Here is a 115,343-nt window from a genome sequence, read left to right as displayed (position 1 = left end):
AATGACGAAATGTTCTTTTAGTTGTTCTTTTCTAAAAAACACGAATCCCCAATAAAAAGTGTCGATAGTAACTGTTACTTGTGGGTGTTTTTTGATGGTTTCCCAAGCTTCAGTCATACTTTTAGACCAGTAAATGTCATCAAAAATAAATACAGAATCGTTGTTTGCTGTTTGTAATAAGGCTTCAAAATAACTTAAAGTAGCTTCTTTTTGATGATTTCCGTCAAAGAAAATGAGGTCGAAGGTTTTGTGTTTTATATTTTTAATTTCTTCCGAAAAATCACCATTTAAAAGATATATGTTTTGTAACTGAAGCTTTTCAAAATTCGTTTTAGTAAAATTTGAAATATTTGTGCAACCTTCAATAGAAACAATTGATGTTTTAGGGTTTCCTAATTGCATACTGTGTGTTGCAATACCTAGTGATGTGCCTAATTCTAAAATTGAATTTGGTTTAAAATAAGCTGTAATGCGGTATAAAAGTTTGGCTCTTTTTGTGGTAGTTCCTGCGCTTTTTGCAATTTCAGAAACGAAGCGTTGCTTTTCTTTTGTAACTAATGAACCTACACCCAAATCGGTTACTGTAAGTTTGGTGTTATTTTTTAGAAGCTCTTTTTTGTAATGTAAAATGCTTTTATATGCTTCATGTTTAGATTTATTGTAAAAACATTTGGTAACTAGACTGTAAACAAAAGGTGAATGTACACCATGTTGGTTGGTAGATTTTATTAGAAATTTTATATACGATTTAATTTGATGCATTAAAGTTTAAGCATTTCTAAGTTTGAAGTTTTAACCTTATGTGTTAGTTATTTTATGCTTCTAATTTCTCTTGCAATTCCATCCAACGCATTTCTTTTGCTTCCAAATCGTCTATAATTTTTTGTAATGCGTCTGATAGTTTGTTTATTTCTTCAGGCGTTAAATTGGGGTTGTTAAACTTATTTTCCAATTCTTTTTTGTCAAAAGCCAATGAATTTAGTTTGCTTTCAATGTTTTTTAGTTCTTTTTCTTCATTGAAAGTTAGTTTGTTATCATCGGTTTTTTTCCAAGCATTTTTTTCTTTTTTATCTTCCGAAGTAGTTGAAATTACTGGTTGACTATCATCATAAATTCTAAAATCGGTATAGTTTCCAGGAAAATCTTCAATAACACCATCGCCTCTAAAAACAAACAAATGGTCTACCACTTTATCCATAAAATAACGATCGTGAGACACCACTATAACGCAACCAGGAAAATCCATTAGGAAACTTTCTAGTACATTAAGCGTTACAATATCTAAATCGTTAGTTGGCTCATCAAGAATTAAAAAGTTTGGATTTTGTATTAAAACGGTACATAAATAGAGGCGTTTACGTTCGCCACCGCTTAGTTTTTCAACAAAATCGTATTGTTTTTTTCTGCTGAAAAGGAAACGTTCTAATAGTTGCCCTGCACTAATTTGCTGACCTTTTTTAAGTGGAATATACTCTCCAAACTCTTTTATAACGTCAATTACTTTTTGTCCGGGTTTTATGGTAATGCCGTTTTGGGTATAATATCCAAATTTCACGGTGTCTCCAACAATCACTTTTCCAGAATCTGGTTTTGTGGTTTGCGTTAAAAGGTTTAAAAATGTGGTTTTACCAGTACCATTTTTTCCAATAATACCTGTGCGTTCGCCATTTTTAAACAGGTATTCAAATCCGTCAAGTATTACTTTATCTTTAAATGATTTTGATACGTTGTGAAACTCAACCACTTTGCTACCCAAACGTTCCATGTTAAGCTCTAATTGTACTTCATGGTCGTTTCTGCGTTGACTGGCGCGGTGTTTTATATCGTGAAAATCGTCAATTCTAGACTTTGATTTTGTGGTTCTAGCTTTAGGTTGGCGGCGCATCCATTCCAACTCTTTTTTAAAAAGTTGTTTGGCTTTGCCAGTTTCTACTTCGGTTTGTTCAATTCTTGCTTCACGCTTTTCAAGGTAATACGAATAGTTTCCTTTGTAGCTGTAAAGTTGCCCTTCATCTAATTCAATAATTTCGTTACACACACGCTCTAAAAAATAACGGTCGTGCGTAACCATAAAAAGTGTAATGTTTTCCTTGGCAAAAAAGGCTTCAAGCCATTCAATCATTTCTAGATCTAAATGGTTTGTAGGCTCGTCTAAAATTAATAAATCGGGTTTGTTTATTAAAGCATTTGCAAGCGATAGCCGTTTTTTTTGACCGCCAGAAAGCGAACCCACTTTTTGGTTTAAATCTTCAAGTTTTAATTTGAAAAGTATTTGTTTGTATTGTGTTTCAAAATCCCAAGCTTGGAATTGTTCCATTTGCTCGAAGGCTTTTTGGTAAGCTTCGGTATCTTCAGGATCTAAAAGCGCATGTTCATAATTTAAAATAACTTTTAAAATAGGATTATCGCTTGCAAAAATGGTTTCTTCAACCGTTAAAGCATTATCAAACTTAGGATCTTGTGATAAGAAGGAAACAACAATACCATTTCTATACGTTATAGTACCAGAGTCGGGATCATCATCACCAGAAATAATATTTAAAATAGAGGTTTTTCCCGTACCATTTTTTGCAACGAAAGCTATTTTTTGGTCTTTGTGTATGCTAAAAGAAATGTTTTCAAAAAGGGTTAGCTCTCCGTAAGATTTCGATATATTTTCAACAGTTAAATAATTCAAAACAATGATATTTTTTTGCAAAGAACGGATAAAAAACCAAAAATTAGGTGATAAGTTTTATTGTTCATTATGAAAAGTTATATTTGTGATAAATCTATTACCCCTATGATGAAACAAACATTCTTGTTTATTTGTGTGTCTATCAGTGTTTTATGTTCTTCATGTATTACTAATAAAGATATTGTTTATTTACAAGATAAAGGTACTGTAAAGCTAGACGCTTTATCTTTAAAAGAGCTTTCTAAGCCTTATCGTGTTCAAGTTAATGATATACTAAGCATTAATGTAAAAGCTTTAGATAATGAATTAACGGCTATTTTTAACCCTGTGGAAGGAGCTAATTCTGGAAGCCAAGGAGGAGGTTTGTATTTTAGCGGTTTTACGGTTGACTTACATGGAAACATAAAGTTTCCTATTTTAGGAGAAATAAATGTTTTAGGGTTTACAATTACTGAAATAGAGGAGAAAGTAAAAACCGAATTGTTAGCACAGTATTTTAAAGAATCGGCAGAGTTGTTCGTAACGGTAAAATTGGCAGGATTACGATATACAACTATTGGTGAAGTAAGTACAGGTGTACATACATTATATCAGGATAGGGTAAATATTATAGAAGCTTTGGCAAACGCAGGTGATATTTCAATAACAGGCGACAGAAAAGATGTTTTGGTAATACGCCAGTATCCAGATGGACAAAAAATACACCATATCGATTTAACTGATATTGCTGCAATGCAATCGCCTTTTTACTATATACAACCCAACGATATCATTTTGGTAAAACCATTGAAGCGTAAAGCTTTAGGAGCAGGACAAACCGGAATGCAAAATTTAACAATTATAGCATCATTAGTATCCGTTATGGTGTCTACCTATTTTTTAGTTAAAAATTTATAAGCTTTTAATATGAATGATGAATTTGAAGTATCGGAATCGCAATTTCAATCTGCATTTGATTTTAAAGCTTTTTTATTTAGAGCCTTAAGCTATTGGAAGTTGTATATACTTTTTATAGGTATTGGTGTTTTTATTGTATATCAACAAAATATAAGAAAACAACAGTCTTATAGACTAAGCACACAAATTTCTATAGAAGAAGAATCTAATCCGTTATTTACATCAACTACTAGTTTAACTTTTAATTGGGGTGGCGTTTCTGGTAAAGTACAAACCATGATGACATCGTTAAGTTCACGTTCCATTCATGAAAAAGTAGTTGACAATTTACAATTTTACATATCATATTTAAAGCAATCGCGTTTTAGAAAAGACGATGTTTATAAAGAAGCACCTTTTAGAGTTGAATTACTTCCAAACACTAATCAAGTTTTAAACATTCCTATAAAAATTGTTTTTTTAGATAATGACACTTACGAATTAACCTTCAATTTTGAAACCAATGTTGTTAATACACAAAATTTTACAACTAAAGAAAGAGGTAATTTAGATGTACCAATTCAAGAAATAAAAGTAAAATATACGTTAGGAGACACAGTACTACTACCATATTTTAATGCCACCATTAATTTAGCCGAAAATAGAAAAGCCGCAGCAGGCGATGAGTATTTTATTCAGTTTACCGATTTTGATGCCGTTGTTGCCAATTACAAAAACCGTTTAGCAATTGATAATCCTAAAAATTCTGCCATATTAAATTTAAGTATGGTAGATGTAAACAAAGGTAAAATTGTAGATTATTTAAATGAAACGGTGCAAGTTTTAAGTGAAGATCAACTAAATAGGAAAAACCAGTTTGTAACAAATACCATAAATTTTATTGACGCACAATTAGAACGTGTAAGAACACAATTAACCTCAAATTCAGACTCATTAAACAATTACCGAGAACAAAATAAAATATACGATTTAGATGGTGAAGGTGCTGTTATAAATAGTAAACTAACTAATTTAGAATTAGAAAAAGATAATATGAATAGAAAGTTAGCATATTATGCTAGTTTAAAAACATATTTAGAAACCAGTAATACTTTTACCGAAGTACCAGCACCATCAATTGCTGGAATAGATGAAGGGAATATATTATCAAACATTTCTAAAATTAATCAACTATCCGTTCAAAAATCAAAATACGAATCAACCGTAAGAAAGGATGCATTAATTTTTGATGACATAAACAGGCAGATTGAAGGTATAAAAACAGTGTTGTTAGAAAATATAAGAACAGCAACAAGTGGTATAAAAAGAGAGATGCAGTTGATTAATTCTAAAATTGCCACTTCAGAATCAGAAATTAAAAGACTACCAAAAGCACAACAAAAATTATTAGGCATTAAAAGGCAATATGCCTTAAGCGAACAAACATACAATGTGTTTTTAGCAAAACGAGGTGAGGCAGATATTATAAAATCTGCTAGTGTTTCTGATGTTTTAGTTATCGATACCGCAAAAGATACTGGTGCTATTCCTATTGATTTAAAATTAAGTTCAAGATACTTGTTTGCCGTTGTAGGTGGGTTATTTATCCCATTGTTAGCGGCATTTTTACTTACTTTTTTCGACAATAAAATACATAGCCCGCAAGTATTAGAAAAATTATCAAAAATACCACTACTGGGAGTTGTTGGTAAAAGTAGTTTAGATGAAAGTAATTTGGTTGTTCACTTAAAACCAAAATCGGTTGTTGCTGAATCTTTTAGAGGCGTGCGGTCTAGTTTGCAATACATGTATAGCAAACGAAGTGTAGAGGGCTCAAAAATAGTTATGGTTACTTCTTCTGTTAGTGGCGAAGGAAAAACGTTTTGCTCTATAAATATTGCCACTGTTTTTGCTTTAAGTGGTAAAAAAACAGTGTTAGTAGGGTTAGATTTAAGAAAGCCTAAAATTTTTGGTGATTTTGAAATTAAAAATGATACTGGTGCTGTAAACTATTTAATTGGACAAAAAAGTTTAAAAGAAATAACACAACAAACTAATGTGCCAAATCTAGATGTAATTACATCCGGACCTATACCGCCCAATCCATCTGAACTGTTAATAGGCGAAAAAACAGATGCTTTTATGGCAACATTAAAAGAAACGTATGATTTTATAGTTTTAGATACACCACCAATAGGTTTGGTTGCTGATGCTTTTGAGTTATTAAAATATACAGATGCTACGGTTTATGTGGTAAGACAAGACTACACAGAAAAAGGCATGTTAAACCTTATAAATGATAAATATGACAAAGGTGAAATAAAAAATTTAAGTTACCTATATAATTATTACGATCAAAAAGGAAAATACGGCTACGGCTATGGGTATGGTTACGGGTATGGTTATGGCTACGGACATTATGCTAATGGCTATCATGAAGAGGCATTAAAAACAAAAAGTATTATAAGTAAACTCAAGTCCATTTTTAGATTGAATAAAAAACATTAACATATTTTAACAAAGCACGCTTTAACTACGCCTTATCTACGGAGTATCTATGGAGTATCTACGCCTTATCTATTATCATTAATTTAGAAATTAAACAAATAAAAATGCCACTTGAAATTAGAGTTTATTCAAACAGTACCAAATACAGTATAAAAGACATACTGCTAAAAAGTATTAAAGGTTATAAAAGTTCGTTTCATTTAGCCAAACAATTAGCCAAACGCGATGTAACATCGCAACATCGACAGTCTATTTTTGGAATATTTTGGGTGATACTGCCCGTGGTTACAAATGCTTTGGTTTGGATATTTTTACAAAGTTCAGGTACTATAGAACTAACACCAACGAGTATTCCGTATCCTTTGTTTGCTTTGGTAGGAACTGCTATTTGGTCGATATTTGGAGAGTGTTTAAAAATGCCCATGACAACCATTAATGGAAATAAAGGTATTATAACTAAAATAAATTTTGAAAAAGAAGCATTAATTAGCTTAGGACTTATTAAAGTAGGTTTCAATTTTTTGATTAAACTTGCCATGATTCTGTTTTTTATACTTTATTTTCAAGTAATACCCGCTAGCTCCATGTTTTTGTTCTTTCCGTTTTTGTTGGTGGTAATGCTCTTCTTTATTAGTATTGGCATCATTATTTCACCTATTGGAATTCTATATAACGATGTAAGCCGATTTATACCCATTGGGTTACAGTTTTTAATGTACATTACACCTGTTTTGTATGTAGAGCCTAAAAACGGTTTTATGAAAACAATCATGCAATTAAATCCGTTGAGTTATATCGTTACCGATATTAGAAATACACTTACAGGAATGCCTGTTGAAAATAGCATTTTCTGGATAGGATTTCTGTTTGTTACCCTGTTTTTAAGTGTTATTGCTATGGTAGTGTATCGTGTTTCAATGCCCATCATAACCGAAAGAATGAGTGCCTAATGGAAAAAGACGTATTAATAAAAGCAGAGCATGTCTCTAAAAAATTTGCCAAAAACTTAAAGAAAAGTTTGTTTTATGGTGTACAAGATTTAATAAGTGGTATTTCGGGTAGAACGCAACATAATGATTTACGAAAAGATGAATTTTGGGCGGTAAAAGATATTAGTTTTGAAGTAAAACGAGGCGAATGTTTAGGCCTTATAGGGCATAATGGCGCAGGAAAAAGCACCTTGCTTAAAATACTAAATGGGTTAATAGCACCCGATGAAGGTACTGTAACCATTAAAGGAAAAATAGGTGCTCTTATTGAGTTGGGCGCAGGATTCAACCCGATACTTTCTGGTAGAGAAAATATTTACAACAACGCAGCTGTTATTGGTTTTATAAAAAAGGAAATAGACGAAAAACTAGATGCTATCATCGCTTTTGCTGAATTAGAAGAGTTTATAGATATGCCTGTGCAGAACTATAGTAGTGGTATGAAAGTGCGCTTGGGTTTTGCCATAGCAGCTCAAATGGAACCCGATGTTTTGATTATTGATGAGGTTTTGGCAGTTGGAGACGCAAATTTTAGGGCTAAATGTTTTAATAAAATGAGTGAACTTTCTAAACGTTGTGCTATGATTTTTGTAAGTCATTCAATGCCACTTTTAGGAAGGATATGTAGTAGTGGTCTTTTAATGAGAAAAGGAGAATTGCTCATTATTGACGAAATTAATGAAGTGATTCATAATTATATGATGGATCAAGATCTGTCTATAGAAAATGCTGTTGGAGATATAATTCCTGAATATTACAATATTAAACTAAGCAGAAACCAAATTCGGTATATGGAAGAATTAGAAGTTGATTTCAGTATTCTTTTACCTAATAGTATAAAAAAATTTATTTTGCATTACTCTATACTTGATCAAGAAATGAAAACAATATATCAAGCTTTTTCATTGACTGATGACTTGATATTTGAAAACAAAAACAAAGAAATTAGAATTAAATTTTTAATTGAAAATATTGATTTAACTAATGGAAAGTATTTTCTGAATATAGGACTAATTGAAAATGATTTTAAAGGTAAAAATATATGCAGATTTGATGGTGCTGAAAGTTTTATTGTTTCAGGAAGCAAGTATAATAGTTTTGGTTCTATTGTAAAAAAAACTAAATGGGAAGTAATAAGCTAATTGATTTATGAATGTATTATTAATAAACGATACTCGCATTGAAAAAAATCCTGGATGTCATGCTACTGTAAGTGCATTAATAGATTTTATAAAAGAAAATATTGAAGATGTTGATGTTGATACTTTAATGTTAGGGCAAGAATATAATGTTTTTAATAATGGAAACCTTCACAAAAGAAATTTTTTAAGTAAAATCCTATTCAAACTTTTTAAAATTAATATAAAGCAATTTAATTATAATTTTTGGGAATTTTTAGCATTAAACAAACTATCAGAAAAAACTAGAAATGCTATTACTGGTTCAGATTTGGTCGTAATAAACATGGAAGGTACTATACATAGTAATAGTACAGCAGCCTTTACACTTATGGCTATGGCTTTTTATACTAATTCTATAGGAAAAAAAGTCGCTATGCTCAATGGATCATACCAATCTATGAATAGACGTTTGAGTAAAGAAGTTTTAAATAAAGTCGATTTTTTAGCAGTTAGAGAACCTATTTCTCTTAAGTATTTGGAATCTTTAAACATTAGTGCTTTTATAATACCCGACTTTGCGTTTAAAGCATCTATTTTTAATAAGAAAAGCGAAAACATTAAAATAGATAATAAATCGTGTTTGTATACTTCTGGTGTTTTAGCAGTCTATCCAAATCAAAAGGGTGGTGTTTCTATTGAGCAAATTAAGACACATATTAAAAAAATTAGAGAGATAGGCTATAAACCTTATTTTTTAATGATTGAACCCAAGGAAGAATTCATAGCAGAGGAGCTTAAAAAAATGAATGTTGAAATAATATGTTCATACGAGGATGGTATTAGTTTCAAAAATATTGGAACTATTATAAAGTCTTTTGATTTATTAGTTTCAGGAAGGTATCATATTGGAATATTTGGTATTATGAGCCATACTAAAACTTTTTTTCTACCATCAAATACAAAAAAAGTACAAGGTCTTCTGCAGTTAATTGGCGCAAAAGAATTGTTTATAGATGCTGATTTTAGAAATTTTGATAGAAAAGTCAAAAATTTAGACTTTAATAAATATCAAAATTTAGATTTTGAATATTATTCGTCTTTCAAAAGGTTTTTAAAAAATGTTAAAATTGATTAACATAAAAAAAAAGTTAAAACACATAATTCTAAATTTTTTATTTAGAAGTCATACACTATTGTTTGGTTATTCTTCTAAAAGTGTGTTTGAAAATTTAAAGTCTTTAAAAAGTTTATTTGCACTTAATAAAACTCATTTAAATTTTATTATTACTTCAAAAGCAGAAATAAGGGTTTTTACACCTCTAATTAAATATTTAGCTAATAATTCCAAATTTAAAATTAACATAGTTTTCATAAAAAACAACAGTTTAAATACCGAATTTTCAAGTGATATTTTTAAAGTAAAAGGTATAAGTTTTACTTTTTCAACATTGCCTTTGGTTTTTTCATTAAACAGAGCAAATCATTTAAATTTAATTTGTTTGGATTTTTTAAAAGAAAAAGCACATACTCTAGGATCTAGTATAATTATGTATTTAAATAAAAAAAATTCAAAGACTATTTGTTTTCAGCATGGCGGAAGTCAAAAAGATAACATATTAGGGCAAAGTACTTCTGCGTCATATTATCAAGTGGTATATGGAAAGTATATTTATGATAGTATGTTAAACTTGGGCGTAGATGAAAAAAGACTGTTTCTTACCGGTAATTCTCTTCATGATGATATAGTAAATATAGATGTAGCTGCAATAAAGAGTAAATTAAAAAACGATGGTTTTGATATTAACAAAAAAATTATTTTAATAGCAACATGTTTATTTTTTGAATATGACGATAGAGAAAATCCTAATGAATTATACAAACTCTATATAAAAACAATTTATGAAAACATTGATTTTGATGATTTTAGCTTAATTGTTAAAATGCACCCAAACGATAAAATGCATCCAAATTTATATTTGGACAATGAATATGGAATAGAAAAATCTAATAATTTTAAAGTTATTCTTCCTAACGATAATATGTTTACCTTTTATGAATTAGCAATGGTTTCAGATTTAATTATTAGTAGATCTTCAACTACTATTGAAGAAGGCATTATGCTAGGAAAAAGAGTTGTTGCTTTTGATTTGTTTAGTGATGGGCCTAGTTGCCATTTAGAACATTTAATGAAGTTTTCAAACTATAAAAAAGTATTATTGACAGATAAAAAAAGTTTAAATGATACAATTACTGAGTTAATAAATATAGATGTTTGCGATTTAAGTATTATTGAGGCGGTGGATATGTTTACGTATAAACTTGATGGAAAATCAATCGAGCGTATTAAAAATGCTTTGTTAGTTATATTGGAATTAAATAATCGAAATTATAGAAAATATGTTAATTAAAAACAGCCCAATATTTTCAATAATAATACCCACTTATAATTCTGGTAAAACAATATCGGTAGCGTTGGATAGTATTATTAGTCAAACATTTAAAAATCTAGAAGTTTTAATAATTGATAATTTGTCTACAGATGATACCATTAAAATTATAGAAAACTATAAAGAACAATTCACAAAAATTACTATTAATTCAGAGAGGGATAAAGGTATTTATGACGCTATGAATAAAGGTATTGATTTAGCCAAAGGCGAATGGTTGTATTTTATGGGTAGCGACGATTCTATATATGAATCAACTACTTTACAGCAGTTTGCAAACAGAGATGAAGTTCTAGATTTTGAAGTAGTTTACGGTAATGTGTATTCACCACGCTTTAATGGAATTTATGATGGCGAATTTACGTTTGCTAAATTGGCAGAAAAGAATATTTGTCATCAAGCCATTTTTTTTAAAAGTTCAGTATTTAAAAAGATAGGTAGTTTTAATTTAAAGTATAAAATCCATGCCGATTGGGATCATAATATGCGTTGGTTTTATTCCAAAAAAATATCAAAGGCATATATAAATCAAGTGATAGCCTATTATTCTGATAATGGTTTTAGTTCTTTAAATGAGGATAATGTTTTTAAGAATGATAAATTTTTTAAATTATTAAAATTAGCCTCAAAGCAAATGCATTACTCAGAATTGATTTTATATTGTAACAAAGCTATAAAACTCTATAAGACCCAAAATATGTATTTAAGTTGTTTAGTTTTTTTGACCTTAAAATATTTTTACAGAATTTTAAGGAAGATCAGCAGTATAAAATCAAAGTAAATAATCAAGTCATAATTTGTTAAATGAAAAATTCACCATTAGTTTCTATTTTAATTCCAACATTTAATGGTGAAAAATACATTACAGATACTTTAAATTCTGTTATAAAACAAACATACAAGAATTTAGAAATAATAATATCTGATGATGCTTCAATGGATGGTACTTTAGCTATTGTGGATACATATATTTCAAAAACAAACATTCCAATTAAAATTTTTGACCATAAACCCAGTGGAATTGGTGCAAATTGGAATTATTGTTTAAGCAAAGCCCAAGGTGAATACATAAAGTTTTTGTTTCAAGATGATTTTATGGAACCAAATTGTATTGAAAAAATGATGGGTGTTTTTAAAAAAAATAATGATGTAAAAATGGTTTTGTGCAAAAGGCATATTATGGTAGAAGAAGCATTTAAATCAGAGCGAACTAATCAATGGATCAATACATATGGCGATTTACAAAAAGATTTAAATTTAAAACAAGAAAATAGCTACAAAATAATAGATAAAACTCTATTTATGCATCAATCGTTTTTAATTGAACCTTTAAATAAGTTTGGCGAGCCAAGTGTTATACTTTTTAAAAAAGAAATAATAGATACCATAGGAAATTATCGTGAAGACTTAATTCAAGCTTTAGATTTTGAGTTTTGTAATAGAATAATTCTAAAATACAAAGCAGCATTACTAGATGAAAAGTTAGTAACTTTTAGGCTTCACTTAAATCAAGCAACAACTAAAAATGCAGGAAATCATAAAGATTTAGATTTGTATGATACCATTGTTTACAATCATTATTTTTGGTATTTAAATAATAAAAACAAAAAATTACTTTTAAAAAAGCACAATGAAATAGTTAAGCTTTTATTGAAAATAAAAAGAAAATTAGGTGTTAAGTTATAAATCTATGTTAGCCATAGTCATACCATATTACAAAAGTACTTTCTTTAAGGAAACTTTAATGTCCTTAGCAAACCAGACAAATAAAAATTTTAAGGTATACATTGGTGATGATGCAAGTCCTGAAAATCCAAAATTGTTTTTAAAAGAATTTCAAGGAACATTTAATTTTGAGTATCACAGATTTGAAACCAATTTAGGAAGTACATCTTTAGTAAAACAATGGGAACGTTGTATTGATTTTGTAAAGGATGAATTGTGGATTATGATTTTAGGTGATGATGATTATTTAGAGTTCAACGCTGTTGAAGCATTTTATAATAACCACAAAATGTTTAACACAAATTCACATGTGGTAAAATTTGCTTCAAGGTTAATTAATCAGGAGCGTAATGAAATTTCCAAATCGTTTACACATCCCATGTGGGAAAAAACAACCACTGCATTCTATAAAAAAATTAATGAACTTACCCGAAGTTCATTGTCAGAATATGTGTTTAATATTAACTCGTATAAAAAATATAAATTCAACAATTTTCCACTAGCTTGGTACTCTGATGATATGGCTTGGATAGAGTTTTCAGAGGACAAGTTAATTTTTTGCATTAATGAAAGTAATGTTTACATTAGAAATTCTAATGAAAATATTTCTGGAAGAACAGATAATCTTTTAAAAAAGGAAGAGGCTAAATTATTGTTTTACAAAAAGTTAGCAAAAAAGCATTTATGTAAATTCAGTTACTCACAAAAGTCTCAAATACTATTTAGGTTAGAAACTATTTTTAAGTATAACAACCAACTCACTTTAAAAAACAAAATGTACATTGGTTGGTTAATAATTAAAAATGGTTTGATTTATGCGTTTATTAAGTTTGTTGGTAGGCGTTTTTTTAAGTTTAAAAACAGTTACTAATGGATGCATTTTTAGTATCAGTTATCGTCCCAGTGTATAATTGTGAACATTATATTGACAAAGCAATTGCTTCAGCATTACAACAACCCGAAGTTTGTGAAGTTGTGGTGGTTAATGATGGTAGTACTGACGGTAGCGAAACCATTATAAAGCAACTGCAAACACAAAATCCGAAAATAAAATTATACCATCATCCTAATAAAATTAATAAAGGACGTTCAGCCACCAGAAATTTGGGTATACAAAACGCTATTGGAAATTATATTGCTTTTTTAGATGCTGATGATTTTTATTTGGAAAAAAGGTTTAAAAACGACCAATTAATTTTTGAAAAAAACCAAGAAGTAGATGGTGTTTATAACGCTATAGGAGTTCATTTTTATAGAGACGCTACTTCTGAAGAAAGGGAAAAACAAAGATTAACTACACTTAAAAAAACTATTGAACCAAATGAACTTTTTGAGGCTTTATTATATGGTAAGTATGGTCATTTTTCTATTCTTGGACTAACCATAAAAAAAGCTATTTTTAAAAAAGTCGGATTATTTAATGAAGTTTTGCAAGTAGCTGAAGATACTGAACTTTTTTTTAGAATGTCATTGATTTGTAACTTGTTTTCTGGAATATTAAATGAACCACTAGCAGTTAGAGGTATACATGATAATAATGTAAATAATGACAAAGATTTATATAACATTTATATTCCCAAGATGTATGAAGCTTTATTTTTTTGGACAAAAAACACTAAAGTTTGTGGTAGAAAAATAGATGAAATTTTAAAATTGTTATGGCTTTTAAAGTATAAACAAAACCCTAAATTATACCAAGCTGTAAATTATTGGCAATATTTATTCTTTAATAATACTAAATATTTGTTTTCGTTATTAAGTATTAAATATTTTCCATTAGTTAGACTTAGGCAAAAACTTTTTCCATTTTTATATAAAAGTAGAAATTAAAGATTTAATTTAGAATTAAATTTAACGATGGTAAACTTGCAATTAGCCCCTGTAGTTCTTTTTGTCTATAATCGTCCTTGGCATACGATTGAAACACTAAATGCTTTGAAAAATAATTGTTTATCGAATAAAAGTTTACTATATATATATTGTGATGGGGCAAAACAAAATGCTAATAAACAAACGCTTTTAGATATTAAAGAAGTTAGAGCAATTGTAAAAAGGGAACAATGGTGTGGTGAAGTTGTAATTGTTGAAAGAGATGAAAATTGGGGATTGGCGCAAAATATTTTAGATGGTATTTCTAATGTTATTAAAAATTATGGAAAAATTATTGTTTTAGAAGATGATATGGTTACATCTAAAAATTTTCTTGATTATATGAATTTTAGTTTAGCGTATTATAAAGATGCAAAAGACGTTTATCATATAAATGGTCATAATTTTAAAAGTAAATTACAGTATTTACTTGATGATTACTATTTTTCAAGATATATGAATTGTTGGGGATGGGCAACTTGGAAAGATAGATGGGAGCAATTAATAACCGATTATTCTTTTTGTTATAATAAATTGCTTGAAAATAAGGACTTGATGAGAAATTTTAATTACGATAATTCCTTGGATTTTCACAACCAACTTCTTTTAAATATTAACAAGAAGATTAATACATGGGCTATTTTATGGTATTCTACTATTTTTTTTAACAAAGGCTACTGTTTAACAAGTAAACACTCTTATGTTAGTAATATTGGTTTGGATGGCACAGGTGAAAATTGTTTTGATACTACATTAAATGATAGCTTTAAGAAAGACAAAAAAAAATTTAGTGGCAAAATTAAATTAGAGGAGACAAAATTATCTAGGATGCATATTATCCTTTCTGTTTGTTCTAGAGAACCTTACGGAGAACTAAAGTTTGTATACAGGAAAATAAAAAAATATTTTGTAAAATGAGATTTGTTCATTTTACAACCGATATTAAAGGAGGAGCAGGTATAGCTGCTTTTAGATTACATCAAACTATGTTGGACTACGGTTTAAACAGTGTTTTGTATAATAAATATACTTCGATAGAAGGATTAAAATGTTATAAAGTAAATGAAGCAATTACTAAAAAAAGAGGTAACAAGTTATTTGTTTTTTTTAACAATAAACTAAATGGAATTATAGTAAGAATATATAATAACCGAAATTTTTTTTATCATTCAGGAATTAAAACTAACTATAGGTTAGATTGCCTAATTAATAGTGATGATATTGTATTAATGCATTGGGTATCAGATTTTTTAGATTATAAATCTTTTTTTGAAAATGTTGATGAAAATTTGAAAATTTTCTTTTTTGTTCATGATTTCAATATTATTTCTGGCCGTTTGCATACGCTTTACGATAAAATGAAAAATTCTAACAAATTAATTAGTTTTATTGAATCTTTAATTTCTAAGAAAAAGATTTTCTATTTAAGCAAATTAAAGAATTATAAAATTATTGCCAATAGTAACTTTACTTTTAAGACCTTGAAAAGTAGTAATTGTTTTGAAAATGAAAAATTATGCAAAATCTATTTAGGTTTACCAATAACTGAATCAGTTTTAATTTCAACAATGGATGCTAAAAAGGTTTTAGGGTTTAATGAAAATGATTTTTTAATTTTAATGAGTGCCAATGATATTGATGTTGAGTTAAAAGGATATGATAGGTTTTTGAAGTTATTTAAAATGTTTCAAAATTATCCCGATATTAAGTTTGTAACTTTAGGAAAAATAAAAAATTTGGAGATATTGAAAAACACTAACTTTTCAAATTTTATTACTTGGGATTTTATTGAGAAAAGCCGTATTTTTTCAGCTGCTAATGTTGTGATATCAACATCATATGAAGAAACTTTTGGACAAACCGTAATAGAAGCTTATGCAAACAGTACTCCAGTAATAGTTTACAATGGATATTCAGCTTTACCCGAAATAGTTCAACATAACAAAACTGGTTTTATAGCGACAAATACCGATGATGTATTTAATTTCATTTTAAAGCTTAAAGGTAATTTAGATCTGCAAAAGCGTATGGGTGACTTAGCAAAAGATACTTATCTAAATAAATTTACATCAGATATTCAATTACAAGAATTCCTAAAACTTTTGAATAATTCTTAGATTCACAATTAATGAAAAAACTATCCATCATAACCGTAAATTACAACAATCTTGAAGGCTTAAAAACGACTTTTAAAAGTGTTAAAAACCAAACTTGGCAAGATTTTGAGTATTTAGTTATAGATGGAGATTCTACCGATGGTAGTATAGCATTTTTAGAAGATAATGTAGCGCATATAAATTATTGGGTAAGCGAGCCAGATACAGGCGTTTATCATGCCATGAATAAAGGTGTTTTAAAAGCTACTGGCGAATACCTGCTTTTTTTAAATAGTGGCGATCATTTTTTTAATAATAAAGTATTAGCTAAGAATATATATAGTGTTGAAAATTATGACATTATTTATTTTAACCAAAAAGTTGTTGGTAAAACCAAAACATTTATTAAGGAATATCCAGACACTTTATCTTTTGCTTACTTTTTAAAAGATAATTTACCACATCAAGCTTCGTTTATAAAATCCGAACTATTAAAATCAGAAGGTTTATTTGAAGAAGATTTTAAAATTGTATCCGATTGGAAATTCTTTCTAGATTCTATTTGTAAACATAATGCATCTTATTGTCATATAGATAAAACTTTAACGGTATTTTATCAAGATGGTATTAGTTCTAAATTAGAAAATTTAAAGGTTATAGAAGCAGAGAAGCAAATTGTGTTAAAAAAGTCTTACTCATTGTTTATGAATGATTTAGATGATGTGTTAAAATACATGACTATCGTCCACAATTTACGTAGGTCAAAAAAAATAAAATTACTTATTAAATTACGTTTGCTAAATAAATTTTAAATGAACGAGTTAGTATCTATAATAGTTCCTTGTTTCAAACAAGCTCATTTTTTAGGTGAAGCTTTGCAATCTGTATTAAACCAAAGTTATACGAATTGGGAATGTATTATAGTGAATGATGGCAGTCCAGACAATACCGAAGAGATTGCAAAGATATGGTGCAACAAAGATGATAGAATAAGTTATATAAATAAAAAAAACGGTGGTTTACCAAATGCCAGAAATGCTGGCATTCAAATAAGTAATGGTAACTATATCATAGTATTGGACGCTGATGATATACTACATCAAGATTACATACTTAAAACCTTACCTGTTTTACAATCTAATAAAGAATTAGCTATAGTATCAAGCTACAGGATATTTTTTACAGGAAATACTTCAAACATTATAAAAAAGTATGAAGCTTCAGGAAGTACCTACAGAGATTTAATGTTTGAAAATGTTTTAATGCCATCATCAATATATAGAAAAGGTTGTTGGAAAGAAGTAGGAGGTTATGATGAAACGATGATCAAAGGATTCGAAGATTGGGAGTTTTGGATTGCTGTACTTAAAAAAGGTTGGAAATATACCTTTGTTGAAGACTACTTGTTTTATTATCGAAAATCGGAACAGTCAATGCTGGTAGATACTTTGCAATATCATAGAATTTCTAACATGGAGTATGTGTTTGAAAAGCACAATGATATTTATTTAAAGCACTTTGCTAATACAAAATCATATTTATTTTTTTTAATAAACCTATATAGAAATTCTGAAATTAAGGCCAAAACATCCTTAGAATATAAAATAGGAAAAGTTATATTGTCACCATTAAAATATATTAAAAGCTTGTTTAAATGATTTCAGTTGTTATTAGAAATAAAAATCAAGCCAATGCTTTACAGTTTTTGTTGAAAAATTTAACAGAACGCTATGCTGAAAATATTGATGAAATTATTGTACTAGACAACTTATCTACCGATGCAAGTAAATCCATTGCAGCGCAATATCATGCACGTTTTGTTACTATCGAGCAATATAGTTTTGGAGGAAGTGCTAATGTATGTGCCAAAGAAGCTAAAAACCCCATAGTGGTTATATTTAGTGCGCATTCGTATCCTGTAAGTCATGATTTTTTCAAATTGATAAAGGCAAAGTTTCAAGAAAACCCTAATTTGGCAGGACTACGATGCCTGCATCAACCTAACGATTATAAAAATTATATCAATAACATTTCAGCAAAACAAGATCCCAATAAATCAGGATTGATATTTTCGGGTTCTGCCTTTAGTAGAACTGTGTGGGAGCAACATCCTTTTAGGGAAGATGTACCAACTTTTGAGGATAAAGAATGGACAGTAAGGGTTTTAAATGCGGGTTACGATATTGATTTTGTGCCATCCATTTTTGCTTACGATATTAAGCGCAGCAATAAACAATTGTTTTTTAGATTTAAAAATGATGTGGTTGGTAATTATCAATTGTGGCATCAAGATATTAGTTTTTTTAGTGCAACAAAGGGATTTGTGGGTTCAATACTTCAAGCATTTAAAACATTGTTTTCAAATATTTATTATGTATTTAAACGCTATGTTTATTTGCTGAAATTTATAAACAACAAACCAAGTAAGTTTTGATTAAGTGTGCTTACAGGCAAAGTTTACATGCCAATAATTTTGATTTTCTAAGATTCTTATTCGCTTTGTTTGTAGTCATTTCACATGCTTATCCATTATCAGGAGCAAGTGAAAGTAAACAATGGCTTTACCAATTAACTAATGGTCAGATCGTGTTGGCTCGATTAGGTTTAGATGTTTTTTTTGTAATAAGTGGCTATTTTATTTTTAAAAGTTTACAGCGTAGTAATACACTATTGGAATATTTTAAAAAACGGTTTTTAAGGTTATTTCCTGCACTTTTTGTTGTTTTAGTATTGACTTTGATGCTAATACCTTTAGTTTATGAAGGAGATATTCCTTTTTACCTAAATACAGCTTATTATACTTATCTGCCCAATAATTTATCCCTTTATTTATTTCAACCAGTTATAAATGGTGTGTTTGATGTTAATCATTATCACTCTATAAATGGGTCGTTATGGACTATACGCTATGAGTTTTCTATGTATATAGGGGTAGCTTTTTTATTTTACTTTAGAAACCATGATAAAATAGTTAAAGTTGTATTGCTTTACGTAACCATGTGTTTTTTGATGTTAAATAGTTTTTACTTAGATAGGTTTTCGGGTTCGAAGTTATTTGGTATGAATGGGTATGAATTTTTAGATTTGGGCGCTTTTTTTGTTTTTGGCAGCACTTTAGCGGTGTTTGATTTTGGAAACATTAAGCGTAAGTCTTTATTACTCGCTATTATATTGTTACTTTTAGGTATTACAATTTATTTTAATATGTATAGCTTAATTAAACATATTTTACTATCTATGGCAATTATACTTTTAGGTTTTATGTCGTATTCTATACGTAATAATTTTGGTAAATTTGGTGATGCTTCTTATGGTATATATATATAGTTTTCCTATACAACAAGCATTAATGTATTATTTTACAATGAGTACATACTATCTAATAATTTGGTCAGCGATAATTTCAATAGGTTTCGGATATGTTTCATGGCATTTGATTGAGAAAAGATCATTGTTATTTAAAAATATATCATTCAGAAAGTTTTTTCTGTATAAAGTAAATTTGGGCAATTAGTGTTTAATTTTGTTATTGTATCTATCATTCTAAAGTAGAATTGTCATGTCTGTAAAAAGTTATAAAAAAATTTTAATAATAGGTTTGATTGATGATATTGGAGGAAGGGAAATAGAAACGAAAAACATTATTAATGCTTTGTCGGAAAACTATGAAATACGGGTTGTGTCACTTTTCTTTATGACTTCAAATTCTGAAGCAATAAAAGGTGTAAAGTGTAATTGGAGTAATATATACTATCTGTTATATAAGTCGAATGTTTTTTTGAAGTTAATTAGTTTTTTAGTAAAAAAATATCACCAAAAACAAACTCCAACGTATTTTCTTGTAGACAATAAAATAAGTAGAAAATTATTTGATTTTCATAAATTAAAACTTAATATTTTAAAGAAAGAAATAGATAATGCTAGTGCAGTTTTATACTGTGGGACAATGCATTTAAACATTTTGAATGATGTTATAAAATATTGTCACGATAAGAAGAAGCCATTTGTTATAAGAACTACAGGTAAAATAAAATCAATACCAAAAGGATTAGAACAATTAATTCAATTAGTTCCAGTAGTTTTAGTTCACTCTATTACAAATGCAAATTTACTAAAAAAGTTTAAGGCTCAAACTATTGAAGTAATTGACCAAACAACATTACAGGAGCAAAATTTATTGACAATACCTGTTTTAGAGAAAAAGGAATTAACTTTTGGATATTTAGGACGTTTTTCGGAAGAAAAAGGAGTGATAGAATTGTTGAAAACTTTCAATAAATTACAACAAAAATTAATAGTTGCTGGTTCAGGACCGTTACAGGATGAAGTGAATAAGTTGTTAGCACCCAATATTACTATTTTAGAAACAATTAGCCCTAATAAAATAGCTGATTTTTTTAAATCAATTGATGTTTTAATTATACCTTCGATAGAAGAAGCAGGTCCATTAGTTGGAATTGAAGCTATGGCTTCTGGAAAAATAATTATATCTACTCGAGTTGGAGCTATGGAAGATAGATTGTTAGGGACTTTAAATAATTTTTGGTTTGATATATCTGATAAAGATACGTTAGTCAACCAAATTCAAGCTGTATCTAACATGGAAAGCAATGAGATTATTTGCATAAAAGAAAATGTAAGGCAATATTATATAGAAAATTATTCTGTGAATAGAATTTCTAAAAAGTATATCAAACTCTTTGATAATCAAATAAATTAAAATAAATCTTTTGATATCTATAATAATTCCAGTATTTAATCGTGAGCATTTAATAGTAGAAACTATAAATTCGATTACGGCACAAACCTACCAAAAATGGGAGTGCATTATTGTAGATGATGGCAGTTTTGATAATACAATAGAAGTAATAAATGATTTAATCAAGGAAGATTCTCGTTTTAGGTTACTAGAACGGCCTAATAAAATAATAAAGGGACCAAGTTCTTGCAGAAACTATGCCTTTGAGCGTGCAAATGGTATGTTTATACAGTTTTTTGATAGTGATGATATTATGCATCCCAAGCACCTTGAGTTAAAAATGAAAACTATAAGAAATAATGATTTAGTTGTTTGCAAATTGAAAGAATTTTATGGTGTATTTAAAGACTTTATTATGAATGAAACTACTAATGAGCTTGCAATACCCAAAAACAGTTTTGAGGAATTTGTAATAGGTGATTTTCCAATGATGATGGTTGCTCCATTATGGAAAAAAAGTGTTTTGCAAAAGTATATGCCGATGCGTGAAGATATGCATATTCTTGAAGATCATGAATTGTATGCAAGAGCTCTTTTTGAGAAAAAAGAGATTGCCGTTATTAATCAAGACCTAATTTATTATAGAATTGGAGAAACCTCTTCAACAAATAGTTTTTACAGACAAGTCGATTTTGGTTTGAATTCTTTTTTTGAAGCAAAACGCACTGTATTAAGACTTTCAAATACAAAAAAAATAAAGCTTGCTGTTCTAAAAATGACCTTAGGTTTTTTTAGGCAGGCACTTGCAGAAAGGAATTTTAAGGCAGCAAAAAAATGCCTTGAGTTTATTAATACTGAAAGACTTTGTTATAATAGAGTTTTAAAAATTAAATTAATACGCATTAGTTTTTTTTACTATATTTTTAAAATTATTAAAAAAGGAGATACTAAATTTAAACCATTATTTAAGATTTAATGAAAATCCTCATGGTTGCCATACCAAATCACCACTTTTTTCAATGGGTAAACCAATTGAAAGATTCTGGTTATGAAGTTTTTTGGTTTGATGTAACCGATGGTGGCCCAAAGTCTGATAAAATAACATGGGTAACACAAATAAAGGGCTGGAAGTTGCGATGGAATTTCCCATTTAGAACCACCATAAAAAAGAATTTTCCAAAGTTATACGCGTCTATTCAAAAGTTAAATGAACGATCTGTTACTTCGGTTTTCAATAAGACTTTAAATGCTATAAAACCAGATATAGTGCATTGTTTTGAAATGCAATTATCGGGGTTGCCCATTTTATCTATCATGGAAACTAATAAGTTACCTTTTATATATTCATCATGGGGAAGCGACGTGTTTTATTATGATAAACTTGGGGTTTCAAAACAACAATTACAACGTTTTTATAATCGTGTTAATTATGCAATAACCGATTGTAAACGCGATTACAATTTGATGGTTGAAAATGGCTATAATTCAAAATTTTTAGGTGTATTTCCTGGTAATGGCGGATTAACTATAAACCAAAATAATATGCAACCTATCTCTAAACGAAACATTATTTTAATAAAAGGATATGATGATGGTGTAGGTAAAGCATCTATAGTTTTAAAAGCAATAGAATTGTTACCAATAAGCCTATTAAAAACCTATAAATTGATTGTTTATAGTGCAGATAATTCAGTTGAAAGACATATTAAAAACTCTAGTTTTTTTTCAGATTTAGATATAGAAATTTATTCCAGATATGCTTTTTTGCAAAATGAAAGTCTATTGAAAATTATGGGCGAAAGTTGTATTCATATAGCTAATAGTATTTCAGACGGTATGCCCAATGTTTTATTAGAAGCTATGGGTATGGGTGCGTTTCCAATCCAATCCAATCCAGGAAATGTTACCGAAGAAGTTATTTCACACGGAAAAAACGGTTATTTAATTCATAACCCTTTGGGTGCGATTGAAATATCAAACTTAATAAAAGAGGCACTGAAAAATGAAACACTTCGAAAAGATGCTCAGAATTATAATGTAAAATTTATTGACCAATATTATAATCGTGCTATCTTGCAACCTAAAATTATTACCCTTTACCAATCTGTTTTAATCGAATCTAATAAATGAAACTGTCGTTTCTTATCGTTACAAAAAATAGACCAGACGATTTGGTTTTTACCCTAAATAAATTAAAAAATTTTATAGATAGTTCTATTCATGAGGTTTTGGTATTTATTGATGGTTGTTCTAAAACCGAAGCTATAATTGATGAATTTAATTGGGTAAACTGGACAATTTCCAAAGAAAGCATAAGTGCTTCACCAGCAAGACATATTTTATATAAAAAAGCGAAAGGCACTATTTTTATTGGTCTTGATGATGATGCGCATCCGATAAGTACTGATTTCATTACCACGATAGTTTCCGAATTTGATGAAAATCAAAATTTAGGAATCATTGCCTTTCAAGAAATTCGAGGTTTGTTTAAATCGGATGTTGAAGCGTTAAAACGAGCCAAACCTTCTCAATCTTTTTTTACAAACGATTTTGTTGGTTGCGGTTTCGCCATAAAAAAAGATGTGTATAATTTAACAAATGGTTTTCCGGTTTGGATGGATATTTATGGCGAAGAATCGGCTTTGGCAATTGAGGTTTTAGATTTAGGATTTGATATTAAATATAACAGCAACATCATGGTAAACCATCGGGTTGACGTTGAAAAACGGAAGCTTCAAAAACGAAATTATTTCCGGTTTGAAAGGCAGTTGATAAATTCAATCAAGTATTATTTAATTTATTATAAATACCCAAGTGTTAAAATTTTAAAACTTTTGCTTCATAATTTTAAAAAATATGCACTTTCAGATATTAGATATTTTAAGCTTTTTTTTAAAGCATTGCTTATAGTATTTTTTCAGTTTTTTTCAATTTTAAAGTTTAGAAAACCCGTTAAAAAAAGCACCATTACTAAAAAAGTAAGTTTGCAATTATTATCCTATTAATTCTATAATCAATACATCATGTTGTTCAATTCATTAGATTTTGCTGTGTTTTTACCAATAGTATTTGTGCTTTATTGGTTTGTTACGGCAAAAAATTTAAAGTATCAAAACTTACTTTTGGTAGTAGCAAGTTACGTGTTTTATGGTTGGTGGGATTGGCGCTTTTTAAGTCTTATTGCTTTTAGTTCTATTTTAGATTATGGTATTGGTTTGCGTTTGTTGCATGAAGAAAATGAACGAAAACGAAAAGCTTTCTTATGGTTAAGTATTTGTGTAAATATTGGCTTTTTAGGGTTTTTTAAATACTACAATTTTTTTGTTGAAAGTTTTATTGATGCTTTTTCACTTTTTGGAACGCAGGTTTCAGCAAATACTTTGCATATTATTTTACCAGTGGGCATTAGTTTTTACACCTTCCAAACCTTAAGTTACAGTATTGACGTTTATAGACGGAAATTAGAGCCTACAAAAGATGTTATATCATTTTTAGCTTTTGTTAGTTTCTTTCCGCAGTTAGTAGCTGGTCCTATTGAGCGTGCAACAAATTTATTGCCGCAATTTTATAAGAAACGCCAATTTCATTATTCGCAAGCTGTAGATGGTTGTAAACAAATACTTTGGGGTTTATTTAAAAAAATAGTGATTGCCGATAATTGTGCGGAATATGCGAATATGATATTCAATAATTCTGATAATTATTCTGGAAGTACCTTAGTAATGGGTGCTTTGTTCTTTACATTTCAAATTTATGGCGATTTTTCTGGGTATTCTGATATTGCTATTGGGACTTCAAGATTGTTTGGTTTCAATTTAAAACAAAACTTTGCATTTCCTTATTTTTCTAGAGATATGGCTGAGTTTTGGAGGCGTTGGCATATATCACTTTCTACTTGGTTTCGAGATTATTTATACATTCCGTTAGGTGGAAGCCACGGCGGAACATGGATGAAAGTTAGAAATACGTTCATTATTTTTTTAGTGAGTGGTTTTTGGCATGGAGCCAACTGGACTTTTATTGTTTGGGGACTTTTAAATGCACTTTATTTTTTGCCATTATTACTCGCCAAATCCAATAGGAATAACTTGGATGTGGTTGCTGAAAATGCCAATATACCTTCGGTTAAGGAGTTTTTTCAAATGCTATTAACATTCAGTCTTTCAGTGTTTGCATGGATATTTTTTAGAGCTGAAAATGTTTCTCATGCATGGAATTATATTGTTAATATTTTTAAAGATTCATTATTTAAACTACCAGAAGTAAGACCTACTAATGTAATAATTTTAATAGTTGTATTTATGTTTATTGAATGGTTGGGTAGAACCCAGCAATATGCTATTGAGTTGCTTTTAATTAAGCAAAATAAAGTTTTACGATGGTCATTTTATATGGTTTTAATAGCAATCATATTTATTTATACCAGTGAAGAGCAGCAAGAATTTATCTACTTTCAGTTTTAATATGAAACTTTTTATAAAACGCATATTAATTTTTTCATTAATCTTTTTTGTCATAGAAAAAGGTGTTTGGTTTCTATTACAAGAAACTCCCAAGAGGCAATATGATAAGCGATTAGAACTTATGTTACATGGCAAAATAAACAAGGATATTATTGTTTTAGGATCGTCTAGAGGAGCAGGTAATATTTTAACGGGACAGTTAGAACAGGAAACAGGTTTAACAGCGTATAATTTATCGTATCAAGGTTCTCATGTTGAGTTTCATAAATTTATATTAGAAACATTACTTAAATTCAATAAGCCACCTAAATATGTCTTGCTAAGTATAGATAATTCTAGTCAGTTTATAAAAGAGCCAAGTTTAAATTATAGAGAAGATGCTGTACTTCCTTTAACCAAATATAATTACATCAATCACGAATTGGTAACACAAAATATAAATAGTCCATTATCATATATGTTCTTTTTGGGTCGATACAATAAATTTCATTCTTTGTTTAGAGATGCTTTTGTAAATACAAGAAACCCTATAGATTCTTTTGGCTCCATGGGTATTTTAAAAAAGAACGATGTAACATTGGATTATAATAATCAAATAGAAGATTATAATCCGAAATTTGAAGAAGAATCCAGATTAAAGGCATTTAATACCATTCAAAAACTTTGTGAATTACATAAAATAAAGTTGGTGTTTGTATTTTCGCCCAGTTTTAGTAGTTTCGATAGTCGTTTTTATACCAGATTTAAAAAATTAACACAGCCAGAGCATAGTGTATTTGTTTATGACACAACGAGTAGTATTTATAAAAACCAAGATTACTTTTACGACAAATCGCATCTTTATATAAATGGAGCTAAGATATTTACTTCTGAGTTAAGTAAGTTTGTAAAAAATAAATCTAGTTTAGTAGACTAAGTTTTTATTTGTAGAATGTCTTCTTTAAAAAACGTATTTTAGCGATTCATATAAACCAAATTTATTACGTTATCCATGAAAAAAATCGGTTTCATTCCTCTTAGAAAAAATTCCAAAGGAATTCCAAATAAAAACAAACGAAAAATGGTTGGAAGACCACTATTCACTTGGGTTTTAGCGGAAGCCATATTTTCAAAGTTAGACGAGATACATGTATATACAGATGATGATACCATTATAGATTTTATAGCAAAAGAATACCATTGGACGCCAAAAGTTAAAGCGTATTTACGAAGTGATGAAAGTGCTACCGATACGGCATCTACCGAATTCGCGATGTTGGAATTTGCTGAAAAAATAAATTATGATTTTGATGTATTTTGTTTGCTTCAAGCCACATCGCCATTCACCAAAAGAAATGATATTAATGCCTGTTTAGATAAATTAAATAATGGTTATGATTCTGCTTTAACAGTAGTAAATACCCATCGTTTTTTATGGAACGAAAACGGAACTGCTATCAATTATAATCCGCATAAAAGACCACGCCGACAAGATTTTGAAGGTTTGTTGGTTGAAAACGGATCTGTTTATACCACAACCAAACAAGCTTTACAGAAACATAAAAACAGAATTGGAGAAAAGGTAGCAGTTGTTAAAATGCCTGAAGATACTCTAATGGAGATTGATTCTGAAACCGATTGGCTAGCTGTTGAAACTTTGCTTATTGAACGCCAAAAAAGAGAAAAATTATCTCAAAAAATAACGCATTTGGTGTTAGATGTTGATGGCGTTTTCACCGATGGCACCATAACATATACTGAAAATGGTGAACATACCAAAAGTTTTGATATGCGTGATGGAATGGGGCTAGAAATCTTGCGTCAGTTTAATATTGAGGTTATGGTAATGACCTCAGAGCAATCTGAATTGGTTGCAAAACGCATGCAGAAACTAAAAATAAATCACGTTTTTTTAGGAGTAAAAGATAAATATAGCTTATTGCAGCATGTTTTAAAAAAACAAAATATATCACTTAACAATGTTGCATATTTAGGCGATGATGTAAACGATTTAACCAATATTTGCAGTGTAGGTTGGTCGTTAACGCCAAACAATGCTACCGATGTTGTTAAACAACATGCAGATATTGTGCTTTCTAAAAATTCTGGAGATGGAGCTATTAGAGAAGCTTGCCAATTCATTTTTAATTATAATAAACGCTTTTAATTGCCTCAAAAATTTAATGAACACTTATAAAAAACCATATATTATTGCTGAAATTGGTTGTAACCATAAGGGCGATATGGAAATTGCTAAAGAACTTATTAAAGTTGCAAAAATATTCTGTAATGCCGATGCCGTTAAGTTTCAAAAACGAAATAATAAGGAATTATTAACGGAGGAACAATACAATCAACCACATCCAAATCCTGCTAATTCTTATGGAGATACGTATGGAGCGCATCGCGAGTATTTAGAGTTTGATGTAAATCAACACAAAGAATTAAAGAATTACTGTGAGGAAATTGGTATAACTTATTCAACTTCGGTTTGGGATTTAACTTCTGCCAAGGAAATAACATCATTACAACCAGAGTTTATAAAAATACCTTCAGCATGTAATAATAATATAAACATGTTGGAGTGGTTATGTGAAAATTATCAAGGCGAACTTCATATTTCAACAGGAATGACAACCAAAAATGAAATTGAAGACTTGGTTAAGTTTTTCAAAAAATTCAACAGAAATAAAGATTTAGTACTTTACAATTGCACATCGGGTTACCCTGTACCATTTGAAGATGTATGCCTTTTAGATATTAATCTGTTAATTGAAAAATATAAAAACGAGGTAAAGCACATTGGTTTTTCTGGGCATCATTTGGGAATAGCGGTAGATGTTGCAGCTTATACCTTAGGAGCAAACATTATAGAGCGTCATTATACCATTGATAGAACATGGAAAGGAACCGACCACGCAGCTTCGTTAGAGCCTATGGGGCTCAGAAAACTGTCAAGAGATTTAAATGCTGTATTTAAAGCACTTAGTTTTAAATCACAGGATATTTTACCTATTGAACAAGTTCAGCGTGATAAATTAAAAAATCAAAAGGGATAGATTAAAATGAAGAAAAAAGTATTCGTTTTCTTTCCTGATGGTGTTGGTTTAAGAAATTTTGCTTTTACTATTTTTAAACAAATTGGTGAAGCTAAAGGTTATGATATTCACTATTGGAACAACACTGTTTTTTCATTAAAGGACAATTTAGGTTTTAATGAAGTAAAGATTGAAAATCATAAAAATCATCCATTAACACCCATTTATTTAAGAGCCAGAAAGCACATTGAACTTAATATATCACAAAATAAGTTTAATGATAATGTATACCCAACCTATAAATTCCCATTCAATTATAAAGGATTAAAAAATACAGTTAAAACGTTATATATAAAGCTGTTAATTGGGTTGAATAATTCTGAAAAAGGTATTGAGCGCATTCGGAAAAAAATTGATTCTTTAGAACGTTCCACTACAAAATACACTTACTGTAAAGCGCAACTTTTAGAACATAAACCAGATTTGGTGTTTTGTACCACGCAACGTGCATCACAATCTATAAGTGCTTTATTGGCAGCAAAAGATTTAGGAATACCTACAGCTACATTTGTTTATTCATGGGATAATGTGCCAAAAGCAATGCAAGTGGTTGAAACCGATTATTATTTTGTTTGGAGTGATTTAATGAAAAATGAGGTGCTTCAATATTACCCATTTGTAAAAGAAGAACAGATTTTTGTAACTGGAACACCACAATTTGAACCACATTTTGATACAACATTACTAGAATCTAGAGAAGATTTTTTCAAACAATATGGGTTAGATGTTAATAAAAAATACATCTGTTATTCTGGTGATGATGAAACCACATCGCCTTTAGATCAATATTATTTAGAAGATTTAGCAAATGCTGTTAGAAGTTTGAATAACAAAGGCTATAACTTAGGCATCATTTATAGAAAATGCCCAGTAGATTTCACCAAAAGATATGATGCTGTTATTGAAGCCAACACCGATATTATTGAAGTTTTAGACCCTATTTGGAAACAAGTTGGTAGTATTTGGAACGAAGTGTTGCCCGCCAAAGAAGATTTTAAAATGTTGTACAATGTGTGTGAACATAGCGAGTTTGTAACAAATGTATGTTCATCAACCGTATTCGATTTTGTAGCTCATAAAAAACCTTGCATTTATTATAATTACGAACAACCACAATTAAAAAAAGGCATTCGCGATATTGGTCAGAATTACAAATACGTTCATTTTAGAAGCATGCCAAGTGATAACGCCGCTATTTTTTGCACCAATAAAAACGAATTGGAAGGTTTGGTGCAACAAATATTAGATGGCAAATTATCAAATGTTGAAGAAGGCTTGAAATGGTTTGAAATTGTAGCTGGAAAAACACCAACAAAAGCCTCGGATACTATTTGGAAAACTATAAATCAAATTATATAAATATCAAGTTTATGAACATTAAGAATTTAGTTAAATCTCTGTTAGGAATAAATAATATAAAGTTTATTAAATCTTGGTTTAGAAGTTCAAAAGAGAAAAAACTAATTAAAAAAAGAAAAGAATTTTATTCTCAATTCCTTATCCCTAATAGTGTTTTTTTTGACATTGGAGCAAATTATGGTAACAGAATTGAACCTTTAATAAATGAAAATATTAAAATAATTGCTGTAGAACCACAAGAAGAATGTGTTAGGTTTTTAAAAAAGAAATATGGAAATAAAATTACCATACTTCAAAATGGTGTTGGGGAAAAAATAGAAACAAAATTATTATATATATCAACCAATGCTAATATTTTATCTTCATTCTCTAAAGACTGGATTAATTCTACTAAAGAAAGCGGTAGGTTTAAAAATATTATTTGGAATGAAACCCGAGAGATTGAAATGGTAACTTTAGATTATTTAATAAGTAAGTTTGGTAGTCCTAGTTTTATTAAAATTGATGTGGAAGGCTTTGAGTTAGAAGTATTAAAAGGTCTTACCCAAAGTGTAAAATCATTATCATTAGAATATACAGTTCCAGAACGAAAAGACGCGTTATTAGACTGCTTATGCTATTTAAATACTTTGTACAATTCTAACATTATGTTTAATTATTGCAAAACTGAGTTTACAGAGTTTTCCTTGTCCCATTGGGTTAATTATAATGATATGATTGAAGAGGTAAATTCTACAGCATTTTTAAACACCAAATTTGGTGATGTATATGTGAAACTTAATTAATGATAGCGAACAACTTTTAAGAAAATGAAAATAGGTTTTATTACACCCGAATACCCTCATGCTCAACTTAACGTTGCTGCAGGTATTGGTACGAGTATAAAAAACTTAGCAGTAGCATTAGTTAAAAAAGGAATAACGGTTACGGTGTTTGTGTATCAACAAAACAGTGATGCTATTATTTTTGATGAAGGTGTAACCATACACAAAATTGCTAAAAAGCAATATCGATTTTTAACGTGGTATTATTACAGGCTACAATTACAAAACCATATTAACACCATAGTAGCACAACAAAAAATAGATCTTATTGAAGCACCAGATTGGACAGGCATTACTGCATTTATGCGTTTTAAAGTGCCATTGGTTATCCGTTTTCATGGTAGCGATGCATATTTTTGTAAATTAGAAAACAGAAAACAAAAATTTAAAAATTTTCTATTTGAAAAATTGGCTTTAAAAAAAGCATCGGCATTTATAGCGCCAACCACATTTGCAGGAGAAGAAACAGCTAAAATATTCAGACTTGACAAATCTAAAATTAAGACCATTCATTATGGGTTACAAATTGAAAATTTTGTAAATCAATCGCCTTTAAACTATAATAAAAACACCATACTTTACATAGGAACCATCATAAGAAAAAAGGGTGTTTTCGAGTTGGCTGAAATTTTTAATAAAGTGGTTGAAATAAATCCAGAAGCTACATTAATTTTAATAGGAAACGATGCATTTGACATACAAACAGGTTCATCTTCAACATATAAGTTGGTTGAAAATTTGTTTTCAAACGAAGCTAAAAAAAATGTAAATTATTTAGGAAAAGTGTCTTATTCTGAAGTAAAAAATCATATTAAAAATGCCCATATTTGTGTTTTTCCTTCATTTGCTGAAACCTTAGGAATGGTAACCATAGAAAGTATGGCATTACAAAAGCCTGTAGTTAACACAAGTATAGGTTGGGCAAAAGAACTAATTACAGATGGCGTTGATGGTTTTTTAGTGCACCCATCAAATACAGATTTGTATGCAAAACGTATTTTAGAATTGTTTAGCAATAAAAAATTATGTGAAACTATAGGCGTTCATGCAAGAGCTAAAGTTGAAACACTATTTGATATTACTAAAAATGCTGAGGTGAATATTCAATATTATAAATCGATTATTGAATGATTTATTTAATACATCAAAACAGTAGTGCATTAAAGGTACTTGATAGTGATTTGCAAGAAACACCTTTTTTAATAGATACAACGCTTACAAAAACACTATTCAAAATAGCTAAAGCATTTCCAAACGAAATTATTATTTGGTGCCATCAAGCCTATCAAGAATTTATAAATTCATCTGTTTTACATACAATATTTCATCATCAAAACATACTAGCATCGTATTCGGTTAGTAGTAAATACTACATTCCAAATAGTTTAGGTTATATTGATCAATCGGTATTTTTAAATGTAAAAAAAGATGTGACTTTCCCAACGTGGTTAATGAGTAGCGATGTTGGTGGTATTTCGGCAAGGTTATTAAATTCGGTTTCTAATAACTTCAAACCGTTTGATAATTTTGATTATTTTCTAAATTCATTAGCAAAAACAGTCATGATTCAAGGGCTTTTTTGTTATTCTGAACCTGCTTTGTTAACTAAAAAAGTACAACCAATAGTTGAAATTAAACAAGCTTCAAATATTCAATTATTCAAATTCGTAAAAGCACATTATAAGTGGGTTTGGGTTTTTATGCTGGCATCTTGTTTTGTTATTTATGAAAAGAAATTAAAACTTATACCACTTATTAAATCGTTTTTTCAAAAACGATTAAACTTAAATTTTGAGCAAGTTAATTTTCAATCAATAAACACAGTTATAACCAAAAAAGAGATTGATGTTATTATTCCAACTATAGGAAGAAAAACTTATTTACACGATGTTCTAATAGATTTAGCAAACCAAACCATACTTCCAAAAAATGTAATCATTATTGAACAAAATCCACTACCTGATAGTGTTTCAGAATTGGATTTTATAACAACCAAAAACTGGCCATTTCATATAAAACATACTTTTACACACCAAACGGGTGTTTGTAATGCCAGAAATTTAGCACTTAATCAAATTGAAAGTGAATGGGTATTTTTAAATGATGATGATAATAGATTTGATGAACATTTAATTGAATCAGTTTTTAAAAAAGTACATGATTTTGGTGTTTTAGCCATAACTACTGTCTATTTACAAGAAAACGAAAAGCTGCTTTTTACAAAAACGCATCAAACAGGTATATTTGGTTCGGGTAATAGTTTTATAAAAGCCAGTTGTTTAAAAAACATTCGGTTTAATATGGCTTTGGAGTTTGGTTATGGTGAAGACTTTGATTTTGGTATGCAATTACGCAATGAAGGTGTTGATGTTATTTACTGTCCAGATATTAGAATTACACATCTTAAAGCACCTTTTGGCGGTTTTAGAACCGAGGTTAAACAATTGTGGGATGCAGATATGGTACAACCCAAACCATCGCCAACTATTATGTACACCTTTTTAAAACATTATACCAAAAAGCAACTTTTAAATTATAAATTGGTGTTGTTTTTAAGGCTAATAAAAAAAGAATCTATTTTTAATTATTGGAGTTTTTATAAAAACTTTCAAAAAAAATGGCAAGCAAGTATATTTTGGGCTAAAAAACTATAATTTATTGTGAAACAGAAACCACGTATAAGTATTTTAATTACCCATTACAACAGACCAGACGATTTGTTGAAGTGTATTAATGCTATACGTCAAATTAATATAGAAGATTCTGAAATTGTAGTAAGTGATGATGGTAGCGATTTGGAAACTATCACTGAAATTGAAACTTTTGGTATTGATAAATTAATTAAATCAAAAGAAAATAAAGGATTAGCAGCCAATATTAACAAAGGTATTGCTGCTTGTGAAGGTGATTATATTTTATATTGTCAGGAAGATTTCATGTTGAACCCTAAAATCAATTTACTATTACCAGAATGTATTACGTTGTTAGAAAGTAATTGTGCAGATTTAGTTCGATTTACATCTAATTTTAAGTTCAATAAATTAATTAAATTGACTAATAGTATGTCGTTAATTCCTAAGTTTTCTTTTAAAAATTTCACTCAAAATTATTATCAATATAGCGACCATCCGTTCATCACAAAAAAAAGCTTTTATAACACTTATGGGTTCTATCTTGAAAATACCTCTGGGCGTTATGGAGAAACAGAATATGGTATTCGCATTTGTAATAGTAACGCTAAAATTGCAATAACCAATGAAACCTTAGCTTCAACAATAGAAGGTAGTCAATCTATTTTAATACATGAATTTAAACCAAAAACAATTAAAATAACACCAAGTAAATCTTTGTTAAAATTAGCAAGGGCTTTTAGATTGTATTTTGAATGGGTTTTTTATAACAAAACCAAAAGAGGATTAATTTCATATAAAAACGCAAGAAAACAAACTTAAATTAATGCTGAAACTATACACAAATACCGAATTTTTAACCGAAACCCATCGCAAAGAAGTGTTTCCCTTACTGTTCGATTTGCATTATTTAAAGAATAGTGAATTACTAAATTACTACCAATTTGTTGATGATGCTTCAAAAAGTGATGTTATTGTGTTTCCTATCGATTACACTAGTTTTTTAAAGTTTAGAAACGCATTTGGTAATCTTCAAAAATTAGCAAAAGAGGACGAAAAACCCATCTGGATTTACACGGGTGGCGATTATGGTTTTACAAATTATATTAAAAATAGTTATACATTTCGGTTAAGCGGTTTTGATAGTAAATTAAGTAACACCACGTTTGTAATACCTTCTTTTGTAAATGATCCTTACACAAGTTATTTGCCTCAAGGTTTCTCTACACTTAAAAAAGAAAACGAGCCAACTATTGGTTTTGTAGGTCATGCAAATTCAAGTATTTTAAAATACTCCAAAGAGGTTTTAAACCATTTTAAATATAAGTTAAAAATAAGTTTTTTAGGTAAGTTAGCCGATGCTCAATCCTTTTATCCATCAAGTATAAAACGCGCTAATTATTTAAAGAAATTACAATTATCAAAAGGGTTACAAACCAATTTTATATTAAGAAATCATTATCGTGCTGGTGTACAAACCGAGCTTGAAAAACAAAAATCAGCAAAAGCGTTTTACAACAATATGTATAGTAATGCATATACGTTTTGTAGTAGAGGTGTTGGGAATTTTTCGGTGCGTTTTTATGAAACCTTAGCCGTAGGTCGCATTCCAATTTTATTGAATACCGATTGCAGATTGCCTTTAAATGATATAATTGATTGGGATAAACACATTGTTATTTTAAATGATAAAAAAAAAGCATCATTTGAAGAGCAAATTCTCGATTTTCATAATTCTAAAAGCGATTCTGAGTTTGAAGAACTTCAAAAAAGTAACCGAAAACTCTGGGAAATATATTTAATGCGTCCATCGTATTTTATTAAAATTCACGATGCATTTCTAAATAAAATCAATAAAAATGGATAAAACGTTTACCCTTATCATTTGTACTTATTTAAGGCCGAATCCACTTTTGAAGCTTTTAAAATCGGTAGAAAAGCAAACTGTTTATCCAAACGAAATTTTAATAATTGATGGTTCTACAAATAATGAAACGGAGATTATTTTAAATCAAAATCCTTTTAAAAATTTAAAATATTACAAAGTTGATGCAGCAAATAGAGGATTAACTAAACAACGAAATTTTGGCATCAATAAAGTTTCTAAAGCTTCAGGAATTATATGTTTTTTAGATGATGATACGGTTTTAAACACCGATTATTTTCAACAATTATTACATACATATAGTGTATACCCAGAAGCGTTGGGTGTTGGTGGTTATATTGAAAACGAGTCTGTTTTTGAGTATGTAGGTGATGGTTATAAAACTAAAAAAGATGAGTTTTATTTTGATGGTTGGAAACGAAAAGACGGTAGCCGTTTTATAATTAGAAAAAAGTTAGGATTAGCACCCGATTGTCCACCAGGTTTTTCTCCAAGTTTTTCGCATGCTCGTAGTGTTAGTTTTTTGCCACCGAGTGATAAAATTTATGAAGTTGAATTGCTAATGGGTGGTGTTTCTTCTTTTAAAAATGAAGTGTTTAAATCACATCAATTTTCAACGTATTTTGAAGGTTATGGTTTGTATGAAGATGCCGATTTTTCACTTCGTGCAGCTAAAACAGGTAAATTATATTTAAACACAGCCGCAAAATTAGCGCATTACCATGAAGCTTCTGGAAGACCCAATCAGTTTAAATACGGAAAGATGGTAGTTAAAAATGGATGGTACGTTTGGCGTGTTAAAACACCAAAACCAACATTTAAAGATAAAATGAAATGGCATACCATCACGCTTTTGTTGATATTCATCAGATTTAGCAATACATTTACAGCACAAAATAAAAAGCAAGTAATTACAGAAACTTTAGGTAGAACTGTTGGTTGGTTTCAAGTTTTAATAGCTTAAAAATGACAAGAGATATAATAATTCATCCAGATACACATTCCAAATTAATTGAAATTACAGAAACTCTTTATGTGTTTGAAGATGGTAACACTTTGCCTATACACAACGGTGTACCTATTCTTTTCGGTATAAATTCTATATTTAGTGCTGATGATATTATAAATTCAAAAGTCACAACGCAAGACAGTAGTTATTTAAACACTTCTAGCATTAAAAATTATGTGCGTAGAAAATTACTGCCATCATTGTGTACAGATTTTAATATTGAAAAACGCTATCATGCTCTTTTAGAGTTTGCCCCTAATAACGGTAAAGTATTAATTATTGGAGCAGGAGAGAAGGTTTCCTATTATAAAGAAAAGTTTAAAAATTGCGAAGTAATTACATCCGATGTCCATAATCAATTTAAACCCGATTATGTTTTTGATGGTCATTACATTCCTTTTGTTAATGATACTTTCAATGTAGTTTTAGCAGCTCAAGTTATTGAGCATACCATTAATCCATGGAAATTTTGTGAGGAATTGCAACGTGTAACTAAAACTGGTGGCGTGTTGCAAATTGAAGCACCACATAATTTTCCTTACCATGCAGAACCTTACGATTTTTATCGTTTTACTTATACAGGTATGCGAAGTTTATTTCCTAAATGTGAAGTTTTAAATGCTGAAATAACTGAAGGAAATGCGTCGGTAGTAGCCATAACGTTATCTAACTATTTTGTAAACTTAAGTTCAAAAAAACTAATTAGAAGCGTGTTTTTGTTTGTTACAAGAATTTTATTTGGCTGGTTGAAATTTTTAGATAACAGAAAAGGAACACCAAACAGAAGAACTGTTTCTATGCCTAAAGGCTATGCATTTACATTTAAGAAAGATGAAATTAAAAGAACTTCAAAAGATTTGCTAAAAGAGTTTTATACATTAAAAAAATGACCTTTGCCATAATTACTCATGTTCCGCACAGTACCTCGCAAAATCAATATTTTGCTTATGCGCCGTACGTTCGTGAAATGAATTTGTGGGTTAAACACGTAAACAAGACAATTATTGTTGCTCCAAAAACAAGCAATAAACCTTCAATAATAGATTTAGCTTATCAGCATGAAAACATTCAGTTTAATGAAATTCCTGCTATCCAATTTATATCATTTAAAAACTGTTTTTCGTCTTTAATAAAACTTCCAGTTATTATTTGGACAATTTTTAAAGCATGTAGAAATGCCGATCATATTCATTTACGTTGTCCAGGAAACATAGGGTTGTTGGGTTGTTTTGTTCAAATGCTGTTCCCTAAAAAAATAAAAACCGCAAAATACGCAGGTAATTGGGATCCAAAAGCAAAACAACCTATTAGTTACAAACTTCAAAAGTGGATTTTAAGTAACACGTTTTTAACTAAAAACATGCAGGTTTTGGTTTATGGAGACTGGGAAAATCAAACAAAAAATATCAAGCCGTTTTTCACAGCTACGTATTCAAATTCAGAAATAGAAGTTCCTCAAATAAGAGATTATTCCAATGAACTAAATTTTATTTTTGTAGGTAGTTTAGCTGAAGGTAAAAGACCTTTGTTGGCAATTCAAATAGTTGAAGCTTTGAAAAAGAAAGGAAAGCAAGTACAATTGGATATGTATGGTGATGGTATTTTAAAAGAAGCGTTAGAACAATATGTTTTAAGTAATCATTTAGAGAATGTTGTAAAACTTCATGGCAATCAAGAAAAAAATATTGTAAAAGAAGCTCTTAAAAATGCTCATTTTTTACTGTTACTTTCAAAATCTGAAGGTTGGCCCAAAGCAGTTGCCGAAGCTATGTTTTTTGGCGTAATTCCTATTACAACATCAGTATCTTGTGTGCCTTTTATGTTGCAAAATGGAGAAAGAGGTATTTTAATTGAACCAGAATTATCTCATGCTTTAAATAGTATTAATAAAGCAGTTAATAATGAAGCATCATTAAAAATGATGAGTAAATTAGCATCAAATTGGTCTCAATATTATACAATGGAACTTTTTGATGATGAAATTTATAAGCAGCTAAAAAAAGGATGAAGGTTTTACAATTAATAGATTCTTTAGAAGTTGGTGGTGCAGAGCGTGTGGCAGTAAATATTGCCAATGCTTTAGTGTCGCAAGATGCTGTTTCTCATTTATGTGCTACACGAGCCGAAGGTTTACTTAAAGATAGTTTAGATACTCATGTAGAATACCTTTTTTTAAACAAAAAATCTACCTTAGATGTTTTATCCATTTTCAGGTTAAATAGGTATGTGAAACTGCATCAAATTAAAATAATTCATGCTCATTCGTCATCATTTTTTTTAGCTACAATTATTAGAATTTTTAATAAAAATATAAAAGTAGTATGGCACGACCATTATGGTAATAGCGAATTTTTGCAACATAGAACTTTTAAGGTTTTAAAAGCATGTTCAGTATATTTCAATCATATTTTTTGCGTAAATAAGCATTTAGAAAAGTGGGCTAAATTACATTTAAAATCAAAAAACATAAGTTATTTACCAAATTTTGCGGTAAAAACCAACTTAACTCCCGAAACTACATTACATGGTGAAATAGGGAAACGCATTATTTGTTTAGCAAATTTACGAGAACAAAAAGACCATCTTACCTTATTAAAAGCATTCAAAATTACTATTGAACAACATAAAGATTGGACTTTACATTTAATAGGAAAAGATTTTAATGATTTGTATTCTGAAACCGTAAAATCCTTCATTCTAGATAACGCGTTACAAAAGAATGTTTTTCTTTATGGAAGTAAACCAGACACATTTCATATGTTGTCACAAGCTACAATAGGCGTTTTATCATCAAAATCTGAAGGATTACCTTTGTCATTATTAGAATACGGATTAGCAAGATTACCTGTAATAGCAACACAAGTTGGCGAATGTGCCGAAGTTGTAAAAAATGATATGGGATTGCTAGTTAACCCAAAAAACAGCATCGAATTGTCTCAAGCATTTTTAAAATATATTGAGAACGAAGCGTTACGAAGTGCGGATGCTATTCGTTTTCATGAGTATATTCAGAATAACTTTTCAGAAAAAAGTCAAATAAAAGCTATTATAGAAATTTATAAAAAGATTATTAAATAATTTGAATAAAATCAATTACATAAAAGCAATAGGATTACATGTTTTAATAGGACTGGTTATTTATGTTTCTCCAGCCTTATCAAAATTGTATTTTTTAGGTGTTTTTGTGTATTTTTTAAATAAAATATTTAAAACAAAACCATCTTTTAAAGCGGTTCAAGTGTTAATAGCTTGTGCTTATGTTGTTGGTGCAGAAGTTTTTATAAGAATGACGGGTGGAAGCTTTTTGTATGAAGCTTCAAAATATTTAGTTATAGTATTTTGTTTAATAGGACTTTTTACTACTAGGCAACGCGGGCAACCAATAGCATATGTAATTTATATTTTGTTGCTTATTCCTGGTATTTTTGTAGCAGCATTTACAATGACTGAAAGTACAACACTACGAACCGCTATTGCTTTCAATTTAAGTGGCCCAATTTGTTTAGGTATTGTAGCTGTTTTTTGTTATAAACTAAGAGTTAGTTATAACGCCATACAAAAGGTGTTTTTTACAATGGCACTGCCTTTAATTGCAACAACCGTGTATTTATTTTTATACAACCCAAGCGTTAGAGATACTATTACAGGTACGGGTTCTAATTATGCAGCTTCTGGAGGTTTTGGACCAAATCAAGTAGCAACCGTTTTGGGTTTAGGTATGTTTATATTTGGTGTTAGGTTTTTTTCGCAATCACCTTCCATGTTTTTCAAATTAATAAATGCCGCTCTTTTCTTTTTAATTAGTTATCGCGCTATTATAACTTTTAGTCGTGGAGGCGTTATAACGGCTATCATCATGATAATTGCGTTTATTTATCTTTATTTTAGAAAAGTTAACGTATTTCATAAATTAAGGGTTAGTAGATTGTTTGTTGTTTTTATAGGTATTGGCTTTTCAATTTGGGTGTATTCATCTTTACAAACAGGTGGATTTATTGATAAACGTTATGCAAACCAAGATGCTTTAGGTAGAGAAAAAGAAGATATAACTACTGGAAGAACTGATTTGGTTTCTTTTGAAATTGACGAGTTTTTAAATAGCCCGATTGTAGGCGTTGGTGTTGGTAAAATAAAAGAACTTCGAGAGCAAAAAGAAGGGATTTTAGCTGCTTCTCATAACGAGATGAGTCGTATCCTATCAGAACATGGTCTTTTAGGGTTAATAGCGTTATCAATTTTGTTATTTACACCTTTAATTTTACGAATAAAAAACAAATCAAACATGTTTTTTTACGCATGTTATATGTTTTGGCTGCTAACAATTAATCACTCGTCCATGCGTATTGCAGCACCAGCTTTTATTTACGGACTTTGTTTATTAAGCATAAACTATCAAACAGCAAATACTAAAAAAGATATAAAAACCCTTAGTAAATTGAAAATTACTGAAGCTAATAGTTAATTGAATATAAATCATCAGATGAAAAATATTCTATACATAGGAAACAATTTATCTAGCAAAGGTAAAACGGAAACAACTATTGAAACGTTGAGCAAATTACTAAGGTTTCAAGGTCATGCTGTTTTTGTATCTTCAAACAAGTCAAATAAATTATGGCGTTTATTTGATATGCTTTTTGCTATTATAAAGTATTCTAAAAAAGCAGATTATGTTTTAATTGATACATATAGTACTTCTAATTTTTATTACGCATATTTAAGTAGTTTATTATGTCAATTATTTAAGTTGAAGTATATGCCCATTTTACATGGTGGAAATTTACCAAATAGGTTAAAAACAAACCCTAAATTATCAAAAACTATATTTAGCAATTCATTTAAAAACATTACTCCTTCAAATTATATTAAAACTGAATTTGAAAAGTATGGTTATACGAATATAGTTTGCATTCCTAACAGCATCGAAATTGATAAATACCCATTCAAGCAAAGAGATTTTCAAACAATTAAATTGCTTTGGGTACGTTCATTTTCAGAAATTTACAACCCACTTTTAGCAATTAAAATTCTAAAAGGTTTACAAAATGAAAACATAAAAGCATCACTTTGTATGGTTGGTCCAGATAACGATGGTTCTTTGCTTAAAGCAAAAAATTTTGCTAAAACTTTAAATGTAGCGGTAACTTTTACTGGTAAATTATCAAAAACAGAATGGATTTCACTTTCTCAAGATTATAATATATTTATAAACACCACAAATTTTGATAATATGCCCGTTAGTGTTATTGAAGCAATGGCATTAGGGTTGTCAGTTATTTCTACAAATGTTGGTGGTTTACCTTTTTTAATAAATAATGAAATAGATGGTGTTTTGGTTAATCCAAACAACGAAACTGATTTTATTGAAGCCATTAAAAAACTACAATCTAATATTGAAAACACTCAAAAAATCACTTTAAATGCCAGAAATAAAGTTGCTAATTTTGATTGGAATATTGTTAAAAACTTATGGATTAGTGTTTTAGAATAACTATTAGTTTATGTAATTAACTTACTATCTTTAACATCTGTCAAGATTAAACTAAAAATGGCAAAAAAAGGGATTCACTTTGAAATATCAGAACGAAAGATATTATTACGTATCCTAGATACCGTTTCAATACTTGCTGTATTATATTTTGTAAGTAATACATTTGATTTTGATTATTTCACCATAACAAAAGAAAAATGGCGATGGGCATTTGTGCTTATTTTATATATAACTATTTTCGGAACTATTTTTGAACTTTACGATTTACAAAAATCAAGTAAAATTGAAAAAATAGCCACAAGTATTGTTTTTACAGTTTCAATTACCGTATTATTCTATTTTTTAACACCATTTTTCACGCCAATTTTACCAGAAAACAGGCTTCAAATAGTATATTTTTATTTTTCAATACTTGTTGCATTGTTTATATGGCGTTTCGCTTATGTAACGTTTATAACGTCGCCTAGATTTTATAAAAAAGTATTAATTATTGGCGAAACATCTAATATTGAAGCAATTATAGATGCTTTTAAAAATGCCGACCCAAATTATAAGATTATAGGTTTTATAAATTGTGAAAAAAGAAAATCTGATAAAATTAAGTTTAAAGGTATCGTTGAATATAGCCCTAAGCAAATATATCAGGTAATAAAAGATGAGCTAATTTCTGAAATAGTTGTTGCTAGTTATAACTCTGCTACCATAACTCCAGAAATTTACAGAGACTTAATCACACTTCTAGAAGGTGGTTTTCCTATTAAAGAATATACACAGGTTTATGAAGATATGATGCAACGTGTACCTGTTCAATTTGTTGGAAAAGATTTTTACAAGTATTTTCCTTTCAGTCGAAGTAATCACAACAAATTATACCTGTTTTTCCAAAGACTATTCGATATTTTTATAGCTATTCTAGGAATTTCACTTGGCATTTTATTATTGCCTTTCATTTTAATAGGCAATTTTATTGGTAATAAAGGGCCACTTTTTTACACACAAGAACGTATTGGTAAAAATGGCAATCTATTTCGAATAATTAAGTTTAGAACCATGATTAAAAATGCCGAAGCTTCTGGTGCAGTTTGGGCAAAAAAGAATGATACAAGAATAACACCGTTTGGAAGATTTTTAAGGAATACACGTTTTGATGAATTTCCGCAGTTTTTAAATATTTTAAAAGGCGATATGAGTTTAATTGGACCACGACCAGAACGTCCGCATTTTGTTAGGCAACTATCACAATTACTTCCTTTTTACGAAACACGACATATTGTAAAACCAGGCCTTACAGGTTGGGCACAAGTAAAAACACGATATGGCTCATCGGTAGATGAAAGTTTACTAAAACTTCAATACGATTTGTATTATATTAAACACAGAAGTTTTTTACTAGATGCTAATATTTTTATAAAAACGTTAAGCACTGTTATTTTCTATAGAGGACAGTAATTATATTTGCTTATTGCTTATTGCTTATTGCTTATTGCTTATTGCTGAGAAATACTTTATTAAATATAAATATCTTACAAACAACGCTATTAAAAGTGGTATTAACCCAATAGCAAATACCTGTACACCAAGAATCCAATGTAATGTTAAAAGGCATAAAAGTATTACTAACAATTTCAAATACTTTACAAACCATGCGCTAGCTTTTGCTTTAACTAATTGTCCTATTACAAAAATATTAAGTACAAAAGCCCAAAGTAGGTTGTAGTTTTGGTGAGTGCCTTTATGGTCGGTTGCAAACCAAAGTAGTAATATAAAAATGCCAACAAGCCCAGTAACACTAAATAAGATTACATCTAGCCAATTACTTCGTTTTTGTTTCTTAAAATCGGTGTAAGTTATATATAAAATGAACAAACCAATAATACCCAAAACACATAACGGACTGGTTAAAAAATTAGTTGATTTAGGTGTTTTTATTTCTTTATATATCACCTTACTTTCTTTAACTAAATGTTTGTTTGTATTTTTAATAGTTGCAATTTCAAAGAATTTATATATGTTTTCAGGTAAAAACATGGTTTCTTCAGGTGTTGCTTTTCTATCAATTACAGAACCTAATGCGATATCAATACCAAAACTTCCCCAAGAATTTTTATTCAAATTATTTTGAATTAACGTTCTAAATGTTTGGTCTTTATAGCTTTTAGGATTATTAAAAACAATGCTGTTGTTTAAAGCAATATTGGTAACATCTTTTATTTTGGTGGCACAATTATCATAGAAAAACTCATATAGATATGCTCGATTTTCTGGTTTGTAATTGTTTATTAAATAATTAAATAATTTTTGTTTTTCAGTTGCTGACAGATTTAAAACTTGTTCCTTAATGGTTCTATTTTGTAATATGTATGCTTCAAAAAAATCGTCGTAATAATTTAAACCAATTAAATAATTAAGTTTTCCTTGAGCAAATTTTAAATAGAAATTAGGTGTTTCAAAATCGTAAACACCATAATTAAACACAATATCTGTTCCTTTTATAGGATCTTTTATTCTAAAAGCACTATGCCCAAATGCATCGTTTAACGATGCGCCAGGACCAATGGTTAAAACACTTATTTCTGCTTGTTCAGAAAGAATGTTTTGCTGCGCGATTGTTATTTCAACTAAAAAAAAGAGAATTAAAAAAAGTAGTTTTTTTTGCATAAAATTGAAGTTATCTAAAGATACTAAAATCGAGTTTTAACGAAAACACGTTGGAATATAACGCCACACTTTGGTCGCCAATATCGGTAAATGCATAATCTATTTGAATGCCATTGTATTTGAAACCGACACCAAAACTAGGTTGAAATGTTAGTTTTTCGCTAACATTATCAATTTGCAGTTCATTTTGAAAGTTACCAACACCTGCACGTAAATAAACCATATCAATATACCCAAATTCAAATCCTAATGCTGGATTGATGCTTGCAAACGATGACGAAATAATGTCGTTGTTTTGTTCAAAACGTACATTCAAATTTGCTGCTGCTAAAAGTGTGTAATCGTAATTAAAGGTCATTAATTTAGAAACACCAATTTGTAGTTTAGGAATGGTAATTTCGGTAGTTTCTGGTAATTCTTGATTTTGACCTTTAACAGCATCTTGAACTTTTTTAAATTCCTCTTTATCAATAGCCCAAGCGTTAAACGTGGTTGTAACATCGCGAGCCATAATGCCAAATTTCCAATCGTTATTACTTTCAAATTGAATTCCAGCATCAAAACCAAAACCCCAAGACGATGCAAATTTGCCAATAACACGTCGTATTACCTTAGCATTTACACCATAATTTAGTCCTTCAATAGGAAGTGCACGTGCGTATGAAAATGTTAATCCGTAATCGGCTGTAGAGAAAAGACTTATTCTATCGTAATTTATATTTCCTTGGTCGTCAATAAGTTGTGTTGTATTTAAAATATCATCAACCGCAAATCTAATAAGCGAAATACCAAAAACACTTCTATCGTCCAATGGTTTTGCAAACGCTACATAATCATAATTTGCAATGTTGGCAAAGTAACTAGAGTGCATTAAAGCTAGTTGATTATCTTCCAATTTTAATAAACCAGCAGGATTCCAATAGCCCGAATTTACATCGGAAGTTGTTGCAGTTACAGCACTACTCATACCCAAAGCAGCGGCATCAACACCAATATTCATAAACTCGTTAGAATATTTTCTAATGGTTTGACTAAATACCGATGCGGTGAAAATGCAAAGTAAAACGGTAATGTAAGATCTCAATCGCAATTTTTTTACAAAGATGCACATAATTTATAAACCTATAAACTTGAAATTATAATAGATATTGTTTTAGACGAAAATTGTTTGCTATTTTTACAACATTAAACGACTAACCATGAAGCAGTATATACCAAATGCCTTAACACTTTTAAATCTTTTCTGCGGAACAATTGCTGTAATTTTTGCAGTTCAAAATAATTTAATTAACGCTGCTTTGTTTGTGTTTCTTGGTATATTTTTCGATTTTTTTGATGGTTTTGCTGCTAGAAAACTAAATGTGCAAAGTGAACTTGGTGTACAATTAGATTCGCTTGCCGATATGGTAACAAGTGGCGTTGTACCAGGAATAATTATGTATAAACTACTACATTTAACTATTGACACCCCAGAAATGACGAATGAATGGCAAAGTAGTTTTAGTATGGAATGGGTTGGATTTAAGTTAGCAATATTACCATTAATAGGTTTGTGTATAACCTTAGCATCTGCATACCGTTTGGCAAAATTTAATATTGATGAAGATCAACAAACCTATTTTAAGGGTTTGCCAACACCAGCAAATACATTGCTTATTGTATCATTACCTTTAATAATAGAATTCCAAAATAACGATTTAATAAACTCAATAATAGTTAATAAATGGTTTTTAATTGGTTTAACGGTTTTAAGTTGTTATTTGCTAAATTCAAGCGTAAAACTTTTCGCTTTAAAGTTTAAAAATTGGGATTTTAAAGCCAATGCAACCCGTTATATCTTCTTAATACTGTGTGTTTTGTTCTTAATTGTATTGCAATTTGCAGCTATTCCAATAATTATTTTAGTATATATAGGTATGTCTATACTAGATAATTTAACTTCCAAAATAAAATAAAAAGTATTATTTATGGCTTCAGGATTTTTTGCATTGTTAGATGATATTGCTGCACTTATGGATGATGTTGTGGTAATGAGTAAAGTTACCACCAAAAAAACAGCAGGTATTTTAGGAGATGATTTAGCAGTAAATGCCGAAAAAGCAACGGGGTTTTTATCATCCAGAGAGTTGCCAGTTTTGTGGGCAATTACCAAAGGCTCTTTTTTAAACAAGCTTATTATTTTACCAATAGCTTTTTTATTAAGTTCCTTTTTACCATGGGCAGTAACCTTAATTTTAGTTTTAGGAGGCGTTTATTTAGCCTATGAAGGTGTAGAAAAAGTAGTTGAATTTTTTGTGCCACATAAACACGAAGTAGCAGACGTTTCAAGTGATTCTATTGCTGAAGAAGACGTTTTACAGGTTGAAAAAAAGAAGATAAAATCTGCCATTGTAACAGATTTTATTTTGTCGGTTGAAATTGTAATTATTTCCTTAGGTAGCGTTTTGGAGCAATCGTTACTCATTCAAATATTGGTAGTTTCTATTGTTGCCATTATTGCCACTATTGGTGTTTATGGTATAGTAGCCATGATAGTTAGAATGGACGATTTAGGTTATAAATTCATAAAAAAGAGTAATAACCAAAACAAGTTTTTAACAGGTATAGGAACGTTTTTGGTAAACGCATTGCCTTGGGTTATTAAAAGTTTATCGGTTATAGGTACAATTGCGCTAATATTGGTTGCAGGCGGTATTTTTACACATAATATAGCGTTTCTTCATCATTTTATGGAAGTAATACCTCCATTTATAAAAGATTTTATTGTTGGGTTATTGGTTGGTTTAATTGCAGTTTTAGTAATAAAATTATTTAAAAAAATACTTGATTTAGTAAGAAAATAAGTTAGTTTTAACCAAACAATTTTAATAAATAAAAATAATGGAAGATTTTAATTATCCAATAAACTTCACTTTTCATATTTCAACATTATCAAACGATTTTACGGCAACTAACTCTCAAGGAAAAACAATTGCTTATGTAAAGCAAAAAATGTTTAAATTAAAGGAAGATATTACTGTTTATAATAATGAAAATAAAACACAAGTTAACTACAAAATAAATGCAGATAGGTGGATTGATTTTTCTGCAGCTTATAGTATAAAAAATAGTAGTAATGTTGAAATAGGTAAAGTAGCTCGTAAAGGTTGGAAATCTATTTGGAAGGCTGAATACGAAATTATAAATAAGCATCAAAAACTTAAATACCGCATTAAAGAAGATAATGCTTGGATAAAAGTATTAGACGGCTTATTAGGGCAAATTCCTGTTTTAAATATTTTTACTGGTTATTTTTTTAATCCTAGTTATAGTGTAATTGATTTGCAAAATAAACCTATATTAAGAATGAAAAAAGAAGCATCTTTTTTTGGTAGAAAATTTCAAGTAGCAAAGTTAGTTTCTACAGATATAGAGGATGATGAATCAATTTTATTAAGTTTAATGATGATGGTGCTTTTAGAACGTAGAAAAGGCTAATAAAAAAAACATCAACTATGTTTAAATTATATAGTTGATGTTTTTTTTAAAAGTAATTGAATTATAGATAATTAATCTCTAATTTTCTTTTTGCGCAATTCAAAATTCTGACCTAAATATACTTTACGTACCATGTCGTCATTTGCTAATTCTTCAGGTTCACCAGCTTTAAGAATGCTACCTTCAAACATTAAATAAGTTCTATCGGTAATAGCTAGTGTTTCTTGTACGTTATGGTCGGTAATTAAAATACCAATATTTTTTTTGGTAAGTTGTGCTACTATACGTTGAATATCTTCTACTGCAACGGGGTCAACGCCCGCAAATGGTTCATCAAGCAAAATAAAACTTGGGTCGGTTGCCAAGGCACGTGCAATTTCGGTTCGTCTGCGTTCGCCACCAGATAGTAAATCGCCTCGATTTTTTCTTATATGACCTAAACCAAATTCTTCAATTAACGATTCCATTTTTAAATGTTGTTCCTTTTTGCTTAGCTTGGTAAGTTGCAAAACACTTAAAATATTATCTTCGATACTTAATTTTCTAAAAACGGACGCTTCTTGTGCTAAATAGCCAATACCATTTTGGGCACGTTTGTACATGGGGTATTGTGTAATTTCTGTTTTATCTAAAAAAATATGACCACTATTAGGTTTTATTAAACCCACGGTCATGTAAAACGATGTTGTTTTTCCAGCACCATTTGGTCCTAAAAGCCCAACAATTTCGCCTTGTTCAACTTGTAAAGAAACGTCTTTTACTACTTTTCGTCCGCTGTAGGACTTCATCAAATTTTGAGCTCTTAAAATCATATTTTTTAGTAACTAAACGCTAAAAATAGTAAAATCATATTCAACTAGTATAGCAAAGGGTTTTAATTAATTAACTGTGTTGTTCTAAAGCATCCCAAAACTCGTAAGCACGTCGCAAATGTGGAATAACAATTGTACCGCCAACCAAGGTTGCAATACTTAAAGCTTCAACAACTTCTTCTTTTGTTAAACCTAATTTGTGGCTGGTTTCTAAATGGTATTTTACACAATCATCACATCGTAAAACAGCAGAAGCTACTAAGCCTAAAAGTTCTTTAGTTTTAACATCTAAAGCACCTTCTGCGTAAGCGTTTGTGTCTAGATTAAAAATACGTTTAATCACTTTGTTGTTGTCGGCTAAAATTTTATCGTTCATTTTAGAACGGTAATCATTAAATTCAGTAACTATATCAGACATGTTTTTTTTCTTTTCGTTTTTGATTTCTAACTACAATTTTAGCAATTATAATGCTAGCTTCATATAAAATTAAAATAGGGATAGCTACAATAACTTGACTAGCAATATCTGGAGGTGTTATAATTGCTGAAAGTACTAATACAAGAATTAAAGCGTATTTGCGGTATTTTTTTAAAAATTCGGGTGTTACTAAACCTATTTTTGTTAAAAAATAGATAATTATTGGCAATTCAAATATAATACCTGATGCTAATACTGAAGACCTTACCAAGCCTATAAAAGAACTAATGTCAATTTGATTTTCAACACGTGATGAAATACTATAATTAGCCAAAAAGTTAATAGATAATGGGGTTATTAAGTAATACCCAAACAGCGCGCCTAAAAAGAAAAGTAGCGATGAAATAACAATAAATCCACGAGAATGTTTGCGTTCGTTTTCGTGCAAACCTGGGCTAATAAATTTCCATAATTGGAAAATAATGTATGGAAATGATATGATGAAACCACCTAAAATAGCAGTCCAAATATCGGCCGAAAATTGTCCTGCCATAGTACGGTTTTGTAAAATAAGCGGAATTTTATCGTTACAAAAACTAGTATCAACACTCATATAAGTAGCAATATCACAAAGCCATTTATATGTTGGAAAATTCATGTTTAATGGAGCGAAGATGATGTCTTCAAAAATATATCGGCTAAATAAAAAAGCTAAAGTAGCAACAATAACTACTGCCAATGTTATTTTAATTAAATGCCAACGCAACTCTTCAAGATGGTCTAAAAAAGACATCTCATTTATATTCTTCTTTTTTGCCATTATATAATACCTTCTTTAATTAAATCGTGTAAGTGCACTACGCCCGCGTAATTGCCATTTTCTTCTACCAATAGTTGAGAAATTCCATTTGCTTCCATAAGTTCTAGGGCATCAATAGCCATAGCTTCTGCATTAATACGTTTTGGATTAGAACCCATAATATCTTTAGCAGTAAGTTTAGAGAAATCATCTACTTTAGTAAGCATTCTACGTAAATCACCATCGGTAATGATACCAATAATTTTATTGTTTTCTACTACAGCAGTAACGCCAAGCATTTTTTCAGTAATCTCAATTATGACCTCCTTTATACTTGTAGAAGCAACAACTTTTGGTTTTTGGTTAACCGAAGAAATATCTAAAACGCGTAAATATAGTTTTTTACCTAAAGCACCACCAGGGTGGTATTTTGCAAAATCGTTACTTGAAAAACCACGTAATTCTAGTAAACAAACAGCAAGAGCATCACCTATAACCAATTGCGCTGTTGTACTGGTTGTTGGAGCCAAATTATTTGGGCATGCTTCTTTTTCAACAAAAGCATTTAAAATATAGTCGGCATGTTGACCTAAAAACGATTCTGTATTTCCAGTAATGGCAATTAATCTGTTTTTAGACCTTTTTATAAGTGGAATAAGCACTTTAATTTCAGGGGTGTTTCCACTTTTTGAAATGCAAATAACCACATCATCTTCAAGAATAAGTCCTAAATCGCCGTGAATAGCATCGGCTGCATGCATAAATACAGAAGGTGTTCCAGTAGAATTTAATGTAGCAACAATTTTACTAGCAATAATGGCACTTTTACCAATTCCTGTAATAATTACGCGTCCTTTTGATTGATAAATTAGTTCTACCGCATTTGCAAAATCATCATTTACTAAATTAGATAAATTTAAAATGGCTTTACTTTCCATTTCAATGGTTTGCTTTGCGATATTAATAATTGAAGCTATACTATTCAAAATTTATTATTTTTTTAGTTGATGCTTTTAAAGATTTTGTTATCTTTAATGTTAATCAAAATCAAATTTATTGTAATTTCGATTTCGGTTACAAAACTAACGAAAAAACACGAGGGTTCTCTTAATACATTATTAAATAGTCTATAGAATTTTGAATATTTAATGTGTTTTTTTAATAAGTAAAATAAATTTTAATCATTCATGTCAGTATCAAAAAGTGACTTGCATTCTGCACTAAAAAAATATTTTGGATTTGGTAAGTTCAAAGGACTTCAAGAAGATGTAGTAGACAGTATTTTATCAGGTAATAATACATTTGTTATTATGCCAACAGGCGGTGGCAAATCACTTTGCTATCAATTGCCCGCACTCATGCAAGAAGGTACTGCTATTGTAGTATCGCCTTTAATTGCATTAATGAAAAATCAAGTAGATGCTATACGAGGTGTTTCAAATGAAGAAGGTGTTGCACACGTTTTAAATTCATCGTTAAATAAAACGGAGATAAAACGTGTAAAAGAAGATATAATAAATGGTGTTACTAAACTATTGTATGTAGCACCCGAATCGCTTACAAAAGAAGAAAATGTTGATTTTTTACGTTCTGTAAAAGTTTCTTTTATGGCTATTGATGAAGCGCATTGTATAAGTGAATGGGGACATGATTTTAGACCAGAATACCGTAACTTAAAGCACATTATCGCACGCATTGGCGATAACATTCCAATAATAGGTTTAACAGCAACCGCAACACCAAAAGTACAAGAAGATATCATAAAAAACTTAGGTATTAGTGGTGCAAAAACCTTTAAAGCATCGTTTAACAGGCCTAATTTATATTATGAAGTACGGCCAAAAACCAAAACAGTTGATGCAGATATTATCCGTTTTATAAAACAAAATCAAGGAAAATCGGGTATTGTTTATTGTTTAAGTAGAAAGCGGGTTGAAGAATTAGCTCAAGTTTTACAAGTAAATGGTATAAAAGCTGTGCCTTATCATGCGGGGTTAGATGCTAAATCTAGATCTAACTACCAAGATAATTTTTTGATGGAAGATGTAGATGTTGTAGTAGCAACCATTGCTTTTGGTATGGGTATAGATAAACCCGATGTGCGTTTTGTAATTCATCATGATATTCCAAAAAGTATTGAAAGTTACTACCAAGAAACAGGTAGGGCAGGACGCGATGGCGGTGAAGGTCATTGTTTGGCTTATTATTCTTATAAAGATATTGAGAAGCTTGAAAAATTTATGTCTGGTAAACCTGTTGCCGAACAAGAAATTGGGCAAGCATTATTGCAAGAAGTTGTAGCATTTGCCGAAACCTCAATTTCACGACGCAAATTTATATTGCATTATTTTGGTGAAGAATTTGATAACGAAACGGGTGAAGGAGGCGATATGGATGACAACGTTAGGCATCCTAAAAAGAAGCACGAAGCCAAAGAAGATGTTAAGTTGCTATTAGAAACCATAGATAATACCAACGAAAAATACAAATCTAAAGACCTCGTTCATGTTATTACAGGTAAAGAAAATGCCTTAATAAATTCGCATAAAACCAACGAACAAGCCTTTTTTGGAAAAGGAAATAGCAAAGACAAAAAATATTGGATGGCGTTGTTAAGACAAGCACTTGTTGCAGGTTTACTAAGAAAAGATATTGAAACTTATGGCGTTATTAAATTAGAACCTTCAGGTTTAGCATTCATCAAAAATCCAGAAAGTTTTATGATGACTGAAGATCATATTTTTGATGGCGAACAAGAAGATGGTAGTGTAATAACTGCAGCAAAAAGCGAAGGCGCAGTAGCAGATGAACTTCTTATGAATCTGCTAAAAGATTTACGAAAAAAGAATGCTAAAAAACTAGGTGTACCACCATTTGTTATTTTTCAAGACCCATCTCTTGAAGATATGGCTTTAAAATATCCAATAACCATGGCAGAATTGGCTAACGTACATGGTGTTGCAGATGGTAAAGCAAAAAAATACGGAAAAGATTTTATTGAACTTATAGCACAATATGTTGAAGAACATGATATAATTAGACCAGATGATTTGGTTGTAAAATCAACAGGTACAAATTCAGCCAACAAACTTTACATCATTCAAAATATAGATAGAAAATTACCTTTAGATGATATTGCATCTTCAAAAGGAATGCCAATGGAAGAATTTATTAAAGAAATGGAAGCCATAGTCTATTCAGGTACCAAATTGAATATAAATTATTGGATTGATGAAATTCTTGATGAAGACCAGCAAGAAGAATTGCATGATTATTTTATGGAAGCTTCATCTGATAGTATTGAAAAAGCAATAAAAGAGTTTGATGGCGATTATGAAGATGATGAACTTCGTTTGTTTAGAATTAAATTTATTAGTGAAGTAGCTAATTAGTTTAAAAGTTAATTAAAACGAGTATTTAAACTTTATTGCGTGTAAGCTTTTTATATACAAAAACAACCAAAAAACACGAATCGTTAATCAACAATCGTTAATCATTTCATATATTTGCAGCTTCAAATAAAAACAGAACAATGCAAGACGGATTATACGCAAAATTCAACACAACTAAAGGCGAAATACTAGTTGCTTTAGAATTCAAAAAAACACCAGGAACAGTTGGTAACTTCGTAGCTTTAGCCGAAGGAAACTTAGAAAATAAAGTAAAACCACAAGGAACACCTTATTATAATGGCTTAAAATTTCATAGAGTTATACCAGATTTTATGATTCAAGGTGGTTGCCCACTAGGTACTGGTACAGGTGATGCGGGTTATAAGTTTGATGATGAATTTCACCCAGATTTAAAGCACAATGCTCCAGGTATTTTATCAATGGCAAACGCAGGTCCAGGAACAAATGGTAGCCAGTTTTTTATAACACATGTAGAAACACCTTGGTTAGATAATAACCATACCGTTTTTGGAAAAGTAGTTGAAGGACAAGATGTTGTTGATGCAATTGCTCAAGGCGATAAAATTGAAACTTTAGAAATTGTTAGAGTTGGTACTGAAGCTGAAACATACAATGCAGTTGAAGCTTTTAGAACTTTTGAAGGTTCAAGAGCTAAAAGAATAGAAGAAGCTAAAAAAGCTGCTGAAGCTGAATTAGATAAATTAGCAACAGGATTCAATAAAACAGAAAGTGGCTTACGTTACCAAATTATTCAAAAAGGAAATGGTGTAAAAGCTGAAAAAGGTAAAAATGTATCAGTTCATTATAAAGGACAATTGGCCGATGGAACTGTTTTCGATTCTTCATACAAACGCAACCAACCAATTGATTTTCCAGTAGGTGTTGGTCAAGTAATCTCAGGTTGGGATGAAGGTATTCAATTATTAAACGTTGGCGATAAAGCACGCTTTGTTATACCAAGTCATTTAGGTTATGGTAGTAGAGGTGCAGGCGGTGTAATTCCACCAAACGCAACTTTAATTTTCGACGTAGAATTAATGAACGTTAAATAATACGCTTATTATATATTAAACAAAAGGCATCCAAATTTGGATGCTTTTTGTTTTTTAGTTAGGCTTGTTCTTTATAGCTAATTATTTTTAGGTTAATCGATTTAATTCTTCATTTATTAGCAATAAAGCTATTTTTGAGCTGTGAAAAGCATAAAAGATATCGATTTATACAACCAGGTTCTTAAAGAATTAAATTATTCTTTTGGAACTGTTTTCATTTTTGACGGTTTTGTTGTTTCTGAAATTAACAGAGGCGTTAGTTTTAATTGGAACCAACATGCACAAGTCATTGTGGAAGATATAGCATGTTATTTAGGAACCGATGGCAGCGATTTAATTTATATTTCCAATCGCATTAATTCATATGCTGTTGTAGCTTCAGATTGGTTAAAGTTTTTCAAAAACAGTTACAATCTTAAAGGTTATTTTATAGTATCTGAAAGTAACATAGGCATTTTAAATTCAATGATTGAAAATTTGTTTTTTAATGATAAAATCAAACGATTTAATTCTATTGAAACAGCCATAAATTGTATAAAAATAGGGTTGATTGAAATTGCATAGTATTTCTCTATCTTTGTTTTTATGACAGAAGACACTTTACAAAAACTAAAATATCCAATAGGGCAATTTAGTTGCCCAAATACCATTTCTGCAAATCATATAGAAGGCTGGTTATCTATTTTAGAACACTTTCCAAATAGGTTAGAAAACCTAGTTAAAAACTTATCAGATGAGCAATTAAATACGCCTTATAGACCAGAAGGTTGGACGATAAGACAAGTTGTTCATCATCTTGCCGATAGTCATCATCATAGTTACGCACGTTTTAAATGGACGTTAACCGAAGAAAAACCTGTTATAAAAGCCTATTATGAAGATAGATGGGCTAATTTGTTTGATTATAAAACAGCTCCAATTAATATGTCGTTACTTCATTTAAAAGCTGTTCATGTAAAATTGGTGTATTTATTAAAAGGGTTGAATGAAGAAGATTTAAACAAAAGTTTTATTCACCCAGAAACACAAAACGAAGTTGTTTTAAATTACAATATTGGTATGTACGCATGGCACAGCAACCATCATTATGCACATATTGAAAATTTGATGAAACGTAATAATTGGATGTAATTCATGATAAGAAACGTTCAAATTCAAGATGCTCAACAGCTGGTAGATATTTATAATTATTACGTTATAAATTCTATAGTTACACTAGATTTAGTTCCTTTTTCAAAGAAGGATTTTGAAGAAAAAATTAGTTTAATTTCAACTGAATTTCCTTTTATAGTATTTGAAGAACATAATGAAATATTAGGTTATGCTTACGCCAATACTTTTAGAACAAAACCAGCTTATAATAATACAGTAGAACTTACTATTTATATTAAAAATAGCGAAATAGGAAAAAATATAGGTAAGAAATTGTATTCTGAATTGTTAAGTGAGCTTAAAAGTAGAAACTATCATGTAATTATTGGCGGGTTAACATTGCCTAATGATGCAAGCGTAAAACTTCATGAAAACTTCGGATTTGAAAAAGTAGCACACTTTAAAGAAGTAGGTTATAAATTTGATACCTGGCACGATGTAGGTTTTTGGCAATTAACTTTTTAATTTTTCCACTTTATACTACAGCCAATACTGGGTTTTTGTAAGCTTGTATTTTCTTTGTTTTCTATCAAGCAATCTAACGCATGCCTTAAATCAATGCCAGTAACAGGTAAGTTGTTTCCAGGTCTTGAACTATCTAATTGTCCTCTATAAACCAGTTCTAAATTAGCATCAAAAACATAAAAATCGGGTGTACAAGCAGCATCAAAAGCTTTGGCAACTTCTTGATTTTCATCATACAAATATGGAAATGGATAATGTTCTTTTTTAGCATGAAGTTTCATCTTTTCTGGACCATCTTGCGGATATCTAACGGCATCATTACTAGAAATAGCAACAAAACCAATACCTTTTTTAATGTAACTAGTTGCAATAGAAACTATTTCAGAATTTAAATGAATTACAAACGGACAATGGTTGCAAATAAACATAACAACTGTGCCGTTTTCTCCTTTTACTTTTTCTAAACTTAAAAGGGAATCACTAACCGTATCAGGTAATTCAAAAAAAGGTGTTTTTGTGCCTAATGGCAACATGTTTGAAGGCGTATCTGCCATGTTTAAATGTTTTTTACAAAGTTCGGTATAATTTGTATTTTTAAAAAATGAAAGAAACAATAACTTTTGAAGATTTTACTAAAATTGATTTGCGTGTAGGTACTATTATTGAAGTAAACGATTTTCCTGAAGCAAAAAATCCGGCGTATCAATTAACCATCGATTTTGGGAATTTAGGTATAAAAAAATCATCTGCCCAAATAACTACATTATATAAAAAAGAAGATTTACTAAATAAGCAAATTGTTGCAAATGTAAACTTCCCTAAAAAGCAAATTGCCAAATTTATGAGTGACTGTTTGGTAATGGGTGCAGTAAATGGTAAAGATGTTATGCTTTTAAGCCCAGAAACTAATGTTGTGAACGGAAGCGTCGTGAGCTAAAAAAACCGCTACTTTTCTGTAGCGGTTTTAGTTTTTTATAAACTATTAAATATCGTCAAATTCAATATCGGTGAAACTTTCTAATGATTTGTTTGAAATAATTTCTTCACTTATATCTTCATTTTCGTAATCTTTTTTGAAATCTTTTTGGTGGCGTTCGCTTATTACTTCATCGCCTTTTTCATCAATAATATATTCAGTCATTTCAGATAAAATGTCTTTAAACTCACTAAAATCTTCTTTGTAAATATATATTTTGTGTTTTTTGTAATGAAAAGAGCCATCATCATTAGTAAACTTTTTACTTTCGGTTATTGTTAAATAATAATCATCAGCTTTTGTAGATCTAACATCAAAAAAATATGTGCGTCTTCCTGCTCTTAATACTTTAGAAAAAATCTCCTCTTTCTCCATCATGTCATTATTACTCATAGTGTATAGAAATTTATTAAGTTATCAATTTATACCAAAAATCTAAAAAAAACCGATACTAAGCAACATTTTGTGCTATTTCTTTTTCAAATTACAATATTCCTTGCATTTTATTTAAAATACATTTTACATACTTATCTGTATAACAATATGTTTACGCTTTATTTGAGTCGGTTTCGCTTAACTGTTTTAAGTAAAGGTGTTGGTAGTAACCATCTACATTTATTAGCGATTCATGAGTGCCTTCTTGTACAATTTTGCCATTGTCGAGTACAATAATTTTATTAGCATTTTTAGCTGAAGATACTCGATGACTTACAATTATAGCTGTTTTTCCTTTTGTTATTTTTATTAAGTTTTTAAGTATTTTTTCTTCAGTTTCAGTATCAACAGCCGATAAACAATCGTCAAACAATAAAATTTCTGGAGATTTTATTATGGCTCGAGCAATGGAAACACGTTGTTTTTGACCACCAGAAAGTGTAATACCACGTTCGCCTAAAATAGTGTCGTAACCTTTATTAAACTTAACAATGTTTTTGTGTACTTGGGCATTTTTTGCAGCCTCAATAACTTCATCATCAGTAGCATCTTCTTTTCCGAATTTTATATTGTTTTTTATGGTGTCAGAAAATAAAAAGGCGTCTTGTGGTACATAACCAATGCTATTTCTTAAATCGGTTAAATTATGTTCTTTAATAGGCGTATTATTTATTAAAATTGAACCACTGTTAATATCATAAAGTCGCCCAATTAAATCTAATATAGTAGATTTTCCTGAACCAGTTTTTCCTAAAATTGCCAGTGTTTCACCAGCTTTAATATTGAAAGTTACACCATTTAATGCTTGAATATTGGTGTCATCATAGGTAAAGTAAACATTATTAAAAACAATATCGCCTTTAGCTTCGGTATGTACATCTACCAAGTTTTTTATTTCTGGTTCTAACCTTAAAAATTCATTAATACGTTTTTGTGATGCTTCAGCTTGTTGTACAATTGATGTTACCCAACCTACCGTAGCAACTGGCCATGTAAGCATGTTTACGTATATAATAAATTCTGCTATGGTTCCTAAACTTTCAATTTCACCGTTTATGTATTGCATACCGCCAATGTAGATAACAAGTAAGTTACTGGCGCCAATAAGTAAAATCATCATAGGAAAAAACCACGCTTGTACTTTAGCTAAGTTTATTTGTTTTTCTTTGCTTTCAGCAGCTAAAGCTTCAAAATTTACAGATGTTTGCGGTTCTATTCCATAAGCTTTTATTACTGAAATACCACTGAAAGATTCTTGTGTAAACGTTGAAAGTTTTGATAAAAACTGTTGTACAATGGTGCTTCTTAAGTGTATTTCTTTGCTTAATTTATAAATAACAATTGAAAGTATTGGCAACGGTAAAATAGTGTAAAGTGCTAGTTTTGGAGCTTCATTAAACATGTAAATTAGTGCAATAACAAAAAGCGTAATGGTATTAATACTGTACATTATTGCAGGTCCTGCATACATACGTACATTACCAACATCTTCACTTATACGGTTCATTAAATCGCCCGTTCTATTTTTTTTGTAAAAATTTAAGGATAGTTTTTGGTATTGGTCGTAGATTTCATTTTTCAAATCGTATTCTACATAACGTGATACATTAATAATGTATTGACGCATAAAAAACGTGAAAATTGCAGCAATGATAGACGCGCCAATAATGTATATAATAACGATGGTTAATTGCGATTTTACAGCTTGTTCGGTAACGCCACCTTTCATGTAATTTTCAATAACTACAAAAATTTCTCGTACGTAACGTGGTGTAAATAACAAAAATATTCTAGCTATAATGGTTATGGCTGTGCCAATTAAAAGCTGCTTTTTGTATTTTAAAAAGTATTTGTTTAAATGCTGTAATTCCTTCATTTAAAGTGTATCTATAATAGAAATTTGTATGGTAACTTATGTAAGCAAATATAAAATTTTAAAACCATTTAATGTTTTAAAACCTGTTTTGTAATTGTTAAAAATACCATAAAGTATTTAATAAATAATAAAACAAAAAAGTGGCTGTCACTTTTTAAAATAGTATTATTTTTGCAGCGCGAAACCATAAATTTTTCGACTTTATAAATTTAAGTTCATTGTAATTATGCTAAACAGAAGACATATTCGTGTAAAAGTAATGCAAACCTTGTATGCGTTTAAAGGAAGTGAAAGTGACGATTTTAGTAAAGACCAGAAATTTTTGCTGTTTAGTATAGACAATATGTACAACTTGTACTTATTATTACTATCGTTGTTAATAGAAGTTCAAAAAAGAGCTGAAGACGATTTACAAAAAAAGCAAAAAAAGCATCTAGCAACTAAAGAAGATAAAGATCCAAACCGCAAGTTTGTAAACAACGAATTGCTTAAACTTTTATCAGAAAATTTTCAGTTGAAAAATCAGTTAGAAATACACAATATTACTAATTGGGAGTTGGATAGCGAGTATGTTGATGTTATTTTTAAAGCCATAACATCTAGCGATATGTATAAAGAGTACATGAAAACGCGCGTTTCTGATTTTAAAGAAGATAAAGAGTTTATTGTTGATGTTTTTAAAGATATTATAGCACCAAACGAAAAGCTTTACGATTATTTAGAAGATAAAAATTTAACATGGTTGGATGATTTGCCAACAGTAAATACAACCATATTGAAGTTGCTTAGAAAAGCCAAAACCACATCGGCAGAAGGTTATTTTACACCAAAATTGTATAAAGATTTAGATGATAAGCAATATGCTATCGATTTGTTTAAAAAAACGCTTTTAAATAGAACCGCTTTAAACAAAGAAGTTGAAAATAAAACTCAAAATTGGGATGCAGATCGTATTGCTAACGTAGATTATGTGTTGCTTCAAATGGCTATTTGCGAGTTAAAAAGCTTTCCTTCAATTCCTGTAAAAGTTACTTTAAATGAGTATTTAGAAATAGCAAAGGAATATTCAACACCAAAAAGTAGTATTTTCATTAATGGTATTTTAGATAAATTGGTTAAAGAATATGAAGATGCAGGTACTTTGAAAAAAATAGGTCGGGGTTTAATGTAAATTTCTGTTAAGAAGCTATTAAAAATTTTTAGAAGGTTAAATAATTCCTATTTTTACAACTAGAATAAGAATAACTTATAAATACGTGTTTTTATTTTTTAGAACATAAAAAACAAAGTAATGAAAAAAATAATATTATGTTTAAGTGCTATTACCTTAATAGCTTTTACATCTTGCAAAGATGATGCAACTAAAAAAATTGAAGAAGCTAACGTAACTGCTGCAGCACTAAGAGATGCAGATGCTACTAAATTTCCTAAGTTAGAGTTTAATGAAACGGAATACGATTTTGGCGATATACCAAAAGGCACACCTGTATCAACCGTATTTACATATAAAAATACAGGAAATGCACCTTTAGTTATAACAGATATTAAAAGTACTTGTGGTTGTACCGTGCCAGAAGATTGGAGTAGAGAACCTTTAGCCCCAGGTAAAACAGGTAAATTTACTGTTACTTATAACGCATCTGGACCAAATAAAATAACTAAAACCATAACAGTTTCTGCTAATACAGAATCGGGTTCAGAAATGGTTAAAATTACGGCTAACGTAATAGATCCAAATACAAAATAAACCAGTTGCAAGAGCAACAATTAAATAACTAACAAATAACTAATCAACTATAATGGAAGGAATGGGGCAATTGCCGTTTATACTGTTAATGTTTGTGGTTGTGTATTTCTTTATGATTGCACCACAAATGAAACGTGCTAAAAAAGAGAAAAAATTTAATGCTGAATTAAAAAGAGGCGATAAAGTAATTACCAAAAGTGGTTTGCACGGTAAAATTTTAGAACTTAATGATAAAGATCAAACATGTGTAATTGAAACCATGTCTGGAAAAGTAAAGTTTGAGCGTTCTGCAATTTCTATGGAATTAAGTGCAAAAGCAGGTACACAAGAATAAATATATCAATTATTATAAAAAAAGCTTCCTAATTCAGGAAGCTTTTTTTGTTTGTATCAAGTTCAATTGTTAGTTATTACCATTATCTTAACATGGCGTATTTGTCAATGGCAGTAGGTTTTTGTAAATTTGCAAAATGAATAAAGGATTCCATGAACAACAAAATTGCAGAATATTTAACTTTAACTTTTTAGTTTTTAGGAACCAATCCGATAAATTTATTCCTCCTTCGGCTTCAAATTAAGAGGCTAAACAGCACATTTACCCTTTATTTCCACTTTAGTTAGATGCTTACTTGGTGTAGGTGTTTAATTTCCTATTACTTATTTTAATATTTAAGTTACTTCTTTAAGAAGTAATTAAAAGAAATACAAATTAATGACAATTAAAACCTTTGATGCTTTTTCAAGGCTATCAATTATTGATATCAATAGAATTACCAATTTCTTATTTGAATATTCTGGTGAAAGTAGAGATACAAAAAGCGCAATAAGAAAATCAATATTATATGCAGCCAAAGAAATACCTGGCTTAGGTGGTTATGTTTTTGTAATGGAACATCAAAATGCCATATTAGGCGCAATTGTAGTGAATAGAACAGGTATGAACGAATACATACCAGAAAACATATTGGTTTATTTAGCTGTGAAAACAGAGTTTAGAGAAAAAGGTATTGGTAAAGCATTAATTAAACACACAAAAAAATATTGTAATGGCGATATTTCAATACATGTAAATAAAGATAATCCGGTAATTAAATTGTTTGAAAAACAGGGTTTTAAATCCAGAAATATAGAGATGAGATTGGTTAGAAATTAATCAATCATCAAAATACATTAACAAAAACACACACATGAAAATTTTATATATAAAACGAAAAACAAAATACGAAAAGCGACACAGTCTTAAAATGGGCGAGTTAACAACCAAAGTAACTTATATTAAAAAGTACTTATTTGGTTTGCCTATTAAAACACTTCACCAATACCGAGAAACGTATTATGGTGAAGTAAAAGATTGTACAGACTGTATGCTATTTGTTTAAATAAAACGAAAAACTAAAAAAGAATGAAAGTACTAGTAATAGGTGCAGGAAACATGGGGTTAACCTATGCAGAAGGTATGTCGAAATCAAAGCTATTGAAAAAACGGAACATTATGGTTTTAGACAAATCTGAAGAAAAACTAGAAGAATTAAACCAAATATCACATTTTGATGCTTTTAAAGAATTGGAAGATTGTGTTCCTCAAGCAGATATCATATTTATAGCTGTAAAACCATACCATGCCGAAGGTGTATTTAAAGCCATAAAAACCTTGGTACAACCACAACAAATATTGGTTTCAATCATGGCAGGTGTTTCTATACCTTCAATAAAAGAACTAACAGGATTGAACAAAATAGTTAGAGCTATGCCAAATTTGCCAGCACAAATAGGGAAAGGCTTAACATCGTACGTTACTTCACCAGAAGTTTCTAGAATTGAAATGCTAACAGTAGAAAGTTTATTAGATACCACAGGAAAGTCGATGCGTGTATCTAGCGAAAATTTTATTGATGCCTCAACAGGAATTTCGGGTAGTGGACCAGCCTATGTGTTTTATTTTATGCAAAGCATGATGGAAGCTGCTTTACAAATGGGCTTTTCTAAAAACGATTCTACGGTATTGGTAAGTCAAACTTTTACTGGAGCGGTAGAATTGTTTAATCAATCAAATTTATCACCTAATTCATGGATGGAAAAAGTGGCTTCAAAAGGAGGTACCACACGTGCAGCATTGGATTCTATGGAAGATAATAATGTTGGCGAATTAATAAAAGAAGCAGCATTTGCAGCATTTAATCGTGCTGTAGAATTAGGAAAAGAATATTAAAATGTACAAAGAAAGAATAGTTATTAAAGTTGGTACAAATGTTATGACCAACAGAGACAACAGAATTGTTAGACCCGTTTTACGAAACCTGGTAAAGCAAATAGCCGAACTTTATGAGCGTGATATTATTTGCGTACTAGTATCGTCTGGTTCTGTTATTGCAGGAAAAGAGGTTTTGGGGAAGTCTAAAATAAAAGATAAAACACAACGCAGGCAAGTATATTCTGCAATCGGGCAACCTCGAATGATGCGTTTGTATTATAGTATTTTTCAGGATTTTGGAATGAAATGTGCACAAGTACTTCCTACCAAACGCGATTTTAGTCCGGGTATTCACAGGCAAAACATGATTAATTGTTGTGAAGGTTTGTTGGCTGAAGGTGTTATTCCTATTGCGAATGAAGATGATGCGGTTTCGGTTACCATGTCTATGTTTTCAGATAATGATGAATTAGCTAGTTTAATAGCACAACTTATTAATGCTGATAAACTTATTATTTTAACAGATATTGATGGACTTTACACAGGACACCCAGATTCAGAAAGTAGTGATTTAATAAAAAATGTAAATCCTAACGAAAATTTAGATAAATATATAAAAGACAGTAATAAAGGTGAAGCAGAAGGAAGAGGCGGTATGGGCTCAAAATTAGATTATGCCCAACAAGCGGCGGCAAATAATGTTCCAACTTATATTGTTAATGGAAAAACAGATAATGTTATTATTGATATTATAGATGGTAAAGCAGTTGGTACAAAGGTATCGTTATAATTATTTGATTTGCGTAAAACAGAAAAGCTTCCAAATAGGAAGCTTTTCTGTTTTAACAGTTTTTATATTTATCGTTTAAACCAATACCTTGTATAATCATGGGTGTTATTTTTTCTATACGTGTAAGTTTGGTAACATCACGTTTTGCCTCAAAAATATATTCACAATATTCACGCTGTTTGCTGGGTGTTAAAAGTTTAAAAGCGTCAAATAAAACAAGATTCTCTTTTAAATGTTTTTTAAGTTCTTCAGGAATAACAATATCTTTTTTGGTAGTTTTACTTGGCTTAATTTCCTTACCTAGTTTTTGGTTTTCAATAGCTTCTTTTACGTAAGCTAACACACTATTTTTATCAATATCTTTAATTGACTCAAAACGCATTTGTCTTAAACCTTTTGTTTTTTCTTGAGCAGATTCAAGCAGTTTTTTTTCATCTTTCAAGAAAACACCATTAAAAAACCAAATTCCAAAATGATGTTTAAAAGCACCTAAACCCATAATGTTTTTTCCATCTAGTGCATAAATAGGCGCATTCCATTTAATACTTTCTTCTAATTCTGTTGAAGTGATAATGTTTCGTAAAAGTGTTAACGCATCGCTAAATTGTGCGTGTTCTTCAATGTATTCTTCAACCGAATTGGCTTTTTTCATTTTTATAGACGTAAAATTTACAGTCTATAAATTTAAAACATAATAGGTTAAAACACCAGATAAATACCCAAGAATTGCTAACCAGCTAATTTTTTTAAGATACCAAATAAAGTCAATTTTCAAAATACCCATAATAGCTACACCAGCTGCAGAACCTATAATTAATGAGCTACCTCCAGTTCCTGCACAATAGGCTAAAAGTTCCCAAAACGCATGGTCTTGTGGATATAAAGATAGTGGATACATACCCATAGCACCAGCTACAAGTGGCACATTATCTACAATAGAAGAAATTAAACCAATAATGATATTTATGATATAAATATTACCAAACGTATCATTTAACCATGTTGCAACTTGTATTAAATGACCACCAGTTTGTAAACTAGCTACAGCTAAAAGAATTCCTAAAAAGAATAAAACACTAGGAGTATCAACCTTTCTAATAACACTAGCTACCGATAGATTATGGCGGTGTTCTGCAGGTTTATTTTTATGAATAAGTTCTGTTACTACCCATAAAACACCCAAACTTAAAAGAATACCCATAAAAGGCGGTAAATGGGTAAGAGTTTTAAAAACAGGAACAAATAATAAACCAGCAACTCCTAACCAAAGTATTAAAGACGCTTCAAAATAACTTGCAACTTGGTGGTGTTCGTTATTGGTTTTTAAATCACTTGTTGGTTGGGTAATATTTCCTTTTTTAAGAAACGTTAAAGCTAAAAGAGGTACCGATAAGCAAACTATGCTAGGTAATAAAACTTCTTTAATGATGTTTCCAGCTGTTATTTGTCCACCTATCCAAAGCATGATGGTGGTAACATCACCTATTGGAGACCAAGCTCCACCTGCATTGGCGGCAATAACCACAATGCCTCCAAAAAACCAAATATCCTCTCGGTCTTTTATCAATTTTTTTAATAAAGCGGCCATTACAATAGTTGTAGTAAGGTTATCTAAAACAGATGAAAGTATAAACGTTACAATACCAATAATCCATAGTAATTTAACACGATTTGTGGTTTTAATTTTAGATGTTATGATGTAAAAACCACCATGTGTATCAATTAGTTCCACAATGGTCATAGCACCTAAAAGGAAGAATAAAATTTGAGATATTTCACCCACATGATGCAATATGGCTTCATCAATAAAATGAGCTTCATGTGGTGTTTGAAAAATAGTGTTTTGTCCAAGCACTAAAATAACCCAACAAATAACACCAGTTAAGATGGCTGAAGCGGCTTTGTCAATTTTTAAAGGATGTTCAAAGGCTATAAAAATGTAGCCGAGAATGAATGCAATAGCTAGTAGAAGATACATATTAATTAGTTTAGCGTATCACGGTTACAAACAATTTTAAGCACTAAAAAAAGCTTATATTGTTTGTAAACAATGTTGGGACTAATGTAATATATATTTCGACTCAAAATAGATGAAGCCAAAAAAAAATTCAAACTAGTTTTTGAGTGCTATTTATAGTCGTTTTTTGCAGTTATTTCGGCAATTTTGCAAATAACTTCGGTAGCTTTTATCATACTTTCTACAGGAATATATTCATAGCGTCCATGAAAATTATGTCCGCCAGCAAATATATTTGGGCAAGGTAAACCCATATAACTTAGTTGCGACCCATCAGTTCCACCACGAATGGCTTTAATTAATGGTTCAATATGAAGTTGTTTCATAGCTTCCTCGGCAATATCAACAATATGCATAACAGGTTCAATTTTTTCACGCATATTAAAATATTGGTCTTTAATTTCGATGCTTATTACTTCCCAACCATATTGTTTGTTTAGTTCTTTTGCTAATTTTTTCATTACTACTTTACGGGCTTCAAAATGACCTAAATCGTGGTCGCGAATTATGTATTGTAATACAGTTTCTTCTACTTCACCTTTTATGGATGATAAATGAAAAAAGCCTTGATATCCATCAGTATGTTCTGGTGTTTCAAGTCGGGGTAACGAATTTATAAACTCTTGCGCAATGTACATGGAGTTAATCATTTTACCTTTCGCATAACCTGGATGTACAATTTTACCTTTTACTTTTACTACGGCACTAGCGGCATTAAAATTTTCGTATTCTAATTCACCAATTTGGCTACCATCCATGGTGTATGCCCAATTAGCTCCAAATTTTTCAACATTAAATTTATGTGCACCTCTACCAATTTCTTCATCGGGTGTAAAACCAACTCGAATTTTTCCATGCTTAATTTCTGGATGATTAATTAGGTATTCCATAGCCGAAACAATTTCTGTAATACCAGCTTTATCATCGGCACCTAAAAGCGTTGTACCATCGGTAGTTATTAAGGTTTGCCCTTTATAAAGGTGCAAATCTTCAAAATAATCTGGAGAAAGGATAATGTTTTCAGCTTCGTTTAACACAATATCTTTTCCGTTGTAATTTTCAATAATTTGAGGCTTTACATTTGCACCAGTAAAATCGGGTGAGGTATCAAAATGTGAAATAAACCCAATAGTTGGCACATCGTGCGCCACATTGCTTGGTAAAGTAGCCATAATGTATGCGTTTTCATCAATTGAAACGTCTTCCAAACCAATAGCTTTTAGTTCTTCAACCAACTTATTTGCCAAATCCCATTGCTTTTGTGTACTTGGTGTTGTGTTGGATGTTGGATCTGATTCTGTATCGATAGTAACGTAACTAGTAAAACGTTTTATAATGTGTTCTTTTGAAATCATTTTGATATATTTTTTACAGTATAAAAGTACGGAATTTTAAAATTTGAGTACTATAATCAAATAACCTTTTAAGGTTTAAAAGTACAATTATTAAATTTTTTAGCTTTTGAATTGCTTCATTTTTTATTTACAATTTTTAGAAGTACTTTTGCATAAATAATACAGATGTACAAACTATTACTTCGCCCGTTATTTTTCTTGTTCGACCCAGAAAAGATTCACTATTTTACATTTTCGTTAATAAAAACAACTTCAAGAATACCAGGTTTTGAATCTCTATTTAGAAGTTTATATGTTGTTGAAGATAAACGATTGGAACGTAATTTATTTGGAATAACATTCAAAAACCCAGTAGGTTTAGCTGCAGGTTTTGATAAAAATGCAGTATTATACAATGAACTGGCAAATTTTGGTTTTGGTTTTATTGAAATTGGAACGGTTACACCAAAGGCGCAAGCAGGAAATCCAAAAAAGCGTTTGTTTCGCTTGAAAGGCGACCAAGGTATTATAAACCGTATGGGTTTTAATAATGATGGTTTGGAAGCTGCTATTTCACAATTAAAAAACAATAAAAAGAAACTAATTATTGGGGGTAATATTGGTAAAAACACACATACAAAACCCGAAGATTATACCAAAGATTATTTAGAATGTTTTAATGCATTACATCCGTATGTTGATTATTTTGTACTTAATGTAAGTTGCCCAAACGTGGGAAGTCATGCCAAATTAAATGATAAAGATTATTTAGAAGAATTAATTGGCGCTGTACAAAATGCGAATAAAAACTTTGAAACACAAAAACCAATTCTTTTAAAAATTGCACCAGATTTAAATGATAATCAACTAGATGAAATTGTAGATCTTGTTGCAACAACCAAATTAGATGGTGTGATAGCAAGTAATACATCTACGGATAGAAGTGGATTAAAAGCTACAGAAACGCAATTGGAAACAATAGGAAATGGCGGTTTAAGCGGGCAACCAATTAAAGATAAAAGCACACGAGTAATAAAATACTTAGCAGATAAAAGCAATAAATCGTTTCCAATAATTGGTGTTGGTGGTATTCATTCGGCAGAAGATGCCTTAGAAAAAATTAACGCAGGTGCTAGTTTAGTTCAAGTTTACACTGGGTTTATTTATGAAGGACCAAGTTTAGTAAAGGCAATTAACCAAGCGGTTTTAAAAGCGAAGTAGCTTACTTTACAATTTTCTTAGTAATTCTAGAATTTTTACTTTTTATAGTTAATAAATACATGCCAGATGTTAAATTACTAACATTAATTTGTTGGTTAACAAGAACATTATTTACAAGTACTTTTCCGGATAAATTAGAAATTTCATAGCTCAAATCCTCATCAGTATTGTTTGTACTAATGTAAAGAATATCGCCAGTCATTGGGTTTGGATACACTTTTATTGCAGCATCAGATATTGGTACATCAATGGTTTTAATAAACACATTATCAATAGCAATATCGCCATCCCAATTATTGCCTCTTACAGCTCTAAAACGTATATTTATGGTTTGATTTGTATAAGCTGATAAATCAATATCTCTAATTAAAAAAGCATCATCTTGATGTTTTTGTTGGCTACCAATTAGCGCAGGAATAACATCGTTTATATACCCATTTTCAGTTTTAATATCAACATGTAATTCACCAATACCTTTTCCAAACATATGATATGAAAATTCCAATTCAGAATTTGGATTTGTTACATCAATGCATGAAGAAATTAGTTCGGCTATATCACCTTCTTTAGCACCTGAGGCTTCAGCATATATATAGGTATTTGTTTTATTTGATGCGTTTTTAAAAAGTGGACCGGTATTGCTAGATGTTGTTTCGCCTTTATTTACTAGCCAATTGTAACCGTTTTGAGTTGCATCTTTAATAGTCCAGTTAACATCGCTTTGCAATTTGTAAGTTTCAAAATCATCATTAAAAAGCGTTTCAGTATTACCTACTTTTATGAGTTTAGAATATGTTTTTTTAATGCATTTTTGTTTGTTTGAAACAGTAAGTGTTACATTGTAAACGCCACTTGTATAAGTATGTGTTGGGTTTTGGGTTGTATAATCAATAATCCCATCACTATCAATATCCCATTCCCATTTGGTAATGTTTTTACAATTACTTTGAAAATTAACGGTTAATGATTGGTTGCAAGTTTCACTCACATCAACGCTTACATTAGCATTAAAATCTGGACAGGCTAAATAATTTTTAGCTGTGAGGTAAAAAGCATACATGCGCGCTAATTGTTGTTCAGTAAAATGCGTTCTGCAACCTTTCATAGCGTAAGACATGATGTTGTTGGTGTCTGGAGCATAAGCATCACCATGAGCATCGGTAGTTGTTCCTGTGTATTGACAAAAATTGTTAATATTTTTGGTGGTTAACTTAGGGTCGGCAGGCGTATCGCAAATACCATCGCCATCGGTATCGCAATTACTACCATCAACAAATTCAGTAGTCATTGTATCGTTTGGACCATGTGTGTGCATTAATGAGAAAAAATGCCCCATTTCGTGAGCTAAAGAGGAATCATTTGAAACACAACTGTTTTTCATAACAATTACGTCGTTTCTACCTTCGTTATCAGCATAACCGCAAATACTCTCGTCTGATGTGTTTTCAATATAATCGGTAAAATAAATATTTATTAAACCAGCAACATTATTGGTTTCTATTAAAGTTTTTTCATCACCTTTTTTAAAATCACAAAGTTTGTCTTCGTTTATATAATTAATACCATCACACAAAAAGAATTCCATAAAAGCATCGGCATAAATTGTATTCAAATTGGCAATAGCATTATTTAAAGTTGAAATACAAAGACCGCCAGTACCATTAGAATTTCTAATAATATGCGCTTTTACAGGAATGGAATTAATTGTTTTAAGTTTTGAAGCGTTTTTAGCAAATTTTTGTTGTAAAAAAAACTGTTCATATTTTTTAATTTGAGGTTTTATACTGTTGAAATAATTCAAAGATTTTTCGTTAGTAATTGTTCCGCATGAAGTTATTTCGTTTTGAGCTTTTACACTAAACGAAATCAATATCAAAAATAAAAAATAAGGTAATGTAGGTTTAAAAATATTCATTTGGGGAAAACATTTTAATCAAATGTATCCTTAAATCTATTTGCTTAATAATAAAAACGTTAAACCGTGAGATTTATCGACTATTCGACAATTAGCTTTTGAATTTTGCTTTTTCCGTTGTTTGTATTCAATTTTATTAGATATATACCTTTGCTAAAGTTGGTAAGGTTTATATCTAATTCTTCTATAGTGGATTCAGTAGAAATATCTTTAACCAAGCGCCCTAAAACATTATAAAGTTGCACAGATTTTAAATTGATATTTTTAATATTTGAAATGGTTACTCGCTCTTTTGCAGGATTTGGATACACTTTAATGTTTTCTATTTTATTATTTGAAAGGCTTAATGTTGAACCATTGTAAGTAAACGTAATTGTACCCATTTTATTCCCATTTATAGGGAAACCTGTAATTTTATAAACGCCAATTCTTGGGTTGCTTACAGCATTTAAAGAAGTGTAATCTGTACCATCATCAGTTCCAGAATCGTAGGCAAAAACATCTAGTGTAAAGGTGTCTTTCCAACCATTGTTAACACTGTTATTTCCAGATCGTAATGTAACGCTATTTACAGCAATAAACCAATCTGGACTTGGCGCAACCATAGATACTAAAGTTATTAAAGGGAAATTTTCATTTACTTGTACGTCATTAATTGTAAACGTTCCAATAGCATTACCAATTCCACCTGTACTAAGCCATTTATCTGCTTTATTTAAAGAAATAGCGGTGTTTACTTCGTTCATAAAATTGGTGTTGTTACCCAATTCTGCAACATCTTTAATGCCATTTGTATTAGGTGAAACAACACCTAGTTCGAAAAATTCATTTTCAGTATTATGTGTTGCACCAACTAGCGACGACCAATGTGCATTTGCAGGAATAGAAGTATGGTTGGCTTCATTCCAAATGGTTGTTAATGAAATACTGTATGAAGCAGTACTTTGTGCAAATGTTTTAGAGGAGAAAGCAAGTGAAATTATAAAAAGCAGCGTAAAGTTTTTCATAGCAAGATTTGATATTAGTTACTTTTAAGTCGACAGTTTAAAAAAAAGCTTACAAAAGAAGTTTTAATTAGCAAGAATTTTTGAATAGGCTTTAATAAAAATAATAGTATTTTTAACCTCGTTTTTAAAACTAAAAATGCTTGATCCAATAAAAATCATAGAATGCCCACGAGATGCTATGCAAGGCATCAAAGAATTTATACCTACCGAGAAAAAGGTACAGTATATACAATCTTTATTACGTGTAGGTTTTGATACAATTGATTTTGGAAGTTTTGTATCGCCAAAAGCCATTCCGCAAATGGTTGATACTGCCGAGGTATTGTCTAGGTTAGATTTAAGTAAAACCACAAGTAAACTATTAGCTATTATTGCAAATACACGAGGCGCAGAAGATGCTTGTAAACATACAGCAATTGATTATTTAGGCTATCCATTTTCAATTTCAGAGAATTTTCAAATGCGTAATACGCACAAAACTATTGCACAATCTGTTATAACACTTTCTGAAATTTTAGAAACTGCCAACAAAACGAATAAAGAAGTAGTTGTATACATTTCTATGGGCTTTGGAAACCCTTATGGCGATCCATGGAACGTTGATATAGTAGGCGAGTGGACAGAGCGTTTAAGCACTATGGGTGTTAAAATCATTTCGTTAAGTGATACTACAGGAAGCTCAAATCCAGAAAGTATTAATTATTTGTTTTCAAATTTAATACCTAAATATACCCATATCGAGTTTGGCGCACATTTACATACTACACCAACATCGTGGTTTGAAAAAGTTGATGCTGCCTATAAAGCTGGTTGTACGCGTTTTGATGGTGCTATTCAAGGTTTTGGTGGTTGCCCAATGGCAAAAGACGAATTAACAGGAAACATGCCTACAGAAAAGTTATTATCATACTTTACTTCGCAAAAAAATAACAACCTTAATGCACTTAGTTTTGAGAGTGCACATAACGAGGCATCTAAAATTTTTAGAGTTTATCATTAATTTTATATAATAGTAACAATCATTTTTTTTTACGATTATTATTTTAAATAAATCTAAATAAACTTTGGATATGTCATTTAGTGTATTATTTTTGCACAAAAATTAACTTACTATTTGTATCAAGTCTAAATAAAACAAAAAATGACAAGAATTTTATCAATCGTAGCTGTAGCTGCAATCTTATTCACTTCATGTTCAAATGATGATGATAATTCAAATCCAATTGAAACTCCAGAAACTTATGCATTTACACGTAATAACGCATCAACAGTCGATTTTAGTGGTCAAACTACTAGAATAGCTATGGCCGATGCTTTAGTAAATGCTTTAAAAGATAATACAAAAACACAAGCACAATTAGATGGTATGTTTACTCATGCGCAAGGTAATGCAGATTTTACCGATGCTAATTTAAATGCTTCTGATAAAAATGTACGTAGTAAAACAGCAGCTTCAACCGATTTTTTTGCTTCAAATACTACAGCAGCTAATGCTATTAAAGCAGATTTTGATGGTTGGATAGCTTCACAAGTTACCAATGTGTTTCCTAAATGGAATACCGTTGCAACTGCTGGTAATGCAGGACAATTACAACAAAGTGGTGGTGGTACCATTCGTTACATTAATGCTAAAGGTTTAGAGTATAACCAAGCCTTAGCTAAAGGGTTAATTGGTGCTTTAATGTTAGACCAAATTTTAAATAATTACTTAAGTCAAGCTGTTTTAGATGCAGGAACTAATAAGGCTGATAATAACAATGGCGTTTTAGAATCTGGTAAAAGTTATACATCTATGGAACATAAATGGGATGAAGCTTATGGTTATTTATATGGTAGTGAAGTAGACCCTGCTGTACCAGTTTTAGATGCCGACCAGTTTTTAAGCGAATATATAGAAAGAGTTTCGGCCGATTCTGATTTTGCAACAATTGATGATGATGTTTATAACGCCTTCAAGCTAGGTAGAGCTGCTATTGTTGCTAAAAACTACAAAGTTCGCAATGCTCAAGCTGAAATTATTAAAGAGAATTTATCAAAAATTCCAGCAGTAAGAGGTGTATTTTATTTACAAGCATCAAAAGCTAATTTAGGTGTTGATAATGCCAGAGCATTTCATGCGTTATCTGAAGCTTATGGTTTTATTTACAGTTTACAATTTACAAGAAAGCCAAATTCAACTCAACCATATGTAACAAAAACCGAAGTTGAAGGTTATTTATCACAATTAATGGCAGGTAATGGTTTTTGGGATGTAACTGCAACAACCATCGATAGTGTATCTGATGCTATTGCGGCAAAATTTGGTTTCACCACTGCTCAAGCTGCAACGGTTGAATAATACAGATAAATTCATATATTAAACGCAATAAAGCAGGTGGAATTACCAAAATAATCCCATCTGCTTTATATATTTGCAAAAATTTTGAAAATTCATAGATATGATAAAAAAAGGCATTACAATAGTTGTTTTAATGGTCATGATGTTTGCCTGCAGTAGTTCTGATGGTGATGGCGATAATAAAACAAAAGATAATTTTGATAGACAAACCATGTTAATAAATTGGGCTGATAATATCATTATTCCTGTTTTTCAAGATTTAAACACCCAATTAGATGCTTTAGTAACAGCTAAAAACACATTTGTTGCTACACCAAACCAAACCAATTTAGAGGCGTTTCGTTTGGCATGGCTTAACGCTTATAAAGTATGGCAATATGCAGAAATGTTTAATATAGGTAAAGCGGAAGCTACCAACTATGTGTACCAAATGAATGTATACCCAACAACGGTAGCCGATATTGAAGCCAACATAGCTAATGGTACTTATGATTTAACTCATGCAAATAACAATGATGCCGTTGGTTTTCCTGCTCTTGATTATTTGCTGTATGGTGTTGCTTCTGGTGATGCTGCTATTTTAAATGTTTATACTACCAATGCTAATGCAAGTGGCTATAAAACCTATGTGTCTGATTTAGTAAACCAAATGAAATCGCAAACACAAGCTGTTTTAACCGATTGGACATCGGGTTACAGAACGACCTTTGTTAATAGTACTACCAATACAGCTACCAGTGCAACTAATAAATTGGCTAACGATTTTATTTATTACTACGAAAAAGGTGTGAGAGCAAATAAAGTTGGAATTCCAGCAGGTGTTTTTTCTACAACACCATTGCCAGAAAAAGTAGAAGGATACTATAACAAAAATGTGTCTAAAATATTAATTTTAGAATCGATGAATGCGGTTCAAAATTTCTTCAATGGTAAAGCGTATAATGATGCTGGTACTACAGGAGCAAGTTTTAAAACCTATTTAGATTATTTAAATATTGCAAAAGGAGGTACAGACTTAAGCACTTTAATTAATAACCAGTTAAATTTAGCCCGAACTAAAATACAAGATTTAAATGCTAATTTTAGTAGTCAAATAAATACTGATAATACTAAAATGACTTTGGCTTATGATGAGCTTCAAAAAGCAGTGGTATTATTTAAAGTAGATATGGTACAAGCCTTCAATATTAGTGTTGATTATATTGATGCTGATGGCGATTAATAATATAAGAAAATAACACCTTAAAAGATTCTCTACACGTTGGGGAATCTTTTTCATTTTATATGGGTTTCAATTGTAAAACATACTTAAATAGCTATAAAAGTGCGGCACCTTTAGCGGTGTTTAGAATCCTTTTTGGTAGTATGATGCTGATAAGTATTGTTAGGTTTTGGGCTAATGGATGGATTGAAACCTTATATTTAAAACCTAAATTTCATTTTACGTATTATGGGTTTGAGTGGGTAAAACCCTTTGGTAATTACACTTATTTATTGTTTGTAGTTTGTGCCATCGCTGCCTGTTGTGTTGCCTTGGGGTTTAAATACAAAATGGCAATTATTACCTTCTTTTTAAGTTTTACTTATATAGAATTAATGGATAAAACCACCTATTTAAACCATTATTACTTTATAAGTTTATTGAGTTTTTTAATGATATTTTTACCAGCTAATGCCTATTTTTCGGTTGATAATATCTTCAAAAAGTCAAGTTTTAAAACCATTCCTAAATGGACGATTGATAGTGTAAAACTACTTTTAGGAATTGTTTATTTTTATGCGGGGTTAGCCAAGATTAATTCCGATTGGTTATTTAAAGCCATGCCTTTAAAAATTTGGTTACCATCAAAATACGATTTGCCCTTTTTAGGCGATATCATGCAACAAGAGTGGTTTCATTATGCCATGAGTTGGAGTGGTATGATTTACGATTTAAGTATTCCGTTTTTATTGTTGTACAGAAAAACACGCTGGGTTGCATTTGCGCTGGTTGTGTTTTTTCACGTATTTACCCGAGTATTATTTCCAATAGGCATGTTTCCGTTCATCATGATAGTGTCTACGTTAATATTTTTCGATGCTAAATTTCATCAAAAAATCATCGATTTTATAAAAAATTTCTTCAGGCTTTTATCATTCAAAGTATCTACTCGAGTTATAGCTAGCGAAAAATATAACTTTAGAAACCGTAAAATAGTCATACCAATTATAACATTGTTTTTTGTTATTCAATTGGTGTTTCCATTTCGATATTTACTATATCCGGGCGAATTATTTTGGACAGAAGAGGGTTATCGCTTTTCTTGGCGTGTGATGCTTATGGAGAAGGCAGGATATACTACCTTTACAATTAAAGACGCTAAAAAAGGTACTAAGTTTGTAGTTAGAAATTCCGATTTTTTAACCTCTTTTCAAGAAAAACAAATGAGTTTTCAACCCGATTTTATTTTAGAGTACGCCCATTTTTTAGGAGATCATTTTACCTCACAAGGGCATAAAAATGTACAGGTATTTGCCGAAAGTTACGTAGCTTTAAACGGGCGTTTAAGTCAACCATATGTAAATACCTCTGTCAATTTATATAAAGAAAAAGAATCATTCCGCCATAAAACGTGGATTTTACCATTTAACGATGAGATTAAAGGATTATAACATCATTTTAATGCTTTTTTTAAGCATTCTAGGGCATGCACAATACAAAATTTCGGGTATTGTTACGAGTGCCAAAACCAATCAACCAATCAAGCAAGTAGAGGTTTACGATAAAGTTTCGGGTTTAAAAGCCACAACCAATGCTAAAGGATATTATGAGTTTGAAACTGATAAAAAAAGTATCACTATCGTATTTTTTTCTTATGAATTTGAAGTGAAAGAGGTAGCATTATCTTTAACAACTTCAACCCAAGTAAATGCGGTTTTAAATGAAATGTCGGTAAGCTTATCGGAAGTTGAAATTACTTCAAGAAGAAAAAGAGTTTTCGAATTATCTAGGTTAAAAGATGTTGAAGGTACCGCTATATATGCAGGTAAAAAAACCGAAGTGGTTTTAGTAGACCAATCTATGGCTAATTTAGCAGCAAATAATGCGCGTCAATTGTACAGTCAAGTAGCTGGTTTAAATATTTATCAAAATGACGATGCTGGCTTACAACTAAATATTGGTGGTCGTGGATTAGATCCTAACAGAACAGCCAATTTTAATACCAGACAAAATGGGTACGATATTAGTGCCGATGTTTTAGGATATCCAGAAAGTTACTATACACCAGCATCCGAAGGTTTAAAGGAAATTCAGGTAATTCGTGGTGCTGCTTCATTACAATATGGTACCCAATTTGGAGGTCTTATCAATTTTAAAATGAAAGAGCCAAATCCAAATAAACCTATCGAGTTAATAACTAGAAACACTTTAGGAAGCAACGGGTTATATACTAACTTTACAAGTTTAGGAGGCACAAAAAATAAGTTTAGCTATTATTCTTATTTTAATTATAAAATGGGCGACGGGTTTAGGCCAAATTCTGAATTTGAATCGAAAAATGTGTTTACCCAAATCGGATATCAGTTTAATGATAAAACAAAAGTTACAACCGATGTTACATATTTGCGTTATTTGGCGCAACAAGGAGGCGGATTAACAGACCAAATGTTTTATGATGACCCTTACCAAAGTAATCGTGAGCGCAATTGGTTTCAAATAGATTGGTTTCTTTATAATATAAATTTAGCGCATCAATTTTCAGAAAACACCAATTTTACTTTCAACTTTTTTGGACTTAATGCGTCTCGCGATGCGTTAGGGTTTAGAACCAATCGTGTAGACCAAATTGACCCTGGTAACGAACGCGATTTAATAAAAGGCGAGTTTAAAAATTTTGGTTTTGAAACCAGATTGCTAAGTAAGTATGAAGTTGCCCAAAAAGATGCTACTTTTTTAATTGGTGCTAAATTGTACAAAGCTGATAATTTCCAGCAACAAGGTCCGGGAAGCGACGGTATTGATCCAGATTTTAGCTTTTATAACGATGAGTTTCCCAATTACCCAAGTCAATCTAAATTCGATTTGCCTAATTTTAACGTGGCCGTTTTTGGAGAAAATATTTTTTATGTAAACAATAAATTTTCTGTTACCCCAGGGTTTCGTTTTGAATATATTAGAACCCAAAGTGAAGGATTTTATAAAAACATAAGAACCGATGCAGCTGGTAATGTTATTTTTGAAGAAACTGTAGAAGATAATCAGGATTTTGACCGTTCTTTTGTATTGCTAGGTTTAGGCCTAAGCTATAAACCTACAACGGGTTTTGAAGTTTATGGTAACGTGTCGCAAAACTACCGTTCGGTAACATTTTCCGATATTAATATTAACAATCCTGCTTTTGCAATTAACCCAGATATTACTGATGAAAAAGGTTTTACTGCCGATTTAGGTATAAGAGGTAACTACCAAAGCATTGTGTCTTACGATTTAGGTGTTTTTGGGTTGTTTTACAATGGACGTATTGGTTTTGTTCAAAAAGTATTAAACGATAACCGAATTATTAGTGAACGTGGTAATGTAGGCGATGCCGTAATGTATGGTGTAGAATCGTTATTCGATTTCAACCTAAAAAAAATAGTAGGTTTAAGTAACTATTTTAGCTTTAATTACTTTATTAATACATCGTTTATCAGTTCAAAATATACCACTTCGCAGCAGGTTGGTGTAAAAGGAAATAAAGTAGAATTTGTACCAGATGTTAACTTAAAAACAGGAGTAAAATTTGGGTATAAAAATATGGCTTCAAGCATACAATACACGTATTTGTCTCAGCAATATACCGATGCTACCAATTCGGTATCGGCAAACTTAAGCGGTGTTATTGGTGCCATACCAAGTTATGATGTGCTAGATATTTCATTAGCTTACACCTATAAACAGTTTAAGTTAGAAACAGGCATTAACAATGTTTTAGATAACGCTTACTTTACTAGACGCGCAACAGGTTATCCAGGACCAGGTATTATTCCATCAGCGCCAAGAAATTGGTACACAACATTGCAAATAAAGTTATAGTAGGTTTTAAGTTTTTTTTAACGTTTGTCAATTAAACTTTGGCTGTGTTATGTGGTCTAAAAGCATAACCTAACTAAAAGTAACACTTTGAAAAATCTAGTATTTATAATACTTATTTGCCTATCTACATCATTATTTGCTCAAAAATTTACCTTAGAAGGTGTTGTAAAAGACCCTAATGCCGTTATTTTAGAAGGAGCAACTGTATACCTTCAAAGTATAAAGGATAGTATTCCAATAGCTTATGGTATTACTAATAAAAGTGGCGAATTTTCAATACAAGTAAATACCGAAACAGATTCAAAAGCCATTTTCAATATTGCCTATATGGGCTATAAACCATTCAGAAAAATTATAGATGTACCTAGCGGAAAACAACTAAACTTAGGCAATCTTACTTTAGAAGACTTAGTTGAGGAGTTAAATGTTGTAAGTATTATAGCTAAAGCACCTCCAATTTTAATTAAAAAAGACACTATTGAATATAATGCTGATAGTTTTAAAACCATGCCAAATGATAAGGTTGAAGATTTACTAAAAAAACTACCAGGTGTTGAAATTGATTTAGACGGTGTTATAACGGTTAATGGCGTAACGGTTGAAGCCATTAATGTAGATGGTATGCGATTTTTTGGTGAAAAAAATGGGCAAATAGCTTTAAAAAATATTCCTAGCAATGCAGTAAGCAAAGTACAGGTTACCGATTATAAAACCGATATGCAAAAGTTTACAGGTGAAGAATCGGATTCTGGAACAAAAGAAATTAACCTAAAAATAAAAAAAGGACAGAACAAAGCATATTTTGGCGATGTAAATCTAGGCTACGGTACCGATGAAAAATACCAAGCAAACGCCAATCTATTTCAACTTGTTGATGGTAAACAGTTAGGGCTTATTATGGGAACTAACAATATAAATATGTCTAGAGGTTTTAATGCCTTGCCCGATGCAGATTCTAGTAATGGTTATATTGAATCTGATTTTATAGGTGCCAATTTTTCAAAAGGCAAATGGAATGAAACTCAAATAAACGGAAATTATACCTACAGTAGCCAAAATAACGACAGAGCGCAAAAAAGTTATACAGAAAATTTTCTACCAGATTTAAATTACATAACAAATGCTACAAGTAGTGGTTTTAATGATTCTGATAAACACGAAGTAGGTTCCGATTTAAAATTTCTAGTAAAGCCAAAAAACGACAAAGCAAGAAACAATGTTCAAATAGCTAACAAAACTAATTTCAACACGTCTAGCAACGATTCGTTTTCAACCGTTACAAGAGCATCTGAATATGCCAATGGCGATGCTGTTAGTAATTATTTCTCCAGAAGTAATTCAAACAGTACGAATTACGATTTTAATAATGAATTTAGTGTTATATCCCGTACAGGAAAACGAAGAGATTATTTTTATATAGGACTTAACACCACTTTTGATAAACAAGATGGTGAAAGTTCAAGTTATTCTAAAAACGAATTATTAAACACAAATACCGAAGTTATTCAAGACCAAATTTCAAACACTAATAATTCAGGAGCTAGAATTAATTTAAGCGCAAGATGGAATAAAGAATTGTTGCCAGGTTTAATAATGATTCCAAGGTATAGTGCAACAGTAAATTCACAAAAAGACGAAAAATCTATTTATGATTATGATGAAGTTGATGATGATTATAATAGTTTTAACAATCAAATAAGTGTAGATAGTAAATACAATGTAACAACTATACGACCATCTTTAGGCTTACGTTATGATTATAAATCACTTCGTTTTGAATTGGAAAGTTCGCATACAACTACTTTTAGAGATTATCGAGATAATATTATTGAAGCACGTAATTTTAAAAATGAGTTTCAGTATTTAACCTATTCAGGAAGAATTCGTTACAGAGATGAAAAAGGGTATAAAAACATCACTTTAAATTACGACCAAAATGTTAGTTTGCCATCAATGAGTCAGTTGCAACCAGTAGCCGATGTTAGTAATATCACTAACATTAGAACAGGAAATCCATTTTTAGAACCTGCCATAAACCATGATATTAATTTTCGATATCAAAACAACATAGCCTTCAATAATATAAACGTTTCAGCAAATGCTAAAGCAGAATTTGTTCAAGATAAAATTATCAATTCAACCATTACAGATTCAGATTTAATTAAATACACCACTTATGAAAACATAAATGGCGACTATAGTTTATCTGGAAATACCGCTATTTCAAAATCATATTTCAGTAAAAACACAACTTACAACATCAATTTAAGGCTTAATGGCGATTTTAGAAACATTCGTTCTATTCAAAATGCAGTTAAGTTTACAACCGAAACTAGCACGTTAAGACCTTCAATTGCCTTTAGTTATTCGTATAATAAAAAGATAGATTTCAGCACAACATACAGTTATGCTTTAACAAAAACAAAGTACAATTCAGATATCTATAATGATAACGACTATTTTGTTCAAAATTTAAGATTAGAATCTAATATGTTTTTTCTTAAAAATGCTTTTTTAACTAACAAAGTATCATACCGTTATAACAGTCGTGTAGGTGATGATTTTGATGGTGCAGCAGTGTTTTGGAACGCTGGTTTAGGCGTACAACTATGGGATAATAAAGCAACATTAACCGCTGTTGGTTACGATATTTTAGGTAAAAATAATGGCTATAGTAGGTCGGTTAGTGAAACCTCTATTCAAGATGTTGAAAACAAGATTCTAGAACAATACTTTATGGTAACCTTCGTGTATAAATTTGGCAAGTTTGCTGGACAAAACATGAATATTGGTAACGATTCCAGACGTGGTGGCGGTATGCGTAGAAGATAAAAATTACTTAGTAGGGGTTTAATTTTAAGCTAATTATTTAATCTGTTTTTATTAGTTTAATTTTAACTATTCAACCAGAAAAAATGTGTATATTTGCACGCAATTATAACTTAATTGCACCATGATTGCACATCAAAACAAAATACTAGGAGAAGGCTTAACCTATGATGACGTTCTTTTAGTACCAGCATACTCCGAAGTTCTTCCACGCGAAGTAAATATTCAAACAAAATTCACAAGAAATATTACCATAAACGTGCCTATTATTTCGGCAGCTATGGATACCGTTACCGAAAGTAAAATGGCAATTGCCATGGCGCAAGAAGGCGGTATTGGTGTTTTACATAAAAATATGACCATTGAAGCGCAAGCTTTAAAAGTTAGAAAAGTAAAGCGTGCCGAAAGCGGAATGATTATAGATCCTGTAACCTTACCACTAACAGCAGTAGTTAAGGATGCCAAACAATATATGGCAGAATATGGCATTGGTGGTATTCCTATTGTAGATGAAGAAGGCACATTAAAAGGGATTGTAACCAACCGTGATTTGCGTTTCGAACACGATAAAAAACGTCCAATTGTTGAGGTTATGACAAGTGAAAACTTGGTTACCGCAGCTGTTGGAACATCGTTAAAAGATGCCGAAATAATACTTCAACAGCATAAAATTGAAAAACTTCTTATTGTTGATGATAATTATAAACTTTCAGGTTTAATAACCTTTAGAGATATTACAAAACTAAGTCAAAAACCAATGGCAAATAAAGACCAATACGGTCGTTTGCGTGTAGCTGCGGCAATTGGTGTTACAGGTGATGCTGTTTTACGAGCTGAGGCTTTGGTAAATGCAGGTGTTGATGCGGTGGTAATTGATACAGCACATGGTCATACAAAAGGAGTGGTTGGTGTTTTAAAAGAAATTAAAGCAAAATTTCCTAAACTAGATGTTATTGTAGGTAATATAGCTACAGGAGAAGCTGCTAAATATTTAGTAGAAGCAGGTGCAGATGCTGTAAAAGTAGGTATTGGTCCTGGTTCAATTTGTACTACGCGTGTTGTTGCTGGCGTTGGTTTTCCTCAGTTTTCTGCGGTTTTAGAAGTTGCAGCAGCTATAAAAGGAACAGGCGTTCCAGTAATTGCCGATGGTGGTATTCGTTACACAGGCGATATTCCTAAAGCCATTGCTGCTGGTGCAGATACCGTTATGTTGGGTTCGCTGTTGGCAGGAACAAAAGAATCGCCTGGTGAAACTATTATTTATGAAGGTCGAAAATTTAAGTCGTATCGTGGAATGGGTTCTGTGGAAGCTATGAAAGAAGGTAGTAAAGACCGTTATTTTCAAGATGTAGAAGACGATATTAAAAAATTAGTACCAGAAGGGATTGTAGGTCGTGTGCCTTATAAAGGTGATTTATACGAAAGCATCCACCAGTTTATAGGTGGTTTGCGTGCAGGTATGGGGTATTGTGGTGCAAAAGATATTGAAGCTTTAAAGGAAAACGGACGTTTTGTTAAAATTACTGCTAGTGGTATTAATGAAAGTCATCCACATGATGTAACCATTACTAAAGAATCACCTAATTACTCAAGGTAAAATTTCAGATTAAATAAAACATAAAAAAGGCTTTAATAGAAATATTAAAGCCTTTTTTATTTAGTCTAACGTTCAAAAGCTACGGCTTGCTTTTCAAGCTTGGAAGCTATAATGCTAATTATAAATATTTGTATGAAGTGAAATAGCATGAGCGGTAATAAAATAATGCCTACTGAAACGGTATTTTTAAATAATATTTTTGAAAAAACAGTACCATGTACTAACGATTTTTTTGTGCCACAAAATTGTGCAGTAATTCGGTCTTCTAAATTAAAACCTAAAGTATTTGCTAATTTGTTAATACTAAAAAACACTAAGATGAACAGCAACGTTACAGCTACAAAAATTAACATTAAATCGGTTAGCTTAACCGAATTAAAAACGCCTTCTTCAAACGATTGAGCAAAACTTTTATAAATAATTAATAGAATAATTGATTTATCAAACAGAGTTAAATACCTACTATTTTTTCTAACAAAATCACCTAAATAGCGTTGTAAAGCAATACCAATAATAACGGGAAGTAATATTTCAGTTATCAATTTAAGGTAAATACTTCCTAAATTAAATTCGGTAGTAGTTTGTTGTAAAAACAAACTCATCCAAAGTGGTGTAATTATAATACCAATAAGTCCAGAAATACTAGCATTAAAAATAGCTGCAGGAATATTGCCTTTTGCCATAGAAACCATTACAACTGATGACGATACAGTAGAAGGTAATGCAGCCAAAAACATAAAACCCAACCAAATAGTGTGATTGCTTTCGGTTTTTACAAAAGGGTAAATAGCAATAACAATTAAAGGAAATAAAATAAAACTAGAAGCTTGTACCAAAAGGTGTAATTTCCAGTTTTTTAAACCCGTTTTAATTTTTTCCGGACTCAACTTCAATCCGTAAAAAAAGAAAATTAACGACACACCAATACTGCCAATTAAGCTTAAAGGTATTGGACTATTTTTGCTTCCCCAAAAGGGAAATAAGTAAGCTAAAATAACGATTGCAATTATGCCAAGTACAAACCCGTCAATTTTTGGTTTCATTAAATTTTCTTTAAATTAATTTTACAAAAATCAATAGGGAAACCTTCATATTGCAATAAAATTCTACCTTCTAAAACCGAAGCTTCAAAACCTTCATTAACCAATTTACCGTTAAGTTTTTGTGTTATTTTCCCGTTAGTATGTGTAATTACTAAAGTATTCCATTTGCCAAAAGGTTTTTCAGCATCTAAAAATTTTACTGAGGATACGCTTCTTCCAGCTTCAGTTTTGAATCCATTAACAACCAGCGTTACATTTTGTAGTAACACAAAATCGCCTGTTGCACCTTCTTTTATTTGAAATTGAATGCCTTTTGGCCATAATTCATCGGGTGTTTCAAGTGGTACTAAATACATAACACCACTATTTTTTTTGTCACTTTTTCTAACGAAAGTAGTATCAATATTCCACTTGAATTTAACAGTCAATTCAAAGTTTTTAAATGATTGATTAGACATTAAGTAGCCTGCTTTATTACCATATAGCCGAATCTTATTTTTTTCAACATGAAACAGTTTTGAGGCATCAGCTTGTTTGCCAAGTTCAGCATCAAAAGCATACCAACCATCTAAATTTTTCCCGTTAAAAAGTTTTATTTTCGATTGACTAATAACAATCTCAGGAAGTATTAGTACTAAAATAAAAGCAAAGTATACAATGTGTTTCATAAATAAATTAATCTAAATAAACTTGACCTCTATGTGGTTTTAAAGCATCGCGTATTGGTTTCATATCTTGCTCATCAACTACCAAAAAAGCAATGGTGTGTACGTCGCTTAAATTTTCAAAACCTATTATCGTAATGTTTAAATTTTCTGCTTTAATGTATTCTTTTAAGTGAATTTCATGGTGATGTGCAATTTTACTAGCATCTGGTCCATAAAAATCCCATATTAACTTTAGTTTTCGCATTGTTTTTTTAACTAAAAAAATAATTTCCGAAAGGTAGAAATATATAATATAAAACAGTAATATTTTATCTTTTTAATCGTTTGTTAAAGCAACTTGCATAAAAGGTTTATATTGCTATTTTTGTGCTACCAATTAATTTTTTTTAAAATGAACTATAAGCATTTATTTATTTTATTTTTTTCAATTTCAATTTTTAACAGTTTTAGTCAAACAAACAACGAAAAAGTTCTTTTTTCAGTTGATAATGAACCTGTTTATGTTTCAGAATTTTTAAGAGTATATAACAAAAATTTAGATTTAGTTCAAGATGAATCTCAAAAAGGGGTAGATGAGTATTTGTCACTTTTCACCAATTATAAATTAAAGTTAAAGGAAGCTACTGTTCTTAAACTTCAAGATAAACCGTCTTATATACGAGAATTAGCTACTTATAAAAGTCAGTTAGCAAAAAGTTATATGACGGATGCTAAAGTAACTGATGAGTTGGTTAAAGAAGCTTATGTTAGAGTTTCAAACGAAGTAAAAGCAGCACATATTTTAGTTAAAGTTGCAGAAAATGCAAGTCCAAAAGATACCTTAGAAGCTTATAATTCAATTGTAAAATTGAGAAATAGAGCAGTAAAAGAAGGTTTTGAAACCGTTAGAAAAGAAGTTCACAATGGGCAAACCGTTTATGGTGAAGATTTAGGCTATTTTGGTGGTTTTAGAATGGTTTATAAGTTTGAAAATGCCGCTTTTAATACAAAGGTTGGCGATATTTCGCAACCATTTAGAACCCAATTTGGTTATCATATTGTAAATGTACAAGCAAAAAGAGCATCAAGAGGCGAACGTACTGTAGCGCATATTATGGTGGTTGAAAAACCAAACGATTCTTTAGCAGAAAAACCAGAAAGTAGAATTCAAGATATTTATAAAAAACTAACTCAAGGTGAAGATTTTGAAGCGTTGGCAAAACAATTTTCAGATGATGGAAATTCAGCACCAAACGGTGGTAAATTAGCACCATTTTCAAGCGGACAAATAAACTCGCCAGAATTTGAGGATACAGCATTCAATTTAGAAAACATAGGCGATGTGTCGAAACCTTTTAAAACAGCTTACGGTTGGCATATTATGAAGCTTTATGGCAAAAAACCTGTAGAGTCTTTTGAATTTATAAAACCAGAATTAGAACAAAAAGTAAAAAGAGACGAACGCTCAAAATTAATTGATAATGCACTTTATAGCAGTCTTAAATCAAAATATAAAATTTCAAAAGAACAACCAGCGCTAAATTATTTTGCTTCCATAGTAAACGATACTTATTTTAAAGGCGGTTGGGAACTTCCTAAAGATTTTAAAGGCGATAAACCATTGGTTAAAATAGGAAACAAACAATTTACTTATCAAGATTTTGGAAATTATTTAGTAGCAAATCAGCGGAACACATTAAATAAAATAGATGCTAAAATATTAGTTTCAAATAATTATGAAACCTTTTTAAACACAAATGTAGTACAATATCAAGAAGACAGTTTGGAAGGTGAAAATGAAGATTTTGCTAATATAGTTTCAGAATACAGAGATGGTTTGTTGTTATTCGATTTAATGGAAAATACTATTTGGAATTCTGCCAAAACAGATTCTTTACAAATTGAAAATTATTATAACCAACACAAAAACAAGTACACAACACCAGAACGTATTGATGCTGTTGTTGCTTCTTCAAAAAATCAAAAAACACTAAAAAAAGTAGCTAAATTGTTAAAACAAGGCATGGCTTTGGAACAAATTAAAACACTAATTAATAGTAATGATAAAATAGATGTTATCTTTACTAAAGATACTATGGAACGCAACCACCAAGCATTGCCAAAAGATTTCGAATTTAAAAAAGGAATTTCTAAAATATACAGTCATAATGGTGCTTTTGTAGTAGTTCAAGTTAAGGACGTGTTGCCAGAAACTATTCAAACCTTAGAAGAAGCTAAAGGTTTAGTAATAAGTGATTATCAAACATTTAAAGAAGAAGAATGGCTTAAAGAATTGGCTAACAAGTATAAAATAGTTATAAACCAAGAGGCTTTAAATCAGGTAAAAGCTGAAATTAAAAAACAATAAGTGCGCAATAAAATCATCATACTAGTACTTTCAATAGTTCTTACGTCTTGTAATTTTTTTAAGAAAACAGACGATAGGAAACCTATTGCTAGAGTAAATGATACATACTTGTATTATGATGATATTAAAGATTTAGTTTCAGAAGATGCTTCAAAAGAAGATAGCACACTTTTAGTTCAAAATTTTATAAACCGTTGGGCTACACAGCAATTGTTTATAGATGGAGCAAAAGTTAATTTAAGCGAAACCAAACAAGAAGAATTTGATAAATTGGTAGAACAGTATAAAACCGATTTATATACAAAAGCGTACATTGAAGCCATTGTAAAACGCGATATGAATAGCGTTGTTACCAAAGCTGAAGCCGAAACCTACTACAAAGAAAACAAAGATATTTTTAAGTTAAATGAAGAATTACTTAAACTTAGGTACATTCATTTAGATGAAAATATAAGTAATTACAAATCAATTATAGATAAGTTTAGACGCTTCAACTCAAAAGACAAAAAAGATTTAGATGCCATTTCAATTCAGTTTAAATCCTATTCTTTAAACGATACTGTTTGGGTAAAGGTAGACCAACTGATAAAAAAAATTCCAGCCATAACTGCTGAAAACAAAAATCAACTGTTAAAAAAATCTAATTTTGTACAACTCAAAGATTCATTAGGAGTATATTTGATGCAAATTAACGATGTTTTGTTGCGAAACGATACCGCGCCGTTAGAGTATGTAAGGCCAACAATAGATCAAATAGTCGTTAATAAAAGAAAGCTTGAACTTATTAGAGAACTAGAAAAAGACATTACTAAAGATGCTATTAACAATAAACAATTTGAAATCTACAAATAATTTGAAACAACTTATTTTATTATCCATTTCTTTCTTACTAGTAAATAGCATATTTGCCCAAGAAATTATTAACGATGAAGTTGTAAAACCAGAACCAAAAAAAGTTGATTCTACAAAAACACAAAAAGCTATAAAGATTGATGGTGTTGCAGCAGTAATAGGCGATTATATTGTTTTAGATTCAGATATTCCTAAAAATAGATTACAACTAGAAGCAGGTGGTTACGATTCTAAAAACATTACAGATTGCGAATTGTTTGGTAAATTACTAGAAGATAAATTATATGCACACTGGGCAATACAAGATAGTATTCAAGTATCCGATGCTGAAATACGAAGAAATGTAGACTACCAAGTAGAACAGTTTTTGGCACAATCAGGCAAATCTATGGCCGAATTATTGAAGTTTTATAATAAAGATGATGAAAAATCTTTTAGAGATGAAATGTTCGAAATTAATAAAAGCAATCAATTAGCACAAAAAATGCAAGCTAAAATTGTTGAAGAAGTTGAAATTACACCAGAAGAAGTTCGCGCATTTTTTAATAAAATACCAAAAGAAGAACGTCCAACATTTGGAACCGAACTTAAAGTAGCGCAAATAGTTGCAGAGCCTAAAGTAAGTGAAGAAGAGAAGCAAAAAGTTATAAATAGATTAAAAGAATTTAAAGCAGATGTTATAGAAAATGGCGCTAGCTTCCGTTCAAAAGTAGTGCTTTATACAGATGATAAAGCATCAATAGGAACAGGTGGGAAATATACATTAAACAGAAAACAACCTCGAATGGTTAAAGAGTTTAGGCAAGTAGCATTTTCACTTCAAGAAGGCGAAATATCCGAACCTTTTGAAACGGAATATGGATATCATATTATTTATTGTGAAAAAATTAGAGGGCAAGAATACGATGTTGCACACATACTTTTAACACCCAAAGTATCATCAGAAGCTATAAAAGAAGCTAAAGAACGTTTAGAAAAAATTAGAGAACGTATTGTAGAAGGAAAAATTTCATTTGCTGATGCCGCTAGAGAAGCCAGTGATGAAAAAGAAACTCGTGGTGATGGAGGTCAATTGATAAACCCAACAACCCAAGACTATAATTTTGAGCTTACCAGAATGGAACCTGAATTATATTCCCAAATTCAAAATTTAAAAGACAATGAAGTTAGTCTTGTTTTAAAAGAAGAAGATAGAACAGGAAAGGCTAAGTTTAAAATTTTAATGGTTACAGATAGAATTGATCAACATGAAGCTGATTATGCTAGAGATTATTTGAAAATCAAAAAATTAGCTGAAGATGAAAAAAAGATAAACGCAATTTCAAAATGGCAAGAAAAAAAGATTTTTGATACCTATATTAAAGTAAGTGGTGAATATAGAAATTGTGAATTTACTAGCAACTGGTTAAAGAAATAAACATATGTCTGATGTAGCTGCCATTGAGCAATTTGTAAAAAAATATAAAGATTTAAAAACCGAAATAGCCAAAGTTATTGTAGGGCAAGATGAGGTAGTAAATCAAATATTAATTTCTATATTTTCTGGTGGACACTCATTGCTAATAGGCGTTCCTGGTTTAGCAAAAACCTTAATGGTAAACACCATTGCACAAGCATTGGGTCTTGATTTTAAGCGTATTCAATTCACACCAGATTTAATGCCAAGTGATATACTAGGTAGTGAAATTTTAGACGAAGACCGTCATTTTAAATTTATAAAAGGCCCTATTTTTTCAAACATCATTTTAGCAGATGAGATTAATAGAACGCCGCCAAAAACGCAAGCAGCTTTATTAGAAGCTATGCAAGAGCGTTCAGTAACCGTAGCTGGTCATAACTATAAACTAGAATTGCCTTACTTTGTTTTGGCTACACAAAACCCAATTGAACAGGAAGGGACGTATCCATTACCAGAAGCACAATTAGACCGTTTTATGTTTGCTATAAACTTGGAATATCCGTCGTTTAAAGAAGAAGTGGAAGTAGTTAAAGCAACAACGTCTGATATTAGTGTAAAGATAAATGCACTTTTTTCTGCTAACGAAATTTTGGAGTTTCAACACTTAATTCGTCGTATTCCAGTAGCCGATAATGTTATTGAATATGCTGTTGCTATGGTTGGTAAAACAAGACCAAATGGCGATTCAGCAAACGATTTAGTGAAAAACTACATAGATTGGGGCGCAGGTCCAAGAGCATCTCAAAACCTAATTTTGGCAGCCAAAACACATGCTGCTATTAATGGGAAGTTTTCTCCTGATATGGAAAATGTTCAAGCGGTAGCTTTTAGTATTTTAAGACATAGAATTATTAAAAACTACAAAGCAGAGGCTGAAGGCGTAACTGAAACACAAATTATAAAGAGTTTATTTTAAAAGAACAAATCAGAAATCTCTATGGATATTGATTATAAACATAGGATTTTTGGGTTAGATGTTATTCGAGCCGTAGCCATACTTTTGGTTATATTTTCTCATTCCACAATATTATTATTTCCCGATAAGGAAACAACGTTACTTGTTATTATCCGTTTTTTTGGAACTATTGGTGTCGATTTGTTTTTTGTACTTAGTGGTTTTTTAATAGGTGGCAACATCTTAAAGCAGTTAGCCCAAGAAAAAACAGCGTTAAAAGATTTTGTCTATTTCTGGATACGGCGTTGGTTTAGAACCTTGCCTAATTATTTTTAATTCTTCTTTTAAATATTCTCTTAGTATCTGCTTTTTATGGTGAAATTATTAACGGCATTGGCTATTACTTCGTTTTTTTACAGAATTTTTATGAAGGACAACCTGATTTTTTTACAGAATCGTGGAGTTTGTCCATTGAAGAGTATGCCTATATTATTGGTCCTTTTTTATTATTCGTTTTAATTTCGTTTTCAAAAAGGATTCCAAAACATTGGTTGTATTTATTTGTGACGCTGTTAATCATTTTAAGTGTAACGCTGTTTAGGTATCATTTTCATGTTAATAACATAATAAGTTCGGGGCAAGAATGGAGCAATCAATTACGAAAAGTAGTTGTTTATAGGGTTGATAGTATTTATTACGGATTTATAGCCGCCTATGTTTTTATGTATCTTAAATCTGTTTGGGAACGCTATAAAACACCTCTTTTTTATTTGGCTTCCGTAGTTTTTACTGGTTTACATGCTATTATTTTCATCTTTAGTGTCACTCCAGAAAATGCTTCTCTGTTTTTCAATGTATTCTATTTACCAATCATATCTATAACCTTACTTTTGTTTTTTCCTTTGGCAACTTCTTCAGAAAACAGAACTTTTCTTAAAACTCAAATAACTAAAATTAGTATTCTATCGTATGCAATCTATTTAGTTAATTATTCTATAGTATTGCTAAGTATCCAATATTTTGTCGATGTTTCACAAGTAGCATTTGTCTTTAAAATTTTAATTTTGTTAGCGTATTTCGTACTAACATATCTGCTTAGTTACTTGCTATTCGTTTATTTTGAAAAGCCAATGACCAATCTAAGAGATAATAAATTCTTCATGCAACGAAAGGATTAATTAATTGTTATTAAATCATCATTAATAATCTGAAAACATTGAAAAAAATATAATTAGATTAATTTAAAATGTGACAATAATAAATTGCAGTTTTAAGCCATTGTATTACTACGTTTGTTTTTACTTCTAGAAATTAATTTTGTAATTTGCCGAACTTAAAAAATTAAAAATTAATTCAGCATGCTTCAGCGCAAGTGCTATTATCACAATTCATGAAAATCATTTTGATTTAATTGAATTTAACATTGAAAATATTTTTCCTATGAACATTTATGAAGATTACATCAAGGAGATCGAAGAAAGAAAAGATCAGGGGCTAAATCCAAAGCCAATTGATGGTGCCGAATTGTTAAGCGCAATTATTGAGCAAATTAAAGATTTAGATAACAAGTATAGAGAAGATTCTCTTAACTTTTTCATTTACAACGTAGTACCTGGAACAACCAGTGCTGCTGGAGTGAAAGCTGAATTTTTAAAAGAGATCATTCTTGGAGAATCTGTAGTTAAAGAAATTTCTCCTGCATTTGCTTTAGAATTACTATCGCACATGAAAGGAGGTCCTTCTATTGAAGTATTACTAGATATTGCTTTAGATAATGATGCTTCGAAAGCAAAAGCAGCAGCCGAAGTTTTAAAATCACAAGTTTACCTTTATGAGGCAGACATGTATCGTTTAAAAGATGCATATAAAAATGGTAGTGAGATAGCAAAAGATATTCTTGAGAGTTATGCGAAAGCGGAGTTTTTTACTAAACTTCCAGAGATTGAAGAAGAAATAGAGATTGTTACTTTTATTGCTGGTATTGGTGATATTTCTACCGATTTATTATCACCAGGTGGTGATGCGCATTCAAGATCCGATCGTGAGTTGCATGGTCAGTGTATCTTTGAACACAATAAAGAGATGCAAAAGAATCTTTTAAAATTAAAAGAACAGCATACAGACAAACGTGTAATGCTAATTGCTGAAAAAGGAACCATGGGAGTTGGTTCTTCAAGAATGTCGGGTGTAAACAATGTGGCTTTATGGACAGGTGTTCAAGCAAGTCCTTACGTTCCATTTATCAATATAGCTCCAATTATTGCAGGTACTAACGGTATTTCTCCAATTTTCTTAACTACTGTTGGTGTAACAGGAGGTATTGGAATTGACTTGCAAAACTGGGTGAAGCAAAAAGATGCTGATGGAAATACAGTAATGGATGCCGATGGAGAACCAGTATTAGAGCAAAAATATTCAGTTGAAACAGGTACAGTTTTAACAATAAACACAAAAGAGAAAAAGTTATACAAGGGTAACCAAGAGTTAATGGATATTTCGGCTTCATTAACACCACAAAAAGTGGAGTTTATCAAAGCAGGAGGTTCTTATGCTATTGTATTTGGTAAAAAACTACAAACATTTGCAGCTAAAACCTTAGGAATTGATATTCCTCAAGTGTATGCGCCATCAAAGGAGATTTCTATTGAAGGTCAAGGTCTTACGGCTGTTGAAAAAATATTCAATAAAAACGCTGTTGGTAATACACCAGGTAAAGTATTACACGCTGGTTCAGATGTTCGTGTAGAGGTAAACATTGTTGGATCGCAAGATACCACAGGTTTAATGACCGCTCAAGAGCTTGAATCTATGGCAGCTAAGGTTATTTCGCCAATTGTTGATGGTGCTTACCAATCAGGATGTCATACGGCTTCAGTTTGGGATAGTAAATCTAAAGCTAACATTCCAAAGCTAATGAAGTTTATGAATGACTTTGGTTTAATTACGGCTCGTGATCCTAAAGGCGTTTATCATTCCATGACGGATGTAATCCATAAAGTTCTTAACGATATCACCATTGATGATTGGGCAATTATTATTGGTGGCGATTCTCATACGCGTATGTCAAAAGGTGTTGCTTTTGGAGCAGATTCTGGTACCGTTGCTTTAGCGTTAGCAACAGGAGAGGCAACTATGCCAATTCCGCAATCTGTAAAAGTGACTTTTAAGGGTAATATGAAGAGTTATATGGACTTCCGTGATGTGGTTCATGCAACACAACAACAAATGTTAAAGCAGTTTGGTGGTGAAAATGTATTCCAAGGACGCGTTATTGAGGTTCATATTGGAACATTAACTGCAGATCAAGCTTTTACATTTACAGATTGGACTGCTGAAATGAAAGCAAAAGCTTCCGTTTGTATCTCAGAAGATGAAACTTTAATCGAATCTTTAGAAATTGCTAAATCTAGAATCCAAATCATGATAGTGAAGGGTATGGATAATGAAAAGCAAGTACTTCAAGGATTAATCGATAAAGCCAATAAACGAATTGCAGAAATTAGATCTGGTGAAAAACCCGCTTTAACACCTGATACAAACGCTAAGTATTTTGCAGAGGTAGTGGTAGATTTAGATGCTATCGTAGAGCCAATGATTGCAGATCCAGATGTTTATAATGAGGATGTTTCTAAGCGTTATACGCACGATACAATCAGACCACTTTCTTATTATGGAGGAAATAAAAAAGTAGATTTAGGATTTGTAGGATCTTGTATGGTTCATAAAGGTGATATGAAAATATTAGCTCAAATGCTTAAAAATATTGAGTCACAACAAGGAAAGGTTGAGTTTAAAGCACCACTTGTTGTTGCGCCTCCAACATATAATATTGTTGATGAATTGAAAGCTGAAGGCGATTGGGAAGTATTGCAAAAATACTCTGGTTTCGAATTTGATGATAATGATCCTAAAGCAGCAGCACGTACTAAGTATGAAAACATGTTGTATTTAGAGCGTCCAGGTTGTAACTTATGTATGGGTAACCAAGAAAAAGCAGAACCAGGTGATACTGTAATGGCGACATCCACACGCTTATTCCAAGGAAGAGTTGTTAAAGACTCGGGTGATAAAAAAGGAGAATCATTACTTTCTTCTACACCAGTAGTAGTGCTTTCTACAATTTTGGGTAGAACTCCAAATTTATCGGAGTATGAAGCTGCGGTAGATGGTATTAACTTAACAAAGTTTAAACCTTCAAGTAAATTGTTAGTGATGTAATTATAAATTACAACAACATAATTTAAAGCCCGAGTTTTATGCTCGGGCTTTTTATTTAGCTGTGTATGGTTTCTTTTCTATTGAGTAATGATTGGACGATTTACATACTATCATTGTTAAAAATTATTAAAACTAGAAATCAATTTTTTAAGACGTCCTATATTTCGTATCTTGTGTTGATTAAATTAGAAAAAAATAGAATTTATGGCATTTGACATTGATATGATAAAAGGGGTTTACGCTAGAATGAAAGAACGCGTAGACATTGCTAGAGAAGTGGTTGGAAAACCATTAACCCTTTCTGAAAAAATATTATACAATCACCTTTGGGATGGAAATGCAACAACAGCTTTTGAAAGAGGGAAAGATTATGTAGATTTTGCTCCTGATAGAATTGCATGTCAAGACGCAACAGCGCAAATGGCCTTATTACAGTTTATGCAAGCTGGAAAAAGCAAAGTTGCTGTTCCTACTACAGTACATTGCGATCACTTAATACAAGCAAAAGATGGTGCAGCAGTCGATTTAAAACATGCTAACAGTGTAAGTAGTGAGGTGTTTAATTTCTTAGAGTCGGTTTCAAATAAATATGGAATTGGTTTCTGGAAACCAGGTGCTGGTATTATCCACCAAGTAGTTTTGGAAAATTATGCATTCCCAGGTGGTATGATGATTGGTACCGATTCGCATACTGTAAATGCAGGCGGTTTAGGTATGGTTGCTATTGGTGTTGGTGGAGCAGATGCGGTTGATGTAATGGCAGGTATGGCTTGGGAATTGAAGTTTCCAAAATTAATAGGGGTGAAGTTAACTGGTAAATTATCGGGTTGGACAGCACCAAAAGATGTTATTTTAAAAGTAGCCGAAATTTTAACCGTTAAAGGTGGTACCGGAGCCATTGTAGAGTATTTTGGACCTGGAGCAACAGCCATGTCCTGTACCGGTAAAGGAACTATTTGTAATATGGGTGCAGAAATAGGTGCTACAACATCTACTTTTGGTTATGATGAATCGATGGAGCGCTATTTACGTTCTACTGATAGAGCAGATGTTGCCGATGCAGCCAATAAAGTTAAAGAATATTTAACTGCCGATCCCGAAGTTTATGCTTCACCAGAGAAATATTTCGATCAGGTTATTGAAATCAACTTATCAGAACTAGGGCCTTTATTAAACGGTCCGTTTACTCCAGATTTATCAACGAATGTTGGTAAAGAAATGAAGGAGAAAGCAACTGCTAACGATTGGCCAATTGCCGTAGAATGGGGATTGATTGGATCTTGTACCAATTCATCGTATGAAGATTTATCGCGTGCCGCATCTATTGCACAACAAGCTTTAGATAAGGGCATTAAAATGAAATCTGAACTGGGTATTAATCCAGGTTCTGAACAAGTAAGATATACTGCTGAAAGAGATGGTATTCTTCAAGTATTTGAAAAATTACACGCAAAAATTTTCACCAATGCCTGTGGTCCTTGTATTGGGCAATGGGCTAGATATAGTGATCCAAAAAATGCTCCAAAAAACAGCATCGTGCATTCATTCAATAGAAACTTTGCGAAGCGTGCTGATGGAAACCCAAATACACACGCTTTTGTGGCTTCACCAGAAATAACAGCGGCTATTGCCATTGCAGGGCGTTTGGATTTTAACCCTATGACGGATAAACTTATCAGTGAAAATGGTGAAGAAGTCATGTTCGAAGAGCCAACAGGATGGGAATTACCTCCAAAAGGTTTTGAAGTTAAAGATAATGGCTATTTGGCTCCCGAAGAAGATGGTAGTCATGTTCAAGTAAATGTGTCTCCAACTTCAGAGCGTTTACAATTATTAGAGCCTTTCGAACCTATAGGAAACACTATAAAAGACGCTAAATTATTAATAAAAGCATTCGGTAAATGTACAACCGACCATATTAGTATGGCTGGACCTTGGTTGCGTTTCCGTGGGCATTTAGATAATATTTCAAACAACTGTTTAATTGGTGCTGTAAATGCTTATAACCAAAAAACAAATTTTGTTAAAAATCAATTAACGGGTGAATATGGTGGCGTGCCAGATGTACAACGTCAATACAAAGCTAAAGGCATTAAAACCATTGTTGTTGGCGATCATAATTATGGTGAAGGTTCTTCACGTGAACATGCAGCTATGGAACCTCGCTTTTTAGGTGTTGCAGCTGTTATTGTAAAATCTTTTGCCCGTATTCATGAAACAAACCTTAAAAAGCAAGGTATGTTAGGGTTAACGTTTGCTAATGAAGCCGATTACGATTTAATTCAAGAAGATGATACATTCAACTTTTTGGATTTAAATGAATTCGCTCCAGGAAAGCAATTAACCCTTGAAGCGGTTCATGCAGATGGTAGTAAAGACCTAATCAAATTAAACCACACATACAATCAACCTCAAATAGATTGGTATAATGCGGGTTCTGCGTTAAACTTGATTAAAAGACAAAATGCTTCTTAAATTTAGCTAGTTAAGAATTGAACATAAAAAAACCATCAAAATACTTTTTTGATGGTTTTTTATTTTAGAAAAAACAGAAAGTTTACTTTATAAAATTAAAGACAAACTTAAAATTAATTGCTCGGGTCTGGTATCTAATCTACTAGTTCCAATACCATTATTATTTATAAAAGTAGCTTCATTATCACTAAAACCACGTTCATATCTTAAATCAATACCAACTTTATTAAAGTTAAGTCCAATCCCAAAATTCAGTCCTACTGAAAATTCATCTTCAACATCATTAATAGAAATACCATCAAATTCAGTATCTAAAATATATTGAATTGAAGGACCACCAAATACGCTAATAGGACCTAAAACTTTTAAGCCAACAAGTAAAGGCGCATCTAATTTCTGCATTTTAAAGCTATCATCGTTATAATCACTTTTAGTACTGGTATAAACTAGCTCGGGTTTAAAATAAATACGATTGCCAATTTTTCCAAAAACACCAATATGGTAACCAACGTTTCTGTCGGGGTGTTGGGCATTATTACCAATAGATTCAAAATAATCGCCATTACCATTGTAATTTAAGCCTCCTTTTAAACCAAAACCTGTAGCCGATTGCGCTAAAGTTGTTGCAGGTATTGCCGTTATAAGCAATAAAATTAATAGATACTTGTTTTTAAAATTTTTCATAATGTTCATTTTTTAGATTTGTGTTACAGTATCAAAAACGTTGCCAAACCCAAATTATTTTCTTTTCATAACAATCAATATCATTTTTCAGTTATTTATCTTTGCGGACTTGAAATGCTATTTGTACAGTAAAACATTTTTAAAAGTTTTATCTTTTATGAAAGCAATAAGAACAGCAGATGAAATTTGAATTAAACGCAAAAGACACACAAAGCAACGCCCGAGCAGGTAAAATAACAACAGATCACGGGGTTATTGAAACCCCTATTTTTATGCCCGTAGGAACGGTAGCAACTGTGAAAGGTGTGCATCAACGTGAATTAAAAGACGAAATAAACCCTGATATTATTTTAGGTAACACGTACCATTTGTATTTGCGCCCGCAAACCAATATTATTGAAAAAGCAGGTGGACTTCATAAGTTTATGAATTGGGATAGAAATATACTAACCGATTCTGGTGGTTACCAAGTGTACTCACTTTCTGCAAATAGAAAAATTAAAGAAGAGGGTGTAAAGTTTAAATCGCATATTGATGGTAGTTACCATACGTTTACACCAGAAAATGTTATGGAAATTCAGCGTTCTATTGGCGCCGATATTATAATGGCATTTGATGAATGTACACCTTACCCATGCGATTATAATTATGCAAAACGCTCTATGCACATGACGCATCGTTGGTTAGATAGATGCATTAATCACTTAGCAAAAACACCCTTAAAATACGATTACAATCAAGCATTTTTTCCTATAGTTCAAGGAAGTACTTATAAAGATTTACGCAAGCAATCTGCAGAATACATAGCAAATGCTGGAGCTGTAGGTAATGCCATTGGTGGACTTTCAGTAGGTGAACCAGCAGAAGAAATGTATGCAATGACCGAGGTTGTTACCGAAATTTTACCTGAAGATAAGCCCCGTTATTTAATGGGTGTTGGAACACCTATCAATATTTTAGAAAATATAGCGTTAGGTATTGATATGTTTGATTGCGTAATGCCTACTAGAAATGCTAGAAACGGAATGCTTTTTACTGCCAACGGTACTATAAATATTAAAAACAAAAAGTGGGAAGCCGATTTTTCGCCTATTGATGCGATGGGAATAACCTTTGTTGATACCGAATATAGTAAAGCCTATTTAAGACATTTGTTTACAGTTAATGAGTTGTTAGGAAAGCAAATAGCAACCATTCATAATTTAGGTTTTTACTTATGGTTGGTTCGTGAAGCTAGAAAGCATATATTAGCAGGCGATTTTAGGCAGTGGAAAGAGATGATGGTTAAACAAATGGATAATAGATTATAAGTTAAAAGTTAAAAGTTAAAAGTTAAAAGTTAATTTCACTAACAACCGAAATACCAAATTGAAAATACTAGACTGGTACATACTAAAACGTTATTTGTTTACATTTTTTATGATGTTACTACTTTTTGTGCCTATTGGTATTACGGTACATCTTGCAGAAAAAATAGGAAGAATTTTAGAAAATGAAGTACCATTAGGAGAAGTACTCATCTATTTTTATGATTTCACCATTTACTTTGCACACTTATTATTTCCGTTGTTTTTATTCTTATCTGTTATTTGGTTTACTTCAAAATTGGCTAATAACACCGAGGTTATTGCATTTTTAAGTTCTGGTGTATCTTTTTCTAGATTTTTACGTCCATATATGATAGGTGCTTCAATAGTAGCAATACTATCAATAATTTTAGGCTTGTTTTTAGCACCTAAAGCCAGCGAAGGATTTAATGATTTTGGATACAAGTACTTAACAAAAGGTAAAACAGCTTTTGAAGAAACCGATCAAAATGTGTTTAGGCAAATTAATGATAACGATATTATTTATGTAAGCAGTTTTGATGTAGCTAATAAAAACGGAAGTAATTTTACTTTAGAACATTTTGAAAAAAATAAACTTAAGTATAAAATAACGTCAAGCAATATAAAATATGTTGAAGAAGATACTACCTACAGATTAGTTAATTACGTAAAACGCAAAGTAGGAGTAAATGAAGATGAACTAGAAATTGAACCAACCAAAGACACACTTTTTGCTTTTGATGTAGATGATTTAATACCAGTTATTTACGCCGCTGAAACAAAAATGTATGGCGATTTAAAACGATTTATAGCTAAAGAAGAAGCCAGAGGTTCTTCAAATGTTGGGCGTTTTAAATTAGTGCTTTATAGAAAATGGAGTTTACCAGTTTCCGTTTTTATTCTTACTATTATAGCAGTGGCTGTATCATCCATAAAGCGTCGTGGTGGTATGGGGGTAAATTTGGCAGTTGGTATTTGTATAGCTATGGTTTTTGTTTTTTTCGATAAAATTTTCGGTGTAATGGCCGAACAATCCGATTTTTCTCCCTTAGTAGCTGTTTGGTTTCCAAACGTTATTTTTGGAATTTTAGCCATTTATCTTCTACAAAATGCTAAGCGTTAAAATAAAAAATCATGTTCACCTTCATTTCTTAGTTTTTATAGCTGGTTTCACCGCTATTTTAGGCGAAATAATAACTATTACGGCTATTCCATTAGTTTGGTTTCGTATGCTAATGGCTTCTATTTTAGTGCTTATTTATATTAAAATAGCTAAAATTGATATAAAAATTAGTCCAAAGGAACTAGTTAGGTTATCTATAGGTGGCATCATTATAGCGCTACATTGGATTACTTTTTTTGGTGCTATAGATGTTTCAAACGTATCAATAACACTTTCTGTTTTTTCTTGTGGAGCTTTTTTTGCTTCTTTAATAGAACCTATAATTTATAAACGCCGTATTATTTGGTATGAAATTTTGTTTGGAGTTATTGTTATAATTGGTGTTTTTATTATTACAAAAAGCGAAATAAAATATATTACTGGTATTATATTAGGCATCGCATCAGCATTTTTTTCTTCACTTTTTGCTGTGCTAAATGGTAATTTTTTAAAAAAACATTCAGCAACAGTTATTTCTTTTTATGAATTTTTAAGTGGTGTTTTCTTCATTTCAATTTATATTTTAGTTTTTGGCGGTGGTTTTTCAACAGCGTTTTTTAGTTTAAGCACGCCAGATTTTAGTTATTTATTCATTTTAGCATCTATTTGTACAGCCTACGCTTTTATTGCAGCAGTACATGTTATGAAAGTCATTAGTCCGTACACAGTAGTTTTAAGTTATAATATGGAACCTATTTATGGTATTATTTTAGCTGTTTTACTATTTCCTGAGAAAGAATCAATGAGTACATCTTTTTATTATGGTGCTATAATCATAATCACCACGGTATTGTTAAATGCAATCCTTAAAAATATACGATTGTTAAAACGAAGGTTTACCTAATGTTATATTAAAAACAAAGTTTTTACAATTTATTTAAGAATGCTTATTTTTGTATTCAATTAAACGGAACCAACATTTTTAGATTTTTCTTAATTTAAAATGAAAAAATATGTAGGTTTGTACACTAACTTAAGATTAATAGCCAAAACAAAATTCTCATGGAATACTTAGAATTTGAACTCCCAATAAAAGAATTAGAAGACCAATTGCAGAAATGTAAAGTAATTGGTGAAGAAAGTGAAGTAGATGTAACTGAAACGTGTACTAATATTGAGAAAAAATTAGCAGATACTCAAAAAGAAATATATAAAAACTTAACACCATGGCAGCGTGTACAAATGTCTCGCCATCCTGATAGACCTTATGTGTTAGATTATATTCGTGCTATTTGTGGCGAATCGTTTTTAGAATTGCATGGCGACCGAAGCTTTAAAGATGATAAAGCAATGATTGGTGGTTTAGGTAAAATTGGCGACCAAAGTTTTATGTTTATAGGCCAACAAAAAGGATACAATACTAAAACACGCCAATATAGAAATTTTGGTATGGCAAACCCAGAAGGGTATAGAAAGGCATTGCGCTTAATGAAATCTGCCGAAAAATTTGGTATTCCAGTTGTAACACTTATTGATACTCCTGGTGCTTATCCTGGTTTAGAAGCCGAAGAGCGCGGACAAGGTGAAGCTATAGCAAGAAATATTTTAGAAATGACCAGATTAAAAGTGCCAATTATTACTATTATTGTAGGTGAAGGTGCTTCTGGTGGCGCATTAGGTATTGGAGTAGGCGATGTAGTTTTAATGCTTGAAAACACTTGGTATTCTGTAATTTCACCAGAATCGTGTTCATCTATTTTATGGCGTAGTTGGGAATTTAAAGAACAAGCTGCTGAAGCTTTAAAATTAACAGCTATTGATATGAAAAAACAAAAGCTTGTTGATGAAATTATAAAAGAACCACTTGGTGGTGCTCATAGAGATAGAGAAAAAACATTTTTAGCTGTTAGTAATGCTATTGAAAAATCATTCAACGAACTAAAAAACTTATCACCAAAAGATTTAGTTGCAAAACGTATGGATAAATACTCTAATATGGGTGTATTTAAAGGCTAACACTTTAATAACATACAACATACTAAAAACTGAAACCTAAAGTTTCAGTTTTTTTTGCGTTATTCACAATATTTGTAAGTTATTAACAGTTAAAATGTTAACGACTAGTTAACAATCACACCTTAATTTTTAATTAAAAACAATTACTTTTTAGTTACTTTCGCAGTTATGAAGCAACCCGACCAAATTAAAGGATATAAAGTAGATAAAAGCACCTTAATCAGTCTTGAAAAAGGAAAAATACCACCTCAAGCCCTTGATTTAGAAGAGGTTGTGTTGGGTGCTATGATGATTGATAAAAAAGGAGTTGATGAAGTTATTGATATTTTAAGTCCTGATGCTTTTTATAAAGAAGCACATCAACACATATTCCAAGCTATATTTCAGTTGTTTGAAAATAGTGAACCAATTGACTTATTAACGGTTTCTTCCCAATTAAAAAAGAATGCTAAATTAGAATTTGCTGGAGGTAGTTTTTATCTAATTTCATTAACGCAAAAAGTATCATCATCAGCGCATATCGAGTTTCATGCACGTATTATTTTGCAGAAGTTTATTCAACGTAGTTTAATAAAAATTTCAAGTGAAATAATTGAAGATTCTTATGATGAAACAAAGGATGTTTTTGATTTATTAGACGCTGCTGAATCAAAACTATACGAAGTTACCCAAGGGAATATTAAAAAATCGAGTGAAACTGCTCAAGATTTAGTAATTCAAGCAAAAAAGAAAATTGAAGAAATTTCTAATAAAGAAGGTTTAAGTGGTATTCCTACTGGTTTTACTAAATTAGATAAATTAACATCAGGTTGGCAACCATCCGATTTAATTATCATAGCAGCACGTCCTGGTATGGGTAAAACGGCATTAACCTTGTCTATGGCAAGAAATATTGCGGTTGACCAAAATATACCAGTAGCTTTTTTCTCTTTGGAGATGGCTTCCGTACAGCTAATTACCCGTTTAATTTCAAGTGAAACAGGTTTGTCTTCAGAAAAATTAAGAACAGGGAAACTTGAAAAACACGAGTGGGAACAACTTAATGTAAAAGTTAAAGGTTTAGAAAAAGCGCCACTTTTTATTGATGATACACCATCGCTTTCTATTTTCGATTTACGTGCAAAAGCGCGCCGACTTTCATCACAACATGGTATTAAACTTATCATGATTGATTATTTACAATTAATGACGGGTGGTAGTAACCATGGAGGTAACCGTGAACAGGAAATTTCTATGATTTCTAGAAACCTTAAAGCCTTAGCAAAAGAGTTAAATGTTCCTGTTATAGCACTTTCACAATTATCACGTGCTGTTGAAACGCGTGGTGGTAGTAAACGCCCATTGCTTTCAGATTTACGTGAATCTGGTGCTATTGAACAAGATGCGGATATTGTGAGCTTTATTTACAGACCAGAATACTATAAAATTGACGAATGGGATGATGAAGAGCGTTCACCAACTGAAGGTCAAGGCGAGTTTATTGTAGCAAAACACCGTAATGGTGGTTTAGAAAACATTCGATTGAAATTTATTGGGCATTTAGGTAAGTTTGATAATTTAGATGATTTTGATTCACCTTTTGAGTTTCATTCTAAAATGAATGCAGCAGCCAATGATGATACGTTTAAAACAGATGCCTTTAAAGCAAGTCCAGACCAAGCATTTGGTAGTTCGTTTAATGACGACGATGATAATGATGTACCGTTTTAAATCTAATCTTCTGTTAAACCAATTCGGAAAGGAGAAAAAATTAAGTATCTTTCTTGTCTAATTTGAAATACGCATTTTCATTGAATACGAGAAAACTCATTATTATTTTTTCATTTTTCATTATTAATTATAGTGCTTTCGCATCCTACATTCTTATTCCTATGGATGCTGATAGCCAAAAAAACCACTTAAAAGCTTACGGTTTAACCTATTGGACGCTTAGCAAAGAGCTTAAAGTAAAATGGTTATTAAACTATCGTGGTGGTTCTTTTCTATTACCAGATACCCAAGAAATTCAACGAGAATGCCAAATAAGAGGTATTTCATTTGAAGTACTTTCAGATGCTAAAACTGAAAGTATTTTGGAAGATATAAGTAGCCCTAGCCAAAATATGGAAGCTGTTATTTTAGAAAAAGCACCTAAAATAGCAGTATATACCCCAAAAGGTAAGTTGCCTTGGGATGATGCCGTAACAATGGTTTTGCAATACGCAGAAATTCCTTATGAAACCGTTTATGATGAAGAAGTTTTAAATGATGGACTTTTAGCATTCGACTGGTTACACTTACACCATGAAGATTTTACAGGACAATATGGTAAATTTTATGGCGCTTACCGAGCAGCATCTTGGTATATTGAAGAAAAAAAAGAAGCTGAAGCTTTAGCTATTAAACTTGGTTATAATAAAGTTTCAGATGAAAAGTTAGCAGTTGCTTTAAAAATTAGAGATTATGTTATAGGAGGTGGTTTTATGTTTGCTATGTGTAGCGCAACTGATAGTTTTGATATTGCTTTATCAGCCGAAGGTATAGATATTTGCGAACCCATGTTTGATGGCGATGGTAGCGATTCTGGTTATCAAAATAAAATTGATTATAATAAAACCTTTGCGTTTACCAATTATATATTAGAACGAAACCCCATGATTTATGAGTTTTCTTCAATTGATATGACTCAAAAACGTATGGTTTCTAAAACTTCCGATTATTTTTCTTTAATGGATTTTTCAGCAAAATGGGATCCAATACCAACTATGTTATGCCAAAACCACACAGCTTTAGTAAAAGGGTTTATGGGACAAACAACATCGTTTACTAGAGACGAAATTAAATCAAGTGTGTTAGTTTTGGGTGAAACCAAATCTAATGGAGAAGCTAAATACATTCATGGTATTAAAGGAAAAGGGTTTTTTACATTTTATGGCGGTCACGATCCTGAAGATTATCAACATAGAGTAGGAGATTCAAAAACCGAACTCGATTTACATCCTACTTCTCCAGGATATCGATTAATTTTGAATAATATTTTATTCCCAGCAGCAAGAAAGAAGAAGCAAAAAACATAAAATAGTAATAAGTGACGGTAACAAAAAGAATTAATAACTGGTTTAATTTAGTTAAACAAAGTTTTTTTACATATAAAGACGGTTTTTTTCAAATATCATATCTTTCTAATTCTCCTCAAATAATTATTGAGAGTTGTTCAAAAATGCCATTTGTAACACACAATATAAGTACTCAAACATTTCATTCAAACACACCATTTTTCGAAACTACCATAAGATATGCAGAGTTAGAAGAAGGTTTGTGGATTATGTACAACAATTTTTACTACAAAAATAATATTGTTTATAAGCCATTTTATGATAAGCATTCGCCTGCAACCTTTTACTATTTAACGTTTAATAAAATAGAAAACGAGTACCAAACAAACTTTTATGAATTTCAAGAATATAAAATTCAAAATTATTCCATCACACTTGTAAAACCACAAAAGGAATTTTTGTTTTCGCATTTTAAAGGTTCTAAAGAAAACATTGTTCTTTTTTTAGTAGAAGAGGCTTGGGTTAAAAAAAATATCATTAATTCTGGGTTGGTTAATAATGAAGTAAAGGAACTATTTTTAAATGATAACATAGAATACCTTAATTATCATTTTAAACAAGAAGAATTTGTAAGTAATTTAAACGAGTTTATTGCTGTTTTTGAATCTGTTGATATTCTGGATTTATTTGAATTAAAACGGTTATCCTATCAGTTTTTTAAACTTTTTTTCAATTTAGTTTCAGATAAAGACAAAGAAAAAGACAGCACAGAGTTTTATAAACTTAACAAAGAAGATATTTTAAAGGTTGAAAAAGTAGAACAGTTTTTACTAAGTAATTTGTATTTAAAGTTTTGTGGTATCGATTATTTATCAAAAAAATTCAATATCTCTCCAACTAAGTTAAAACATGATTTTAAATTAGTTTTTAATTCATCAATCTTTAAATATTATCAACAAAAACAGATGAAATTAGCTTTTAAGCTATTACAAGAAAATAATTTAACAATTAAAGAGTTGTCTCAACGGTTTGATTATGAGAATGTAAGTAAGTTTTCATCGGCTTTTAAAAAGTATAATAACCAGTTACCATCCAAAATAAAAAAGAAAGAATAGTATTATTTTAAAAGTAAATTTTAGTCTTTATATCGATTTATTTTGCTTATAATCGATAAAATATGTCTTTTAAGGATGTTTTATGTCTTATCGGGATATATTATAAAGTTTTTATATACATAGTTTTGTTTCTGTAATTTTTAAACCCAAATCATGAAACAAAAACTTTACTTTTTATTATTAGTTTTCTCAATTTGTTTCTTATCCAATGCACAGGTATTAGACCAGTCTAATTGGGTAACATCAACAGGAACAAATTTAGCAATCGAGCAATCAAGTAATCAAGGAATTCTTGGTCAAAGTTATACCGCCGATGTAGCTGGTACTTTAAATCAAATTAAATTAGATTTAAATATCTTATCAGCAGGTACAACGCTCGACTTTTCAATTTATGAAGGTAGTGGTAATTCAGGTACTTTATTAGGTACATTGCCATTAACATTTGTAAGTTCTTCTTTTGGAGAATATACTGTTGATGTATCGTCGCTAAATATTACAATTACACAAGGTTCAATGTACACTATTGTTTTAAGTAATGCTTCTAGCTTACTTTCTTGGGTATATACTTCTAGTAATTCTTATGCAAATGGAGAAGCTTATTTAAGTTCTAATGGGGGTTCGTTTTCTACAGCTGCGTTAGAAAATGTAGATTTTAGATTTAAAACCTATGTAACTCCAACTGTAACACCTGTTGCTGCATCGAATCTTAGTTTTGATGGTATAGATGATTATGTTGTTTTACCGAATCAAAATGATTTTAACTTTAGTAGCAATGCTTTTACATTAGAATTCTGGTTTAAATTAGCAGACTATACTAATATATCAACTAATCAAACTTTTTTATCAAAAGGAAACGCATGGAATGTTAGTATAGTTCCTTCGGGGAAAATTATATTTCAAGTTAGTTGGGCAGGTGTTGTTTCAACAAGTACAATAGAAGATAATGATTGGCATCATTGTGCTGTTGTTTTCAATAATTCAGATTTTAAATTATTTTTAGATGGAGTTTTAGAGAAAAATCCGTATTATGGAGGTCTTTCCTTACCAAGTAACTTTATAAGTGTAGCATTAGGAGAAAATCTTGAAGATACCAATAGATTATTTAATGGAAGTTTAGATGATGTTCGTATTTGGAATATTGCTCGCACTAATTCTCAAATTCAAGGTGCCTTTAGTTGTGAATTGAATGGAAATGAAACAGGATTAATGGCTTATTATAAATTTAATACTGGAAATGATGGTTTAAATAATAATGATATTCTTGCATTAAATGATAATTCTACTAATAATTATAACGGAACTTTTACAAATTTCGCATTAAATGGATTAACATCTAATTTCCGTTCTAATTCAATACTTACTAGTGGCGTTACAATTCCAGCTGCTCCAGTAGCTCAAGCTCAAATAGAGTGTTTATTAACAGGAGCAGATTTAACACCTGTACCAAGTGAAACTGTTAAATGGTATTACAGTCCTTTTTCTAGTGCAACATTAGACGAAAATACAACTTTATATAATGGTACATTATACTATGCAGTAGTTAATGCTAATGGTTGCGAAAGTGAAAAAACCGAAGTACAAATTGATATATTTGATGCACCTCAAGTAACTTCACCTATTGCTTATCAAATTAATGCATCAGCTTCACCACTTACAGCAATTTCTGATGGTACAGGACTGTTGTGGTATACATCTATGACTGGAGGCGTTGGAAGTACAACAGCTCCAACACCAAGCACAAGTGCATTAGGATCTACCGTTTATTGGGTTGCTAGTACAAACAATAATGGTTGTGAAAGTATAAATAGAGCTTCAATTGAAGTTTTTGTAACACCACCACCTCCTGCTAATGATGATTGTTCAGGAGGAGTTGCTTTAACGGTTGGTACTACTCAAACCTCTAACGCAGTAACTGTTAATTTAGGCGGAGCAACAAATTCTTCTACAGCACCAGAACCAGATTGTGGAGGTTATGAAGGTGGTGATGTATGGTACACAACAATAGTTCCAGCTTCTGGAAATTTAGTTGTAAAAACGTTTGGAACAAATCCTAATGATGATTGGAACACTGTTCTTGAAGTTTATAATGGTGATTGTAATAATTTACAATATATTGATTGTAATAACGACGATAGTAACTCAGATTTTTCTAAATTACAACTCTCTGGTTTAACTCCAAGTGAAACTATTTACATAAGAGTGTTTGAAAATTACACATCCTATTCAAATGCAACTTTTCAAATTTCTGCTTACGAATTGTTACCACCAGCTAATGATGAATGCTTAGGAGGAACTATGTTAACAGTAGGCACTAATAGAGCTTCAAATGCTGTAACAGTAAATCTAGGTGGTGCAACCGATTCTTCTTCAGCACCATCTCCAAATTGTAGCGGTTATAATGGAGGAGATACTTGGTATACAGCCGTAGTACCAGCTTCAGGAAATTTAACTGTTGAAACTTTTGGTTTTAACACTGAAGATTATTTGGATTCTGTTATAGAATTGTATATTGGTGATTGTAATAATTTAACGTATTTAGATTGCGCAGATGGTGGAGGAGATAATGGTTTTTCTAAATTAGAACTTTCAGATCTTACACCAGGTGAAACTATTTCTATACGTGTTTGGGAATATAGCCAAAATTTTGGCGGCGGAGAAGGAGAAGGTGGTTTTCCTGTAGTAGTTAAATCAGGTAATACTACCAAAAAAACAACAAGTAATCAAGCATACAATGAATCATTTTCTGAGGCAATTTTCCAAATTTCTGTTTATGAATTGATACCACCAGCTAATGATGAATGTACTGGAGGAATTGCTTTAACCGTAGGTACTACACGTACATCAAATGCCGAAACTGTTAATTTAGAAGGAGCAACATACTCTTATTCTGCTCCAACACCAGATTGTGATGGAAGTGATGTGGCAGATGTTTGGTACACCACTGTTATACCAGCTTCAGGATATTTAACTGTTGAAACCTTTGGATTAAATACCAATGACGATTGGGATACTGTTATTGAAGTTTATACAGGTGATTGTAATAATTTAACCTACGTAGATTGTGCAGATTATGGAGGTGATAATGGTTTTTCTAAATTAGAACTTTCTGGTCTTACACCAAATGAAGTACTATATATACGTGCATGGGAATATGGTGAAGTTCCATCAAACGCCATGTTTAAAATTGCGGTTTACGATGCAACCAATAGCCCTCATGCTATTAGAATAAATGATTATGAAGAAACATTAACAATAGATCATAATGCTTTATTTGATTTAACTAATGAAATAACTGTGGAAAGTTATGTAAAGCTAATCGATTATGAGTCTTATGCTCCAATAGTATTCAAAGCGGAAGATGAATCATTTGATAATGGCTGGTTATTAGAACTTGAAGATGAAAAGGTAGTATTTTATCCTCATGGATATAGTAATTTAGGTGTTACATCGGCAACTAATTTAGAGTTGCACACAACCTACCATATTGCAGCTACTTATGATGGTACAACTGCTAAAATTTATATAAATGGCGTTTTAGATGCTTCTGAAACACTTACATTAGGTAACATAACTAATAATACGTATCCAGTTGTTATAGGAAGTGATGCCGTAAGTTATTATGCTGCAGCAGAAATAGATTTAGTGAAAATATGGAATATAGTAAGAACAGAATCTGAAATTCAATCTACCATGAACACTTGTATTCCTTCAGGTACAAGCGGTTTAATTGCTCAGTACGATTTTGAAGAAGCTCCATTAAGCACTACGTTTATAGATAATTCCGGAAATAATTTAAATGGTACGTATTCTAATATGGAGTATTTCGATTGGACATTTGGAACTACTTGCGGTACTTTATCAGTTAGTAAAACACGAATTGAAAATGATATAAAATTATATCCTAATCCAGTTAATGATAACTTATATATAGAAGTAAAAGCATTAACTAATGTTTCAGTACAGGTTTTAGATATTAACGGAAGACAGATTACTGAAAAGAAATTAGTAGGTAGTAAAAATATGTTAGATACATCTAAACTTCAGTCAGGAATATATTTAATAAATATAAAATCTGATCAAGGTAGAATTACTAAAAAATTAGTAAAAAACTAAAGATTTAATCTGATTAAAATTGAGCAGCCATATTAGAAATAATGTGGCTGTTTTATTTTATAAAAATTCCATAATGTAATTAGGTTTCAACTTCAAAGTTTTAATGTAAATTAGTATATCAAATCAAGATGAAAAGTTTTAAATATATCTATGAAGTTTTTTCAAAACCAAATACAATTAGCATCAAAACCCAGAGGATTTCATTTAATTACAAATGAAGTTGTACAGGCAATACCAGAGATTAATCAAATTAAAATAGGGCAATTACAAGTGTTTATAAAACATACATCGGCAAGTTTAACCATTAATGAAAATGCCGATTATACGGTAAGAAAGGATTTTGAGAGTCATTTTAATGTTATGGTTCCAGAAAATGCATCTTACTATAAACATACTTTTGAAGGAGCTGATGATATGCCTGCACATATTAAAGCGTCTTTACTAGGTGCTTCAATACAAATACCTATAACCAACGGAAAATTAAATTTAGGAATATGGCAAGGTATTTATTTGTGTGAACATAGAGATTATGGAGGCTCTAGGCAACTAGTAATAACAGCTTTTGGAGTATAAAATAAAAAAATCCGATTCAAAACGAATCGGATTTTCTATATATTAAGCGAATATAATATGTTTTACAATAGGCGAAAACGCCTTATTTTACTTTCTCTATTACGGCTTTAAAAGCCTCAGGGTTATTCATAGCTAAATCTGCTAAAACCTTACGGTTTAGTTCAATATCATTAGCTTTTAATTTTCCCATAAATTGAGAATAAGATAATCCATGTTCTCTGGCACCTGCATTAATACGGGCAATCCATAATGCACGGAATGTTCTCTTTTTTGCTCTACGGTCTCTGTACGAGTATTGCATCGCTTTTTCAACCGCATTTTTTGCTACTGTCCAAACGTTTTTACGACGTCCGAAAAAGCCTTTTGCTTGTTTTAGAACCTTTTTTCTTCGGGCTCTTTTTGCTACAGAATTTACTGATCTTGGCATAATTTTAATTGTTTTTTTGTAGTAGGCGGTTAATTCAGTTGTTGGTCTTAGGTTATTAGTTGTTCGAAACTTTTAACTTTTAACTTTTAACTTTTAACTCTTTTTATTGCCTAACTCCAGGGTTTATAATTTATTTTAACCGGTTAAAAAGTTGTTACTTTAAGCGTAACATTATTTTAACATTATTCTCATCCGCCTTATCTACTAAGGTATCATGCGTTAGAGCAAGCTTACGTTTTTTAGACTTCTTTGTTAAGATGTGACTTTTAAAAGCGTGCTTTCTTTTTATCTTACCAGTACCAGTTAGCTTAAAGCGTTTTTTGGCACTAGATTTTGTTTTCATTTTAGGCATTTTCTTTTCCTAGGTTTTAATTATTTCGCTTAATTACGTTGTGCTGAATTTATTTCAGCATCTTATTTATATAAGATATTCTTTTATCTATTTTTTTGGAGCAATAAACATAGTCATACGTTTACCTTCCAGTTGTGGCATTTGTTCTACTTTACCAAATTCTTCAAGATCTTGCGCTAATCTTAATAATAAGATTTGACCTTGTTCTTTAAAAATGATTGAACGCCCTTTAAAAAACACAAAGGCTTTTAATTTAGCTCCTTCTTTTAAGAATTTTTCAGCGTGTTTCTTTTTAAAGTCATAGTCATGATCATCCGTTTGTGGACCAAAACGTATTTCTTTAATAATAACTTTGGTTGCTTTCGCTTTAATAACCTTATCACGCTTCTTTTGTTCGTAAAGAAACTTTTTATAATCCATAACCTTACAAACAGGTGGATCCGCGTTAGGAGAAATCTCAACTAGATCTAATTCTTGTTCAGTTGCAATTCTCATAGCATCACCTTTTGTGTAGATACCAATTTCTACATTGTCTCCAACAAGGCGTACCTTTTGTGCAGTAATCTTAGAGTTTATGTTGTGTTTGTCCTCTTGTGAAACCCTTTTGGCGGGTTGCGATTTTCTTCTAATTGCTATGGCGTTATATTTTTAAGTTAAACTTATTTTTAAAACGATTTTAACGTTTTGCTTATTTCTGTTTTTATAATTTTTGAGAAGTCTTCTATAGAAATCATTCCTAAATCTTCTCCACCATGCTGTCGCACAGTTATTTTGTTTTCGTTTTCTTCTTGCTCACCAATAATAATCATATACGGGTGTTTTTGCATCTCTGCTTCCCTTATTTTCTTACCTATAGTTTCATTCCTATGGTCAACAAGGGCGCGAATTTCGTCATTTTCTAGCAAATTTAAAACTTTTTCAGCGTATTTTTCATATTTCTCGCTAATTGACAGTATAATAGCTTGCGTTGGCATTAACCAAAGTGGGAAATTACCAGCAGTATGCTCTAATAAAATAGCAATAAAACGTTCCATGCTACCAAAAGGTGCTCGGTGAATCATCACCGGTCTGTGTAGCTCATTATCACTTCCTTTATAGGTTAGGTTAAAACGCTCTGGTAAGTTGTAATCAACCTGAATGGTTCCCAATTGCCATTGTCTGCCTAATGCATCTTTCACCATAAAATCCAGTTTTGGCCCATAAAAAGCAGCTTCACCAGTTTTCACAGTATAATTTAAGCCTTTATCAATGGTAGCACTCAAAATAGCATTTTCAGCTTTTTCCCAATTTTCAAGACTACCTATATATTTATCAGGGTTTTCAGGATCTCTTAATGATACCTGCGCCGTAAAATTTTCAAAACCTAACGATCCAAACACATAAAGTACCAAATCTATTACATTTTTAAACTCAGCATCCAATTGGTCTGGTGTACAAAATAAGTGGGCGTCATCTTGAGTAAAACCTCTTACGCGCGTTAAACCATGTAATTCGCCACTTTGCTCATATCTATATACGGTACCAAATTCAGCATAACGCTTTGGTAAATCTTTATAACTCCACTGGCTGTTATTGTAAATTTCACAATGGTGCGGACAGTTCATTGGTTTTAAAAGAAACTCTTCACCTTCTTTTGGAGTACTTATTGGCTGAAAACTATCAGCACCATATTTAGCATAATGTCCAGAAGTAACATACAGTTCTTTTTGTCCAATATGTGGCGTTACCACCATTTCATAACCAGCTTTCTTTTGAGCTGCTTTTAAAAAGTTCTCCAAACGTTCGCGTAAAGCAGCACCTTTTGGTAGCCATAATGGTAAACCTTGACCCACTTTTTGCGAAAATGTAAACAGTTCTAATTCTTTTCCAAGTTTTCTGTGGTCACGTTTTTTAGCTTCTTCAAGTAACTCTAGATATTCAGTAAGGTCTTTCTGCTTTGGAAACGAAATACCATATATACGTGTTAATTGTGGGTTATTTTCATTTCCTCTCCAATATGCACCAGCAACACTCAATACTTTTACAGCTTTTATAATGCCAGTGTTAGGTATGTGACCACCACGACACAAATCTGTAAACGTTGAATGGTCACAAAATGTAATAGTGCCATCTTCAAGATTTTCTATAAGCTCTGTTTTATAGGGATTACCTATATATAGCTGTAAAGCTTCCGCCTTAGTTGCCGAACGCATTTTGAATTCATGTTTACCCCTAGCAATTTCCAACATTTTATCTTCAATCGCTTTAAAGTCTTTTTCTGAAATAGGCTTATCGCCAAAATCAACATCATAATAAAATCCATTCTCAATAGCAGGACCAATAGTAAGCTTTACTCCAGGATACAATTCTTCAACAGCTTGAGCCAACACATGGGCAGATGAATGCCAAAAAGCCGATTTACCTTCTGCGTCATTCCAAGTGTATAAAATTAACGACCCATCTGTGGTCAATAATGTTTCCGTTTCCACAGTTGTACCATTAAAATTCGCCGAAATCACATTTCTAGCAAATCCTTCACTTATACTTTTAGCAACATCCATTGGTGTTACGTTTTCCTCAAACGTTTTCACGCTACCATCGGTTAATGTAATATGTATCATTAAAATAATTTAAATTCAGTTTGCAAAGATAGTAGTATAAACAAATACATACAATATATATATAAGTATAATTTTTATAAAATAATTAGCGAGTTGCTTTGTCTAAACTGTTAAAGTTAAGTTTTGATCCTAAGAAGTCGCATGTATATTACTTTGATTATTTCTCTACAAACTCTAAGAGGTGGAATTTATTAAAGGTCAATTACAAACAAATAGCAGTAAAGTTATTTTACATATAGTAACTTTCCAATTTTAAACGTTACAATATTCACGTCTAAATAACCAATAAGGAAATTTAGCGTCTTAGGGAGTTATAAATACACCAACTAGCAAGCAATAAAGTGTATGCTTTGTACAAAAATCACTCAATTTTCAGTAAAATACCCATTAATATATGACAATCACCATTTGTAACACCTTGAAAACCATTTAATAAAAAAAAAGATAAAAAAAAGGCAAAAAAAGTCATTGTTAAAAAGGAAAAGGGTAGTATGTTTGCACCCGCTAAAAACAGCATAGTATGTTTTAGGCTAACGTTCATAAACAGGTATAGATATTTTTTATTAGGAGTATAAAAGCTTCAAAAAAATAAATCAAAAAAATATCAAAAAACTATTGTGAGATAAAAAAAAGCATCGTAGGTTTGCAGCCGCTAAAAAGGGCAGTAGTCAACGAAGCGAAGTTCATAAATAGGTTGTAGGTATTAAGATTTAGGTTTTGA

At 30.8% G+C, this 115,343-nt stretch carries 102 protein-coding genes (1 of these 102 cut by a window edge); 78 read left to right on the top strand and 24 right to left on the bottom strand.

Annotated features, from left to right (window positions below; all coding sequences use genetic code 11):
- Positions 1 to 762 carry the 5' portion of an O-methyltransferase gene (locus ACFQ1R_RS05685; protein WP_379925157.1) on the bottom strand. The gene continues 9 nt to the left of window position 1, outside the view, so the window shows 762 of its 771 coding nt (coding positions 1-762); its start codon is at positions 760 to 762; its stop codon lies off the left edge, out of view.
- A gap of 52 nt (positions 763 to 814) precedes the next feature.
- Positions 815 to 2,677, bottom strand: coding sequence for an ABC-F family ATP-binding cassette domain-containing protein (locus ACFQ1R_RS05680; protein WP_379925156.1), 1,863 nt, complete (start codon positions 2,675 to 2,677; stop codon positions 815 to 817).
- A gap of 105 nt (positions 2,678 to 2,782) precedes the next feature.
- On the opposite strand from ACFQ1R_RS05680, the gene ACFQ1R_RS05675 reads away from it, so the two are divergent.
- The 37 genes from ACFQ1R_RS05675 to ACFQ1R_RS05495 all read left to right on the top strand — a co-directional run bounded on the left by ACFQ1R_RS05675 (position 2,783) and on the right by ACFQ1R_RS05495 (position 43,194).
- Positions 2,783 to 3,574 (top strand): polysaccharide biosynthesis/export family protein, encoded by a 792-nt coding sequence (locus ACFQ1R_RS05675; protein WP_379925155.1) that lies wholly within the window; start codon positions 2,783 to 2,785, stop codon positions 3,572 to 3,574.
- 9 nt (positions 3,575 to 3,583) lie between these two features.
- Entirely contained in the window at positions 3,584 to 6,061 is a 2,478-nt protein-coding gene (locus ACFQ1R_RS05670) for an exopolysaccharide transport family protein (protein ID WP_379925154.1), read from the top strand.
- A 104-nt stretch (positions 6,062 to 6,165) separates the two neighbouring features.
- Positions 6,166 to 7,011: an ABC transporter permease gene (locus ACFQ1R_RS05665; protein ID WP_379925153.1), complete on the top strand. Its 846-nt coding sequence runs from the start codon at positions 6,166 to 6,168 to the stop codon at positions 7,009 to 7,011.
- The gene (locus ACFQ1R_RS05660; RefSeq protein ID WP_379925152.1) at positions 7,011 to 8,192 is read left to right on the top strand and encodes an ABC transporter ATP-binding protein; all 1,182 of its coding nucleotides are present in this window, start codon (positions 7,011 to 7,013) and stop codon (positions 8,190 to 8,192) included. The genes ACFQ1R_RS05665 and ACFQ1R_RS05660 overlap by 1 nt, the downstream gene beginning before the upstream one ends.
- 7 nt (positions 8,193 to 8,199) lie before the next feature.
- The gene (locus ACFQ1R_RS05655; RefSeq protein ID WP_379925151.1) at positions 8,200 to 9,306 is read left to right on the top strand and encodes a polysaccharide pyruvyl transferase family protein; all 1,107 of its coding nucleotides are present in this window, start codon (positions 8,200 to 8,202) and stop codon (positions 9,304 to 9,306) included.
- Entirely contained in the window at positions 9,299 to 10,579 is a 1,281-nt protein-coding gene (locus ACFQ1R_RS05650; protein ID WP_379925150.1) for a UDP-N-acetylglucosamine 2-epimerase, read from the top strand. The genes ACFQ1R_RS05655 and ACFQ1R_RS05650 overlap by 8 nt, the downstream gene beginning before the upstream one ends.
- Complete coding sequence (locus tag ACFQ1R_RS05645) at positions 10,569 to 11,399, top strand: glycosyltransferase family 2 protein (RefSeq protein ID WP_379925149.1); 831 nt, start codon at positions 10,569 to 10,571, stop codon at positions 11,397 to 11,399. Before ACFQ1R_RS05650 ends, ACFQ1R_RS05645 begins: the two co-directional genes overlap by 11 nt.
- Positions 11,400 to 11,422: 23 nt before the next feature.
- The gene (locus ACFQ1R_RS05640) at positions 11,423 to 12,304 is read left to right on the top strand and encodes a glycosyltransferase family 2 protein (protein WP_379925147.1); all 882 of its coding nucleotides are present in this window, start codon (positions 11,423 to 11,425) and stop codon (positions 12,302 to 12,304) included.
- 4 nt (positions 12,305 to 12,308) lie between these two features.
- Entirely contained in the window at positions 12,309 to 13,214 is a 906-nt protein-coding gene (locus tag ACFQ1R_RS05635) for a glycosyltransferase family 2 protein (RefSeq protein WP_379925146.1), read from the top strand.
- A complete protein-coding gene (locus ACFQ1R_RS05630; RefSeq protein ID WP_379925145.1) occupies positions 13,214 to 14,173 on the top strand; it encodes a glycosyltransferase family 2 protein in 960 nt (319 codons plus the stop codon). Before ACFQ1R_RS05635 ends, ACFQ1R_RS05630 begins: the two co-directional genes overlap by 1 nt.
- 36 nt (positions 14,174 to 14,209) lie before the next feature.
- The gene (locus tag ACFQ1R_RS05625) at positions 14,210 to 15,130 is read left to right on the top strand and encodes a hypothetical protein (RefSeq protein WP_379925144.1); all 921 of its coding nucleotides are present in this window, start codon (positions 14,210 to 14,212) and stop codon (positions 15,128 to 15,130) included.
- Positions 15,127 to 16,329 carry a glycosyltransferase gene (locus tag ACFQ1R_RS05620; protein ID WP_379925143.1) on the top strand — a complete coding sequence of 401 codons (1,203 nt, stop codon included), beginning with the start codon at positions 15,127 to 15,129 and terminating at the stop codon, positions 16,327 to 16,329. The genes ACFQ1R_RS05625 and ACFQ1R_RS05620 overlap by 4 nt, the downstream gene beginning before the upstream one ends.
- A gap of 11 nt (positions 16,330 to 16,340) precedes the next feature.
- The gene (locus tag ACFQ1R_RS05615) at positions 16,341 to 17,120 is read left to right on the top strand and encodes a glycosyltransferase family 2 protein (protein ID WP_379925142.1); all 780 of its coding nucleotides are present in this window, start codon (positions 16,341 to 16,343) and stop codon (positions 17,118 to 17,120) included.
- Positions 17,121 to 17,966: a glycosyltransferase family 2 protein gene (locus tag ACFQ1R_RS05610; protein WP_379925141.1), complete on the top strand. Its 846-nt coding sequence runs from the start codon at positions 17,121 to 17,123 to the stop codon at positions 17,964 to 17,966. It abuts the gene before it with no gap.
- Positions 17,963 to 18,742 (top strand): glycosyltransferase, encoded by a 780-nt coding sequence (locus tag ACFQ1R_RS05605; protein ID WP_379925140.1) that lies wholly within the window; start codon positions 17,963 to 17,965, stop codon positions 18,740 to 18,742. Before ACFQ1R_RS05610 ends, ACFQ1R_RS05605 begins: the two co-directional genes overlap by 4 nt.
- Positions 18,739 to 19,635 (top strand): acyltransferase family protein, encoded by an 897-nt coding sequence (locus ACFQ1R_RS05600; RefSeq protein ID WP_379925139.1) that lies wholly within the window; start codon positions 18,739 to 18,741, stop codon positions 19,633 to 19,635. The genes ACFQ1R_RS05605 and ACFQ1R_RS05600 overlap by 4 nt, the downstream gene beginning before the upstream one ends.
- Before the next feature lie 232 nt (positions 19,636 to 19,867).
- Positions 19,868 to 21,028 carry a glycosyltransferase gene (locus tag ACFQ1R_RS05595; RefSeq protein ID WP_379925138.1) on the top strand — a complete coding sequence of 387 codons (1,161 nt, stop codon included), beginning with the start codon at positions 19,868 to 19,870 and terminating at the stop codon, positions 21,026 to 21,028.
- A 10-nt stretch (positions 21,029 to 21,038) separates the two neighbouring features.
- Positions 21,039 to 21,983 carry a glycosyltransferase family 2 protein gene (locus ACFQ1R_RS05590; protein ID WP_379925137.1) on the top strand — a complete coding sequence of 315 codons (945 nt, stop codon included), beginning with the start codon at positions 21,039 to 21,041 and terminating at the stop codon, positions 21,981 to 21,983.
- The gene (locus ACFQ1R_RS05585; RefSeq protein ID WP_379925136.1) at positions 21,983 to 23,137 is read left to right on the top strand and encodes a glycosyltransferase; all 1,155 of its coding nucleotides are present in this window, start codon (positions 21,983 to 21,985) and stop codon (positions 23,135 to 23,137) included. Before ACFQ1R_RS05590 ends, ACFQ1R_RS05585 begins: the two co-directional genes overlap by 1 nt.
- Positions 23,134 to 24,012, top strand: coding sequence for a glycosyltransferase family 2 protein (locus tag ACFQ1R_RS05580; protein ID WP_379925135.1), 879 nt, complete (start codon positions 23,134 to 23,136; stop codon positions 24,010 to 24,012). Before ACFQ1R_RS05585 ends, ACFQ1R_RS05580 begins: the two co-directional genes overlap by 4 nt.
- 18 nt (positions 24,013 to 24,030) lie before the next feature.
- Positions 24,031 to 25,470, top strand: coding sequence for an MBOAT family O-acyltransferase (locus tag ACFQ1R_RS05575; protein WP_379925134.1), 1,440 nt, complete (start codon positions 24,031 to 24,033; stop codon positions 25,468 to 25,470).
- Between the two features lies 1 nt (position 25,471).
- The gene (locus ACFQ1R_RS05570) at positions 25,472 to 26,386 is read left to right on the top strand and encodes a hypothetical protein (protein WP_379925133.1); all 915 of its coding nucleotides are present in this window, start codon (positions 25,472 to 25,474) and stop codon (positions 26,384 to 26,386) included.
- Between the two features lie 75 nt (positions 26,387 to 26,461).
- The gene (locus ACFQ1R_RS05565) at positions 26,462 to 27,616 is read left to right on the top strand and encodes a cytidylyltransferase domain-containing protein (RefSeq protein WP_379925132.1); all 1,155 of its coding nucleotides are present in this window, start codon (positions 26,462 to 26,464) and stop codon (positions 27,614 to 27,616) included.
- 16 nt (positions 27,617 to 27,632) lie between these two features.
- Positions 27,633 to 28,508: an N-acetylneuraminate synthase family protein gene (locus tag ACFQ1R_RS05560; RefSeq protein WP_379925131.1), complete on the top strand. Its 876-nt coding sequence runs from the start codon at positions 27,633 to 27,635 to the stop codon at positions 28,506 to 28,508.
- Between the two features lie 6 nt (positions 28,509 to 28,514).
- Positions 28,515 to 29,906 carry a UDP-glycosyltransferase gene (locus tag ACFQ1R_RS05555; RefSeq protein WP_379925130.1) on the top strand — a complete coding sequence of 464 codons (1,392 nt, stop codon included), beginning with the start codon at positions 28,515 to 28,517 and terminating at the stop codon, positions 29,904 to 29,906.
- 11 nt (positions 29,907 to 29,917) lie between these two features.
- Positions 29,918 to 30,691 (top strand): FkbM family methyltransferase, encoded by a 774-nt coding sequence (locus ACFQ1R_RS05550; RefSeq protein WP_379925129.1) that lies wholly within the window; start codon positions 29,918 to 29,920, stop codon positions 30,689 to 30,691.
- A 24-nt stretch (positions 30,692 to 30,715) separates the two neighbouring features.
- A complete protein-coding gene (locus ACFQ1R_RS05545) occupies positions 30,716 to 31,861 on the top strand; it encodes a glycosyltransferase family 4 protein (protein WP_379925128.1) in 1,146 nt (381 codons plus the stop codon).
- Complete coding sequence (locus ACFQ1R_RS05540) at positions 31,858 to 33,384, top strand: glycosyltransferase family 2 protein (RefSeq protein WP_379925126.1); 1,527 nt, start codon at positions 31,858 to 31,860, stop codon at positions 33,382 to 33,384. Before ACFQ1R_RS05545 ends, ACFQ1R_RS05540 begins: the two co-directional genes overlap by 4 nt.
- A gap of 6 nt (positions 33,385 to 33,390) precedes the next feature.
- Positions 33,391 to 34,182, top strand: a complete 792-nt coding sequence (locus ACFQ1R_RS05535; protein WP_379925125.1) for a glycosyltransferase family 2 protein — start codon at positions 33,391 to 33,393, stop codon at positions 34,180 to 34,182.
- Between the two features lie 4 nt (positions 34,183 to 34,186).
- Complete coding sequence (locus tag ACFQ1R_RS05530; protein ID WP_379925124.1) at positions 34,187 to 35,227, top strand: exostosin domain-containing protein; 1,041 nt, start codon at positions 34,187 to 34,189, stop codon at positions 35,225 to 35,227.
- Complete coding sequence (locus tag ACFQ1R_RS05525; protein WP_379925123.1) at positions 35,220 to 36,209, top strand: glycosyltransferase family 2 protein; 990 nt, start codon at positions 35,220 to 35,222, stop codon at positions 36,207 to 36,209. The genes ACFQ1R_RS05530 and ACFQ1R_RS05525 overlap by 8 nt, the downstream gene beginning before the upstream one ends.
- A 2-nt stretch (positions 36,210 to 36,211) precedes the next feature.
- Positions 36,212 to 37,144: a methyltransferase domain-containing protein gene (locus tag ACFQ1R_RS05520; protein WP_379925122.1), complete on the top strand. Its 933-nt coding sequence runs from the start codon at positions 36,212 to 36,214 to the stop codon at positions 37,142 to 37,144.
- Positions 37,141 to 38,262 carry a glycosyltransferase gene (locus tag ACFQ1R_RS05515; protein ID WP_379925121.1) on the top strand — a complete coding sequence of 374 codons (1,122 nt, stop codon included), beginning with the start codon at positions 37,141 to 37,143 and terminating at the stop codon, positions 38,260 to 38,262. Before ACFQ1R_RS05520 ends, ACFQ1R_RS05515 begins: the two co-directional genes overlap by 4 nt.
- A complete protein-coding gene (locus tag ACFQ1R_RS05510) occupies positions 38,259 to 39,332 on the top strand; it encodes a glycosyltransferase (RefSeq protein ID WP_379925120.1) in 1,074 nt (357 codons plus the stop codon). Before ACFQ1R_RS05515 ends, ACFQ1R_RS05510 begins: the two co-directional genes overlap by 4 nt.
- Position 39,333: 1 nt before the next feature.
- Positions 39,334 to 40,716 (top strand): O-antigen ligase family protein, encoded by a 1,383-nt coding sequence (locus tag ACFQ1R_RS05505; RefSeq protein WP_379925119.1) that lies wholly within the window; start codon positions 39,334 to 39,336, stop codon positions 40,714 to 40,716.
- 18 nt (positions 40,717 to 40,734) lie between these two features.
- Positions 40,735 to 41,745 (top strand): glycosyltransferase family 4 protein, encoded by a 1,011-nt coding sequence (locus ACFQ1R_RS05500; protein ID WP_379925117.1) that lies wholly within the window; start codon positions 40,735 to 40,737, stop codon positions 41,743 to 41,745.
- A 57-nt stretch (positions 41,746 to 41,802) separates the two neighbouring features.
- A complete protein-coding gene (locus ACFQ1R_RS05495; RefSeq protein ID WP_379925116.1) occupies positions 41,803 to 43,194 on the top strand; it encodes an exopolysaccharide biosynthesis polyprenyl glycosylphosphotransferase in 1,392 nt (463 codons plus the stop codon).
- A 24-nt stretch (positions 43,195 to 43,218) separates the two neighbouring features.
- On the opposite strand, the gene ACFQ1R_RS05490 is transcribed toward ACFQ1R_RS05495, so the two are convergent.
- Positions 43,219 to 44,403, bottom strand: a complete 1,185-nt coding sequence (locus ACFQ1R_RS05490; protein WP_379925115.1) for a lipoprotein N-acyltransferase Lnb domain-containing protein — start codon at positions 44,401 to 44,403, stop codon at positions 43,219 to 43,221.
- Between the two features lie 10 nt (positions 44,404 to 44,413).
- The gene (locus tag ACFQ1R_RS05485; protein ID WP_449288659.1) at positions 44,414 to 45,487 is read right to left on the bottom strand and encodes a putative type IX sorting system protein PorV2; all 1,074 of its coding nucleotides are present in this window, start codon (positions 45,485 to 45,487) and stop codon (positions 44,414 to 44,416) included.
- A gap of 115 nt (positions 45,488 to 45,602) precedes the next feature.
- On the opposite strand from ACFQ1R_RS05485, the gene ACFQ1R_RS05480 reads away from it, so the two are divergent.
- Genes ACFQ1R_RS05480 through ACFQ1R_RS05470 form a run of 3 tightly spaced genes read left to right on the top strand, consistent with a single transcriptional unit; the run spans position 45,603 to position 47,880 of the window.
- Positions 45,603 to 46,358 (top strand): CDP-alcohol phosphatidyltransferase family protein, encoded by a 756-nt coding sequence (locus ACFQ1R_RS05480; protein ID WP_379925114.1) that lies wholly within the window; start codon positions 45,603 to 45,605, stop codon positions 46,356 to 46,358.
- Between the two features lie 12 nt (positions 46,359 to 46,370).
- Entirely contained in the window at positions 46,371 to 47,246 is an 876-nt protein-coding gene (locus ACFQ1R_RS05475) for a DUF808 domain-containing protein (RefSeq protein ID WP_379925113.1), read from the top strand.
- Positions 47,247 to 47,283: 37 nt separating this feature from the next.
- Complete coding sequence (locus tag ACFQ1R_RS05470) at positions 47,284 to 47,880, top strand: hypothetical protein (RefSeq protein WP_379925112.1); 597 nt, start codon at positions 47,284 to 47,286, stop codon at positions 47,878 to 47,880.
- 71 nt (positions 47,881 to 47,951) lie between these two features.
- Here ACFQ1R_RS05470 and lptB read toward each other — a convergent pair whose 3' ends face one another.
- The 4 genes from lptB to ACFQ1R_RS05450 all read right to left on the bottom strand — a co-directional run bounded on the left by lptB (position 47,952) and on the right by ACFQ1R_RS05450 (position 50,847).
- The gene (lptB, locus tag ACFQ1R_RS05465; RefSeq protein WP_379925110.1) at positions 47,952 to 48,692 is read right to left on the bottom strand and encodes an LPS export ABC transporter ATP-binding protein; all 741 of its coding nucleotides are present in this window, start codon (positions 48,690 to 48,692) and stop codon (positions 47,952 to 47,954) included.
- Between the two features lie 70 nt (positions 48,693 to 48,762).
- Complete coding sequence (locus ACFQ1R_RS05460) at positions 48,763 to 49,110, bottom strand: carboxymuconolactone decarboxylase family protein (protein ID WP_379925109.1); 348 nt, start codon at positions 49,108 to 49,110, stop codon at positions 48,763 to 48,765.
- Positions 49,103 to 49,930: a twin-arginine translocase subunit TatC gene (gene tatC / locus ACFQ1R_RS05455; RefSeq protein ID WP_379925108.1), complete on the bottom strand. Its 828-nt coding sequence runs from the start codon at positions 49,928 to 49,930 to the stop codon at positions 49,103 to 49,105. Before tatC ends, ACFQ1R_RS05460 begins: the two co-directional genes overlap by 8 nt.
- A complete protein-coding gene (locus ACFQ1R_RS05450) occupies positions 49,930 to 50,847 on the bottom strand; it encodes a KpsF/GutQ family sugar-phosphate isomerase (RefSeq protein WP_379926313.1) in 918 nt (305 codons plus the stop codon). The genes tatC and ACFQ1R_RS05450 overlap by 1 nt, the downstream gene beginning before the upstream one ends.
- 249 nt (positions 50,848 to 51,096) lie before the next feature.
- Here ACFQ1R_RS05450 and ACFQ1R_RS05445 point away from each other — a divergent pair, with 249 nt between their 5' ends.
- From ACFQ1R_RS05445 to ACFQ1R_RS05425, 5 genes are all read left to right on the top strand, one after another.
- Positions 51,097 to 53,301, top strand: a complete 2,205-nt coding sequence (locus ACFQ1R_RS05445; RefSeq protein WP_379925107.1) for a RecQ family ATP-dependent DNA helicase — start codon at positions 51,097 to 51,099, stop codon at positions 53,299 to 53,301.
- Between the two features lie 140 nt (positions 53,302 to 53,441).
- Positions 53,442 to 54,374, top strand: a complete 933-nt coding sequence (locus ACFQ1R_RS05440) for a peptidylprolyl isomerase (protein WP_379925106.1) — start codon at positions 53,442 to 53,444, stop codon at positions 54,372 to 54,374.
- Between the two features lie 141 nt (positions 54,375 to 54,515).
- Positions 54,516 to 54,938, top strand: a complete 423-nt coding sequence (locus ACFQ1R_RS05435; protein WP_379925105.1) for a hypothetical protein — start codon at positions 54,516 to 54,518, stop codon at positions 54,936 to 54,938.
- 21 nt (positions 54,939 to 54,959) lie between these two features.
- A complete protein-coding gene (locus ACFQ1R_RS05430; RefSeq protein ID WP_379925104.1) occupies positions 54,960 to 55,505 on the top strand; it encodes a YfiT family bacillithiol transferase in 546 nt (181 codons plus the stop codon).
- Positions 55,506 to 55,508: 3 nt separating this feature from the next.
- Positions 55,509 to 55,991 (top strand): GNAT family N-acetyltransferase, encoded by a 483-nt coding sequence (locus tag ACFQ1R_RS05425; RefSeq protein ID WP_379925103.1) that lies wholly within the window; start codon positions 55,509 to 55,511, stop codon positions 55,989 to 55,991.
- On the opposite strand, the gene ACFQ1R_RS05420 is transcribed toward ACFQ1R_RS05425, so the two are convergent.
- Positions 55,988 to 56,545, bottom strand: coding sequence for a thioredoxin family protein (locus ACFQ1R_RS05420; protein ID WP_379925102.1), 558 nt, complete (start codon positions 56,543 to 56,545; stop codon positions 55,988 to 55,990). The two genes, ACFQ1R_RS05425 and ACFQ1R_RS05420, sit on opposite strands and share 4 nt — an antisense overlap.
- 47 nt (positions 56,546 to 56,592) lie before the next feature.
- On the opposite strand from ACFQ1R_RS05420, the gene ACFQ1R_RS05415 reads away from it, so the two are divergent.
- Entirely contained in the window at positions 56,593 to 56,928 is a 336-nt protein-coding gene (locus ACFQ1R_RS05415; protein ID WP_379925101.1) for a tRNA-binding protein, read from the top strand.
- 45 nt (positions 56,929 to 56,973) lie between these two features.
- On the opposite strand, the gene ACFQ1R_RS05410 is transcribed toward ACFQ1R_RS05415, so the two are convergent.
- The gene (locus tag ACFQ1R_RS05410; RefSeq protein WP_379925100.1) at positions 56,974 to 57,360 is read right to left on the bottom strand and encodes a PUR family DNA/RNA-binding protein; all 387 of its coding nucleotides are present in this window, start codon (positions 57,358 to 57,360) and stop codon (positions 56,974 to 56,976) included.
- Between the two features lie 154 nt (positions 57,361 to 57,514).
- Positions 57,515 to 59,278 carry an ABC transporter ATP-binding protein gene (locus tag ACFQ1R_RS05405; RefSeq protein ID WP_379925099.1) on the bottom strand — a complete coding sequence of 588 codons (1,764 nt, stop codon included), beginning with the start codon at positions 59,276 to 59,278 and terminating at the stop codon, positions 57,515 to 57,517.
- A 226-nt stretch (positions 59,279 to 59,504) separates the two neighbouring features.
- On the opposite strand from ACFQ1R_RS05405, the gene nusB reads away from it, so the two are divergent.
- From nusB to proB, 7 genes are all read left to right on the top strand, one after another.
- Positions 59,505 to 60,449 carry a transcription antitermination factor NusB gene (nusB, locus tag ACFQ1R_RS05400; RefSeq protein ID WP_379925098.1) on the top strand — a complete coding sequence of 315 codons (945 nt, stop codon included), beginning with the start codon at positions 59,505 to 59,507 and terminating at the stop codon, positions 60,447 to 60,449.
- A gap of 120 nt (positions 60,450 to 60,569) precedes the next feature.
- Complete coding sequence (locus tag ACFQ1R_RS05395) at positions 60,570 to 61,025, top strand: DUF1573 domain-containing protein (RefSeq protein ID WP_379925097.1); 456 nt, start codon at positions 60,570 to 60,572, stop codon at positions 61,023 to 61,025.
- A 52-nt stretch (positions 61,026 to 61,077) separates the two neighbouring features.
- Positions 61,078 to 61,359: a preprotein translocase subunit YajC gene (yajC, locus tag ACFQ1R_RS05390; RefSeq protein ID WP_379925096.1), complete on the top strand. Its 282-nt coding sequence runs from the start codon at positions 61,078 to 61,080 to the stop codon at positions 61,357 to 61,359.
- A 378-nt stretch (positions 61,360 to 61,737) separates the two neighbouring features.
- Positions 61,738 to 62,178: a GNAT family N-acetyltransferase gene (locus ACFQ1R_RS05385; protein WP_379925095.1), complete on the top strand. Its 441-nt coding sequence runs from the start codon at positions 61,738 to 61,740 to the stop codon at positions 62,176 to 62,178.
- A gap of 34 nt (positions 62,179 to 62,212) precedes the next feature.
- A complete protein-coding gene (locus ACFQ1R_RS05380; protein WP_379925094.1) occupies positions 62,213 to 62,404 on the top strand; it encodes a hypothetical protein in 192 nt (63 codons plus the stop codon).
- 23 nt (positions 62,405 to 62,427) lie between these two features.
- Positions 62,428 to 63,234, top strand: a complete 807-nt coding sequence (gene proC / locus ACFQ1R_RS05375; RefSeq protein WP_379925093.1) for a pyrroline-5-carboxylate reductase — start codon at positions 62,428 to 62,430, stop codon at positions 63,232 to 63,234.
- Position 63,235: 1 nt separating this feature from the next.
- Positions 63,236 to 64,006, top strand: coding sequence for a glutamate 5-kinase (gene proB / locus ACFQ1R_RS05370; RefSeq protein ID WP_379925092.1), 771 nt, complete (start codon positions 63,236 to 63,238; stop codon positions 64,004 to 64,006).
- A 52-nt stretch (positions 64,007 to 64,058) separates the two neighbouring features.
- Here proB and ACFQ1R_RS05365 read toward each other — a convergent pair whose 3' ends face one another.
- From ACFQ1R_RS05365 to pepT, 3 genes are all read right to left on the bottom strand, one after another.
- Positions 64,059 to 64,658 carry a YdeI/OmpD-associated family protein gene (locus ACFQ1R_RS05365; RefSeq protein WP_379925091.1) on the bottom strand — a complete coding sequence of 200 codons (600 nt, stop codon included), beginning with the start codon at positions 64,656 to 64,658 and terminating at the stop codon, positions 64,059 to 64,061.
- A 24-nt stretch (positions 64,659 to 64,682) separates the two neighbouring features.
- Positions 64,683 to 65,984, bottom strand: a complete 1,302-nt coding sequence (gene nhaD, locus ACFQ1R_RS05360) for a sodium:proton antiporter NhaD (protein WP_379925090.1) — start codon at positions 65,982 to 65,984, stop codon at positions 64,683 to 64,685.
- Between the two features lie 149 nt (positions 65,985 to 66,133).
- Complete coding sequence (pepT, locus tag ACFQ1R_RS05355; protein ID WP_379925089.1) at positions 66,134 to 67,378, bottom strand: peptidase T; 1,245 nt, start codon at positions 67,376 to 67,378, stop codon at positions 66,134 to 66,136.
- A gap of 165 nt (positions 67,379 to 67,543) precedes the next feature.
- Between pepT and ACFQ1R_RS05350 the strand changes: the two genes are divergently transcribed.
- Positions 67,544 to 68,578, top strand: coding sequence for a quinone-dependent dihydroorotate dehydrogenase (locus ACFQ1R_RS05350; protein ID WP_379925087.1), 1,035 nt, complete (start codon positions 67,544 to 67,546; stop codon positions 68,576 to 68,578).
- 1 nt (position 68,579) lies between these two features.
- Here the strand turns inward: ACFQ1R_RS05350 and ACFQ1R_RS05345 are convergent, their stop codons facing one another.
- Both ACFQ1R_RS05345 and ACFQ1R_RS05340 read right to left on the bottom strand, forming a co-directional pair.
- Complete coding sequence (locus ACFQ1R_RS05345; RefSeq protein ID WP_379925086.1) at positions 68,580 to 70,493, bottom strand: T9SS type A sorting domain-containing protein; 1,914 nt, start codon at positions 70,491 to 70,493, stop codon at positions 68,580 to 68,582.
- A gap of 80 nt (positions 70,494 to 70,573) precedes the next feature.
- The gene (locus tag ACFQ1R_RS05340) at positions 70,574 to 71,500 is read right to left on the bottom strand and encodes a T9SS type A sorting domain-containing protein (RefSeq protein WP_379925085.1); all 927 of its coding nucleotides are present in this window, start codon (positions 71,498 to 71,500) and stop codon (positions 70,574 to 70,576) included.
- 136 nt (positions 71,501 to 71,636) lie between these two features.
- On the opposite strand from ACFQ1R_RS05340, the gene ACFQ1R_RS05335 reads away from it, so the two are divergent.
- The 7 genes from ACFQ1R_RS05335 to guaB all read left to right on the top strand — a co-directional run bounded on the left by ACFQ1R_RS05335 (position 71,637) and on the right by guaB (position 83,320).
- Positions 71,637 to 72,500: a hydroxymethylglutaryl-CoA lyase gene (locus ACFQ1R_RS05335; RefSeq protein ID WP_379925084.1), complete on the top strand. Its 864-nt coding sequence runs from the start codon at positions 71,637 to 71,639 to the stop codon at positions 72,498 to 72,500.
- A gap of 141 nt (positions 72,501 to 72,641) precedes the next feature.
- Positions 72,642 to 73,838: a DUF4856 domain-containing protein gene (locus tag ACFQ1R_RS05330; protein WP_379925083.1), complete on the top strand. Its 1,197-nt coding sequence runs from the start codon at positions 72,642 to 72,644 to the stop codon at positions 73,836 to 73,838.
- Between the two features lie 100 nt (positions 73,839 to 73,938).
- The gene (locus tag ACFQ1R_RS05325) at positions 73,939 to 75,060 is read left to right on the top strand and encodes an imelysin family protein (protein WP_379925082.1); all 1,122 of its coding nucleotides are present in this window, start codon (positions 73,939 to 73,941) and stop codon (positions 75,058 to 75,060) included.
- Positions 75,061 to 75,122: 62 nt separating this feature from the next.
- A complete protein-coding gene (locus ACFQ1R_RS05320; RefSeq protein WP_379925081.1) occupies positions 75,123 to 76,490 on the top strand; it encodes an HTTM domain-containing protein in 1,368 nt (455 codons plus the stop codon).
- Positions 76,471 to 78,894 (top strand): TonB-dependent receptor domain-containing protein, encoded by a 2,424-nt coding sequence (locus ACFQ1R_RS05315; protein WP_379925080.1) that lies wholly within the window; start codon positions 76,471 to 76,473, stop codon positions 78,892 to 78,894. The genes ACFQ1R_RS05320 and ACFQ1R_RS05315 overlap by 20 nt, the downstream gene beginning before the upstream one ends.
- 87 nt (positions 78,895 to 78,981) lie before the next feature.
- Entirely contained in the window at positions 78,982 to 81,726 is a 2,745-nt protein-coding gene (locus ACFQ1R_RS05310; protein WP_379925079.1) for an outer membrane beta-barrel protein, read from the top strand.
- Between the two features lie 121 nt (positions 81,727 to 81,847).
- Positions 81,848 to 83,320, top strand: coding sequence for an IMP dehydrogenase (gene guaB / locus ACFQ1R_RS05305; protein WP_379925078.1), 1,473 nt, complete (start codon positions 81,848 to 81,850; stop codon positions 83,318 to 83,320).
- Positions 83,321 to 83,385: 65 nt separating this feature from the next.
- Here the strand turns inward: guaB and ACFQ1R_RS05300 are convergent, their stop codons facing one another.
- The 3 genes from ACFQ1R_RS05300 to ACFQ1R_RS05290 are packed head-to-tail and all read right to left on the bottom strand — an operon-like array spanning position 83,386 to position 85,275.
- Positions 83,386 to 84,363, bottom strand: a complete 978-nt coding sequence (locus ACFQ1R_RS05300) for a bile acid:sodium symporter family protein (RefSeq protein WP_379925077.1) — start codon at positions 84,361 to 84,363, stop codon at positions 83,386 to 83,388.
- Complete coding sequence (locus tag ACFQ1R_RS05295) at positions 84,363 to 85,031, bottom strand: 3-keto-disaccharide hydrolase (protein WP_379925076.1); 669 nt, start codon at positions 85,029 to 85,031, stop codon at positions 84,363 to 84,365. The genes ACFQ1R_RS05300 and ACFQ1R_RS05295 overlap by 1 nt, the downstream gene beginning before the upstream one ends.
- A 7-nt stretch (positions 85,032 to 85,038) precedes the next feature.
- A complete protein-coding gene (locus ACFQ1R_RS05290; protein ID WP_379925075.1) occupies positions 85,039 to 85,275 on the bottom strand; it encodes a hypothetical protein in 237 nt (78 codons plus the stop codon).
- 147 nt (positions 85,276 to 85,422) lie between these two features.
- Here ACFQ1R_RS05290 and ACFQ1R_RS05285 point away from each other — a divergent pair, with 147 nt between their 5' ends.
- The 8 genes from ACFQ1R_RS05285 (at position 85,423) to ACFQ1R_RS05250 (ending at position 97,277) form a co-directional block, all read left to right on the top strand.
- The gene (locus tag ACFQ1R_RS05285) at positions 85,423 to 87,378 is read left to right on the top strand and encodes a peptidylprolyl isomerase (protein WP_379925074.1); all 1,956 of its coding nucleotides are present in this window, start codon (positions 85,423 to 85,425) and stop codon (positions 87,376 to 87,378) included.
- The gene (locus tag ACFQ1R_RS05280; RefSeq protein WP_379925073.1) at positions 87,379 to 88,230 is read left to right on the top strand and encodes a peptidyl-prolyl cis-trans isomerase; all 852 of its coding nucleotides are present in this window, start codon (positions 87,379 to 87,381) and stop codon (positions 88,228 to 88,230) included.
- Positions 88,193 to 89,647: a peptidylprolyl isomerase gene (locus ACFQ1R_RS05275; RefSeq protein WP_379925072.1), complete on the top strand. Its 1,455-nt coding sequence runs from the start codon at positions 88,193 to 88,195 to the stop codon at positions 89,645 to 89,647. Before ACFQ1R_RS05280 ends, ACFQ1R_RS05275 begins: the two co-directional genes overlap by 38 nt.
- A gap of 4 nt (positions 89,648 to 89,651) precedes the next feature.
- Positions 89,652 to 90,605: an AAA family ATPase gene (locus tag ACFQ1R_RS05270; RefSeq protein ID WP_379925071.1), complete on the top strand. Its 954-nt coding sequence runs from the start codon at positions 89,652 to 89,654 to the stop codon at positions 90,603 to 90,605.
- 21 nt (positions 90,606 to 90,626) lie between these two features.
- On the top strand, positions 90,627 to 90,920 hold the full coding sequence (locus ACFQ1R_RS05265) for an acyltransferase family protein (RefSeq protein WP_379925070.1): 294 nt from the start codon (positions 90,627 to 90,629) through the stop codon (positions 90,918 to 90,920).
- Entirely contained in the window at positions 90,920 to 91,762 is an 843-nt protein-coding gene (locus tag ACFQ1R_RS05260; RefSeq protein WP_379926312.1) for an acyltransferase family protein, read from the top strand. Before ACFQ1R_RS05265 ends, ACFQ1R_RS05260 begins: the two co-directional genes overlap by 1 nt.
- Before the next feature lie 262 nt (positions 91,763 to 92,024).
- Complete coding sequence (locus ACFQ1R_RS05255) at positions 92,025 to 94,802, top strand: bifunctional aconitate hydratase 2/2-methylisocitrate dehydratase (RefSeq protein ID WP_379925069.1); 2,778 nt, start codon at positions 92,025 to 92,027, stop codon at positions 94,800 to 94,802.
- A 204-nt stretch (positions 94,803 to 95,006) separates the two neighbouring features.
- Entirely contained in the window at positions 95,007 to 97,277 is a 2,271-nt protein-coding gene (locus ACFQ1R_RS05250; protein ID WP_379925068.1) for an aconitate hydratase, read from the top strand.
- Positions 97,278 to 97,364: 87 nt separating this feature from the next.
- Here ACFQ1R_RS05250 and ACFQ1R_RS05245 read toward each other — a convergent pair whose 3' ends face one another.
- On the bottom strand, positions 97,365 to 97,961 hold the full coding sequence (locus ACFQ1R_RS05245; protein ID WP_379925067.1) for an outer membrane beta-barrel protein: 597 nt from the start codon (positions 97,959 to 97,961) through the stop codon (positions 97,365 to 97,367).
- A gap of 179 nt (positions 97,962 to 98,140) precedes the next feature.
- On the opposite strand from ACFQ1R_RS05245, the gene tgt reads away from it, so the two are divergent.
- The 9 genes from tgt (at position 98,141) to ACFQ1R_RS05200 (ending at position 111,243) form a co-directional block, all read left to right on the top strand.
- Complete coding sequence (tgt, locus tag ACFQ1R_RS05240) at positions 98,141 to 99,271, top strand: tRNA guanosine(34) transglycosylase Tgt (protein WP_379925066.1); 1,131 nt, start codon at positions 98,141 to 98,143, stop codon at positions 99,269 to 99,271.
- A 58-nt stretch (positions 99,272 to 99,329) separates the two neighbouring features.
- Positions 99,330 to 100,412: an LptF/LptG family permease gene (locus ACFQ1R_RS05235; RefSeq protein ID WP_379925065.1), complete on the top strand. Its 1,083-nt coding sequence runs from the start codon at positions 99,330 to 99,332 to the stop codon at positions 100,410 to 100,412.
- Positions 100,399 to 101,295 (top strand): DMT family transporter, encoded by an 897-nt coding sequence (locus tag ACFQ1R_RS05230; RefSeq protein WP_379925064.1) that lies wholly within the window; start codon positions 100,399 to 100,401, stop codon positions 101,293 to 101,295. The genes ACFQ1R_RS05235 and ACFQ1R_RS05230 overlap by 14 nt, the downstream gene beginning before the upstream one ends.
- 158 nt (positions 101,296 to 101,453) lie before the next feature.
- Positions 101,454 to 102,407: an acetyl-CoA carboxylase carboxyltransferase subunit alpha gene (locus ACFQ1R_RS05225; protein WP_379925063.1), complete on the top strand. Its 954-nt coding sequence runs from the start codon at positions 101,454 to 101,456 to the stop codon at positions 102,405 to 102,407.
- Between the two features lie 168 nt (positions 102,408 to 102,575).
- The gene (gene dnaB / locus ACFQ1R_RS05220) at positions 102,576 to 104,117 is read left to right on the top strand and encodes a replicative DNA helicase (RefSeq protein WP_379925062.1); all 1,542 of its coding nucleotides are present in this window, start codon (positions 102,576 to 102,578) and stop codon (positions 104,115 to 104,117) included.
- 161 nt (positions 104,118 to 104,278) lie between these two features.
- Positions 104,279 to 105,463 carry an asparagine synthetase B gene (locus tag ACFQ1R_RS05215; protein WP_379926311.1) on the top strand — a complete coding sequence of 395 codons (1,185 nt, stop codon included), beginning with the start codon at positions 104,279 to 104,281 and terminating at the stop codon, positions 105,461 to 105,463.
- A gap of 143 nt (positions 105,464 to 105,606) precedes the next feature.
- Positions 105,607 to 106,557, top strand: a complete 951-nt coding sequence (locus ACFQ1R_RS05210; protein WP_379925061.1) for a helix-turn-helix domain-containing protein — start codon at positions 105,607 to 105,609, stop codon at positions 106,555 to 106,557.
- Positions 106,558 to 106,710: 153 nt separating this feature from the next.
- Positions 106,711 to 110,670 carry a LamG-like jellyroll fold domain-containing protein gene (locus ACFQ1R_RS05205; RefSeq protein WP_379925060.1) on the top strand — a complete coding sequence of 1,320 codons (3,960 nt, stop codon included), beginning with the start codon at positions 106,711 to 106,713 and terminating at the stop codon, positions 110,668 to 110,670.
- 150 nt (positions 110,671 to 110,820) lie between these two features.
- A complete protein-coding gene (locus tag ACFQ1R_RS05200) occupies positions 110,821 to 111,243 on the top strand; it encodes a secondary thiamine-phosphate synthase enzyme YjbQ (RefSeq protein ID WP_379925059.1) in 423 nt (140 codons plus the stop codon).
- 82 nt (positions 111,244 to 111,325) lie between these two features.
- On the opposite strand, the gene rplT is transcribed toward ACFQ1R_RS05200, so the two are convergent.
- The 4 genes from rplT to thrS form a co-directional block, all read right to left on the bottom strand.
- Positions 111,326 to 111,670, bottom strand: coding sequence for a 50S ribosomal protein L20 (rplT, locus tag ACFQ1R_RS05195; RefSeq protein WP_379925058.1), 345 nt, complete (start codon positions 111,668 to 111,670; stop codon positions 111,326 to 111,328).
- 154 nt (positions 111,671 to 111,824) lie between these two features.
- Entirely contained in the window at positions 111,825 to 112,022 is a 198-nt protein-coding gene (gene rpmI, locus ACFQ1R_RS05190; protein ID WP_132219486.1) for a 50S ribosomal protein L35, read from the bottom strand.
- 87 nt (positions 112,023 to 112,109) lie between these two features.
- Complete coding sequence (infC, locus tag ACFQ1R_RS05185; RefSeq protein WP_379926310.1) at positions 112,110 to 112,658, bottom strand: translation initiation factor IF-3; 549 nt, start codon at positions 112,656 to 112,658, stop codon at positions 112,110 to 112,112.
- Positions 112,659 to 112,687: 29 nt separating this feature from the next.
- On the bottom strand, positions 112,688 to 114,622 hold the full coding sequence (thrS, locus tag ACFQ1R_RS05180) for a threonine--tRNA ligase (protein WP_379925057.1): 1,935 nt from the start codon (positions 114,620 to 114,622) through the stop codon (positions 112,688 to 112,690).
- Positions 114,623 to 115,343 lie beyond the last annotated feature (721 nt).

Source organism: Mariniflexile jejuense (assembly GCF_042675665.1).
GTDB lineage: Bacteria > Bacteroidota > Bacteroidia > Flavobacteriales > Flavobacteriaceae > Mariniflexile > Mariniflexile jejuense.
Note: the sequence above shows the minus strand (reverse complement) of the source record. Positions and strands in the feature narration are given on the sequence as shown.

What these genes read in the sequence shown, in the direction of transcription:
- ACFQ1R_RS05215 (WP_379926311.1), top strand. Translation starts at nt 104,279, where the DNA reads ATGGATGCTGATAGCCAAAAAAACCACTTAAAAGCTTACGGTTTAACC.
- ACFQ1R_RS05615 (WP_379925142.1), top strand. Translation starts at nt 16,341, where the DNA reads ATGAAAAAACTATCCATCATAACCGTAAATTACAACAATCTTGAAGGC.
- ACFQ1R_RS05515 (WP_379925121.1), top strand. Translation starts at nt 37,141, where the DNA reads ATGACCTTTGCCATAATTACTCATGTTCCGCACAGTACCTCGCAAAAT.
- ACFQ1R_RS05510 (WP_379925120.1), top strand. Translation starts at nt 38,259, where the DNA reads ATGAAGGTTTTACAATTAATAGATTCTTTAGAAGTTGGTGGTGCAGAG.
- nusB (WP_379925098.1), top strand. Translation starts at nt 59,505, where the DNA reads ATGCTAAACAGAAGACATATTCGTGTAAAAGTAATGCAAACCTTGTAT.
- guaB (WP_379925078.1), top strand. Translation starts at nt 81,848, where the DNA reads ATGATTGCACATCAAAACAAAATACTAGGAGAAGGCTTAACCTATGAT.
- ACFQ1R_RS05495 (WP_379925116.1), top strand. Translation starts at nt 41,803, where the DNA reads ATGGCAAAAAAAGGGATTCACTTTGAAATATCAGAACGAAAGATATTA.
- ACFQ1R_RS05415 (WP_379925101.1), top strand. Translation starts at nt 56,593, where the DNA reads ATGAAAGAAACAATAACTTTTGAAGATTTTACTAAAATTGATTTGCGT.
- ACFQ1R_RS05205 (WP_379925060.1), top strand. Translation starts at nt 106,711, where the DNA reads ATGAAACAAAAACTTTACTTTTTATTATTAGTTTTCTCAATTTGTTTC.
- ACFQ1R_RS05350 (WP_379925087.1), top strand. Translation starts at nt 67,544, where the DNA reads ATGTACAAACTATTACTTCGCCCGTTATTTTTCTTGTTCGACCCAGAA.
- ACFQ1R_RS05300 (WP_379925077.1), bottom strand. Translation starts at nt 84,363, where the DNA reads ATGAAACCAAAAATTGACGGGTTTGTACTTGGCATAATTGCAATCGTT.
- ACFQ1R_RS05425 (WP_379925103.1), top strand. Translation starts at nt 55,509, where the DNA reads ATGATAAGAAACGTTCAAATTCAAGATGCTCAACAGCTGGTAGATATT.
- ACFQ1R_RS05245 (WP_379925067.1), bottom strand. Translation starts at nt 97,961, where the DNA reads ATGAAAAATTTTAAAAACAAGTATCTATTAATTTTATTGCTTATAACG.
- lptB (WP_379925110.1), bottom strand. Translation starts at nt 48,692, where the DNA reads ATGATTTTAAGAGCTCAAAATTTGATGAAGTCCTACAGCGGACGAAAA.
- ACFQ1R_RS05450 (WP_379926313.1), bottom strand. Translation starts at nt 50,847, where the DNA reads ATGGAAAGTAAAGCCATTTTAAATTTATCTAATTTAGTAAATGATGAT.
- ACFQ1R_RS05330 (WP_379925083.1), top strand. Translation starts at nt 72,642, where the DNA reads ATGACAAGAATTTTATCAATCGTAGCTGTAGCTGCAATCTTATTCACT.
- rplT (WP_379925058.1), bottom strand. Translation starts at nt 111,670, where the DNA reads ATGCCAAGATCAGTAAATTCTGTAGCAAAAAGAGCCCGAAGAAAAAAG.
- ACFQ1R_RS05475 (WP_379925113.1), top strand. Translation starts at nt 46,371, where the DNA reads ATGGCTTCAGGATTTTTTGCATTGTTAGATGATATTGCTGCACTTATG.
- ACFQ1R_RS05270 (WP_379925071.1), top strand. Translation starts at nt 89,652, where the DNA reads ATGTCTGATGTAGCTGCCATTGAGCAATTTGTAAAAAAATATAAAGAT.
- ACFQ1R_RS05440 (WP_379925106.1), top strand. Translation starts at nt 53,442, where the DNA reads ATGCAAGACGGATTATACGCAAAATTCAACACAACTAAAGGCGAAATA.
- tgt (WP_379925066.1), top strand. Translation starts at nt 98,141, where the DNA reads ATGAAATTTGAATTAAACGCAAAAGACACACAAAGCAACGCCCGAGCA.
- ACFQ1R_RS05265 (WP_379925070.1), top strand. Translation starts at nt 90,627, where the DNA reads ATGGATATTGATTATAAACATAGGATTTTTGGGTTAGATGTTATTCGA.
- ACFQ1R_RS05610 (WP_379925141.1), top strand. Translation starts at nt 17,121, where the DNA reads ATGAACGAGTTAGTATCTATAATAGTTCCTTGTTTCAAACAAGCTCAT.
- ACFQ1R_RS05575 (WP_379925134.1), top strand. Translation starts at nt 24,031, where the DNA reads ATGTTGTTCAATTCATTAGATTTTGCTGTGTTTTTACCAATAGTATTT.
- thrS (WP_379925057.1), bottom strand. Translation starts at nt 114,622, where the DNA reads ATGATACATATTACATTAACCGATGGTAGCGTGAAAACGTTTGAGGAA.
- ACFQ1R_RS05385 (WP_379925095.1), top strand. Translation starts at nt 61,738, where the DNA reads ATGACAATTAAAACCTTTGATGCTTTTTCAAGGCTATCAATTATTGAT.
- rpmI (WP_132219486.1), bottom strand. Translation starts at nt 112,022, where the DNA reads ATGCCTAAAATGAAAACAAAATCTAGTGCCAAAAAACGCTTTAAGCTA.
- ACFQ1R_RS05275 (WP_379925072.1), top strand. Translation starts at nt 88,193, where the DNA reads ATGCTATTAACAATAAACAATTTGAAATCTACAAATAATTTGAAACAA.
- ACFQ1R_RS05290 (WP_379925075.1), bottom strand. Translation starts at nt 85,275, where the DNA reads ATGCGAAAACTAAAGTTAATATGGGATTTTTATGGACCAGATGCTAGT.
- ACFQ1R_RS05655 (WP_379925151.1), top strand. Translation starts at nt 8,200, where the DNA reads ATGAATGTATTATTAATAAACGATACTCGCATTGAAAAAAATCCTGGA.
- ACFQ1R_RS05640 (WP_379925147.1), top strand. Translation starts at nt 11,423, where the DNA reads ATGAAAAATTCACCATTAGTTTCTATTTTAATTCCAACATTTAATGGT.
- ACFQ1R_RS05255 (WP_379925069.1), top strand. Translation starts at nt 92,025, where the DNA reads ATGAACATTTATGAAGATTACATCAAGGAGATCGAAGAAAGAAAAGAT.
- ACFQ1R_RS05530 (WP_379925124.1), top strand. Translation starts at nt 34,187, where the DNA reads ATGCTGAAACTATACACAAATACCGAATTTTTAACCGAAACCCATCGC.
- pepT (WP_379925089.1), bottom strand. Translation starts at nt 67,378, where the DNA reads ATGATTTCAAAAGAACACATTATAAAACGTTTTACTAGTTACGTTACT.
- ACFQ1R_RS05570 (WP_379925133.1), top strand. Translation starts at nt 25,472, where the DNA reads ATGAAACTTTTTATAAAACGCATATTAATTTTTTCATTAATCTTTTTT.
- ACFQ1R_RS05445 (WP_379925107.1), top strand. Translation starts at nt 51,097, where the DNA reads ATGTCAGTATCAAAAAGTGACTTGCATTCTGCACTAAAAAAATATTTT.
- ACFQ1R_RS05595 (WP_379925138.1), top strand. Translation starts at nt 19,868, where the DNA reads ATGTCTGTAAAAAGTTATAAAAAAATTTTAATAATAGGTTTGATTGAT.
- ACFQ1R_RS05480 (WP_379925114.1), top strand. Translation starts at nt 45,603, where the DNA reads ATGAAGCAGTATATACCAAATGCCTTAACACTTTTAAATCTTTTCTGC.
- ACFQ1R_RS05340 (WP_379925085.1), bottom strand. Translation starts at nt 71,500, where the DNA reads ATGAAAAACTTTACGCTGCTTTTTATAATTTCACTTGCTTTCTCCTCT.
- ACFQ1R_RS05325 (WP_379925082.1), top strand. Translation starts at nt 73,939, where the DNA reads ATGATAAAAAAAGGCATTACAATAGTTGTTTTAATGGTCATGATGTTT.
- tatC (WP_379925108.1), bottom strand. Translation starts at nt 49,930, where the DNA reads ATGGCAAAAAAGAAGAATATAAATGAGATGTCTTTTTTAGACCATCTT.
- ACFQ1R_RS05660 (WP_379925152.1), top strand. Translation starts at nt 7,011, where the DNA reads ATGGAAAAAGACGTATTAATAAAAGCAGAGCATGTCTCTAAAAAATTT.
- ACFQ1R_RS05430 (WP_379925104.1), top strand. Translation starts at nt 54,960, where the DNA reads ATGACAGAAGACACTTTACAAAAACTAAAATATCCAATAGGGCAATTT.
- proB (WP_379925092.1), top strand. Translation starts at nt 63,236, where the DNA reads ATGTACAAAGAAAGAATAGTTATTAAAGTTGGTACAAATGTTATGACC.
- ACFQ1R_RS05395 (WP_379925097.1), top strand. Translation starts at nt 60,570, where the DNA reads ATGAAAAAAATAATATTATGTTTAAGTGCTATTACCTTAATAGCTTTT.
- ACFQ1R_RS05365 (WP_379925091.1), bottom strand. Translation starts at nt 64,658, where the DNA reads ATGAAAAAAGCCAATTCGGTTGAAGAATACATTGAAGAACACGCACAA.
- ACFQ1R_RS05630 (WP_379925145.1), top strand. Translation starts at nt 13,214, where the DNA reads ATGGATGCATTTTTAGTATCAGTTATCGTCCCAGTGTATAATTGTGAA.
- ACFQ1R_RS05380 (WP_379925094.1), top strand. Translation starts at nt 62,213, where the DNA reads ATGAAAATTTTATATATAAAACGAAAAACAAAATACGAAAAGCGACAC.
- ACFQ1R_RS05670 (WP_379925154.1), top strand. Translation starts at nt 3,584, where the DNA reads ATGAATGATGAATTTGAAGTATCGGAATCGCAATTTCAATCTGCATTT.
- ACFQ1R_RS05605 (WP_379925140.1), top strand. Translation starts at nt 17,963, where the DNA reads ATGATTTCAGTTGTTATTAGAAATAAAAATCAAGCCAATGCTTTACAG.
- ACFQ1R_RS05675 (WP_379925155.1), top strand. Translation starts at nt 2,783, where the DNA reads ATGATGAAACAAACATTCTTGTTTATTTGTGTGTCTATCAGTGTTTTA.
- ACFQ1R_RS05200 (WP_379925059.1), top strand. Translation starts at nt 110,821, where the DNA reads ATGAAGTTTTTTCAAAACCAAATACAATTAGCATCAAAACCCAGAGGA.
- ACFQ1R_RS05285 (WP_379925074.1), top strand. Translation starts at nt 85,423, where the DNA reads ATGAACTATAAGCATTTATTTATTTTATTTTTTTCAATTTCAATTTTT.
- proC (WP_379925093.1), top strand. Translation starts at nt 62,428, where the DNA reads ATGAAAGTACTAGTAATAGGTGCAGGAAACATGGGGTTAACCTATGCA.
- ACFQ1R_RS05335 (WP_379925084.1), top strand. Translation starts at nt 71,637, where the DNA reads ATGCTTGATCCAATAAAAATCATAGAATGCCCACGAGATGCTATGCAA.
- ACFQ1R_RS05580 (WP_379925135.1), top strand. Translation starts at nt 23,134, where the DNA reads ATGAAACTGTCGTTTCTTATCGTTACAAAAAATAGACCAGACGATTTG.
- ACFQ1R_RS05555 (WP_379925130.1), top strand. Translation starts at nt 28,515, where the DNA reads ATGAAGAAAAAAGTATTCGTTTTCTTTCCTGATGGTGTTGGTTTAAGA.
- ACFQ1R_RS05315 (WP_379925080.1), top strand. Translation starts at nt 76,471, where the DNA reads ATGAGATTAAAGGATTATAACATCATTTTAATGCTTTTTTTAAGCATT.
- ACFQ1R_RS05345 (WP_379925086.1), bottom strand. Translation starts at nt 70,493, where the DNA reads ATGAATATTTTTAAACCTACATTACCTTATTTTTTATTTTTGATATTG.
- ACFQ1R_RS05250 (WP_379925068.1), top strand. Translation starts at nt 95,007, where the DNA reads ATGGCATTTGACATTGATATGATAAAAGGGGTTTACGCTAGAATGAAA.
- ACFQ1R_RS05295 (WP_379925076.1), bottom strand. Translation starts at nt 85,031, where the DNA reads ATGAAACACATTGTATACTTTGCTTTTATTTTAGTACTAATACTTCCT.
- ACFQ1R_RS05460 (WP_379925109.1), bottom strand. Translation starts at nt 49,110, where the DNA reads ATGTCTGATATAGTTACTGAATTTAATGATTACCGTTCTAAAATGAAC.
- yajC (WP_379925096.1), top strand. Translation starts at nt 61,078, where the DNA reads ATGGAAGGAATGGGGCAATTGCCGTTTATACTGTTAATGTTTGTGGTT.
- ACFQ1R_RS05585 (WP_379925136.1), top strand. Translation starts at nt 21,983, where the DNA reads ATGAAAATCCTCATGGTTGCCATACCAAATCACCACTTTTTTCAATGG.
- ACFQ1R_RS05410 (WP_379925100.1), bottom strand. Translation starts at nt 57,360, where the DNA reads ATGAGTAATAATGACATGATGGAGAAAGAGGAGATTTTTTCTAAAGTA.
- nhaD (WP_379925090.1), bottom strand. Translation starts at nt 65,984, where the DNA reads ATGTATCTTCTACTAGCTATTGCATTCATTCTCGGCTACATTTTTATA.
- ACFQ1R_RS05525 (WP_379925123.1), top strand. Translation starts at nt 35,220, where the DNA reads ATGGATAAAACGTTTACCCTTATCATTTGTACTTATTTAAGGCCGAAT.
- ACFQ1R_RS05405 (WP_379925099.1), bottom strand. Translation starts at nt 59,278, where the DNA reads ATGAAGGAATTACAGCATTTAAACAAATACTTTTTAAAATACAAAAAG.
- ACFQ1R_RS05550 (WP_379925129.1), top strand. Translation starts at nt 29,918, where the DNA reads ATGAACATTAAGAATTTAGTTAAATCTCTGTTAGGAATAAATAATATA.
- ACFQ1R_RS05225 (WP_379925063.1), top strand. Translation starts at nt 101,454, where the DNA reads ATGGAATACTTAGAATTTGAACTCCCAATAAAAGAATTAGAAGACCAA.
- ACFQ1R_RS05540 (WP_379925126.1), top strand. Translation starts at nt 31,858, where the DNA reads ATGATTTATTTAATACATCAAAACAGTAGTGCATTAAAGGTACTTGAT.
- ACFQ1R_RS05635 (WP_379925146.1), top strand. Translation starts at nt 12,309, where the DNA reads ATGTTAGCCATAGTCATACCATATTACAAAAGTACTTTCTTTAAGGAA.
- ACFQ1R_RS05490 (WP_379925115.1), bottom strand. Translation starts at nt 44,403, where the DNA reads ATGCAAAAAAAACTACTTTTTTTAATTCTCTTTTTTTTAGTTGAAATA.
- ACFQ1R_RS05565 (WP_379925132.1), top strand. Translation starts at nt 26,462, where the DNA reads ATGAAAAAAATCGGTTTCATTCCTCTTAGAAAAAATTCCAAAGGAATT.
- ACFQ1R_RS05665 (WP_379925153.1), top strand. Translation starts at nt 6,166, where the DNA reads ATGCCACTTGAAATTAGAGTTTATTCAAACAGTACCAAATACAGTATA.
- ACFQ1R_RS05500 (WP_379925117.1), top strand. Translation starts at nt 40,735, where the DNA reads ATGAAAAATATTCTATACATAGGAAACAATTTATCTAGCAAAGGTAAA.
- ACFQ1R_RS05520 (WP_379925122.1), top strand. Translation starts at nt 36,212, where the DNA reads ATGACAAGAGATATAATAATTCATCCAGATACACATTCCAAATTAATT.
- ACFQ1R_RS05420 (WP_379925102.1), bottom strand. Translation starts at nt 56,545, where the DNA reads ATGGCAGATACGCCTTCAAACATGTTGCCATTAGGCACAAAAACACCT.
- ACFQ1R_RS05320 (WP_379925081.1), top strand. Translation starts at nt 75,123, where the DNA reads ATGGGTTTCAATTGTAAAACATACTTAAATAGCTATAAAAGTGCGGCA.
- ACFQ1R_RS05620 (WP_379925143.1), top strand. Translation starts at nt 15,127, where the DNA reads ATGAGATTTGTTCATTTTACAACCGATATTAAAGGAGGAGCAGGTATA.
- ACFQ1R_RS05545 (WP_379925128.1), top strand. Translation starts at nt 30,716, where the DNA reads ATGAAAATAGGTTTTATTACACCCGAATACCCTCATGCTCAACTTAAC.
- ACFQ1R_RS05645 (WP_379925149.1), top strand. Translation starts at nt 10,569, where the DNA reads ATGTTAATTAAAAACAGCCCAATATTTTCAATAATAATACCCACTTAT.
- ACFQ1R_RS05470 (WP_379925112.1), top strand. Translation starts at nt 47,284, where the DNA reads ATGGAAGATTTTAATTATCCAATAAACTTCACTTTTCATATTTCAACA.
- ACFQ1R_RS05560 (WP_379925131.1), top strand. Translation starts at nt 27,633, where the DNA reads ATGAACACTTATAAAAAACCATATATTATTGCTGAAATTGGTTGTAAC.
- dnaB (WP_379925062.1), top strand. Translation starts at nt 102,576, where the DNA reads ATGAAGCAACCCGACCAAATTAAAGGATATAAAGTAGATAAAAGCACC.
- ACFQ1R_RS05230 (WP_379925064.1), top strand. Translation starts at nt 100,399, where the DNA reads ATGCTAAGCGTTAAAATAAAAAATCATGTTCACCTTCATTTCTTAGTT.
- ACFQ1R_RS05210 (WP_379925061.1), top strand. Translation starts at nt 105,607, where the DNA reads ATGCCATTTGTAACACACAATATAAGTACTCAAACATTTCATTCAAAC.